Origin of the sequence: Aeromonas sp. R2-1, assembly GCF_040908425.1 — a bacterium.
Classification (GTDB): Bacteria; Pseudomonadota; Gammaproteobacteria; order Enterobacterales; family Aeromonadaceae; genus Aeromonas; species Aeromonas caviae.
Genome location: NZ_JBFODR010000023.1, coordinates 278,686 through 388,545, shown reverse-complemented (window position 1 = coordinate 388,545; position 109,860 = coordinate 278,686). Strand labels below are relative to the sequence as shown.

Sequence of the window (109,860 nt, the reverse complement as noted above, 5' to 3'; positions counted from 1 at the left end):
TACTGCCGACCTACCCGACCCTGCTGGCCGCGGTCGAGATGGACGACACCGGCTCCACCCGCATCGGCAAAGCCGTGTTCAACCACCCCTTCTTCATCCCGGGTGTGGCCACCATCGCCATGGCAGTGGCGCTCGGCTTCTTCTTCGGTGGTCTCATCCTCTGACCGATGAACCACTCCATGCAAAACGGCCCGAACGGGCCGTTTTTTTATGCTTGGCCACCGCCGGGCGCCCATGAAAAAGCCGCTCCCGGGAGCGGCTTTCGTCATCCTGGCGGCATCCTCAGACCGTGGTCTGGCGGGTACCGAAATAGTCAGCCAGGAAGTCGTCGAACGACAGGCTGTCACTGCGTTCCCGCTCCCGCTGCTTGGCCAGGGAGTCCCGCGCCTCGCCGGCAAAGTAGGCCTCGTCCCAGTACTGCAGCTCGCCGGCCAGCATCTCTTCCCGGTAGCGGCTCGCCAGCGCATCGCCGAAGCAGCCGTTGTCCTGTCCGCTTGAAAGCAACTGCTTGAGCAGGCGGGCGGAGTAGGTCTGCTCGGGGTCGAGCAGCTTCTCACGGTGCATCGCCAGCGTCTCGCGATAGCGGTTGCGACCACAGCAGCGGTCCAGCAGCGCAGCGACCTCGGCCAGCTCGTCGAACAGCTTGAGGCCGTACTCCTTGAGGCCGATGGCATTGCCCTGCTCATCTTCAAGCGTCAGGCCGGGGCGACGCCCCTCCAGCACCACCTTGTTCTGGTTGCGGCGGTTGCGGGCAACCTCGTCATCCGAGAGCACGGGGGACGGGCGCAACAAGCACCAGACCAGGAAGAGATCGAAGAAGCGGATCTGATCCACCTCGATACCGAACGGGGTAAAGGGATTGACGTCCACCGTGCGCAGCTCGATGTATTCGATGCCGCGCTGCTCCAGCGCATCCGAGGGCTTCTCGCCGCTGCGGGGGGTGCGCTTGGGGCGGATCGGCGCGTAGAGCTCGTTCTCCAGCTGCAGCACGTTGTCGTTGAGCTGGCGGTACTCGCCGTTCACCTTGACCCCTATCCTGGCGAAGTCGGGATCATGGGTGTTGATGGCCCGGCGCAGGCTGCTCACATAGGCGGGCAGGCTGTCATGACTGATCTTGAGCCCCGCCTGGGCGCTGTTGGTGTAACCGAGATCGGACAGGCGCAGAGCCGTGGCATAGGGCAGGTAAAGGGTGCCCTTGCCGGTCTTCTGGAACGGCAGGCTGCTCTTGCGCCCCTTGAGGAAGGAGTCGCAGATGGCCGGAGACGCGCCGAACAGATAGGGCACCAGCCAGCCGAAGCGGTAGACGTTGCGAATAAGCCCCATGTACTTGTCGGAGATGAAGCGCTGGCTGCAGCAGCCCTCTCCCACCAGATCCTGCCACTCGCACCAGAAGCTGTCCGGCATGGAGAAGTTGAAGTGCACCCCGGCGATCACCTGCATCAGGCTGCCGTAGCGGTTCTTCAGCCCCTGGCGATAGAGGGTCTTCATCCGCCCGATGTTGGAACTGCCGTACTGGGCCAAGCGGATGCTCTCCTCGTCACCGACGAAGCAGGGCATGGAGAGGGGCCAGATCCGCTCCTCTCCCAGATGATGAATGGTGTGGCGGTGAATGTCGCCGAGCTGCTCGATCAGGCTCTCGATGGAGTCGGTGGCCGGCGTGATGAACTCCAGCAGGCTCTCGGAGTAATCGGTGGTGATGTTGGCATGGGTCAGGGCCGACCCCAGGCTTCTGGGGTGATCGGTCTGGGCCAGGGTCCCTTCGGGGGTGATGCGCAGACATTCGCGCTCGATCCCGCGCCGGATCCCCTTGAGGGCGGTCACCCGTTCCGGGGTGCCCAGCGCAGCCAGCAACTCGGTGAGCGACAAGCTAGTAGTAGTCATATTCACGGCTCATGTGTGGCCGCCCCACCCGGGGCGGCACTTATTGTTGCGACGCCCCTCAGGGCAGTTGCAGTGGATAGATGGGAAGATGAAGCTCGCTCAGGGGTTTTTCAAGCTTTTGCTTGTCTCCCACCACCACAATCACCATCTCGGCCGGATCCAGCCAGCGGGCTGCACTGGCCTTCAGCGTCTCGGGTGACACCGTTTTGATCAGGTTGTTCTGGGCCTGCACATAGTCCGGCTTCAGGTCGTACATGATCATCTGCAGCAGGAAGCCAGCCTTCTGCCCCAGGGTCTCGTAGGAGAGCGCATCCTGCTGGGAGACGGCGCTGCGCATGTAGGCCAGCTCCACCGGGGTCGGCCCGCTCTTGCGGTAGCCGTCCATCTCCTTGAGGAACTGGCGGATGGCATCCACGGTCGCATCGGTACGCACATTGGCGCCGGTCGCGAAGATACCCGCCTCGCGGTTGGCCTGGAAGCCCGAGCTGGCACCATAGGTGTAGCCCTTGTCTTCCCGCAGGTTGAGGTTGATGCGGCTGTTGAAGTTGCCACCCAGGTTGAAGTTCATCAGGTTGGCGATGAAATAGTCTCCCGTGGTGTCAAACGGCATGGCGCGACGGCCGATACGGATCACCGACTGGGGGGCCCCCGGCTTGTCCACCAGATAGATGCCTGGCTTGGCCTGCTCTCCCCCGGGCTTGAGATCCCCCAGGGTCGGGGCGGCTCCCTGCCACTGGGTCAGGAAGGCGAGACCGGATTCCACCTGCTGGGCGGTCACATCACCTGTCACCACCACCTTGGCATTGGTCGGATTGTAATAGGCCTCATAGAAGCGCTTCACATCCGCCAGGGTCAGCTTCTCCACGTCCGCCAGCACCCCGTCAGAGGGTTGGCCGAGTCGGTTCTGCTTGCCATAGACCAGTTCGCGGAACGCCTGACCCGCCAGCCACTCGGGTTGCTGCTCGCTCTGTTTCATGCCTTGCAGCATCTGGGTCTTGAGCCGCTCGAAGTCCGCTTCCCGCAGGCCGGGTTGCAGCAGCACTTCCCGCACCAGCGCCAGGGTTTCGGGCAGCTTGTCCGCCAGACTGCTGATGGTGATGAGGTTGTTGTACTGGGCGCTGGAGACGCTGATGCTGGCGCCGAGTTTTTGCAGCTCGTCGCTCAGCTCGGCCTCGGAGAGGCGCGTCGTCCCCTGCTCCAGCATGGCGGCGGTAAGACTCGCCAGCCCCAGCTCTCCCTTGCCTTCGGCCCGGATGCCACCCGGTAGGGCGATCATGATGGAGACGGCCGGGATCTCGTCGCTGTGGGTGCCGATGATCTCGATCCCCTTGTCGAGCTTGCCACGCCAGATGGCGGGCACCTTGACGCTCACCGCATCGGCCGCCTTGGGCTGCACGCTGCGATCGAAGTCATCTTTCACCGGCCGCTCGGCCAGCACCTTGTCATGCTTGCTGTAATCCGGCAGCTCCCGCTTGGCGGGAGTGAAGTTCGGGGTCGCGGCCTGCCAGTCGCTCTTGCCCTTGGGCACCACGCTCAGCACCACGGCAGGCTTGTTCTGGATGAACTTGTCGTAGGCAGCCTTGACGTCAGACCCCTTGACCCGGGCGATTGCATCCAGATTCTTGAACACATAGTCGGGATCCCGGGCCAGCACCTGCCCCATGGCAAGCTGGCTTACCTTGCCCTCAATACTGTCGAGTCCCCAGATGGCGGACGCGCGATAGCTGCTGATGGCCTTCTCCAGATCCGCGGGCTTGATGCCGCGCTGGGCGAACTCGCCGATCACCTTGTCCACCTCGCCCTTGAGGGTCTTGAGGCTGCCATCCGCCGCCGGATTGGGGTAGGCATAGACCGTCAGGGTGCAGGCAAGCTCTTCGCAGGAGTGGGAGGCACCCGCCTCGATGGCCTTGCCGGTTTTCACCAGGGACTGGTAGAGCATGGAGCTGGCAGAGCCCCCCAGCACATCGGCAAAGATGTCCAGCGCCGGCTCCTGCGGGTCCCCCAGGGAGACGGTCGGGTAGCTGATATACAGGAGCGGCAAATGCACCTTGTCTTCCAGCGTCACGTAGCGGGTTGCCGGCAGGGTGGCAGGTTGGGGCGTCGGTTCGGCCACATCCGGACCGCGCGGGATGGAACCGAAGTACTGTTCAATCCAGGCCAGCGCCTGCTTGGTATCAAAGTCGCCGCCCAGGGTCAGGGTCGCGTTGTTGGGACCATACCAGCGCAGGAAGAACTGCTTGAGGTCGTTGACGTCGACCCGGTCGAGATCCTCCACATAACCGATGGGTTGCCAGGAGTAGGGGTGGGTACGCGGATAGAGTGCCTCCCCCACCCGCTCGCCCACCAGGCCATAAGGCTGGTTGTCGATACGCTGGGCCCGTTCGTTCTTGACGGTGGCGCGCTGGATCTCGAACTTCTTCTGGCTCACCGCATCGAGCAGGAAACCCATGCGGTCCGCCTCCAGCCAGAGCACCTTCTCCAGCTGATTGGCCGGCACGGTTTCGTAGTAGTTGGTGCGGTCCTTGTTGGTGGTGCCGTTCATGTCACCGCCCGCCTCGTTGATGATCCGCATGTGTTCCTGATCACCAACGTGCTTGGAGCCCTGGAACATCATGTGCTCGAAGAAGTGGGCAAAGCCCGACTTGCCCACGGTTTCCCGGGAGGAGCCGACGTGATAGGTGACGTCCAGATGCACCAGGGGATCGGAGTGGTCGGGGGCCAGGATCACGGTCAAACCGTTGTCCAGCTTGTACATCTGGTAGGGGATGCCGAGCTTGCCCTCCTGCTTGACCTGCTCGGACACCAGGGTCGGGGCCGCCAGCACGGGAAGGGAGAAGCCCAGCAGCATGCTTAATGGAATGAGTTTGTTCACGGGTACCTCGTGAGTGACAAAAGGGCTAGAAGATCTGACTGGCCAGCAGAAACACCAGGGCATAACGAAGCAATTTGCCGAGCCCGATCCAGATGAGGGAGCGCCAGAAGGAGAGGCGCAGCCAACCAGCCAGCAGACAGAGACCATCGCCGACCACAGGCGTCCAGGCAAGCAGTAGACACCAGTGGCCATGACGTTTGAGCCAACCAAGGGCTTTTTGTTCCCCACGGCCTTGAAAATCTTCCGGTTTTTTCTTGTGGGTGGCGAGCCAGCCGAGCCACCAGGTGGTCATGGAACCCAGGGTATTGCCCAGCGTCGCCCAGAAAAGCAGGCTGGTCATGCTCCACTCCCCCTTGACCGCCATGGCCCCCAGCAGCACTTCCGAGCTGCCGGGCAACAGGGTGGCGGAGGTGAAGGCGCTCAGAAACAACCCTCCCAGCCCCATCCCGGTGAAGTCTATCATCCGGGCTGACCGTCTGCGGCGGACATGCGCAGCAACAGCTTGCCGCGCACATGGCCCTGCTCGATGGCCTGATGGGCCAGCGCCCCTTCTGCCAGCGTGTATTCACCGGAGACGGTGATCTTCACTTCCCCCTGGCGAAGCAGCGTCAGCATCTGGGTCAGCTGCGTTCGATCGGGATGGACCAGCATGCCGACAACCTCGACGCCGAGCTCGGCCCCCGCGTCCTTGATCTGCTGGGCCGTGATGGTGGGGACCGTCACCAGACGGCCGCCCGGCTTGACGCAGGCCAGCGCCGCCTTGCCGCTCTCGCCCCCCACCAGATCCAGCACCAGATCGAACGGACCATCGGTGATCGCCTCGGTGCACCACCCGGCCTGGTGGTAATCCACCATCCGGCTCGCCCCGAGACTATGAAGGAAGCTGTGATTGTCGCCGCTTGCCGTGGCAACCACGTGGGCACCATAGGCGGCGGCAAACTGCACCGCCAGGTGGCCGACGCCACCGGCACCGGCCAGGATCAGTACCCGCTGCCCCGACTGCAAGCCACCGTGCTCCAGCAGCCCCTGCCAGGCGGTGAGACCCGCCAGCGGCAAGGCCGCTCCCTGCCTGAGGCTCACCCCATCGAGCTTGACCAGCTCCTCCTCGCGGGCCACCACGGATTCGGCATATGCGCCGGCGGCGAGGGGGAAACCCACCATGCCGCACACCAGTTCCCCCTCGGCCAGCGAGGTCACGCCGGGCCCCACCTTTTCCACCACTCCGGAGACGTCATAACCCGGCGTCCAGGGCAGGTTGTCCTTGTTCTGGGCGGCCGCCCAGCCGAGACCGGCCCGGGTCTTGGCATCGATGGGGTTGACCCCCGCAAAGCAGATGCGCACCCGGACCTCTCCCTCCGCGGGCACCTTGTCCAGGGAAGGGTTGAGCCTGAGTACCGAGGGGTCGCCGAATGCGGTAATCTGTAGCTGCGTCATTGCACAATCCATCCTGTTGATTGATCAAGGGTCAACAGAATAACAGCGAGGACACCATGGCTCGAATGTTTCTTATTCCTCTGTTGCTGGCCCTGGGGTGGTGGGCGTTTCTGCTCTACTTCCGCATTCCGCTCAAACAGGGGGCAAAGGGCTTTTACTGGATCATCGGCATCGGCGGCGGGCTGGCCGCCTTCCTCAGCCTGATGATGGTGCTCACTCACTAGGGTTCAGGGACAAGGGGGAAGAAGAGAAGATGCTGCATGGACTGAACCATCTCACGCTGGCAACCGGCGATCTCGACAGAAGCGTTGCCTTTTATGTCGACTTGCTGGGATGTCGCCCCAGGGTGAGATGGGCACGGGGAGCCTATCTCACCCTCGGCGATCTCTGGCTCTGTCTCTCCTGCGATCCTCCCCAACCGGCCAGAGATTACAGCCATGTCGCGTTTGGCATCTCGCCTGAACAGTTTTCTGCCTTCTGCGCCCGTCTGCGCGCGGCGGGCGTCGTGGAGTGGAAGAAAAACAGCAGCGAAGGGGATTCACTCTATCTGCTGGATCCCGACGGGCACCGACTGGAAATCCATGCAGGCAACCTGGATAGCCGGCTCGCCTCCCTCAGACAGCAACCCTATGAGGGTCTTATCTGGTTCGACTGAGCCGGATTCACCCCTGCTCGGCACGAAGATGGTAGTGACGATTGCTGCCCTGCCCCAGCACGCCCTGCGCCAGCAGATGCTGGAACACCCGGTCCACCTCCTCCAGAGACAGTGACAATGCCTCTGCCACCTTGCGTTTGCTGCATTTGAGCTCGCCGCTCTCCAGCGCGTCGCGCACCTGGGCGACCACGGCTGGCTCGGGCATGGGTCTGCTGATGGCTGGCGGCTCCGGGGTCGGCGCTGCGACCCGGGCCTCGGCTTGCGCCTTCTCCCGTTGCCACATCCATTGACGGCGGAAGCGGTTCTCCTCACCGATCAGGCTGACGAAAAAGGCACCAAATGCATCGAGCAGGATAGACAGGAAGCAGACCAGCAGGAACTGCACCTGACCGATGCTCATGCCCACCCCGTCCGCCAGACTGCTCATCAGCCCCAGCATGGAGGACTGCTCCCCCAGCGGCTTGGCGTCCCGCTCCTGGCGCAGCTCGTCCTGACGCAGCCTGAGCTTGGTGTTGGCCTGCTGCAAACCGCTGACGCCGCTCGAGATACGCGCCATCTCGATGTATTTGCGGGCCGCCTCTTCGTTGAGCTGGATCTGCCGCTCTATGCTGGCTATCTGCTCGTCGAAACGGGCTATCTCCCGCTCGTGACGCGCCTGCTGGCTCAGGATGGTGTTGGTGGCGCTGTTGATGCCGCCGATACTGCCCCCGATGGAGATGGCGGCCAGCACGCTGTAGAACAGCAGCGACCAGAAGGCGCCGCCCAGATCCCGCCTCGCCTTGCACTCGCCGTACTCGTACCAGACGTAGAACTTGCCCAGCTCGAAGATGATGGCCAGCCCGCCGAACAGCCACTTCATCAGGGGGTTTTCGTCGATGGAGAGAAACAGCAGCAGGGAGAAGACGATGGAAGCCAGAATGGCCAGCCCGGTAAAACTGTAGACAGTCGTGAGGGCGAACCATCCCTTGGGGTAGCGCAATACGGCGCAAGCCTGAGTAGTCATGATGAAACGGGAAACATCTGCAGGAAAAGTTGGCTGCCGATTATAGTCGCCACTCCCCCGGAGAGAAGGGAAAATCCCCGAATTCCCGCCGATGGACGATCAGCTGCCCAGAGTGCGACCAAAACGTGCAAATCGGCAGCAGAAAAACACTACAATCGACCCCGTACCTGCAGGACATCTGCGGTTATGCTCGGGTTAAGCCCGCCGCATTACACTCATTTCCACCGAACACGACTCGAGGACATCATGAACAGAACGACGGCTTTGTTGCTCTCTCTTTTTCTGATCACCGGTAGCGCCCTGGCACAGGACGAAGGGAGCCAGACCTTCTCCGTGGATGCGCTGACCTTCAATCTGGACTGGAATGACACGCAGTTTGACTGGTCCCAGAGCAACTGCTTCGATCTCGGGAGCGGTGACACGGCCGCCGCCGACTGCAAGAGGATCAACCTCAATCTGGAGGATGAGACGCAGCGCAACCAGCCCCCCAGCACCAACCAGATCAGCACGCAACCGGATCAATGATCCCCCCTGACAGGAGCCTTGATGCGATGACCCACATGACCATGACTTCCCGCGGCGCACTGCTGCTCTCCCTGCTTCTGGTTCAGGGAATGGCCTTTGCTGCCCCCCCTTCCAAACACGATGACGACATCCGGATCTCCACCGACCAGGGCCGGGTAGGTCTGGATTGGGACGACAAAGAGTACGAGTGGTGGCAGCACAACTGCCTGGATGTCAGCACCCGGACCAGCCGCATCCAGCTCAACTGCGACAACATGGATGGAAAATACCGCGACCATTACAACCGCAGCATTCACAGTGGCAACAACCCGGGTCAGGGCCATGACAAGCCCAGGAACAAGCACGGCGGCAACGGCCACCAAAAACACTGACAGCATGCCCATGGACATGCTTGAGGGGCCTGTGGCCCCTGGAATCTTTTCCCCTACCAGTAGTTTTCCATGCTGATATTGCCGGGAGCGCGACGCAGGTTCTTGGCAAGCCCCAGCCCGAGCAGGGTCTGCTGAGTCTCTTTCACCATGGCGGGGTTGCCGCAGATCATCACCTGGCTCAACTCGGGGGAGAAGTTCAGCCCCACCCTCGCCTGCAAGCTGCCATCGACGATGGCTGCCGGGATGCGCCCTGCCATCGCCTCCGGCCAGGTCTCACGACTGACGAAGGGAACATAGCGAAAACGCTCGCCATGCTGCTCGGCAAAACTGGCGATAAGCGGCTGATAGCTGAGCTCTTCCCCTTTTCTCACCCCGTGTACCAGCACCAGATGCTCGAAGCGGTCGAAGACCTGTCCTTCTGCCAGCATGGCGAGGAAGGGGCCGATGGCGGTGCCGGTTGAGAGCAGCCAGAGGTCCCGTCCCGGGGGAATCTCATCCAGGGTCAGAAAACCGGTGGCCTGGGACTGCACCAGCAGGCTGTCGCCCACCTGCAGGGAACCGAGAGAGGGGCTCAGTTCACCGCCGGGGATCTCCACCAGATAGAATTCGTGATAGGGCGTGCCGGGAGGATTGACGAAGGAATAGGCACGCTGGACGCGACGCTCGCCCTGCTCCAGGGCCAGCTTGGTGAATTGACCCGCCTTGTAGGGGGCAAGTTCCGCCTCCACACGCAGGGAGAGCAGGGTGGGTGTCCACTCGATGCGCTCGATGACCCGACCTTCAACCCAGGCAGCCATAAAGGTTCTCCTCCAGAGGAACAGACCTTCACTTTACCCCTTGATCTGAAAATAAAAAACCCGCGCATGTGCGCGGGTTTTTCTGCAAGAGCGGAACGCTATTACAGAGCAACAACCTGGATTTGTACGGTTGCTTTGACGTCAGCGTGCAGCTGAACAACAACTTCGTACTCACCGGTGTTACGCAGAACGTTGCCCATGCGGACTTCGCTCTTGGCAACGGCTACGCCGGCAGCAGTGATGGCTTCAGCCACGTCACGGGTACCGATGGAACCGAACAGCTTGCCTTCGTCGCCAGACTTGGAGGCGATGACAACGGCAGCCAGCTCACCCAGCTTGGCAGCGCGCTCTTCGGCAGCAGCCTTGTTGGCAGCCAGTTTGGCTTCCAGCTCAGCGCGACGAGCACCGAAGGCTTCGATGTTGGCCTTGGTGGCCATAACAGCTTTGCCTTGCGGGATCAGGTAGTTACGGGCATAACCAGCTTTTACGGAAACTTGGTCACCCAGACCGCCCAGTTTGGCGATCTTATCGAGCAGGATAACTTGCATTACCTTTCCTCTATAAATTTCGTTGAGTTAGGCGTAAGCGCCGGGCCGATTCTTACTTGTTGTGCAGATCGGTGTACGGCAGCAGAGCCAGGTAACGAGCACGCTTGATGGCGCGTGCCAGCTGACGCTGATACTTGGCGCGGGTACCGGTGATACGGCTCGGTACGATCTTGCCAGATTCAGTGACGTAGTTTTTCAGAGTAACGATATCTTTGTAGTCGATCTCGGTAACGTTCTCGGCGGTGAAGCGGCAGAACTTACGACGACGGAAATAACGTGCCATGGCCTTTATCCTCTAATGCGGTGATCTAAGAATTACTCTTCGGAAGACGCTTCAACAGCATCTTCGCGACGCTCGTCGTCACGACGGGTGAAGCGCTCTTCCTTGGCCTTGGCCATCGGAGAAACTTCAGTCACGGCGTGCTTGGTGCGCATGATCATGTTGCGGATAACGGCATCGTTGAAGCGGAAGTTGGTTTCCAGCTCATCGATAACGGCCTGTTCAGCTTCTACGTTCATCAGAACGTAGTGAGCCTTGTGCAGCTTGTCGATCGGGTAAGCCAGTTGACGACGGCCCCAATCTTCCAGGCGATGAATGGTACCACCAGCGGTGGTGATAGCGCCGGTGTAACGCTCGATCATGCCAGGTACTTGCTCGCTCTGGTCCGGATGAACCATGAAGACGATTTCGTAATGACGCATTTTAGCTCCTTACGGATTAATTCAGCCTCCGCCCAGGTGCAGCCAGACCTCGGAGGCAAGGAACATAGTGATGTTTAGACGCTGCTTTCTAGGGCGGCGTATTGTACGAAATCACCTCTCCCACTGCAACTGGCGAAGCAAGATGTTTTTCTCGATGAGCCCGATACAAAACTTTAATTGATAACAATTATCATTTAGATCCATACTCTCCTCATATCCCCACGGAGGATGACAGTATGCAACCTGCGCTCACCACGGCCATCCCGGCCCGCAAATTCAAGCTGACCCTGCTCGGCCCCGCCTTCATCGCCGCCATCGGTTATATCGACCCGGGCAATTTTGCGACCAATATCCAGGCCGGCTCCACCTTCGGCTATCAACTGCTGTGGGTAGTGGTGTGGGCCAACCTGATGGCCATGCTGGTGCAGACCCTCTCGGCCAAGCTCGGTATCGTCACTGGCAAGAACCTGGCGGAACACATTCGTGATCGTCTGCCCAGGCCCGCAGTCTGGGCCTATTGGGTGCAGGCCGAGATCATCGCCATGGCCACCGATCTCGCCGAGTTCATCGGCGCTGCGGTCGGCTTCAAACTGCTGCTCGGCATCACCCTGCTGGAAGGGGCCTGCATCACCGCCGTGGTCACCTGGGGGATCCTGATGCTGCAATCCCGCGGCCAGAAGCCGCTGGAGTTCGTGGTGGGGGGCCTGCTGCTGTTCGTGGCCGCCGCCTACATCGTCGAGCTGATCTTCTCGCGCCCCCATCTGCCGAGTCTGCTGGAGGGGGCACTCTTCCCCGGCCTCCCCAATGGTGATGCTGTCTATCTTGCCGCCGGCGTACTTGGTGCCACCGTGATGCCCCATGTCATCTACCTCCACTCGGCCCTGACCCAGCACACCCAGGAGCAGGGCACGGTGACCCAGCGACTGCACAGCACCCGGGTCGACGTAGCCATCGCCATGACCATCGCCGGCTTCGTCAACCTGGCCATGATGGCCATGGCGGCGGCCGCCTTCCACAGCTCCGGCAACCAGCAGGTGGCCGAGCTGGAATCGGCCTACCAGACCCTCACGCCCCTGCTGGGACCGGCAGCCGCCACCCTGTTCGGCCTCTCCCTGGTCGCCTCCGGCATCTCCTCCACCGTGGTGGGGACGCTGGCGGGGCAAGTGGTGATGCAGGGCTTCGTGCACTTCACCATTCCGCTCTGGCTGCGCCGAGCCATCACCATGGCTCCCGCCTTCGTGGTGATCGCCATGGGCCTCAACATCACTGAAATCCTGGTGTTGAGCCAGGTAGTGCTGAGCTTCGGCATCGCCCTCGCTCTTATTCCGCTGCTGATCCTGACCGGTGATCGCGCCCTGATGGGGGCACATCGCAATCACCCCGTCACCCAGGCCGTGGGGCGCCTCATCGTCGCCCTGGTGATCGGCCTCAATGCCTATCTGCTGGTCACCACCCTCTAACGCCATCTTGAGGCTCATTGACCCGGGTTGATGAGCCTCTTCGCACTTTCGCGTATGCTGCCCCTTTCCCTTCTCATCATCTCGTTGCGGGAGCCCTGCCATGGAACATACCCGAGCCAGCTTCGTACTGGGCCACCATCAGGAACAGGCCAGCGTCGTCTGTTGCAAACAGGGGGATCCGACCCTGCTGGTCACCGACCTCACCCCCTTTCATCCCCAGAGCCACCTCTGGCCCGATCAACCCGGTGACGTGGGCACTGTGCGCTGGGAAGGGGGGGAAGCGGCCGTGGGCCCCTGCCGCATGGGCGCCATCAGTCCCGAGGGCGAGCTGTTCGTGGATACGGAGATTCCGGTCAAGCGGGGGGCGGATGGGTGGGCTTTCGTGGTGGTGCATCCCCTCGCCGGTTCCCATCACCTTGCCATTGGCTCGCCTGTGGAACTGACAGTGGATGCCGAGGCACGCCATGCCCTGAGCCTGGGCCACAGCGCCTGCCACCTGGTGGCACTGGCCCTCAATCGGGCGCTCACGCCCTATTGGCGAAAGGAGACGAGCGAGCTGGACGCTCTCGGGCAGCCGGATTTCGACCGCCTCGCCATCCAGCACTCCCGGGTCGAGCCCAGAGGATCAAAGGAGCAGTACCGGATCGGCAAGAGCCTTCGGAAAAAGGGAATCAACAGCGAGGCATTGCTGGCCGACCTCGACAGGATAGCGCTCCAGGTCAACGAGCAACTGATGCGCTGGCTCAAAGAGGGAGGCGAGATCCGCCGCAGCCGGGCCGGTGAGGCCATCGTCGATTCCCGCTACTGGCATGGCATGGTGGACGGTCGGGAGATCACCATTCCCTGTGGCGGCACCCATGTGAGCACTCTGACCGAGTTGGGCCAGGTTCAGGTGACGCTGGCCTCCAGTAAAGAGGGATTTACCCTCACCACCCGGGTCACCCCCTGAACCACCCCAGCCCTCCTGATGCCGCACCGCCCTGACCGGGGCGGTGTCCCGACAGAGAGACCGCAGGCAGATCAGCGCGGCGATATCTCACCCCGGTCTGACGACCACATGGCCACGGGGTAGCAAAAAACCATGAGATGCACCACGTATGAGGGGCCACTTGCCCCTTTCCTGGCGCCTGACGATGTCAGGCAGGCTCCCTTCGCATCCCCATGTGAGGGATGTCATCTTCCAGATACCCTTCCCCTTCGGCCACGAAACCATGCTGGCCGTAAAAACCTTGCAGGTGGGCCTGTGCACCGAGCCAGATGCTGTGTGCAGGCCAGCGTGCCTCGCACTCTCTGACCGCTTGCGCCAGCAGGCGGTGACCCAGTCCGCCCCCCCGCGACGTGGGAGAGGTGACCACGCGGCCGATGGCAGCGCCGCTGTCATCACCAATGCCGGGTGCCATGATGCGGGCATAGGCCGCCAGGTGATCCCCCTCACGACCGAGCAGATGCAGTACGCCGTCACGGCGATCCAGCCCGTCCAGATCCTGGAAGGGACAGGTCTGCTCCACCACGAACACCTCAGCGCGCAGGGCAAGCAGCTCATACAATTCATCCGTGGTCAGCTCGGACCAGGATTTCATACTCCAGTTCATGAATGACTCCTGTTTAATGGGGTCTGACAGCATAATCTTGCTCCCGACGAGGGGCATTAACCTTGGTTAAGTTGGCCCCCTTCTCATCCAATGCGGACATGGTCGACAAAGAGCCGATCTCTGCCCAGGTTCATCGGCGATCCCTTCTGGCTCAACCCTGAACGCGCGTTTTCAGCCGCCTGCGGATGCGGCTCAGGCTGATGGGGGTGATCCCCAGATAGGCGGCAATCTGGTGATCCGGTACCCTGGCATCCAGCGCGGGGAAGCTTCGCAGAAAATGCTGATAGCGCGCCTCTGGGCCCCCGGTCAGCAGCAACAGCTCTTTCTCCTCCTTGATGCGCAGTTGCACTTCAAGGAGATGGTGATACCAGGCGGGCCAGCAAGGGAGTCGGCGCAGATCCGCCAGCGGAAGAAGCTGCAATCGGCAAGGCTCCAGCGCCTCCACACTGTAGCGGGCGGGCTCACCACTGAGCAGGTGGTGGAAGTCGATAAACTCGTCCCCCTCCCAATAGAACTCCTTGATGTACTCGCGGCCATCCGCCAGCACCACCTTGGCCCGCAACAACCCCTCCTCCACCCTGACCAGCAGCGCCGGACTGTCACCGGCATGCCAGAGGCAGGTGCGAGGGGGCAAGGTCAGGGAGCGGACAAAAGAGAGGAGGCGCTCGGCCTCCTGCTCATCTGCAACCCGTTCCCAGACAAAGGGGGGTCTGTCGGTCATCGTCTTGTCAGACGCGGCGCTGGCGCACGGCTTCGAACAGGCAGACACCGCTCGCCACCGAGACGTTGAGGCTGGATACCGCCCCCGCCATGGGGATGCTCACCAGCTCGTCGCAATGTTCGCGGGTCAGGCGGCGCATCCCCTTGCCTTCGGCCCCCATCACCAGCGCCATGGGACCGGTGAGTTTGGCCTGATAAAGATCGTGATCCGCCTCGCCGGCGGTACCCACGATCCAGACGCCGCGCTCCTGCAGCTCGCGCAGGCTGCGGGCCAGGTTGGTGACCTGGATGAGCGGCACCACTTCGGCAGCGCCACAGGCGACCTTGCGCACCACGGACGTGAGGCCTGTGGCCTTGTCCCGCGGCACGATCACCGCATGCACCCCGGCCGCATCGGCACTGCGCAGACAGGCGCCGAGATTGTGCGGATCGGTCACCCCGTCCAGTACCAGCAGGAAGGGCGCTGTCTCTTGCGCCGCCAGACCGTCCAGCAGGCTGGCCAGGTCGTGCTCGGCCAGCTTGGGCGCTTCAATCACCTTGGCCATGATGCCCTGGTGATTGTTGCCTTCCGCCTTGTCATCCAGCGTCTTGCGGTTCACGCTCTGCACCCTGATGCCGAGGGACTCCAGCTCGGCCAGCAGGGGATGCAGCCGCTCGTCATCGCGGCCCTTGAGAGCCCACACCTCGATGAAGCGCTCGGGGGTGCGCTCCAGCAGCGCGGAGACGGCGTGAATGCCGTAGATCAGTTCAGTACTCATTTAGTGCTCTTGGCCTTGTCGCGAGCCTTTTTGCTCGGTCGTCTGTTGCTGGGCTTGGCACGGCCACCCTTGTCGGATTTACCGCTCTCCTTGCCCTCTTTGCGTTTCTCGTGGCGCTGGGCGCTCTTGGCCTTCTCTTTCTTGATCTCGGCCTGCTTGCGCGCCATCTCCTTGGCGTTCTTGCCGGTGGCCTTGAGGGGCTCTTCCACCATGACGAAGTCGATCTTGCGATCGTCCAGGTTCACGCCCATCACCTTGACCCGCACCTTGTCACCCAGACGATAGCGACGGCGGAAGTTCTCGCCGATCAGCTGCTGGTGCAGCGGGTCGAACTGGTAGTAGTCGTTGGTGAGGGTGCTGACGTGCACCAGACCGTCGATGTGGATCTCCGCCAGACGCACGAAGAAGCCAAAACCGGTGACGCTGGCGATGACGCCGTCAAACTCGTCACCCACGTGATCCAGCATGTACTCGCACTTGAGCCAGTCTGCCACGTCGCGGGTGGCGTCATCGGCACGGCGCTCCGTCATGGAGCAGTGCTCGCCCATGGGGTCCACTTCTTCCAGCTGGTAGTGGTAGCCACCGCTCGGGGTCCACTTGTGGCGCAGGTTGCCCTGCTGCTCCTTGGCGGTCTGGTACTTAATCGCCCGGTGCAGGATGAGATCGGGGTAACGACGGATTGGCGAGGTGAAGTGCGCATAGGACTTCAGGGCCAAGCCGAAGTGACCGATGTTGTCGGCCTGATAGATGGCCTGACGCATGGAGCGCAGCAGCATGGTGGAGAGCAGTTCCGCATCCGGGCGCCCTTCGAATTTGGCGGCCAGGTCGGCAAAGTCCTTCGGCTCGGGCTCTAGGCCCCCCTTGAGCTCCAGACCCAGTTCGGCCAGGAAGTCGCGGAAGCCGGTGAGGCGCTCCTCGCCCGGGCGGTCGTGCACCCGGAACAGGGCGGCGGCCTCGTTCTTCTCGATGTAGCGGGCGGCCGCCACGTTCGCCTGGATCATGCACTCTTCGATGATCTTGTGGGCGTCATTGCGCACCAGCGGTACGATACGGTCGATCTTGCGCTGGGCGTTGAAGATAAAGCGGGTCTCCTCGCTCTCGAACTCCACCGCACCGCGTTGATGGCGAGCATGCTTGAGCGCCTTGTAGAGGTTGCTCAGCTCCTCGATGTGGCCCACCAGCGGATCATACTGCTGACGCAGCTTGGGATCCCCGTCCAGGATCGCCGCTACCTTGGTGTAGGTCAGGCGAGCGTGGGAGTTCATTACCGCTTCGTAGAACTTGTAGCCGGACATGCGGCCGGCGGCGGAGATGGTCATCTCGCACACCATGCAGAGCCGGTCGACCTGCGGGTTCAGGGAACACAGACCATTGGAGAGCACCTCCGGCAGCATGGGCACCACGAACTCGGGGAAGTAGACCGAGTTGCCGCGCTGATAGGCTTCGGTATCGAGGGCCGTGCCCGGTTTCACATAAGCCGAAACGTCCGCGATGGCGACCCACAGGCGCCAGCCACCACCGCGCTTGGCTTCACAGAAGACGGCGTCATCAAAGTCGCGGGCGTCTTCCCCGTCGATGGTCACCAGCGGCAGGGCGCGCAGATCGATGCGACCCTCTTTGGCCTTCTCCGGCACCTGCTCGCCCAGACCGGCGACCTCCTTGGTCACCTCTTCCGGCCAGGTATGCGGAATGCCGTGGGTACGCAGGGCGATCTCGATCTCCATGCCGGGCGCCATGTTCTCACCCAGGACTTCCAAGACGGTGCCGACCGCATTGAAGCGGGCAGTGGCGCGCTGGTTGATGCGCACGACCACGACCTGGCTCTGGCGAGCCCCCTTGTTCTCCCCTTCCGGGATGATGATGTCCTGGCCGATGCGGCTGTCATCGGGTACCACGAAACCGACGCCGTTCTCGACGAAGTAACGACCGACGATGTCCGCCTCGCGGGATTTGAGCAGGCGCACCAGACGCGCTTCCTGACGACCCTTGCGATCGATCTCGGTCGGCTGCACCAGGGCATAATCGCCATGCATCAGGCGCTGCATCTCGCGATTGTTCAGGAAGAGATCCGCTCCACCACCCTCGGGGCGCAGAAAACCGAATCCATCTTTGTGGCCAAGCACATAGCCTTTGACCAGATTAAGGCGATCCGGCAGGGCGTAACATTGGTTGCGGGTGAACACGAGCTGCCCGTCGCGCTCCATGGCGCGCAGGCGACGTCGCAAGGCTTCCAACGGCTCTTCATCGGTCAGCTTGAGGACCTTGGCCAGCTCTTCCCGGGACATGGGTTTCTCATGGCCCTTGATGAGCTCCAGCAGCATCTCGCGACTGGCGATGGGGTTTTCGTATTTTTCGGCCTCGCGTTGGAGGAAAGGATCTTTTTGAGACATAAGCAGGCCTTAGGGTAGGTAATAACGCAGACATTATATCGGAGGGGGGAGCTAATGGCATCCATCGACTGCCTTTTGGCCATTCTCTCTGTCATACTGGACACAGTTTGCAGGTATGTGAGACTCGGAACTCATGAGCAAGGACTCGTTCGCCCAATCTGCCGCCTATTTGAAACAGGCGGTTCCCCTGATGATCAAGTATCAAATTCCCACCACGCCGAACAACTATCACCTTTGGTACAGCTATGTCTCCGGCGACATGCCCGAACTCAACCATGCCGTCGATCAGGCGATAAAGCAGCAGGGAACCTTCTCCCTGACCACCTGCGAGCGTCTCTACCACCAGCACCTTGCGGCCCAGGACGAGCAGCAGATCGAGGCGATGAAACTCAATCTGGCGGCCATGGCCAGCGAGCTGAGTCACTCGATGCAGGATGCCATCTCCGATACCGGGCTGTTTCAGGAGATGCTCGACAAGAGTTTCGACAAGCTGAGCAAGATAGACGACGAGGGGCTCAGCCTGGAAGACACCATGGGGATCCTGCGGGATCTCGTGCGCGAGTCGCGCGACGTACGCATGTCCACCCTCCACTTTCGCAACCAGCTCAGCAGCGCCGAGAAAGAGATCAAGGAGCTGAAACAGGCCCTGAACGAGACGAGGAAGCTGGCCACCGAGGACCCGCTCACGTCTCTGCTCAATCGACGCGCCTTCGATCTCGAGATGGACAGCCTCATCCGCAGCAAGCAGCCCTTCTCCCTGATCCTGACCGATATCGATCGCTTCAAGAACTTCAACGACGAATATGGACATCTGCTGGGGGACCAGGTGCTGCGCATCGTCGGCAAGCGGCTGCGAGAGGCCAGCAAGGAGGGCATAACCGCCTATCGCCTGGGGGGTGAGGAGTTTGCCCTCTTGGTGCCAAACCGCGCCCTGGCACTGACCCGCCAGATGGCCGAGAGCCTGCGTCGCGTCATCGAGCGGATGTCGATTCTGGATCGCAAATCCGGGCGACGCATCGATCACATCACCGCCTCGTTCGGTGTGGGGGAATACATCCCCCAGGAGACGGCAGACACCCTGATCGAGCGTACCGACAAGCTGCTCTACAAGGCCAAGGAGCTGGGACGCAATCGGGTGATGCCACTGCCCTCCTGATCCCACCAAATGCAAAAAGGCCGGTCATTGACCGGCCTTTTTCATGCTTCCCTTCTCGGGATCAGAGGCTTTTCAGCTTCTCTTCCGGCAGGGCCAGCTCGTCATTGTGGTTGACACCGATACCGCGCTCCAGCACATGGCGGGCGATGGCATGGGCCTCTTCCAGCGAATGCATGCTGTAAGTACCGCACTGGTATTCGTTCAGCTCGGGGATCTTGCCCTGATCCTGCACGGTCAGCACGTCGCTCATGGCGGCCTGCCAGGCAGCGCCAACACGGGCTTCATCCGGCGCACCGATCAGGCTCATGTAGAAGCCGGTGCGGCAACCCATGGGAGAGATGTCGATGATCTCCACTCCATTCCCATTGAGATGATCACGCATGAAGCCGGCAAACAGATGCTCCAGAGTATGGATGCCGCGCTCGGAGAGGATCTCCTCGTTCGGCACGCAGAAACGCAGGTCGAACACGGTGATGGTGTCCTTGTTCGGGGTCTGCATGGTCTTCGCCACCCGCACTGCCGGGGCGGCCATGCGGGTATGGTCGACGGTAAAACTGTCCAATAACGGCATTTCTGACTCCTGATTTGGTTACCAGAACCAGCCCCCGCTGGAGAGCTGATCCTTGCATTGTCGATACTGGGCACCGTAGCGCTGGGCACGGGCCTCCACCTTGCGGGAGACCTTCATCAGCCATCCCTTGCTGCGGTAGCTGCCACGTCGGTAGCCCCCCCAGCCTTCGTGATAATTGAGATACTGGCCATAGGCATCCCACTTGGATGTGCCGTTGAGCCGCTGTGCCTTGTGAGTGTACCAGCCCATGAAATCGATGGCGTCGGCAAAGTCGTCGCGATCGCTCCAGCCGTTGCCGGTTTCCCGCTGATAGTCGGCCCAGGTTTCGTCTTTCACCTGGGCATAGCCGTAGGCTGAACTGGCCCGCCCGGTGGGGATGAAGAGGAAATACTGCATCGGCGGCTGGGCATCATGCACGAAGGAGGACTCCTGGTACATCATGGCCATCACTACCTGGACAGGTGTCCCCCACTTCTCGTTCATCTTGAGCGCCGCCTCGTGCCACTCGGGTTTCTCCCGAAAGATCTGGCACAGGTTTTCCGGCTGGGCCGGCGGCCGGGTACTGCACGCGGTGAGCGCCATCAGGCACGCCGCCACGACCCCGATACGGTACAACGACATCAGAACGACAGACTCTTGCTGTTCATCACAGGGCACATCCACCACATCAGATCGCGTCTTCGTTCTCTTCACCAGTACGAATACGAATGACGCGCTCCACCTCGCAGACGAAGATCTTGCCATCACCGATCTTGCCGGTACGCGCTGTGTTCTGGATGGCTTCCAGGCAGGCATCGAGATCCTCGTCCTGCACCACCAGCTCCACCTTGACCTTGGGCAGGAAGTCGACCATGTACTCGGCACCGCGATAGAGCTCGGTATGGCCCTTCTGGCGGCCGAACCCCTTGACCTCGGACACTGTCATGCCGTTGATGCCGATCTCGGCCAGGGCCTCGCGTACATCGTCCAGCTTGAACGGTTTGATGATGGCTTCAATCTTCTTCATGGTGACTCCTTACCAGTTCTGTTTGCCGAACCCGGACGTGATGGGATAACGGCGGTCCTTACCAAAGTTGCGAGCCGTGATGCGAGGGCCGACGGCGGCCTGACGGCGCTTGTATTCGTTGAGATCCACCAGGCGGATCACCTTGCGTACCACCGCCTCTTCGAAACCTTCCGCCACCATGTCGGCGACAGACGCATCCTCTTCCACGTAGCGCTTGAGGATGGCATCCAGAATGTCATAGGGGGGTAGGCTGTCCTGGTCCACCTGATCCGGTGCCAGTTCGGCCGACGGGGGACGATCGATGACCCGCTGCGGGATCACGTACTCCACGCTGTTGCGAAATTCGCACAACTTGAAGACCAGGGTCTTGGGGACATCCTTGAGCACATCAAAGCCACCCGCCATATCGCCATACAGCGTGGCATATCCCACGGCCATCTCGCTCTTGTTGCCAGTGGTCAGCACGATACGGCGGCGCTTGTTGGACAGCGCCATCAAGAGCACGCCGCGGCAGCGGGCCTGCAGGTTCTCTTCGGTGGTGTCGCGGGCAGTCCCTTCAAACAGAGGCGCCAGCTGGGTCATGAAGCCTTCGAACATGGGTTCGATGGAGATGATGTTGAACTCCACCCCCATCCGCTCGGCCTGCTCCTTGGCATCCTCCACGCTCATCTGGGCGGTGTAGCGGAACGGCATCATCACCGCCTGCACCTTGTCCGCCCCGATGGCATCGGCCGCAATGGCCAGGGTCAGCGCCGAGTCGATACCACCGGAGAGGCCCAGCACGGCGCCCTGAAAACCGTTCTTGGTGACATAGTCGCGCACCGCCAGCACCAGGGCCTGATAAGTCTCGGCCAACGGCTCCAGCGGCGCGGCGGGTTCCCGCTCCTTCACCGGCTGACCATCGGCAAAGCGCACCAGCGCCAGCTCTTCGGCAAACGGAGCAAGCTTGTGGGTCAGCTCGCCCTGGCTGTTGAACACTTTGGAGCAGCCGTCGAAGATCAGCTCGTCCTGGCCGCATACCTGGTTGAGGTAGATGAGCGGCAGACCGGTCTGATCGCAGCGTTCCGCCATCAGTTCGCGGCGGATCCAGGGTTTTTCCTGATCATAAGGAGAGGCATTGATGGTGAGCAGCAGCTCGGCCCCCGCCGCCTTGGCGGCCAGCGCCGGACCCGGCTGCCAGAGATCTTCGCAGATGAGCAAACCCAGCTGATGGCCACGGAACGGCACCACACAGGTATCGGTCGCCGCAGTGAAGTAGCGCTTCTCGTCGAACACCCCGTAGTTGGGCAAGTCCTGTTTGAAATAACGTGCCCGCAGTTGCCCGCGCTCATAGAGAGACGCCGTATTGTAAAGCGCCCCCTCTTCGCGCCAAGGGTGGCCCACCAGAATGGCACATTGGCCCTGCCATGCCGCGATGCGGGACAGCGCGGCCTCGACCCGGACCATCAGGTCGGCGCGCAGCAGCAGATCCTCAGGCGGGTATCCTGTCAGGGCCAGCTCGGAGCAAACCAGCAGATCGGCCCCTTGCTGATCGGCCTGGGCTGCTGCCGCCAGTACCTTGTCACAGTTATCTTCGATGGCGCCTACCGTCAGATTTAACTGGGCAAGCATCAGAGAGAGGGCTTTTGCCATGGCGATGCATCTTGAATTCGAAAATGATGGGGAATGATAAAGAAAAGGCGCTGGCTGTGCCAGCTCAACACTTGGGCTTTGCGCTGGTGTTCTGGCTGTCTGGAGATAAGATGTAACTAATCGAGGGAGATATTGACATGATCAAGGACGAGAAAGGATTCACCCTGCTGGAACTGATGATCGCCGTCAGTCTGGGGGTCATCTTGCTTGGTATTGGTGCACCGGCCATGTCGAGCCTGCTCAATGAGAATGCCTTGAAATTTGAATCTCGCACACTCTTGAAATATCTGCGTTTTGCTCGTAGCCAAGCCATCGACAACCAGCAATCTGTCACTGTGTGCCTTGCCAATGCCAGTGACAATTGTGTCACCGCCAATCCGACCCAATTCCTCGTGTTCGTCGACGGTAATGGCAATGACATTTTCAATAACGGTGAGCAGATTCTGGCAAGAAGCCCTCAGCTATCTGACTCGCTGACTGCTGCAAACAATCGAACTTCCACTACCTTCAGCCCTGATGGCACCAGCCTGGGTACCAATGCCACCATCACGCTGTGTCGTTCAGGAAATGCCCAGATAAATCTGGTCATCTCTCCCTCCGGCCGCACCACCCAATCTACCCAGGCAAATATCTGCCTCTGAATGAAGTTCTTCGCTATCGCAGTTGACGGGCATCCTGTTGCTGACCCTCTTTTGACTGGAAATTTTCCTCCGCAGTGCGGCATTCTAGGATTTTCTTCACAGGCTGTACCGCACCATCCACCTCGTATCCTCTTTGTTTGAATTTATCCTGCACCGCCTTTGGCGTGTTGTCTGCCACAGTACCGTGCAGGACAACCTTCTGGCCGTTAATCAGCTCGACATAACATTTTATGTCATCTGCCAAGACGGACCCGGATAACAAGAGGCACAAACCCAACACCCCGCTGCGTGTTTTCATTGTGCCTCTCCTTCGTAGAGGTAAATTTTCTTGGGCGACATATCCATCTCAGCCTCCTCTGCCCCCTGGTTGCACTCTCCCGCTCCGGTACAACGCTCAGGCTCACCATCCCCTTCATCTTTCAGGATGACCTCTTCCCCGACACCGCCTCCAATAATGCGGATCTTGGCATCGTCTCCTGCATGCACCACCAAATCGTCGGCAACCTTGTTCTGTACTTCGACATAACGCTCAGGTGTCTGGTTGCCTTCAAGATCAACCACATAACGGAAGGAACTGCCATAATGCATGTCTACCATGTATTGGCGTGCAGCCCCGATGGATTGAATAGTGCATTGCTGGAACGACTGCACTTGCGGCAGGAACGAGGTGAAGTAAAGCTTGCCCTGAAGTACGACCCCGGCCCCCATGGATTTCTCACCCGGTTCGTTCAACCAATTGACCCACCCTTTGGCAGTGGTAATTCCCGCCTTGGTCACCAATATTCCATCCGTGTTTGTCTGGGCAGACAAAGGATCAGAGGTCACATCATAAAGGTCAGTAATCAAGATGGGGCTTCTTGCCTGCGCATTGGCGGCACGCGGCACGACATCATAATCACGCAACATGAAATAGCCATTGCGGACGGTCGCTTCCGATGAGGGGCGATTGCGGTCTCCACTCCCAATCAGCACTGCATCAAAGGGACGATCCTGATAGGAGTAGACCACATTCCCCCCCACAACGGTGCGGGTGACCTGCTTGTTGATGGTACGCACCACGATAGGCTGGGTGAAGAAACGGCGATCATCTGCTTGAGTGACATCCGACCCCAGGCTGGCAAATTTGAAGACGCTCCAGTCAGATTTGTTGGTGCCTGGGAGATCCATGCGCCAGATATTGCCCCCCGTATCACCCACATAGATGCGATCGACTTTGCCATCACCATCGCTGTCAAGCGTAGCTACCGACCCGGGCATACTGTCGGTCATCCCCGTGACTCTGAGGTTGCTGGTTGAAGTCGCAGCAGGGGTCGCACTGAATATCAGCGCCCCAGTATCGGCATTGACGATGTAGATACCTCTCCCCATGCTGTCACTGGTTCCCAATCCCAGCACGCTCTTGTTCACGTCATAACCGCCAGCAAAGATAAGCACGGGATCACTGACTCCCGGCACAAACGCGACTTCCGGCACCGACCAGGTCAGCCCCAGCTCACCAAAACCAGTCGTCAGACTGTTCAGACGCCATTTCAGTGTCGGCGTATCCGGGCTGGAAACGTTGAATGCATAATAGGCTTTGCCGCCGCTCCTCAAGCCGGTGAATACCCAGACAAAATCGCTCTCCGAGGATTTCAGCACCCCGTTGCGATTGGCATCTTTGATAAGGGCCACCGGAGAAGAGTCAACACCGTAGATATGTTCGGCTGATTCCGCATTGAGACGCAGCGCCTTCTGATTGGCCATGAACTCATAAGGTATCGCCGCCCAGCTTTCGTCTATGGTGCTCCCCATGTCCTTGAACATATGCAGGAAACCGGCATTGGTCCCAAACAGAATACGCAAGTCCGGTGCATCTGTCGGGTTACCGGATTGCGGGCCATAGTTCAGCACCAGGGGACGTGAGTGCAGGGGGTCACCCATGATATGGGCGCGGATCAGGGTTGATGTATCAAAGTCCTCATCGTCGACATCCAACCCCTTGGTCCAGTTGATCAGGGAATCGAGTTCAGTCGTCGTAACTGCCTGCATGAAGGTCATGAGCGCGGCTTCACTGCCAGCCTGCGTTACCAGATTTGCCTTGGTCAGCTGATCGAGACGGTTCTGGGCATTGTTGATGACATAGAGGCTGCGGTTGCTTTTCCCCGCCAACATCTCTTGCGCCCCACCTTCGGCCACAACGTTCCCGTCACGGCCGGATGACCAGAAAGTCTGGGCACTGTCGATGATGGTGCCATCAAACTTGATAGCAGGCAGCCCCCGGCTGTCAGCCACATAACCGTCAGGAGAAAAGATCAGTTTTTTCAGATTGCCCCGCCATCTGGGACCATCATCTGGCTCAAACATGGCGTAATAGATGTTGTTGAGACTGCGTGTCCGGTCAAAGTTGTTGCTGGCAATGGCGGGGGACACCAGCGAGGTATTGATCCGCAGGATCGCCAGCAGCGATGCCTTCAACGCATCACTCAAGGCAGAGGCGTTGGTTGCCGGATAATAAACGCCGCCACCACGACGGGCAGTTTCAGCAAGCAAATTACCGGCCCCGCTTATCGCCTCGTCACCAAACCCGACGGTAAAGGTCGTGACTGTCTGGGTACCAGGGGAAACGGCATTCACATCCTTGTGTTTCATATAACCCGCCAATGCGGCCAGATAGCTGCTGGACCTGTTCCCTGACCCATAAGTAACGGTAGTGCCATAAGCCGCTTTTTCATCGCTGGACAATGTATTTATCAATCCCTGGACAAAGGTATTGGCATCCCCATCCTGAGTCGGCTCTCCATCGGTGATGTATATGACGTAACCGTTGTTTGAGCAGTTGTCATAGGGGGCTTGATAGGTACCTGTTGGGCTTTCGGCGGTCGTATCTCTCGTGCCTCCTTGCAAGCCATAAACAACGCTTCGTCCCCCGAAGAAGCGATACGCCTCACTCAACGTCTCGCATAATGGTGTGTTGGTACTGGCAGTCAGTCCTTCGACCCTGTCGAGCAGGTCTTGTTCTCCGGTCTTGCCATTCGACAACGTGATCTCGCTACCCAGAATATCCCGGACAACTCTGCCGCCATTGGTACTGCTACTGTCATTCCTGTTGAAAATAGCCAGACCAAAATCAACCCCGGGGGCAGATGATATCAATCCTTTGACTGCATCTTTGGCAATACGCAGCCGGGATTCTATAGAGTAACCCGTAGGCCCGTAATACCACCTGATATAGTTGGCAGAATAAAGCACCACGGCCGTATTGCTGGCATTAACAGAGTCTTTTGTTGCCGCTGTATAAAACCATGAGCCTTGATTATTGCTGGTTTTATTGACCGGATACCCGGTGCCAACACTCCAAGTACCTGTGTATGGGTTGGCAGGGTTATTTGCGGTCACATCCTGCTTGCAATCGACCAAGTCGATGTTGTTTTCCTGATAACCACTAATTGAATACCAGCTTCCCCTCCCTCTCCCGGGAGGGTTGCCACTTGTCACTTCATAAGTCCAGACTTGCGACTGAAAATAACCGATACTTGCAAGAGGTCCCTTGGAGGTGGCACAAGCGTTCAGTTTGTCGGAGAAACGCTTGTTGCTATTAATAGTGGGAATGCTCCCATCTGTTGAAAAATAGATATATCGTTTAGTATTGCTTGTGTCGGGATCATTGCTCAAGGCTGGATAGACAGTCGCTGGATTATAAGCTTCCTTTATCTGTTCCATGGTGTCAGCCATACTGCCGGAGTTATCAAATATCAACAGCACTTTAGGTCTGAAATCACCAGCCTTATTAAAGTCGTATATAAAAAGCTCGGTGTCATCGGCTCGTGTTGACGTCATGCCAAAAACAAGACTGCACCAGCATAAAATTGAACCGAATCGTTGTAACCACATATCCTTCGCTCCTATTTTGTGAGCAGTGGCTGTTCCACACCCGCAGTCCAGGTCAGCGGGCGAGAATATTTTCCATAATTGACACCGGCCTGTAGCTCGACATATTTGCATACAGGAATCACATTGCTGCTGCTGGCATCCACCTTGCGTTTGCAGACAGTTTCCGTGCGATTGGTGAGGGCCACACTGGCTGAATTATTGCTGCTATTGACACTGATGGCAGCACTCGCCCCCAGCGCAGACCCCATGCCTGCAATCACCGTCGATATGTTATTGCTCTGTACCGCCGCTTCGATGATGCCTTCCAGTCTGTGTTCTGCCTGCCTGAAATTGGCCGCAGAGCCTGCCATCTTGAGATCCTGCCCGGAGGACTGCATCACCACCACGGCGATCAGCGTCAGAGGTACCAGGATGATCAGAGCGACGATCAGGGCAACGCCATGCTGAGACCTCATGAACCACCTCCAGTCATGACCATCGGGTTGCGCAGCGACACGCTGCTCTCCAGCAGCAAACGACGAAATCCATCCCCATTGCCTGATACGCTGGTACTGCCTACCTGATAGATGTTGTTGTTCACATAGCTGCTGGATGCTTGCGACGACCGCACCAGAATAAAGACACGGGCAGCAACGACACGCCCTTCGCTCCATTCCTGCTCGGTCACGTTTGTAGACGCGACATAGCGATCAATGACCCCATCGGCAACAGGAGTGTCGTCAACACCAAACAGCACCGTCATGCGCTCAATCCCTTCCGCCATGGGGCCTCCGATCAGAACCGAGCCCCCATTGGCAGTCAGGTAACGCTTTCTCAGCTCCGGGTTGCCTGCGGCATTGGGAGCGAGATAATAGATAAAGTGCTGGTATTCCCAGAGCTGACGAGCCGGCATATCTGTCATCGTGGGCACTGTTTCTCCCCCTTTGAACATCAGTGCCGCTTGCGTCGTAGTAGCAAGATAGAAGCGATTGCCAGTAGCTGCGGCATCGGCCAGGGGCTGCCCAATCAATCGCTTGATGCTGATGACATCCGTATTGGCAACACGTGACGTCACGGGAATACAGGCAAAAGCCCCCCCGTTAATCGCCCTGTTGTTGTCCACCCGCGCGACCCAGACCCCCCGATTTGTTCCCACGCTGGGCGGCAAGCTGCCACGCCCCAAATTGTCCAGACAATCGTTCGCCGAAAGCACCGCAGACCCGCTGCTGAGAGTCACGCCTTGCCCCGTTGCCATGGGGGAACCGGTGTAGTCCCCCCAGAAGCCCGCCCACTTCAGGTCCTGTGTCACCAGACGCATCGCAATACGCCCGTTCTCCTGCAACTCGCTCTGATCGAAAGCATCTTCCGTTGTGGCGCGGGAAGCCACGAAGATGCTCAAGCCGCCACCGACCAGAAATACGCCGATCAACATGGCAATCAACCATTCAATCAGGGTGAAGCCGCGGGCATTCATAGTGTGGTCGTCAGTACGAACTGACGCCTCTGTCTGTCTGCCGCATTGCCCAACCCACAACTGTTGCGCACCGCGGCCACTGCAACGGCACCATCGGACAAAGACTCCCGCCCCTGCCAGAAGATCCCTATGGTCAAACTGTTGTTGGCGCCACGAATCACGCAGCCGACCGGAGATTGCAGAGGTGACGCGGCACCGGATACTGCGGTTCCCAGCAGGGACTGCTGCCAGTAGAAGAGGTCCAGTGCCTGCCGCTCTGTCCTGCTGCAATCCGACATGGTGCCATTGTTGTTGGCACAGCTCGGCATATCCAGGATCGCGTTGCCGGATACCACTGTCGTTCCCTGACCAGCCCAGCTGTCTTTGTTGATCCTGGCGCGTTCGACCAGATCATTGGCCAGCCAGTTGGCGATGGTGCGCTGACGCGCTTCGTAGCTGGAAAACTTGGCGGTGACCTGCATGGCAACCAATCCCAGCAAGCCGAAGGAGAGCACCACGGCCGCAATCATCACCTCCAGCAGGCTGAATCCCCTCGTGTGTCGATGGTGCAGTGGTTTCATCGCCTAGTCCCAGCAAGCATTGTTGACGGTATCCCCGAGCCGGGTGGCACTCCGGGTGCCATCCTGGTCGATGGAGAAAATGATGCAGTCGCTGTCTGACCCCTGCGCACCAGAGGCTGTGGCAAACAGGATGTATGTATTGACCCCGGCTGAGATGACCAGGTGATAGAAGCCGGATTCGGAGTTCTCCGAGATATTCAAGTCGGCTGCGGATGAGGTATACCGATTGAAGTCCATAAAATAGGTTTCTTGTCTGTTGGCGGCATCCAACAGCATTTTTTTGGCATCAATTCGGTGGCTGGACAGCAGGTAACGCTGATAGGAGGGATAGGCAATAGTGCCAAGAATCGCCACGATTGCGACGACAATCATCAATTCAATGAGAGAAAAGCCTCGATAGAACCCAATCATAACCCATCCTTGGTGACTGGCGGTTCATATAGTCTAATGCCGGATAGGTCGCAACGACAAATCCGGCATCAGGAACATAACTCTTTATTCTCAGGCCATCATGGCCACATTCAAATAATTCTAAGCTCGGGCGGCACTTCAAACACCACATTCTCTTCCCGGCCAGGATGCTCGGTCACTATCTTGCCTCCCAGCTCGCGCAGCCGGGCGATGACATTCTGAACAAGCACATCGGGGGCTGACGCACCCGCCGTGACCCCGATACGGGCAACCCCGTCCAGCCATTGCGGCTCAATCATGGAGGCATCGTCGATGAGGTAGGCCTTGGCGCCCACCTTCTCGGCCAGCTCCCTCAGACGGTTGGAGTTGGAAGAGTTGCGCGATCCCACCACCAGCATGGCATCCACCAGCCCGGCCATCTCCCGCACCGCATCCTGGCGGTTTTGGGTGGCGTAGCAGATGTCATCCTTGCGCGGCCCCTGGATCTTGGGGAAGTGCGCACGCAAGGCATCGATGACATCCGAGGTCTCGTCCACGCTGAGTGTCGTCTGGGTCACGAAGCAGAGGTCATCCGGGTTCTTCACCTTGAGTTTGGCCACATCTTCCGGCGTCTCCACCAGATACATGCCACCCTCACTGTTCTCGTACTGTCCCATGGTGCCGATCACCTCGGGGTGGCCGGCATGGCCGATGAGCACGGCTTCGGAGCCCTTGCGACTGGCGCGATGGACCTCCATGTGCACCTTGGTCACCAGCGGACAGGTGGCATCGAACACCTTGAGGGCGCGGGATTTGGCCATCTCGCGCACGACCTTGGCGACACCGTGAGCGGAGAAGATGACGATGCTGTCATCCGGCACCTCGTCCAGCTCTTCGACGAAAACGGCACCCGCCTCCTTGAGCTTGTTCACCACGTAGCGGTTGTGCACCACTTCGTGACGGACATAGATCGGGGCACCGAACTTCTCCAGCGCGCTCTCGACGATGCTGATGGCCCGGTCGACACCGGCACAGAAGCCACGGGGGTTAGCCAGCAGAATATCCATCAGTGCACCTTCTCCTCGTCATCAACCCCCAGGATCTCCACCTCGAAGGTGACGGTGTGACCGGCCAGGGGGTGGTTGAAATCGACCGTGACCGACATCCCTTCCACCGCCCGGATGATCCCGGGCAGTTCGCTGCCGTTGGGCTGGTCGAACAGAATGATGGTACCCACCTTGGGCTCAACTTCGTTACCGAACTTGGCGCGATCGAGATGGTAGATGTTGTCGGGATTGGAAAGGCCGAACGCCTCTTCCGGCGCCAGGGTAAAGCTCTTGCTCTCCCCTTCGCGCAGCCCCAGCAGGCATTGCTCGAAGCTCGGCGTCAGACTGCCGTCTCCCATCCGCAGACGGGCAGGCTTGCCGTGCAGCGCCGTGCTGTCCGCCACCGAGCCATCTTCCAGTTTGATAGAGAAATGGAACAGCACGCTGCTGTCCGCAGCAATCAGCTGGCTCATAAGGTCGCGTCCTGTTTTTTCTCACCACGGAAGCCATCCAGCACGATCATGGCGGCACCGATGAAGATGAAGCTGTCAGCCAGATTAAACGCCGGCCAGTGGGCGCGCTGCCAGTAAAAGTCGAGGAAGTCGACCACATGGCCCAGCACCAGCCGGTCAAACACGTTGCCGAGCGCCCCGCCAATGATCAGGCTGTAGGCGATACCGCTCCAGCGCTGGGTGACCGACTGCTTGCGCAGCCAGTGGATCAGCAGGCCACAGATGGCGAACGCCAGCACAGCGAAGAACCAGCGCTGCCAGCCTCCCTGATCTGCCAGGAAGCTGAAAGCAGCCCCCTTGTTGTAGACGTGGACCAGGTTGAAGAAGGGGGTGATCTCCACCCCCGGGTAGCCAAACGGCAGCAGCTTGACCACGGCGAGCTTGCTCGCCTGGTCCAGTACGAAGGCCAGCACCGCCAGCCACAGCCAACGCAGGCCGCTTTTATGTTGAGTCATGTTCATCAGGCAAATTGACGAGTTTCGCCGTCACCCTCGACGTTGGTGACGCAGCGGCCACAGATCTCTTCATGGCCCGCAATGGTGCCCACGTCTTCCACATGGTGCCAGCAGCGGTCGCACTTGGCGGCGGCAGACTGGGCCACGCAGAGCCACAGGTCATCACGCTCGGTTGCCACGGCCTCTGCCGGTGCGGCATCGACGCTGACCACCCTGGCCTTGGAGGTGAGCAGCACGAAGCGCAGCTCATCGGCCAGGGCGTTCAGACGCGCGGCCAGCTCAGGCTTGGCGAACAGGGTCAGCTCGGCCTGCAGAGAACCGCCGATGCGCTTCTCGCCACGGGCCACTTCCAGCGCCTTGTTCACTTCACCGCGCACGGTGAGGATCTCGGCCCAGAACTCGTCGTTCAGCACTTCGCCCGCTTCCAGCCCGAACAGGCCGTCGTACCACTCCTCGGTGAACACGAACTCGCCGCGCTCACCCGGCAGCAGGGCCCAGATCTCGTCGGCAGTGAAGCTCATGATCGGCGCCATCCAGCGCACCATGGCCTCGGCGATGTGATAGAGGGCGGTCTGGCAGGAGCGACGGGCCAGGCTGTCGGCCTTGGCGGTGTACTGGCGGTCCTTGATGACATCCAGATAGAAGGAGCCCATCTCGATGGAGCAGAACTGCATCAGCTTCTGGGTCACGCCGTGGAAGTTGTACTCGTCGAACGCAGCCACGATCTCGGCTTGTACCGCTTTGGCACGGCCCACTGCCCAGCGATCCACCACCACCATGTCGGCAGGCGACACCATGTCGGTTGCCGGATTGAAACCGTTCAGGTTGGCCAGCAGGAAACGGGCAGTGTTGCGGATACGACGATAGGCGTCGGCGGAGCGCTTGAGGATCTCGTCGGAGACGGTCATCTCACCGGTGTAGTCAGTGCTCGCTACCCACAGACGCAGGATGTCGGCACCCAGCTTGTTCATCACGTCCTGAGGGCTTACCACGTTGCCGATGGACTTGGACATCTTGCGGCCCTGACCGTCCACGGTGAAGCCGTGAGTCAGCACCTGGTTGTAGGGTGCCTTGTCCTTCATGGCGACGCCGATCATCAGGGAGGACATGAACCAGCCACGGTGCTGGTCAGAGCCTTCCAGATACATGTCGGCCGGCTTGCCGTTGAACTCGGGACGGGCGTCGACCACGGAGGCGTGGGTAGAACCGGAGTCAAACCAGACGTCCAGGGTATCAGGCACCTTCTCGTAGTTGTCGGCGTCCGCGCCCAGCAGCTCGGCCTTGTCCAGATCCCACCAGGCCTGGATGCCGGACTGCTCGACCCGCTTGGCCACCTCTTCCATCAGGCGCACGGACTCCGGGTGCAGCGCCTGGGTATCCTTGTGAACGAACAGGGAGATGGGCACGCCCCAGGTACGCTGACGGGAGATGCACCAGTCAGGACGGTTCTCGACCATCGCCTGGATGCGATTCTTGCCCCAGGCCGGAACCCAGCCGCTCTGGCCGTGTTCGGCGATGCCCTCTTTCTCGATACGCTCGATCTCTTCCAGAGCACGCTTGCGCAGACCCTTCTGCTCCATGCTGATGAACCACTGGGGGGTGGCACGGAAGATGATCGGGGTCTTGTGACGCCAGCAATGCGGGTAGGAGTGGTTGAATACCTTGTGATGCAGCAGGGCGCCGCGCTCGGTCAGCACCTCGACCACGGCCGCATTGGCCTTGAACACGTGCTGGCCGGCAAACAGTTCGGTATCCGGCAGATAGACGCCGTTGCTGCCAACCGGGTTGGCCACTTCCAGACCGTACTTCTGACCGACCACGAAGTCTTCCTGACCGTGACCAGGGGCGGTGTGTACCGCGCCAGTACCGGCGTCCAGAGTGACGTGGTCACCCAGCACCACAGGTACGTCGAAGCTGTAGAAGGGGTGGTTGAAGCGCAGCAGCTCGAGTGCGGCACCCTTGGCGTAGCCCAGGTTGTGGAAGTGCTCGATGCCGGCGCGATCCATCACGTCCTTGACCAGCTCGGCGGCCAGGATCAGACGCTCGGGATTGTCGCCCTCAACCTGCACCAGTGCGTAGTCGAGATCGGCATGCATGGCGATGGCGCGGTTGGCCGGCAGGGTCCACGGGGTGGTCGTCCAGATCACGGCAGAGAGCGCGCCCTTGCCGGTGTGGCCTTCGGCGCAATCAAACTTGGCGGCAACGGCAGCCTCGTCGACGGCCTTGAAGCGCACGTCGATGGAGGGGGAGTTCTTGTCGTAGTACTCCACTTCCGCTTCAGCCAGCGCGGAGCCGCAATCGGTACACCAGTGCACCGGCTTGGAGCCTTTGTGCAGGTGGCCGTTTTCAACGATCTTGGCCATGGAGCGGATGATGTTGGCTTCGGTCCCAAAATCCATGGTCAGGTAGGGGTGTTCCCAGTCACCCAGCACGCCCAGACGGATGAAGTCGGTCTTCTGCGCTTCGATCTGGGTTTTGGCGTATTTGCGGCACTCGGCGCGGAACTCGGCGGCGGAAACCTTCTCGCCCGGCTTGCCGACCATGCCTTCCACTTTCAGCTCGATGGGCAGACCGTGGCAATCCCAGCCCGGCACATAGGGGGAATCGAAGCCAGAGAGGCCCTTGGACTTGATGATGATGTCTTTGAGGATCTTGTTGACCGAGTGACCGATGTGAATGCTGCCGTTCGCATAGGGGGGGCCATCGTGCAGAATGAAAGAAGGCTTACCCGCTTTGGCGCGGCGAATGGCGCCGTAAAGATCCTGATCGTACCAACGTTTCAGCATGTTGGGTTCGCGTTTGGCCAGATCGCCACGCATCGGAAACTCGGTTTCCGGCAGATTCAGGGTGTGTTTATAGTCGCTCATCAGTCCTGGGTTCCCTTCTTTTCTAAAAGAGTGCTGGGTAAATGAAATTGTGGCAGCCCGAACCAGGCTCGGGCCGCCAGGGCATCTCGTTCGATCTGCTCTTTCAAGGCGGTGAAAGAGGCAAATTTCTGCTCTTCGCGCAGCTTGTGGCGAAGCAGCACCTTGACCTGCTGACCATATAGATCACCAGAAAAATCAAATAGATGTACTTCCAATCTGGCTTGTGTACCGCTCAAGGTCGGACGTACACCCACATTGGCGACACCGGGGAAAGTCTTGCCGGAACATATCACTTCCACCGCAAACACGCCACCGACCGGGACAACCTGGCGTTTGAGGGCCAGATTCGCGGTGGGAAAACCTATGGTGCGCCCCAGCTTGTCGCCGTGGGCCACCCGGCCGCTGATGGCATAGGGGCGACCGAGCATCAGCTCCACCTCCGCCATGCGGCCCGCTTTCAGGGCCTCGCGCACCAGGGTGCTGCTGACCCGCTGGCGGGAAAGCTGGAAACTCTGGGTACTGATCACCTCGAACCCGAAGCGCCGACCTGCCTCCTCCAGCAGGTGGAAGTCCCCTTCCCGCCCCTTGCCGAAGCGAAAATCGTCGCCGACCACCAGATAGTGCACGCCGAGTTTCTCCACCAGCAGTTGCTCGATGAAGGTGCTGGCCGCCTGCTCGGCAAAACGATGGGTGAAACGCACGCAGAGCATGCGATCGATCTGCATTCCCTTGAGGGCTTCATACTTCTCCCGCCAGCGGCTGAGGCGGGCGGGCGCGGCACTGCCCGCAAACAGCTCCAGCGGCTGGGGTTCGAACAACATGACGCAGGCTGGCAGGCCAAGTTGGGCGGCCTTATCCTGCAAACGGGCCAACACCGCGTGGTGCCCCTGATGAACCCCATCGAAGTTGCCTATGGTCAATACACAGCCCCGGTGACGGGGCTTGATATTGTGAATGCCGCGAATAAGCTCCATCAGTGCCTTGTGCGTTGCTGCCATGGAAATCGGCGGATTATATATCAGGCAGCAGGCAGGGTCAGCCCTGCCGTTGACCCGATTTAGCCATCCCGCCCGCTTCTCGGACTCGGCCAGGAGCATCGCACCTCGTTGGCGGGTCAACCCGACAGCCCCTGAGACCGCTCCCCCATCGACCCTGTACTGTCCCCTCCCTTGCAGCTGGCTCCTTATTGCTGACCGGCTCTCAGGTGCCGTGGCCGGATCCCCAATGCCAAGAGGACAATGCCATACAGCGCTCCGCCCAGGCAGAGCAGCAGGGTCAACTCCAGGCTGGCCTTGCCCATGCTCCAGGCCCCCCATTGGGCGAGATCCGGTGACAGATAGGCCAGAAGCCCCCCCATCAAGACCGTTGCCGCCAAGAGCTTGAGGCAGAACAGCCCGGTGTTGCGGGAAGGGCGATAAACATCCTGCTGATAGAGCCCCTTGAACAGCAGTACGGCATTCAGGGTGCCGGAGCAGGCGGTCGCCAGCGCCAGCCCGACGTAGCCGAGCGGATAGATGAAAATAAGGTTGCACACCATGTTGGCTACCATGGCCATGATGCCGATACGCACCGGCGTCCTAGTGTCCTGGCGGGCGTAATAACCGGGGGCCAGTACCTTGATGAGCATCAAGGAGAGCAGCCCCGTAGTGGAGGCCAGCAGGCTGGCACTCGACATGCTCACCTCGTGCAGACCGAACTCACCGCGCATGAAAAGCACCCGCAGTATGGGCTCGCGCAGCACGGCGATACCGACCATGGCTGGCAAGCCGAGCAGCATCACCATGCGCACCCCCCAATCCATGGTGCGAGAGAAATCCGCCGGATCCGCATCCACGTGTTTCCTGGCCAGGGCAGGCAGGATCACCGTGCTGATGGCCACCGCAAAGAGGCCGAGGGGGAACTCCAGCAACCTGTCAGAGTAGTAGAGATAGCTGATGGCGCCGGTGGCCAGAAACGAGGCCAGCATGGTGTTGATCAGCAGGTTGATCTGGCTGACCGACACGCCGAACAGGGCCGGGATCATCAGGGTACGGATCTTCACGACCCCGGGATGGTGCCAACCCCACTTGGGCCAGACCAGCATGTTGAGCTGGCGCAGAAAAGGGTACTGGAACAAAAACTGGACCAGACCGCCGAGGAAGACACCGATCGCCAGGGAGATCTCGGGGCGCTCCATCAAGGGCGCTATCCACCAGGCCGCCGCAATCATGGTGATGTTGAGGAACACCGGCGTGAAGGAGGACACGGCAAAACGGCCAAAGGTATTGAGAATGGCCCCCGCCATGGCGGTGAAGGTGATGAACCAGAGATAGGGGAAGGTGATCTTGAGCATCAGACTGGCCAACTCGAACTTCTCCGCCGCCGGTCCGCCGTGCAGCCAGTCCCAGAACCAGCCCCAGCCAAAGAGAGCCGTCAGGACACCGGAACCCAGCACCCCGAGCAAGGTGACCACGGTGACGATGCCACCCAGGGTGCCCGCCACCGCCGCCAGCAGCTCCCGAACCGCCTGCTCGTCACCGTTTTTCTTGTACTCCGTCATCACGGGCACGAAGGCCTGGTTGAATGCCCCTTCGGCAAAGAGACGGCGCAAAAAGTTGGGAATGCGATTGGCGAAGAAGAAGACGTCTGCGGCCACCCCGGCACCGAGCAAATTGGCGATGACCACATCGCGCACCAAGCCCATCACACGGGATGCCAGCGTCATTCCGGACACTATCATGCCGGATTTGATCAATTTCTTACTCAAGACGAGGCCTCTGGAACTGTCGGAAAGAAAAGAATGCTGTTAGAATCGGCCGACAGTTTAACCGTCTCCCATCTGACACACCACCGGGGGGCGGTGTTTATTTGCACAAATCATTTGACAATATGTGGTTGGGAAGGCATATTTCCGGGCCTTTTCAATACACTCGCTAAGACAGTTTTAGGAGTTTTACCTTGGCTAACATCAAATCTGCTAAGAAGCGTGCTCTTCAGTCAGAGAAACGTCGTCAGCACAACGCCAGCCGTCGTTCCATGACCCGTACCTACCTGAAGAAAGTGATCGCTGCCATCGCCTCTGGTGACAAGGCTGCTGCCACTGCCGCTTTCGCTGTTGCTCAGCCGATCATGGATCGTATGGCGACCAAAGGCCTGATCCACAAGAACAAAGCTGCTCGTCACAAGAGCCGCCTGTCTGCCCAGATCAAAGCCATGGCTTAATCAGCATCCGCTGATGAAAGCTGAAAAAACCGGCCTAGTGCCGGTTTTTTATTTGGGGTCGCTACAGTACAGTCTGTGCAACAGTCCGATCATCTCACGCACTTCATGGCTGCGCAGGGAATAATAGACCGTCTGGGCTTCCTTCCTCGTCGCCACCAGCTCATCCCGGCGTAACACCGCCAGATGCTGCGACATGGCTGACTGGCTCAATCCCAATACCTCGTTCAGCTCGCCGACCGACAGCTCCCTATCCAGCAACTGGCACAAGATAAACAGCCGCCGTTCATTGGCCAATGCCTTGAGCAGGGTGACGGCACGCCCGGCATTCGCTTCCATTTCTTCCAATTGCATCTCACCCTCCTCTTCCAAGACAGGCATCATAGCGCCGTCACCGTCGATTTAAAACGAGAGGCTTGCCGGCTGAATGGCCGTGAAATCCTCCTGCCCGGCAAAGAGGAAGGAGAAATCACTCTCGCATACTCGCTTGACCGCAGGATGTTGGATCATCCGCTCGGCAAAGATGACGTAATACTCCTCCATCAGATCCTGGGTTTCACCTAGCAGCATCACCTCCTCCCCCTCCAGGATCTCTTCCCGATAGATGGTCGGAGCCATGAAGATGCCCTGGTTGAAGAAGCCGAACGCCTTCATCAGCGCCGCATCGTCGAATTCTCCCAGAATGCTGGGGGAAATCCCCTGCTGCTCGAACCACTGGGTCAGTTGACGACCCATGGCGGTGCGACGGCCCGGGATGAGCAGCTTGCGCTCTTCCAGGCAAGCAGGGAAAGGCTGGGAGGGCAAAGGCGCCTTGCAGAAGAAACTGACGCCGCATCCCCCCAGGCGCTTGGACAGCAACCCAGCATGCTGGCTGGAGTCCACCGGGCAGTCAGAGAGGATCATGTCGAGCTTGTGCTCGCTCAACTGCTCCAGGAGCAGTTCATGAGTCGACTCGAAGCAGCGCAGGTGAATGGAACCATCATTGGGGATCACGGAGAGCAGTACCCGGCTGGCAAGACGCTTGGAGAGTGCATCGGCGATACCCACGTCGAACAGGATCTGGCTCTCCTTGCGGTAGTTGACGATATCCAGCATCTCGTAGGAGAGGCTGAACATCTTGTCCGCATAGCGAAATACCAGTTGGCCAAGCTCGGTGGCCTCAAGGGAGCGCCCCTTTCTGATCAGCAACTTGCCGCCAAGACGCTGCTCAAGCAGTTTGATCTGACCGGTCACGGTCTGTGGGGTCAAAAAGAGGGCTTCCGCCGCCTGCGTGACGGAGCCCTTCTTCTGAGTCATCCAAAAATAGTAGAGATGGTTGTAGTTAAGGTGTGACATCCGATGGGGTTCCCGCGCTAGGCGGGCTCCGGTAGCAGCTGAGTTCAACCGCCAGAATGTCATACATGTCGCTGATCGAGTCAACCTTGTTCGAGTCGAACTGTGCCTGCAGATGGGCCTTGAGACGATCGGCATCCGGCATTCGCTCGGTGCAGTAGCGCTTGTTGGACAGCTTGACTCGCTCGCCGGCACGACTGCCCAGTGCCCGTTCGGCGAAGGTCTCTCCGAACCGGGCTTTTACCTGAGAGTCCCCCAGCATGAGTGCGCTGTCGACCACCCCGTTGAGATAGGCAGAACAACTTGCCGAGGTGGCATCCCGCTGACAATCAACCAGGCTATCTGCCCAGAGTGCAGGGCTCGCCAGCATGACTAACCATCCTAGTTTTCTCATAACCCCTCCGTACTTTGATTCGCCTCCCGATTGGGCAGCGATAGCCGCAGGGCGATGTAACCGATCACGGCCGCGAGTGTGGAACCTGCCAAGATCCCGAGGCGCGAGTAGCTGCCGTAGTCCAGTCCGCCATGCTCGAATGCCAGCGATGCGATAAACATCGACATGGTGAAGCCGATGCCACACAGGATGCTGACGGCAAAGATCTGTCTGAAGTTCACTCCTTGCGGCAATTGGGCAATGCCTGATTTCACAGCCAGCCAGCTGATGGTGAAAATCCCGAGCGGCTTGCCGACGAAGAGCCCCAGGATGATCCCCATGGGGAGCGGATTGAGCAGAGCCGAGAAGTAGATCCCCTCCAGCGATACCCCGGCGTTGGCGAAAGCGAACAGTGGCAGGATCAGGAAGGCGCTCCAGGGGTGCAGCACATGCTCCAGATGCTTGAGTGGCGATGCGTAACGCTTGCCGTTGAGGGGGATCATGAAGCCCACGATGACACCCGCCAGGGTCGCATGGACACCGGACTTGAGCACGGCAACCCAGAGCACCAGACCGACCAGCATATAGAGTCCAATCCTGTCCTCACCACGGCGATTCATCCAGAGCAAGGCCAGGGTGGCCACCACACCTATCGCCAGCGCAGTCAGCGACAGTTGCTGGGTGTAGAAGAGGGCAATGATGATGATGACCCCCAGATCGTCCATGATAGCCAGCGCCAGCAAGAAGACCTTGAGGCTGGTCGGTACCCGCTTGCCCAGCAGCGCCATGACCCCGAGAGCGAAGGCGATGTCGGTGGCGGCCGGAATCGCCCAGCCAGCACGGGTAGCCTCGTCTCCGTAGTTGAAGAAGCTATAGATGAGGGCCGGTGCCAACATCCCCCCCACGGCAGCAATGGCCGGGAAGGTTGCCTGCACCCGGGAGGAAAGCGCCCCCTCCAGCATCTCTCGCTTCACCTCGAGACCCACCAGCAGGAAGAAGATCGCCATGAAGCCATCGTTGATCCAGAGCAGCAGCGGCTTGTTGATGTCGAGCGCCGCGATGCGAACCTGTACCTCGGTATTGAGGAAGCCCTGATAGTGTTGCGCCAGCGCCGAATTGGCCAGGCCGATGGCAAGCAGGGCGGCCAGGATCAGAATGATCCCGGAAGCGGACTCCAGTTTGAGAAAACGCTTGAATACATCGCTCATATCTAACTACCCATAAAATTGCATCTTTTCAGTCTAGGGCCAGAGTAGCTCAATGAAAAATCGTTTCTAACGGCTGATAACAACGAAAAAACCGAAAGCAAAACAGATAATGCCTGCTATAAGCAGGTTATTTCCCCTTTTCAGGAGCCATCTCTCCACCCGGAATGTTGCATATTAATTCACATAAAATGCAAAAAGGCACCCGAGGGTGCCTCTAACAGCTGAGTGTCGATTCATCGTCACCTGGGAGACGATACTCGCCCCAGGCTCATTATCTACTCAAATAGCGACAGGCGCCTTGATCCCAGGATGGGGATCATAGCCCTGGATCTCGAAATCCTCGAATCTGTAATCGAAGATGGAGTCAGGTTTGCGCTTGATCACCAGTTGCGGCAAGGGGCGCGGCTCGCGGGTGAGTTGCAGTGCCGTCTGCTCCATGTGGTTGGAATAGAGGTGCACATCGCCACCGGTCCAGACAAAGTCCCCCACTTCCAGATCGCACTGCTGCGCCATCATGTGGGTCAGCAGCGCATAGCTGGCAATGTTGAACGGCAGGCCAAGGAAAACATCACAACTACGCTGGTAGAGCTGGCAGGAGAGCTTGCCATCCGCCACATAGAACTGGAAGAAGGCGTGGCAGGGTGCCAACGCCATTTTGTCCAGCTCGCCTACGTTCCAGGCGGAGACGATGATGCGGCGGGAATCCGGGTTGTGCTGGATGTCGTCCACCGCCTTCTGGATCTGGTCGATGACAGACCCATCGGCCGCCGGCCAGGAGCGCCACTGGGCACCATAGACAGGCCCCAGATCACCGTGCTCGTCGGCCCACTCGTCCCAGATGCTGACACCGTGCTCTTTCAGATAGGCGGTGTTGGTATCGCCGTTGAGGAACCAGAGCAGCTCGTGAATGATGGAGCGCAGGTGGCACTTCTTGGTGGTCACCAGCGGGAATCCTTCCGCCAGATTGAAGCGCATCTGATGACCGAACAGGGAGACGGTCCCGGTCCCGGTACGATCGGATTTGACAGTCCCTTCATCCAGAATTTTCTGCATCAGGTCGAGATAGGCACGCATTACTTCGCCTCCTTCGGTGCATTGCCGAACAGACGGGGCTGCTTGTAGGCGGCCCAGACCATGAGCCCCCCCGCCACTATCATCGGGGTAGAGAGGATCTGGCCCATGCTGATCTCGTTGAAGTAGAGACCCAGCTGGCTGTCAGGCTGACGAACAAACTCCACCAGGAAGCGGAACAGACCGTAGAACAGCAGGAACATGCCGGAGATGGCGCCACGGGGCGGGTGCTTGCGCCAGAACAGGTTCAGGATGATGAAGAGCACCACCCCTTCCAGCGCGAACTGATAGAGCTGGGACGGATGACGCGGCTCGGGGCCCGCCTCGGGGAAGATGATGGCCCAGGGGACATCGGTCACCCGACCCCACAGCTCGCCGTTCATGAAGTTGCCGATGCGGCCAACACCGAGGCCAAACGGAATCAGCGGCGCCACGAAATCCGCCACGGTGAAGAAGTGGCGCTGGGTTTTGTGGGCAAACCAGATCATGGCGGTGATCACCCCGATGAGGCCACCGTGGAACGACATGCCACCGGTCCATATCTTGAACAGATAGGTCGGGTCGGCGAGGAAGAGATCGAAGTTATAGAACAGCACATAGCCGATACGGCCACCCAGGATCACCCCGAGAAAGCCATAAAACAGCAGATCCGAGACCTCGTTGCGGGTCCAGCCGCTGTTGGGTGCATCGGCACGGCGACCAGCCAGCCACATGGCGAAGGCAAAACCGAACAGGTACATGAGACCATACCAGCGTACCGATAATGGTCCCAAACTGAATGCTACGGGATCAATCTGCGAGAAAACCCAATATCCGTCGTGCTGCATAGGCGGCCCCAATCATAAGAAAAGCCGCATTCTCCGATCATTCTTACGCAGTAACAAGACGGAATATCAATCGGGCAGCCTGACCTTGTGCCCAGCCCGCAGCAAGCCTCCCAGACCGTGCTCTTCCAGATAGCGGGCAAACAGGCCGCGCAGCACGTGAGGATTATCATGCTTGAGACCATCGGCCATCAGCGCCTTCAACTCGCCAAGGTCGGATTGCCGCAGCACGTATTTGATGCGGGAGATGTTGTGGGTATTCATGCTGAAACGGCGATAGCCCATGGCCAGCAGCAGCAGCACCCCGACCGGATCGCCAGCCAGCTCGCCACAAACAGAGACCGGCTTGTGATAGCGCTGAGAGGCATCGACCAACAGTTGCAAAGCGCGGATCACCGCGGGATGGAAGGCATCGTAGATGCTGGCGACACGGGCATTGTTGCGATCCACCGCCAGCAGGTACTGAGTCAGGTCGTTGCTGCCCACCGACCAGAAGTCGATGAGCGGCGCCATCTCCGGCAGGATGTACAGCGCGGAGGGGACTTCTATCATCACTCCGAGACTGGGGTAGCGGATCACCGCATCGCGGCTGGCCGCTTCTTCCGACACCTCGCGCCACGCCTGATCCAGCAGACGACGGGAGGCCTTGATTTCACTGACGCTGCTGATCATCGGCAGCATGATGGCCAGATTGTCCAGCCCTTCGCTGGCCCGCAACATGGCCTTGAGCTGAACCAGGAAGAGCTCGGGGTGATCCAGGGTGAGCCGGATCCCCCGCCAACCAAGGAAGGGATTTTCCTCCACGATGGGGAAATAGGGCAGTTGTTTGTCCCCCCCCACGTCCAGAGTCCGCATGCAAACCGGGCGATCCCGATAGGTTTCCAGGATCCCGCGATAGCGGGCAGTCTGCTCCCACTCCGAAGGGAAGCTGTCCTGCAGCATGAAGGGGATCTCGGTGCGATAGAGCCCGACCCCGTCCGCCAGATGATTGAGGGAGATCTCGGTATCCGCACTCAGCCCTGCGTTGAGCAGCAGAGAGACCTTGGTGCCGTCGGCGGTCTCGGAGGGCTGGTTGTCGACGCTACGCACCAGGGTGTCGAGTGCCCGCTCCTCACTCAGCAGTTGCCGGTACTCGGTCAGGATCACCTGGTTGGGTTCGATGAAGAGATCGCCGCTGTAGCCATCGATGACCAGAGTGCGCCCGCCGATGTCACCGAGGGGCAGATCCACCCCCATGATGGCCGCCACCCCCATGGCACGGGCCAGGATGGCGGCATGGGAGTTGGTCCCGCCCTTGAGCGACACCACACCGCTCAGAAATTCCCTCGGGATCTCCGCAAGGATGGTGGCCGTCACTTCATCGGCGACCAGCACCACGGGTTCGCCGATGGTGAGCTGCTCGGGTTCGTCCTGCACCAGCCGGCTGATGAGCCGCTGGGCGATGTCTTTCACATCGGTGGAGCGTTCCCGCAGATAGGGATCCTTCATCCCCTTGAACTGCTCTATCAGCCGATCGCTGATGAGTTTGACCGCCGAGATCGCCGTCCAGTGTTCCTTGCTGACCTTGTTGCGGATGGGCTTGATGTAGCCGGGATCGTTAAGCAGGTGCAGATAGATGTCGAAGATGGCGACCGAGTCCTGGCTGTAGCTCTCGCGAAAGCGCAGTGCCAGGCTCTCCAGATCATGGCGCACTTCCTCCACCGCCAGCTCGAGACGGGCAAGCTGCTTGGCATGATCCTCGTCCTTGCGCGGCGTGATGGTATTGAGCGCCTTGCGCGGACGCCACACCCAGGCCTTGGCGATGGCGATGCCACTCGCCCCGGCAATACCGCGCAGCGGCTTGCTCCAGTCGGTCTTCTGCAGCCACCCCTTGGCCTGGGCCTGGGCGATGCGGGCAGCCAGCTGAGCCGCCAGGGTGACCATGAAGGACTCCTCCCCCTCATCGAAGAGGCGGCTCTCCTTCTGCTGCACGACCAGAATCCCCACCACCTGACGCTGATGCATGATGGGAGCGCCGAGGAAGGAGCGAAACGCCTCTTCCGCCACATCGGGCAGGAACTTGAAACTGGGGTGAGAGGGGGCATCGGCCAGGTTGATCAGCTCTTCACGCTGACCCACCAAGCCGACGATACCCTGCTCGAACGGCAGGGTGGCCTTGCCCACGGCCGATTCGGCCAGACCATCGGTCGCGGCCAGTCGATAGCGGCGCATGTCCGGCTCGGCCACATAGACGGAGCAGCAGTCCACCGTCATGGCGAGCCGGGTCTGGCTCACCAATGCTTGCAAGGCCTGTTCGAGGGTGTTGGCCTCGGCCATGCTTTCCACGATGCGTCTGAGTTCCGTCAGCAACTAGTTGTGCTCCTTAACGCGAGCGGTTGCGCCGCCCATCTTTTCGGTTAGCCTGCACCACGGGGACTGGCATGGCCAGCGGGGCAAACTCCTTCATCACCCGGCGGTAAACCTCCCGCTTGAAGGAGACGACCTGACGAACCGGGTACCAGAAGCTGACCCAACGCCAATCATCAAATTCCGGGTGACCATGACAGCCAAACTGGATCCTGGCCTCTTTGCCAGGATCGAGCTGCAACAAAAACCATTTCTGCTTCTGGCCAATACAGACCGGTGAACTGTCCCAGCGGACGAGTCGTTTGGGTAAGCGATACTTCAGCCAGTTGCGACTGGTCGCCAGTATGGTCACATCGTCCTGCTTGAGGCCTATCTCCTCATACAGCTCACGATACATGGCCTGTTCCGGCGATTCACCATCATCAACCCCCCCCTGCGGAAACTGCCAGGAGTGCTGCCCATAGCGCTTAGCCCACAATACTTGTCCGTCACGGTTACAGATCACGATGCCGACATTGGGACGAAATCCGTCACCATCTATCACGTGATCACCTTATAAAGGCTGAATCTATAACGAGATTGTTCCACATTCACCCCGTGGCGGCAAACAGGGACTGTCATCTTCCATTCATGAATAACTTGGCATTTCAAGCAAAGTTATAAACAAATTGAAGGTTCATGCTAGGCAAGTTGCCCACCCAGACTGTGCATAAACCTGTGATCAAGCAGGTATATACAGTAGTTTTATACTGTGGCATTGCACGGAAGCATATCATACCCGATTCACTTAAAAACAAAATATACATTTAAATACATAAGGTTATAGTTTAATTGCTGGATCAAGATCCATGTCTTTTGCCTAAGAGGATCCAGCCTGTCAATTGTGAACAAGTTCGACTGCTCAAAGATCCACCAAGACGGATTTATCCACAGATATGGCGCATTATCTGCACCGAAATGGCGCTGAAAATCGGCGTACTCTCACATTTATTTCTGGTGCCACGCTTCCTTTCACCACTTTACGCCAGTTATCCAAGATTTCTGTGGATAACTGTGTGCAACAGCTCGCACAAACCCTTGGACAACTCGTTTATGTGGGGATCCGGCGGGCCAACATACTGGATAAATAAAGTAAAACCCTTTAAAATCATTTAGATATGTTGAATTCTGTCACCCATGTCTCCCTGTGTATAGTCGGGCGAGGATCGGTTATAAAATCAGCGATACCATGCAAGGATCCGTATTGCGATGTCTATTATCTCCAGAGGAGCCCTCATGCCTGCCAATCCCCAGTCAGAACAAGAGCTGCTCAGTCGAGCCTACGCCATGGCTGGCTTCACTCTGGCCCAGCTTGCCGCAACGGCGGGCATCCCCGTACCGCGGGATCTCAGACGTGACAAGGGCTGGACAGGGCAGTTGATCGAGTGGCAGCTGGGGGCCAGTGCAGGTAGTCGTCCCGAGCAGGATTTTCCGGATCTCGGTATCGAGCTCAAGACGATCCCCGTCGATCCTCAAGGGCGCCCGCTGGAAACCACCTTTGTCTGCGTGGCCCCCCTCATCGGGGTCAGCGGCCAGCGCTGGGAGGAGTCGAACGTGCGCAACAAGCTGTCGCGGGTGCTCTGGATCCCGGTGGAAGGCAGCCGCGACATCCCTGTCGGCGACCGTCGCGTCGGCATGCCGCTGCTATGGAGCCCGAATGAAGAGGAAGAAGGACTGCTGCGACAGGACTGGGAAGAGCTGATGGACATGATAGTGCTGGGGGAAGTGGAGCAGATCAGCGCCCGCCACGGCCAAGTATTGCAGCTGCGCCCCAAGGCGGCCAACAGCAAGGCGCTGACCCGCGCTATCGGCCGCAATGGCCAACCCATCATGACGCTACCACGGGGCTTCTACCTCAAGATCGAGTTCACCCATCAACTCCTGCAGCGCCATTTTGCCCTCCCCCTTTGATCCTGTTTATCAACATCCTTGTCATAAAGTGATATAAAAATAACCAACGCTACTTTCTTCGCAGCCAGTGACAAGGAGTCCATATGCCGATCAACAAGCAATTCCTCAAATCGCGTCCCGAGGTAAAGGTGACCTTTGCCGTCGAAAAGGAGGCCGCCGGTGATGCCGAGCAGGTCTTGCTGCTGGGTGAATTCAGCCAGTGGCAGCCCATTGAACTGAAGAGGATGAAAAACGGGGAGTTCAAGGCGACACTCAACCTGCCGACCGATGGCCCCAGCCATTTCGAGTATTGCTATCAGCTAGTGCAACCCGATGGTGAAACCCTTTATGACAACGACTGGGAGGCGGACGACTATGTGCCTGGCCCCTTCGGGCGTGACAACTCTGTGGTGCGGGTCAGCCAGCCCGGTTGAGCCAATACCCCGCACACGGATACAAAAAAGGCTCGCCATTGGCGAGCCTTTTCACTACCTGTCGAGCTTTTCGCCGACATACCGACACCAATTCGAATCGAATTAGTTGAGCTTCTCTTTGATACGAGCAGCTTTGCCGGACAGGTTGCGCAGGTAGTACAGTTTGGCGCGGCGAACATCACCACGACGCTTCAGTTCTACACTGTGGATCAGCGGAGAGTGAGTCTGGAATACACGCTCAACACCTTCGCCGTTGGAGATCTTGCGAACGGTGAAAGCAGAGTGCAGACCGCGGTTACGCTTGGCAATCACGATGCCTTCGAAAGCCTGCAGACGCTCTTTACCACCTTCTTTAACACGAACTTGAACACGTACGGTGTCGCCCTGGGCAAAAGCCGGGATGTCGGTACGCAGTTGCTCTTGTTCAAGCTGCTGAATAATCTTGCTCATTGTCTTTCCTTACCTAGGATAAACTGAAAACTCTACTTAACGCTGTCACGCACTTCGCGGACATACTCGGCAAGAAGTGATTCTTGCTCGTCAGTCAGAGCTAGGTTGTTAATAAGTTCCGGCCTTCTCTGCCAGGTTCGTCCGAGCGATTGCTTGAGTCGCCAGCGCCGAATCACTTCGTGATTGCCGCTTGTCAGCGCCTCGGGCACCGTCAGCCCATCCAACACCTCCGGCCGAGTATAGTGGGGATGATCCAGCAGCCCATCCGTGAAGGAGTCCTGCTCGGCACTGGCCTGATCACCCAAGACCCCCGGGACCAGACGCGAAACCGCATCGATCAGGGTCATGGCAGGCAGCTCGCCACCACTTAACACGTAATCTCCGATAGACCACTCTTCGTCGACTTCGGTTTGTATCACGCGCTCATCGATACCTTCGTATCGACCGGCGACCAGAATCAGTTTCTGATTCGTCGCCAACTCGGTTACGCCCGCTTGAGTCAGCTTGCGTCCCTGAGGAGAGAGATAGATGACTTTCGCCCCGTCTCCCGCCGCTTGCTTGGCTGCATGAATGGCATCACGCAGCGGCTGAACCATCATCAACATGCCGGGCCCACCACCATAAGGACGATCATCGACCGTACGGTGTTTGTCGTGGGTGAAGTCCCGAGGGTTCCAGCACTCAATCTGCAGCAGGCCACTCTTGACGGCCCGACCCGTTACCCCGTGCTCGGTAATGGCTCGGAACATTTCCGGGAAGAGGCTAATGACCCCAATCCACATAAGAAACCTCCGGCACCCGTGTTAGCGCGGGAAACTAGAAACCAGGATCCCAATCAACTTCGATTGTTCGAGCAGTCAGATCAATATTCTTGATCACCTGCTCTTCCAGGAACGGTATCAGCCGCTCCTTTGCACCAAAGGCATCTTTTACATTGGCCTCAACCACCAACACATCGTTGGAGCCGGTTTCCATCAATTCGGTCACCTTGCCCAGGTCGTATCCCTTGGTGGTTACCACGGTGCAACCAATGAGGTCACGCCAGTAGAACTCCCCTTCGGGCAACGCAGGCAACAGATCGGCGGGGACGCCAATCTCGACGTTGGTCAATGCCAGGGCATCCTCACGCACATCGATACCATCGAGTTTGCAGATCAGACCCTTGTTGTGACGCTTCCAGGATGACACCCGGATTTCACGCCACGCCCCGTTCTGATTGATCAGCCAGGGGTTGTAATCGAAAATCGCTTCGGCAACATCGGTGAAGGAGTTCACTTTAAGCCAGCCCTTGATCCCGTAAACGGTCCCCAGGGTGCCCAGAACTACAGGTTTTTCCACCTTAACTCCCTACCGTTTGGCTGATTAAGCAGCTTTGGCAGCGTCTTTGATCAGCTTGGCAACGCGGTCAGAAACAGCGGCACCAGTAGCAACCCAATGCTCGATACGAGCCAGGTCCAGGTTCAGCTTTTCAGCGTTACCAGCAGCAACCGGGTTGAAGAAACCGACGCGCTCGATGAAACGACCGTCACGGGCGTTACGGCTGTCAGCAACTACTACCTGGTAGAACGGACGCTTTTTCGCGCCACCACGTTGTAAACGAATGGTTACCATATCGTCCTCATAAACATCTAATGAACAAGGCCTGCAAATACGCAGACCCTAGCTTAAAATAAGCCGCGTAATTCTACTTGGATTCGTAATAATTGCAACCAAGCCAGCTATTTTTTGCGCAGGGATTGGCATGAAAAAGGCTCACCAGGGTGAGCCTTTCTGCCTGACCAGCAGGAAAATCAGAACGGACCGCGACCGCCACCACCGAATCCGGGGGGCAGCATGTTCTTCATCTGGCCCATCATCTTGCGCATGCCGCCCTTGCCGGACATCTTCTTCATCATGCGCTGCATCTCGGTGAACTGCTTGAGCAGCTTGTTCACATCCTGGACCTGCATGCCGGAGCCCGCAGCGATGCGGCGCTTGCGGGAGCCCTTGATGAGATCGGGATGGGCACGCTCTTTCGGCGTCATGGAGCTGATAATGGCCTCCATCCGCACGGTGAGCTTGTCATCCATCTGATCCTTGATGTTGTCCGGCAGGCCGGACATGCCAGGCAGCTTGTCGAGCATCCCCATCATGCCACCCATGTTGCGCATCTGGGCCAGCTGCTCACGGAAGTCTTCCAGATCGAAGCCCTTGCCACTCTTGACCTTGCTGGCCAGCTTGGCCGCCTTCTCTTTATCGACGTTGCGCTCCACCTCTTCGATGAGAGAGAGCACATCCCCCATGCCGAGGATGCGGGAGGCGAGACGATCCGGATGGAACGGCTCCAGCGCGTCGGTCTTCTCGCCCATACCGATGAACTTGACCGGTTTGCCGGTGATGTGGCGCACCGACAGTGCGGCACCACCGCGGGCATCACCGTCTGCCTTGGTAAGGATCACACCGGTGAGCGGCAGCGCCTCGTTGAAGGCCTTGGCGGTATTGGCAGCATCCTGGCCTGTCATGGCATCCACCACGAACAGGGTTTCGACCGGCTTGATGGTGGCGTGCAGATCCTGGATCTCCGCCATCATTTCGCCATCGACGTGCAGACGACCGGCTGTATCGACGATCACCACGTCATAGAACTTCTTGCGCGCCTGATCGATGGCGGCAGTGGCAATGGCGATCGGTTTCTGGCTGGCATCACTCGGGAAGAAGTCGACACCGATGTCGCCCGCAAGGGTCTCAAGCTGCTTGATCGCCGCCGGACGGTAGACGTCCGCACTGACCACCAGCACCTTTTTCTTGCTGCGCTCCTTGAGCAGTTTGGCCAGTTTGCCGACCGTAGTGGTCTTACCGGCCCCCTGAAGACCTGCCATCAGGATGATGGCCGGCGGCTGGGCAGCCAGGTTGAGCTGTTCGTTGGCCTCCCCCATCACGGTGACCAGTTCGCCATGGACTATCTTGATGAAGGCCTGGCCCGGGCTAAGGGATTTGGCCACTTCCTGGCCCACGGCTCGTTCCTTGACGCGCGCCACAAAATCGCGCACCACCGGCAAGGCGACGTCCGCCTCGAGCAACGCCATGCGGACTTCGCGCAGGGTATCCTTGATATTCTCTTCGGTCAGACGGCCGCGGCCGCTGACGTTGCGCAGGGTGCGCGAGAGTCGTTCAGTCAAATTCTCAAACATGACGCTTTCCGGTTCTTGGCGTGACACTGGGGGCATTATACCCCGGTCAGCACTCTAGGGACGATTACTCGCCGCTTGCCGCGGCGGCCTGCCATCGAACGGGCAGGTCAACAAATGGAGGGCAGTATACCCCAGTCAACGCCGGAGGACGATTATTCGCCGCACGGTGACCATCAACGCCTACTTATATGTGGGCAGTTAGCCTCTGGCACAACTGGCGAGCATATCTTGTGCAAGGTATACTGCCCCTCTTATCCATAAAGCTTGTTTGACAACGACCTGGTTATGATCGTGATCTCTGTTCTGGCCCTGGCGTTTTACCTGCTGGCCATCATCGCCTCACTGCACCTGCTGCTCAGCGCCAAGCCCGTCGGGCAAGTATCGCTGTTCGCCTGTGTCGGCCTGGCCCTGACCGCCCATGGCATGGCGGTGGGCAGCGAAGTGCTGGCCACCCATTCCGGCCAGAATCTCAGCATGTTGAACGTGGCGTCCCTGGTCAGCCTTATCATCAGTTGCTTCATGACCTGCGTCACCCGACGCTTCAACGGCTGGATCCTGCTGCCCGTCGTCTACAGTTTTTCAGCCCTGCTGCTGGCAGCCAGCGCGCTCATTCCCGGCCGCTACATCACCCATCTGGAAGCGCACCCCCAGTTACTGCTGCACATAGGCCTCGCGCTGATGGCCTATTCGGTACTGATGATCGCCTGCTTGTTTGCCCTCCAGCTTGCCTGCCTGGACAGGCAACTGAAATCCAGAAAGATCAGCCACCTGCCAGCCATGCCACCGCTGATGACAGTGGAGAAGCGCCTGTTTCAGCTCATTTCCGCAGGTCTGCTGCTGCTGACCCTCTCCATCGCATCCGGCCTGTTCTTCCTGGAAGACATGTTTGCCCAGGGCAAGTCCCACAAGGCCATCCTCTCTATCCTGGCCTGGTGCGTCTACGCTCTGCTGCTCTGGGGCCACCATACCCGTGGCTGGCGCGGCCGCAAGGTCATCATGCTGAGCCTCATCGGCAGCTTCATCCTGACACTGGCCTATTTTGGCAGCCGCTTCGTCAAGGAAGTGCTGCTTAGCTGACATACGAACATTCCCCAACCATCCTTACAGGAGCCCTTCTTGGACAGTATCTCAACGAGTACATTGCTGATTGTTCTCGTTATCTTGATCCTTTTGTCAGCCTTCTTCTCCAGTTCCGAAACCGGTCTGATGTCGCTCAACCGCTACAAGCTGCGGCATCTGGCCCAGACCAAGCACAAAGCTGCCCGCCGGGTCGAGAAGCTGCTGGCCAGGCCGGACCGCCTGCTTGGCCTCATTCTCATCGGCAACAATCTGGTCAACATCCTGGCCTCCGCCATCGCGACCATCGTCTGCATCCGGCTGTTCGGGGATCTCGGCGTCGCCATTGCCACCTTCGGGCTGACCCTGGTGGTGCTGGTATTCGGGGAAGTCACCCCCAAGACACTGGCGGCCATGTTCCCCGAGCGGATAGCCTACCCTGCCTCCTGGATCCTCAAGGGGCTGATGGTGCCGTTCGCTCCCCTTGTCTGGCTCATCAACAGCATCACGAACCTGCTGCTGAAACTCTTGCGTCTAGAGCACAACAAGGATGACTCCCTCAATTCCGAAGAGCTGCGCACCATCGTCAACGAGGCGGGCAATCTCATTCCCAAGCACCACCAGGAGATGCTGATAAGCATCCTGGATCTCGACAAGATGACGGTGGAGAACATCATGGTCCCGCGCAGCGAGATCTCCGCCATCGACATCAATGACGACTGGAAGATCATACTGCGCCAGCTGGCCCACTGCGCCCACACCAAGATCCTGCTCTATCGCGACAACATCGATGACGTCGTCGGCTTCCTGCACTCACGGGATGCCCTGAGACTGGTCGCCCGGGATCAGTTCAGCAAGTCCAGCCTGCTGCGGGAAGTCGACCCCATCTATTTCATCCCCCAGGGGACCCCCCTCAACGTGCAGTTGGCCAAGTTCCAGCGCAACAAGGAGCGAATTGGCCTTATCGTCGACGAATATGGCGATATTCAGGGGCTGATCACCCTGGACGACATCCTGGAAGAGATTGTCGGTGACTTCACCACCTCCATGACACCGACCCCGAGTGACGAGATCCATCCCCAGCCGGACGGCTCCTTCCTGGTTGAAGGCTCCGCCAGCATCCGCGAGCTGAACAAGGAGATGGACTGGCACCTGCCCATGGACGGCCCACGGACCCTCAATGGCGCCATCCTGGAGTACCTTGAGGAGATCCCCCAACCCAACATTAGTGTCAGGCTGGCGGGCTACCCTATCGAAATTCTCGAAGTGGAGAACAACATGGTGAAGATGGCGAGGATCATGCCGCACCTGTACCGGGACGATTCAGGGTACGAGGATTGAAAAAAGGCTGCCAATGGCAGCCTTTTTGTTTCACTCGCTCTCGTCATCCGGCTCCAGCACCAGAGTGGGGATGAGCTCACCGAACACCTGCTGCAACTCGTCACGGTTTGCCAGCAAATCCTGCAGCGTATAGCCATCCATCACCGCGAGGAAGGCGTTCATCGCCTCCTTCAAGGCACTCTTGAGCAGACAGACGGAGACGATATGGCAGACCGGGGAGCTGCAGTCGATCCCGTCCAGATTGCCCTCCAACGCCCGGATCACTTGCCCGATATTGATCTCGTCGGGGGAGCGCGCCATGCGGATACCACCATTCTTGCCGCGTTGTGACTGCAGATAGCCCAGTTTTACCAACTGGTTCACCACCTTCACCATGTGGTTACGGGATACGTCGTACAAGGCGGATACCTTGGCCACGCTCGACAGTTCCCCCTCCGGCAGGGTGGCCAGATAGAGCAGGGCCCTCAATCCAAAATCGGTATAGCTCGTTAGTCTCATAGTGCCTGTAGCGCCTAGCGCGAAGAATTGATGATTGATCCAGATCAATTAAACATTTAGGATGCAACTTAATAAGTGACATTCCAGATGTTCAATTAGAAAGGACCTCCTATGTTAGACCAAGCCACCATCGCCGTCATCAAGAGCACCATTCCTTTGCTCGAATCGGCGGGCCCTGACCTCACACGGCACTTTTATCAGCGCATGTTCAGCCACAATCCCGAGTTGAAGGATCTCTTCAACCTGGCTCACCAGCGTAGCGGGGGACAGCCCTTGGCACTGTTCAGTGCGGTGGCGGCCTATGCCAGAAACATCGACAATCTGGGGGCCCTGGCCGGAGCCGTTGAACGCATCGCCCACAAACACACGGGTTTCCTGATCCAGCCGGAACAATATCACATTGTGGGTAGTCATCTCTTGGCCACGCTCAAAGAAATGGGTGGCAACGCTGTCACGGAGGAGGTACTTACCGCCTGGGGCAAGGCGTACGGTGTGCTGGCCGACATCTTTATCGGCCGGGAGAGCGAGCTCTATCGGGAGAAGGCAAGCCAGGACGGTGGTTGGCAGGGAACCCGTCCTTTCATCATCAAGGAGAAGCGTCAAGAGAGTGAACTCATCACCTCTTTCGTCCTGGCCCCCCTCGATGGCAACCCCGTGTTGCGTTTCAAACCGGGGCAATATCTCAGTATCAAGCTGGTTCATCCCGCCCTCGAGCATCAGGAGATCCGCCAGTATTCCCTCTCGGACGCCCCCAATGGCCGCGACTACCGCATCAGCGTCAAGCGCGAACCCAGGGGTCAGGCCTCCAACCTGTTGCATGATCATCTTCACATCGGTGACACGGTCGACATCATGCCGCCGGCCGGCGACTTCTTCCTGCAAGAGGAGACAGACACGCCCGTGGTGCTGATCTCCGCCGGGGTCGGCCTCACCCCCATGCTGAGCATGCTCAACCACTTGCTGGCCGAGGGCCCGGATATGGATATTCGCTGGCTTCACGCCTGCGAACACGGCGCCCACCACGCGTTCAGGGACGAGATCCGGGCAAAGAGCAGGCAACACGGGAAACTGGAGAGCCGGATCTGGTATCGGGAGCCGGGGGAGCAGGATGTCAAAGGAGAGGATTACGACTTCAGCGGCACTCTGGCACTGGAGCAGGTCACCGACCTCATTCCGGCCGACGCCCACTACTATTTCTGCGGCCCTGTCCCGTTCATGAAGGCAGTCAAAGCTCAGTTGGAGAATGTGGGCGTGCCTGCCGAGCGGATGCACTACGAGGTCTTCGGCCCCCATCAGGGCCTCTGATCCCTCCCCTGACCGGGAAAATGCACAAGGCCCACAAGCACAGCTTCGTGGGCCTTGTAATATCAAAGCGGACTATCAGGACTCAGTGCATCGCCTTGGCACGGGCGATGGCATTGGCGGGCATCCGGTTGCCGAGCCGGCTGAGCAGGCTCGCCGCCTTCTGGTGAATGGCCTTGTCACCGATGACGGCGCCGTGCAGCCAGTGATACGCCTCCTCGTAATCCAGCGGACTCCCCATGCCCTGCAGCAACATCTCCACCCACTCCATCTGTGCCCGCAAGAAGCCGAGGCTCGCGGCTTCCCGCATCAGGGTCTCGGCCCGCACCAGATCCTTCTGAACCAGGATCCCCTTCCAGTAATAGCGGCCAAGCTGTTCCAGCGCCGGCGCCAGCCCCTGGTTGGCGGCCTCCCACATGTACTGCACTCCGATCTGGGCATCCGGCTTGGTGCAAACCCCCCACGCCAGCATGTCCCCCCAGAGGAACTGATAGGCAGGGATCTTCATCACCGAGGCCCGCGCCTCGATATCCTGGGTGAGCTGGCACCTGTCCTGCTTCACCCGGGCCAGATGGCGCCCCTGCTCTATCCAGTTGAGCAGTTCGTCCTGGCGATAGAGCGGCACGGCCTGCAACTCTCCCGCAGCAGCGGATGCCTGCGTCGTCGCCCTGGGCAGCGGCGCAGCTGTCGGTGCGGACGGTACAGGTGCGGATGCGGATGGCGCCTGGGCTGGCGCTGCTGACACAGGGAGGGATAACGTGGCGACAGAAGAGGCTGGCGTCAGGGCTGGCTGGGCCGATGATGAGGCCGGTGACAAGGGTGCAGCCGCCACCGCCTGGGTGGACGCGGCGGCCGAGGTGGACTCCGCCCCCTGCAAGGGGAGGCTGCACACACCGATAATGGCGATGAGGGTTCTTGGTTTTATCATAGGGATCTCCTGCTGCCTTCTGTTATCGGCAGCCAGGGCCATCTCCTTAGCCCGCCACACCCAACCCCAAAATGACAAAGGGGAGCCTGGGCTCCCCTTGCGGTCGACGTAGAGACTTACTTGACGAAGTCGACGCCCAGCTGGATGTCAGCCTTCAGGGTGGCCAGCATGCTGTCCATCGCTTCCTGCTCGAAGGCGCTCAGCTTGCCGTAGTCCAGCACGGTTTCGACGCCGTTCTTGCCGAGCAGCACCGGCTGCGCGAAGAAGGCGGCGTGCTCACCGTTGCCTTCCACATAGGCACACTCGATGACGTTGGCTTCCCCTTGCAGACCCTTGATGAGCGACAGACCGAAACGGCAGGCTGCCTGACCCATGGAGAGAGTGGCAGAACCGCCACCGGCCTTGGCTTCCACCACTTCGGTACCGGCATTCTGAATGCGCTTGGTCATGGCAGCCACTTCCTCAGCGGTGAAGCTGGCGCCTTCAACCTGGGAGAGCAGCGGCAGAATGGTCACGCCACTGTGACCGCCGATGACGTTGACACGTACCTTGTCAACGTTCAGGCCCTTGGCTTCGGCCACGAAGGTCTCGCCACGGATCACATCCAGGGTGGTCACGCCGAACAGACGACGCTTGTCATAGACACCGGCTTTCTTCAGCACTTCGGCGGCGATGGCGACCGTGGTATTAACCGGGTTGGTGATGATGCCGATCAGTGCCTTCGGGCAGGAAGCGGCACACTTTTCCACCAGGTTCTTGACGATCCCGGCGTTGATGTTGAACAGGTCGGAACGGTCCATGCCGGGCTTGCGCGCCACGCCGGCAGAGATCAGCACGACATCGGCGCCAACCAGAGCCGGGCTCGGATCTTCACCGCAGAAACCTTTTACTTTCACGTCAGTCGGGATGTGGCTCAGGTCCGCCGCCACGCCCGGAGTGACCGGGGCAATGTCATACAGGCTCAGTTCGGAACCGGCAGGCAGGCGGTTTTTCAACAGCAGAGCGAGGGCTTGGCCGATGCCACCGGCGGCACCCAGAACGGCAACTTTCATGATCAACTCCATGTCTAAGCGTAGGTTTAAGGTTGTTTCTAGTTGGGTTAACGCTGATTCTTATTGTGCGCCTCACCTTAAAGGATCCCCTCCTAAAAAACAATCCGATAACAGTTGTAATCACGGGTTCTGTGAGCCAGGGAACAAGCGGCGATGAAAGCGGAGAGGAATATGCGATAAATGGGAGGAAAGACACAGATTTCCTGTGCTCCCCTCACCATTAAGAGGTAAATGTGACTATTTCAGGACTGGAAAGCCAGTGCCCGACGCTCACACCAGCGGAAACCAATTGTTAACAATCCATTCATAGTCAGATAGAGCGCTCCGGCCACGGTGAACACCGCCAGAGTGTCATAGGTCTGGGCGTTGAGACGCTGGGCCAGCCCCATGATGTCCATGATGGTAATGGTGCTCGCGAGCGAACTCCCCTTGAGCACCAGGATCACCTCGTTGGAATAGGCGGGGACCAGCCGACGGGCGGCATGGCGGGTCTTCATCCACAGGGTCTGTCCGGCCGAGAAACCGAGCGCACGGCAGGCCTCCACCTCACCGGCGGGGATGGCGTCGAGCGCCCCCTTGAACAACCGGGTGGAGTAGGCTGCGGTATTGAAACCGAGCGCCAGCACGGCGCAGAACCAGGGTTGCTTGAGCAGCGGCCAGAGCGGCCCCGCCTTGAGCCATTCAAACTGGCCAGGCCCGTAGTAAATGAGAAAGATCTGGATGAGCAGCGGCGTACCGGTAAAGACCAGTACCCAGAGCTGCACCAGCTGGGTCGCCACCGGAATGCGACGCTCCAGCACCCAGGTCATGCCGGCCGCCATCAGCACGCCCAGCAACAAGCTGAACGCGGTGAGCTGCAGGGTGATCGCCAGCCCTCCCAGCAGGGTCATCAGGTAATCCTGCATGGTCAGCCTCCGTAACGGCGGGTATAGCGGGACGCCTGCTTCAAGCCGAATTCACTCACCAGACTGATGGCCAGATAGATGAGGGCGGCAGCGGCGTACCAGGTGAAGGGTTGATAGGTGCTGGCCGAAGCCATCTGTGCCTGACGCATCATCTCGTTCACCCCGATGAGGGAGACCAGAGCTGTGTCTTTCAACAGCACCAGCCACTGGTTGCCGAGCCCGGGCAGGGCGTGACGCCAGGCCTGGGGCAGCACGATGCGAAAGAAGGTGTGCCCCTTGCCCAGGCCGAGCGCCTGCGCCGCCAGCCGCTGCCCAGGGGGCACCGCATTGAGGGCGGCACGCAGGGTCTGGGTGGCGTAGCTCGCAAACAGCAGGGAGAGCGCCAGCACACCGCAGGCGAACGGGCTGAACTCCACATACTCCCCGGTGATGAGGAACAGCACCTGGGTCGAGCCGAAGTAGATGAAGAGCACCACCAGCAACTCGGGCAGACCTCGGATCAAGGTGGTCAGGGTGGCCACGGGCCACACCAACGCACGCTGCTTGCTCAACTCAGCCGCACTGAATGCCAGTGCCAGCACCATGCCACCGACCAGGGATGCCAGGGCCAGCCCGAGGGTCATCCAGGCTGCATCCAACAACAGGCTCAACATGGCTTACTGCGCGAAGTACTTGTCATAGATCTTCTGATAGGTGCCGTTGGCCTTGATCTCGGCCAGCCCCTTGTTCAGCTGGGTCAGCAGCTCCTGGTTGCCCTTGGCCACCGCGATGCCAAAACCGGTACCGAAGTACTTGGCGTCGGTCACCGGGGTACCAACCACGGCGTATTCCTTGTGCTGCTTGAGCCAGTCCGCGGCCACCGCCGTATCGGCAAACACGCCGTCAGTACGGCCATTCATCATGTCGAGGAAGGCGCTCTGGTAGCTGGCGTAGGGCACGGTCAGCAGACCCTTGCTCACCCAGTTGTCCACCAGATAGGACTGGTGGGAGGTGCCGTTCTGCACGCCGACTGTCTTGTCCACCAGATCGTCCGGCCCCTTGAAGGTCTCTTTCTTGGCGACGAACACCGCGGAGTTCTCGTAATAGATGTCGGAGAAGTCGACCTGGGCGGCCCGCTCCGGCGTCACGTCCATGGCGGCGATGACGGCATCATAGCGACGGAACTTGAGGCTGGGGATCAGGCTGTCGAAGGCCTGGTTGTGGAAGCTGCACTCCAGCTTGGCCTGCTCGCAGACCGCGCGGGCCAGATCGATGTCAAAGCCCTGGAACTCGTTCTTGTCATCCAGGTATTCGAACGGCGCATAGGTTGCCTCGGTGGCGAACTTGATCTCTTTGGCCAGCACAGAAGTGCTCAGCAGACCCATGGCGGCGATCAGCAACAGACTCTTTTTCATGACAGCTTCCTTATCGACTCAATATCAATGCATCAAGAATTCGGCAAACCGGCTGGTTTGCGGGGACTGGAAGATGGCGGCGGTGCCGGATTCGATGATCCGCCCCTTCTCCAGATAGATCACCTGACTGGCCACCTTGCGGGCGAACTCCACCTCGTGGGTCACCACCACCTGGGTGATGCCGGTCTGGCTCAGGGTGCGGATGATCTCCGCCACCTCTTTGGTAATTTCGGGATCCAGGGCAGCCGTCGGTTCGTCAAACAGCAGCACCTGGGGATCCATCATCAGGGTCCGGGCAATGGCGACCCGCTGCTGCTGGCCACCGGAAAGCCGTGCGGGCCAGGCGTCCCGTTTGTCGGCCAGTTGCAGCTGGGCCAGCAGATAGGCCCCTTTCTCGATGGCCGCCTCGCGGCTCATGCCGAGCACCTTGACGGGCGCTTCAATCAGATTCTCCATCACGGTGAGGTGCGGCCACAGATTGTACTGCTGGAACACCATGCCCACCTTGCGGCGCAGCGCCTGTGCCTGACGGTTGAATTCGGCAGTAGAGAGGCTGGACGGGAAAGAAAATTCACTGTCTGCGATGCGCAACACACCGGCATCCGGCGTGTCCAGCAAGTTCATCATGCGCAGCAGAGAGCTCTTGCCTGCCCCGCTCGGGCCCAGCAATACCAAGGTCTCGCCGGGAGCAGTCCGAAAGCTCACCTGCTGCAGTACCGGCACCTTGTGCCAGGATTTTTCGATGCCGATTAATTCGATACCCATACAGCCCAATTGAATAAGTTTTCAAAATTTCGTCCTGATTCTAGCGCCAGCATAAGTTGATGCAAGCTATATTTGAATCAATATGCAGAACAAGCGCCGCTTCCTTGCCAAAACAGGCATATGAATGCAAAATAGCAGCGCTGTTCGTATCTGCCGCCTGAGCGTGACAGGCGGTCACTCCCCTCATTCGTGAGTCCAAGATGAAACATAACGACAAGCAAGAAAAACTGGCCAAGGCCTTTAAAGCCTTGCTGAAAGAGGAGCGTTTTGGCTCCCAGGCAGAGATAGTGACTGCCCTGCAAGAGATGGGCTTCGAGAACATCAACCAATCCAAGGTCTCGCGCATGCTGAGCCGCTTCGGCGCCGTTCGCACCCGCAATGCCAAGATGGAGATGGTCTACTGTCTGCCGGTGGAACTGGGCGTGCCCACCACCTCCAGCCCCCTCAAGAACCTGGTGCTGGATGTCGACCACAACGGCGCTCTGGTGGTAATCCACACCAGCCCCGGCGCAGCCCAGCTGATCGCCCGCCTGCTTGACTCCCTCGGCAAGGCCGAAGGGATCCTCGGCACCATCGCCGGTGATGACACCATCTTCATCACCCCGACCAGCGATACCGACATCGAGGAGCTCTACCTCTCCGCCCTCGAGCTGTTCGAGCAGACGCCCTGATCCGGTCGCCTTGGGCGATCCGCACAAAAATCCCGGCCTTGGCCGGGATTTTTTGTTTTGAGCAGTCGGCAGGCCGGGTTTATTTGCCCTCGGCCACCAGAAAATCGACGGAAGGGGCGAAGAAGGCCGCGCCGGTCACCGCCCGGGTGAAGCGCAGCAGGTGGTCGAAGTGGCTGCCTTCCCCTTTGTACATACTGGCCAGCATGGCGTTGAAGTGCAGCGGCGTGCGGCAGCAGGAGATGAAGTAGAGCCCCTGCTCGCTCATGGTGCCCCAGGGCATGCTCTGGCGCAGGATCTCCATGGACTCCCCCTTCGGGGTCTTGAGGTTGACCCGCTTGATGTGGGAAGTGAGCGGCTTGTCGGCGGACTCGTATTCGATGTTGTCGACCTTGGTGCGGCCTATGATGTCTTCCTGCTCCTTCAGGGCCAGCTTCTCCCAGTCGCTCATGGCGTGGACCCAGCGCTGCACGTGGATGTAGGAGCCACCGGCGAACTCGCCGCCGTCCAGCAACGCCACCTCGGCGCGGTGCTCATCCTGCGGGTTCTCGGTGCCGTCGACGAAACCGGTCAGATCCCGGCAATCCTGGTTGCGAAAACCGCGGACTTCCTCGGCCAATTCAACAAGCCCGGCCAGCAGGGCCATGACGCGATGACCGGCATGATGCAGCACGTCCACCCGATCGGCACGCAATTGTACGAAGAGATCGAACGGGGTATTGGGGGCCTCCTGACCGTTGGCGGATTGCGCCATGAAACCGCGGAACTGGGGCGGCCGGGCGGCAGGATAGAGATCATCCCAGGCGTCGGCCCCGACGGCGACCAGACCGCTGAAGGCCGCATCGGGGAAGTCGGCGCTCACCGCCTCCCAGAGTGCTGGCAGGCTGGCCAGGCGGGAGGTCAGGGCAGCGGCGTCACCGGTGCGATTGAACATCAGATAGAGGGCGTGCAGATTCGGCTCTGCGCAGATCCCGGCTTGGGCTTTCATGTCTCTCTCCAAGTGCGTTGGCTATGGGCGTGGCGCGATTATAAACCAGCGCGCTTCCAGTTCATTGATTTCACGACAATACCACGCACTCAGGGCAAGGGGTCAAACAACACCAGGGCATGAGGCGCCACGGTCACCCGCGCGCGCTCCCCTTCCAGGGGCTCACCGATGCTGGCTTCCAGTTGCTGGCCGCCACACTCGACCAGTACCCGGCAGTGATGGCCCAGGAACTGTTGCTCACGCACCCGGAGCTCGCCGTCATCCGCCGCCGTCAGCGCCAGTTGCTGAGGTCTGAGCATGAGCTGCAACCGCTCCCCCACCGCGCGGCCATGGGGCTCCTGACCGCAGATGGTTCCAAGGAGGGTCTGCACGCAGTGGTTGTCCACCACCTCGGCCGCCAGATAATTGACCCCGCCGAGAAACTCCGCCACGAAGCGGTTCCCGGGTCGGCGATAGAGCTGCTCCGGCTCCCCCACTTGCTCGATGCGACCGGCGCGAAACAGGGCCAGCCGATCGGCGAAGGCGAAGGCCTCTTCCTTGCTGTGGCTGACGAAGATGGCGCCAATGCCCTGCTGTTTGAGCAGGGCGCGGATCTCGAGGATCAGCTTCATCCGCACCTGGGTGTCGATGTTGGAGAAGGGCTCGTCCAGCAGCATCAGGCGCGGCTTGCACACCAGGGCGCGGGCGATGGCCACCCGCTGCTGCTGGCCGCCGGAGAGCTGGTGGGGATAGCGCTCCCCCAGCCCCTGCAGGTTGACCAGCGCCAGCGCCTCTTCCACCTGCTGCTGGCGGCTGCCGCGATCCTGCCCGGTCAGGCCGAAGCCGACGTTCTCGGCCACCGTCAGGTGAGGAAAGAGAGCGTAATCCTGGAAGATCATGCCGATATGGCGGGCCTCCGGCGGCACACTCACTCCGGGGGCATCGAGCAGGGTCTCTCCCAGCCGGATCTCCCCCTGGGCCAGGGGCAGCAGACCGGCCACCGCCTTGAGCAGCGTGGTCTTGCCACAGCCGCTGGCCCCCAGCAGACAGACAATCTCGTTGTCGGCCACCTGCAGGGAGAGCTGCTCCAGCACGGGGCGGCCATTGTAGTGACAGCTGACCTTCTCGATATTCAGGCAGGACAAGGTTCTTTTCCTCTCGCGTAGTGATGCCGGACGGGGCCGCTCAATGGCCTGGACCATCCAGGGTACGGTTGATCCACAGCAGGGGAATCAGCCCCACCAGCACGATGACGATGGCACCGAGCGCCCCCCGCTCCAGCATCTCGTCCGAGACGAACTGATAGACGTGGGTCGCCAGGGTTTCGAAGTTGAACGGCCGCAGCAGCAGGGCGGCGGGCAGCTCCTTCATGGATTCGATGAACACCAGCATGGCGCCGGCAAAGAGGCCGCGCCGTACCAGCGGCAGGTGAATGCGACGCAGCATGCCGCCCGCCCCCTGCCCCAGAGAGCGGGCCGCCATGTCGAGGCTGGGGGAGATCTTGCTCATGCTGCTCTCCACCGACCCGATGGCGATGGCCACGAAGCGCACCAGATAGCCGAACACGATGGCGGTGAGGGTGCCGGTCAGGAGCAGACCGGGGCCCGGCATCCCGAGCCACTCGGCCAGATCGTTGATGCCAAAATCCAGGGCCGTGAGCGGCACCAGCACGCCGATGGCCAGCACAGTCCCCGGCATGGCATAGCCCATGGCGGCGAGGCGCAGGGGCAGCAGGCTGCGAGGCCCCCCATCGAGGCGACGGAAGAAGCCGAGCAGCAGGGCAATGGCCATGGCCAGCAGGGCGGTCAGGGCCGAGATGGCGAGGCTGTTGCCCGCAAAGCGCACGAATTCGGGCGTCCACGACAGCGCGAAGTAACGCACCCCGTAATCGAGCAGGATGACGAACGGCAGGGCGAACCCCGCCAGCACCAGGCCCCAGCACCAGAGCCCGGCCAGCACGCCCCTCAGGCCCCCGAGGGGGTAACGCAGGGGCTGCTCGAAGCCCATGGACTTCTGGAACACCTGCTGGCGCTGGCGGGAGCGGCGCTCCAGCGCGATGAGCAGCACCACCGCCAGCAGCATCAGACAGGAGAGCTTGGCGGCGGTCGCCAGGCTGCCGTAGCCGAGCCAGGTGTCGTAGATGGCGGTGGTCAGGGTGTTGATGGCAAAGAAGTGGACGGTGGCAAAGTCCGCCAGCGTTTCCATCGCGACCAGAGATGCCCCCACCATGATGGCCGGGCGGGCCAGGGGGAGGCTCAGGCGGCGAAAGCTCTGCCAGGGGGTGCAGCCGAGCAGGCGGCTGGAGTGAATGAGGCTGACCGACTGCTCCAGGAAGGAGGCCCGTGCCAGCAGATAGACATAGGGGAAGAGCACCAGCGCCAGCACCCAGGCGGCGCCACCGAGGGAGCGAATGGCCGGGAACCAGTAGTCGGCCGGTCCCTGCCAGCCAAACAGGGCACGCAGCCCCGCCTGCAGCGGGCCCGAGTAGTCGAGCAGGTCGGTATAGACGTAGGCCACGATATAGGAGGGCATCGCCATGGGCAGCATCAGCGCCCATTGCAGGGCGCGGCGCCCCGGTACCTCGCACATGGCCACCAGCCAGGCGGTGGGCACTCCGAACAGCAGGCTGAGGCAGACCACCCCCAGCACCAGACCGGACGTGTTTCGCAGATAGTCGGGCAGTACGGTATCGGCGAGGTGGGCAAACAGTTCCCCATCAGCCGAGAAGGCGGAGAAGACCAGGGCGAGTACCGGCAAACCCAGCAGCAGGGCGGTGACCCAGCTGCCGGCAATCCATCCAAAATGTTTCATGAGTCCACAGAAGTTGATGGGGCCGTTGGCCCCATCTGATTACAAGTCGAATTTCACTTCATCCAGCAGTTGCAAGGCGTCCTTGCGGTGCTTGGCATAATCGCTGACCGGCATGGGGTCAGACTTGAACGTGCCCCAGGACTTGACCATGGCAGAAGGCTCGACCCCCGCCTTGACCGGGTACTCGGCATTCACGTCCGCATACATGTGCTGGGCGGTATCCCCGGAGAGGAACTCCATCAGCTTCTGTGCTGCGTCCTTGTTCTTGGCATACTTGGTCATGGCCACGCCGCTCACGTTGACGTGAGCACCGCGATCACCCTGGTTCGGGAAGTTGATTTCCACCGCGTCGGCCCAGGACTTCTGCGCCGGGTCCTTCAACATGGCACCCAGGTAGTAGCTGTTGCCCAGGGAGACATCACAGATGCCGTCCTTGATCGCCTTGACCTGATCACGGTCGTTGCCCTGGGGCTTGCGCGCCAGGTTGGCCTTGACCCCTTCCAGCCAGGTCTTGGTATCCGCCATGCCGTGATGGGCAATCATGGACGAAACCAGCGCCACATTGTACTCGTGCTTGCCGCTACGGGTACAAATTTTTCCTTTGAATTCAGGCTTGACCAGATCTTCGTAGCGGATGGTGTCGAGCTTGCCAAGACGCTCCTTGCTGGAGTAGATGGCACGCACCCGGGTGGTCAGGGCGAACCAGCGGTTGTCCGGATCGCGATAGATGGAGGGGATGTTCTCCTGCAGCGTCTTGCTGTCCACCGGCTGCACCAGGTCCTTGTCCACCAGCTCGGTCAGACGGCTGATGTCCACGGTCAGCATCAGATCGGCCGGAGAGAGCTTGCCTTCCCGTTCCAGACGCTCGTTCAGCCCCTCTTTGGCAAACACCACATTGACCTTGATCCCGGTCTCCTTCTCGAACTGCTGGATGATGGGCTTGATCAGCTCATCCTGACGGTTCGAATAGACGTTTACCTCCTGGGCGGCGAACGCCGACTGGGCAACAAGCGTGGAGAAAGCCAGTGCCAACATCTTCATTTTCATCATCCGTTCCTTGTCTGCGTAAAGAGTGATAACCATTTTCGTTTGCATTCTGCATGAATCGGGAGGAGAGGATCAAGGCGGTTTGCTGGGTTGGAACGATCTATTTAATCAGCGGCCAAACAAAAAGACCGGATGGAATCCCATCCGGTCTTTCGACGACCACCCATTCACACTGTCGGCAGAACCTGCCCGGACCTTTGCCCGACCCGGCCGGGCAAAGGAGCGTACTCAGAGCGCCTCGTCGTCGCTCTCACCAGTACGAATACGCACCGCTTGCAGCAGGTCATAGACGAAAATCTTGCCGTCACCGATCTTGCCGGTATAGGCCGCCTTGCAGATGGCCTCGATCACCCCTTCGACGTTCTCGTCTGCGGTAGCGATCTCCAGCTTCACCTTCGGCAGAAAGTCGACCTGGTACTCGGCCCCCCGGTATAATTCGGTGTGCCCCTTCTGGCGACCAAAACCCTTCACTTCGGAGACGGTCAGGCCTTCCACCCCCAGGTTGGCGATGGCCTCGCGCACGTCGTCCAACTTGAAAGGTTTGATAATCGCAGTAATCAGCTTCATCTGGTTGCTCCCAATCCATGGTATGTCACGAATGGGTCATCAATTCTTGTGCCAAGTATTTTTATCGTTTATTTTCATATAGATAGACATGACACTCTGAGCCAGAAAGGCTCAGGATCACCAAGGAAGCGCATCTCGCCCCATAATGAGGCACCAAGCTGCACCAGACTCCCTTGATGCACCAAATGAGAGCATCACCCCATGTTAGTCATCTCCAACAGCGTGATCATCCCCTGGCATGAACTGCAATTCCAGACCATGCGGGCCCAGGGCAATGGCGGCCAGCACGTCAACAAGACCGACTCCGCCGTCTGGCTGCGCTTCGATTATCGCGACTCCCCCAGCCTGCCGCCGCTCTACAAGGAGGGACTGGAGCGGCTCAGCGACAGCCGGGTTCGCGACGGTTTCATCCAGATCCGGGTCGAGACCCATCGCAGCCAGGACATGAATCGCAAGGAGGCCATGAGCCGCCTGACCGAGCTGCTGAAAAAAGCCGCGTGGCGCCCCAAGGCCCGCCACGCCACCAAGCCGACCCGCAGCTCCCAACGCAAGCGGGTCGATGCCAAGAAACGCAAGGGAGAGATCAAATCCACCCGCGGCAAGCCCGTGCTGGAGTGACCTGCCACAAGCCCGAGGACAAGAGAATGCAGTACAGCTTTTGTGAATGCGCCAAGGGGCCCTTGCTCATCGCCATCGATGGGGCCGGGCTGCGCCACGTGGAATTCATGCAAGGGGAGCGCCCCGTCCTGCCGCAACCGGAGTGGCAGCGGGATGATGCCGCCCTGGCCCCCTTCGTCGAGCAGTTTGCCGCCTACTTTGCCGGCCGACTGCGGCGCTTCGATCTCCCCCTGGCCGCCACGGGCACACCATTCCAGCAGGCCGTGTGGCAGGCGTTGTGCGACATTCCCTACGGCGAGACCGTCAGCTACCTCCAGATTGCAGAGGCCATCGGCAACCCCAGGGCCGTGCGGGCGGTGGGCGCCGCCAACGGCCGCAATCCCCTCAGCATCATAGTACCCTGCCACAGGGTCATAGGGCGCAGCGGTGAACTGACCGGCTACGGGGGAGGCATCCCCATCAAGCGCTGGTTGCTGGCACTGGAGCAGGAGACCGCAGACCACTTCGCGCTGACCCCATGAAGGGGCGCGCCTCCTGTCAAATGCAGGTTGCGGGTGCAGGCACCACAGACCACAGGCCACTCGCGCGGATCCTCTGACGAGCGGCATCTCCATCACATACGAGTTGCTGGTCCCAACAGCAGACAGCAGACAGCAGACAGCAGACAGCAGACAGCAGACAGAAGGCGGTATTGCACTATCCATGACGGGCAACACCACAATTACATGCTGGTTGTTTGCCATCTGGCAGCATGGTTACGTGATGCGTTGAGCCGTCACCGGGATAATCTGTCGCCGGATCCGCCCCATGGCAAGAGCGTGCCCACCGCCCCGATTCATCTTTCCTTTGAGCAGCACAACAAAATAAATCGCTGATTATTTATTTTATTTCAGCATCAAACATTTAAAAATCACATTACAGCAGCATTTTGAAAATGAACACAGTATGAAGAATCGCCTCAGAAGCGCTTCAGAGAGTATCAGGCATCATGGCTTCACACTTGGATGGGACGGCTCATCCCTCATTCAGGTGGCACCCATGTGACGCTTCCAATCTGTCTTTTCCCCGCGCCTCCCCAGAGGCGCTTTTTTTGCCTGCAAGCGGGTGCAAAAAAGCCCGCCGAAGCGGGCAATGACCGGAAGGTGCTGACTTCCAGGGTCTATCAGAGGGCGAGGAACAAGCCTGCCAGGGAGGCGCTCATCAGGTTTGCCAGCACCCCCGCCAGGATGGCGCGCATGCCGTAGCGGGCGATGAAGGACTTGCGCTCCGGCACCATGGCCCCCAGGCCGCCGATGAGGATCGCCATGGAAGAGATGTTGGCGAAACCGCACAGGGCGAAGGTGACGATGGCCTTGCTCGACTCGTTCAAGGTCTGATCCTGCACCAGGGCAATGAAGGCGACGAACTCGTTGATGACGATCTTGGTGCCGATCAGGGCACCAGCCGCCTGGGCCTGATCCCAGGGGACGCCGATGAGCCAGGAGACGGGGGCAAACAGCCAGCCCAGGATGATCTGGAAGCTCAGCTCCAGCCCCACCAGGTCGCCGGCCCAGCCCAGCAGGCCGTTGAGCAGGGCGATCACGCCGACGAAGGCCAGCAGGGTCGCCCCCACGGCGACGGCGATGTTGAGACCCGCCATGGCGCCATCGGCGGCCGCTTCAATGACGTTGGTGACGCGGGGGATCTCCACGTCTTCGTGGTGATCTTCCTCTTGCGCGGCGGGCGGCACCAGGATCTTGGCCATGGCAAGCCCGGCAGGGGCGGACATGAAGGCCGCCGCAATCAGGTATTTCAGCTCGACCCCGATGCTGGCGTAGCCCACCAGGGTGCCGCCGGCTACCGAGGCCAGCCCGCAGCTCATCACCGCAAAGAACTGGGAATCGGACATCCTGGAGAGATAGGGTTTGACCACCAGCGGCGCTTCCACCATGCCGACGAAGATGTTGGCGGTGGCAGAGAGGCTCTCGGCGCGTCCGGTGCCCAGCAATTTCTGCAGGCCGCCGCCGAGCAGGGCGATCACTTTGGGCATCAGGCCGATGTGATAGAGGATGGCGATCAGCGCGGAGAAGAAGATGATCACCGGCAGCACGTTGAAGGCGAAGATGAAACCGAGTTTGAACTTGGCCAGATCCCCGAACAGGAAGGCAATCCCCTCCTGGCCGTAGCCGATGACGCTGCTGACGCTCTCGCTGACACCGTTCAAGACCTGTTGACCGGCGGGCAGCCAGAGCACCAGGGCGGCGAAGAGCACTTGCAGGCAGAGAGCAAAGCCCACTGTTCGCAACGGGATACGACGACGATTATCAGAGCAGAGTGCGGCCAGGGCCAGGATGCTCAGGATACCAAGCAGGGCAATCATGGGGGATTCCATCCAGTGAGGCTGAAGATGGGCGCGGATTCTGCTCCCCTCCCCTCACCGCCGCAACCCCGCCGGGTTACAACCCTGTTAGCAAAAACGTTTGCACGATATCGGTTGCGCCAACTGACTGATTTGACACAACTTTGAAACCGCACTCACGCCAGTGTTCTTGTATGGAAACGATTATTCCTCGGTGCCGGACAATTTTCCCCCGAGCCAGGGTGCGAGTCGCTGCGCCCAGTAGGGCCCGGGTCCGAAGCTCTCCTTGAGGAAGTCGATGAAGAGGCGGATCTTGGGATCCAGATGCTCTCGCCTGGCATAGACGGCGTGCACCGCCATCTTCTGGTTCGGTTGCCACTGGGGCAGCAGAGGGATGAGCTGACCAGATTGCAGCTCCTTGTCCAGCAGGTAGTTGGCCACATAGGCGATGCCGAGCCCGGCCAGGGCGGCGTCCCGCACCGCTTCCGCCAGATCCACCCGATAGTTGCCCGCCACCTGCACCGTCTGGCGCTCCTTGCCCTGGCGAAATGACCACTCGTGGTAGCGCCGCTCCCGGCTCTGGTAGGTGATGCAATTGTGATGGGCCAGATCCCTGGGGTGCAGTGGCGTGCCGTGACTCAGCAGATAATCCGGCGAGGCCACCAGCACGAAACCGATATCTGCCAGTCGCTGCCCTACCAGGGACTCGGGTTTGTCCTCGTAGGTGGTGATCCAGAGATCCAGCCCCTCATCCACCAGATTGGTGCGGTGATCGAACAGGGACACCTCCAGCTCCAGATCCGGATAACGTGCCTGAAACGCCTTGAGGCGCGGGATCACGTGCAACCGCCCGAAGGATTGACCAACCCCTAGATGGAGCACGCCGCTCACCTTGCCACGGCGCTCCGCCACCATGGATTCCGCCTCCAGCGCCACCGCCACCAGAGCGCGGCAGTGGCGGGCATACTCCTGACCCAGTTCGGTGAGCCCGAAACGGCGGGTAGTGCGCTGTACCAGCTGGGCGCCGAGCGCGGTTTCCAGCAGGGCGAGCTGCTTGCTGATGTGGGATTTGGAGACCCCGAGGCGGCGCGCAGCCGCCGAGATGCCCTGTTCACGAACCAGGGCATCGAAGATCACCATTTGGGGAAGACGTTGCAGCACGGTGTCACCGGAGTGGATGGCGGGCCCGCATTATTCCAGAGCGGCCCGCCATGGGGTAGGGTCAGTGCCCCAAGGCATCGATGATCTGCTGTTTGAGAGGATCATTCGACGGATTCTGGTTGGCGCCATAGCTCGCAATCAGCTTGCCGTCCCGCCCGACCAGGTACTTGTGGAAGTTCCAGTTGGGCACATCACCGTCGGCAGCAGCGGCCAGCCCCTTGAACAGCGGCACCGCATCCGAACCCCGCACCGCCACCCGGTTGAACATGGGGAAGGTCACCCCGTAGTCCCGGCGGCACACCTCGGCGGTTTTGTTCTCGTTGCCCGCCTCCTGCCAGAAATCGTTGGAGGGGAAGCCCAACACCATCAGTCCCTTCTCCTTGTAGCCCTGATAGAGGGCTTCCAGATCCCGGAACTGACCGCTGTAACCACAGTAGGAGGCGGTGTTGACCACCAGCACCACCTTGCCCTCGGTCAACTGGCAGAGGTTGTGGCGCTGGGTGCTGTTGAGCTCCCGCATCTCCACGTTGAAGTAATCGGGGCAGGCGGCAGAGACCGTGCCCGAGCCGAGCATCAGCAGCAGGGTGAACCATTTCATCGACGTGACTCCCATTGTTTTGTCCATCATACGCAAGACCCCGGAATCTGGTTCAGGGATCAGTGCAGGGGGATCCCGGTCAGCCAGCCGTGTCCCCAGAAGATAAGCAGAGCCGTGAGGGCCAGCCCCGCCCCCAGACTGATCCCCGTCCCCTGCCAGGTGGCGGCGGCACGGGGGTGACGACCCCACTCCCGCATCGAAATCCAGACGATGCTGATGAGTGCCCAGAGACCGATCCCGCCAAACAGCACCAGAGAACGCGCCTCGCTGTTTACCGCCAGATGGGCCCCCGACCAGAGCAGCACCCCGAGCAGCTGGGGATGCACCAGCCAACGGCGGAAATGGTTGGCCCCCTGCCCCGCGCACAGCAGGACGAGGGCGATCGGCATGACCCCCATCACCAGGGTGGGTCCCCAGACAGGCAGAAAATAGAGGGGCATGGGGCTGGCACTGCGCCAGCCTGCGAGGATGCAGCCGATGGCGACGAACACCAGCAGCGAGAAGAGCCCCTTGTAGCGGTTCTCCCCCAGCCGAGCCCGCAGACGGGCGCGGTGCTGTGCCGCGAAACAGGGGTAGAGATGGATCAGGGTGAACAACACCACCCCCAGGGTCAGCAGGATCATGGCTCGCACCTCGCATATTGCCCCCCGGAATGGGAAGCCCTCCCTCAGGCGGGCCTTGTTTCTCGTGGCTCCCTCACTGTCGGGAGATCACTATGCCGCAAAGCCCCTTGTCAGAATACAAAAACCATATGAAAGACAGCAGGATAATAAAAAAAGCCGACCCAAGGATCGGCAAGTGCGTCAGAGGTGCCACGCCGGGCCGCTCACTCTGCTGCACGGGGCAGGGTCAGGCCGATGCACCGCATCGGCCAGGAGAGAGGGTCATTTGCGCAGCAGGTAGAGAGCCGCCACGTTGCGAGCCGTGAGCTGCAGGTTGGTGGTGGCGGTGGCCAGCGCCTCCGGCAGGGACATGGCCCGATTGACCACGGCGAACACCGCATCCAGTCCGTGCTCGTGCACCACGCCGCAGTCATCGGTGAGGCATCCGGCGATGCCGATCACCGGCTTGCCGAACTGCTTGGCACAGCGAGCTACCCCGATGGGCGTCTTGCCATGGATGGTCTGGCTGTCGATGCGGCCCTCGCCGGTGATGACCAGATCCGCATCGGTCACCGCCTCGGCCAGGTTCAGCGCCTCGATGACAATCCGGATGCCGGGTTTGAGCTCGGCGCCGAGCAGCCCCACCAGGGCTGCCCCCATGCCGCCTGCGGCCCCCGTTCCCGGGATCTCCTTCACCTGCTTGCCAAGCGCCTGCTCGATGCAGTCCGCGTAACGGGCCAGATTGGCATCCAGCTCGGCCACCATCTCGGGAGTTGCCCCCTTCTGCGGACCGAACACGGCGGACGCCCCTTTGGGGCCGCACAGCGGATTGTCCACGTCGCAGGCCACCTCGATGGTGAGTCCGGTCAGACGGGGATCCAGCCCGCTCAGGTCGATGGTGGCCAGCTCGGCCAGACCGGCACCGCCCGGCGCGATGGGGGTACCATCTGCTTTCAGGAGCTTGCCGCCGAGTGCCTGGATCATGCCGGCACCGCCGTCATTGGTGGCGCTGCCGCCGATGCCGAGGATGAGGTGGTTCACCCCCATCTCCAGCGCGGCCAGGATCAGCTCCCCGGTGCCGACACTGGAGGTGAGCCGCGGATTGCGCAGCTCGGGCGCCACCAGATGAAGGCCGGAGGCCGCCGCCATCTCGATGACGGCGCGCTTGCCATCCCCCAGCAGGCCCACGAAGCCCTGTACCCTGTTGCCGAGGGGAGCGGTCACCTCGACCGGCAGGATGCGACCACCGGTGGCATCCACCAGAGACTGCACCGTCCCCTCGCCGCCATCGGCCATGGGCAGCTTGACGTAGGTGGCATCCGGCAGCACCTGCTTGAAACCGGCCTCGATGGCATCGGCCACCGCCATGGCGCTCAGGCTCTCCTTGAATGAATCGGGGGCGATCACAATTTTCATATCAGTTCCTTAGGCGAGGCCAAACACGCCAAACATCAGGGTGGAGACAACGGCGACGGTCAGACCGACCGCGGTTTCGTAGGGGATGAGCTTGAGTCGCTCGCCGACGCCCATGTGGACGCTGCCGCCGGTGGCATGGAAGAAGGAGCCGTGGGGCATGTGGTCAAACACGGTGGCGCCTGCGTGGATCATGGCGGCCCCTGCCAGGCTGCTGATCCCCAGTTCAATCAGAGTGGCGCTGAACACGTTGGAGGCCACCACGGTCCCGGCCGTGGTCGAGGCGGTCGCCAGCGACATCAGGGCACCGGAGATGGGGGCCAGCAGATAGGAGGGCAGACCGGAAGCGGTCAGGCCGCTGATGAGCACATCTTTCAGGCCGGAGTTGGCGATGATGCCCGCCAGGGTCCCCGTCCCCAGCAGCATGATGGCCACCGGCGCCATGCGGGCCAGGCCCGAGACGGCAAACTGGTTCACCTTGGTGAACTTGCCCATCATCAGGGCCCCCACCAGGCCGCCGAGAGGCAGCGCAATGAGCGGGTCCACCACGATGCCGGCGATGGGACGCAGGGCCAGCAGCAGGATGGCGACCAGGGGCGCACTGATGGCGGCGGCAAAGCCGGGCAACTTGGCACCGTCAACGCTCACCACCTCGTCGGCGGCCACCTTGCTGCCCCGGTTGTTGAGGCGCTTGGCGAGCCAGTAGGCCATCACCAGACCGAACAGGCCGGGAATGATGCCCGCCGCCATCACCGAGGTGAGAGGCAGGTGGAAGGCATCGGCTGCCGCAATGGCGTTGGGGTTGGGAGACATGACGTTGCCCGCCTTGCCACCGCCTATCATCGCCAGCAGGATGGCCGCCTTGGAGAGATCGGCACGGCGGGCGATGGCCAGCGCAATGGGGGCGACCGTGATGACGGCCACGTCCACGAAGACGCCGACCGCTGTCAGGATCAGGGTGGCCAGCGCCAGGGCCAGCAGGGCGCGGGTTTCGCCGAGTTTCTTGACGATGGTCTCGGCGATGGTGGTGGCGGCGCCCGATTCGATGAGCACCCCGGCCAGCACACCCGCCGCCAGGATCCGCATCACCGCCGTGGTGATCCCCTGGGCGCCGCCGATCATCAGGGCGACGGTCTGGGTCAGGTCGGCGCCACCGATCAGGCCACCGGCCAGGGCACCGACAATCATGCCGTAAGCGGGCGGCACCTTCTTCAGGATGAGGAAGATGGCGATGGAAAGCGCGGCGAGCGCGCCGAGCGCGGAGACTGGGATCATGACGGGCACCTTGTTGTTGTAATGAGTGGCGCCATTATGGGGATCCCCGCCTGGAATGCTTTGGCCATAAAACCAAAAAAAACATTTACCGGCCTTGTATTTTTGTTGGAAAAGACAAATCAGCTATCGAGACTGAGCCCGAGATAGAGCAGAAACTTGTCATCTAACTTGTTGAAATTCAAGCCGGTTATCTGCTCTATCCGGGTCAGTCGATAACGCAGGGTGTTGGGGTGAATGAACAGGGCTTCGGCACAGGGATGCAGATCACAATCCTGCAAGAAATATTGGCGCAGCGTCTTTTGCAGCGTTCCCTTTGTGTCCTCCTGCGCCAGCTTTTGCAGCGGAGCCCGCAGCTGATCCGCCTGCCAGGAGTCCGCCAGGGTGCCGAGCAGCACTGAAAGCCGGTAATCCTCGAAGAAATAGACCTGCTTGCGGGGCGACTGGCGCATGCCACGGCGCAAGGTGTCTCGCGCCGTCTGGTAGGAGAGCGCCAGCCCGGGGATGCCGGCGAAGTAATCACCCACCCCGATGCGAACCTTGAAATGGGGAATACGGGAGAGCAGCTGCCGGATCCGGCTGCGCTCCTGCGCCGACTGCCAGACGCCGTCGCTGAGCTGGGCGGGTTTGAGCACCACTATCTCGTCCAGGCCGTTGATGGCCACCAGGTTGTCCCGCTCCGGGTTTTCCAGCAGGTGAACCAGCTCCCTCACCTGGGCGGGCTCGGCCTCCTCCAGCGCCAGCACGGCCACCACCCGGGGCTGGGCGAGATCCAGCTCGAGGAAGCGGGCCACCTGTTGCAGTTGATCGGCCCGCCCTTCGCCGCGAATGAGCTGCAACACCAGCTCCTCCTTGTGGCGCTTGTCCCACTGCAACTGCTCGGTGAGTGCCGCCTGTTCCAGGATGAGCTCGGCGGTCATGCGCACCAGCTCGGCGTAAGCACGCACGATGTCCGGATCCCCAGAGATGCCGATGACGCCGAGCAGCTCCCCCTGATAGGCGATGGGCAGGTTGATGCCGGGCCTCACCCCCTTGAGCTCCCGGGCGGTGGCCTCGCTTATCTCTACCACCCGGTTCTCGGTCAGGGCCAGCACGGCCCCCTCGTGGCGCTGGTGCAGCCGCTCCGGATTGCCGGACGCAATGATGAGTCCCCGCTCATCCATGACATTGACCGAGAACGAGAGGATCTTCATCGCCCGGCTGACTATCTGATGCGCGAGCGCGTCGTTGAGCTGCATTGCCTCTCCATACCATTCGTTGACAGGGTCCCCGGCGTGCGCCATCACCGGGATCACCCGTTAAAGATCCCACATCATCAAGACAAGCGCGGGGGGGATCGCTAGAATAGGCCACTTTACGCTATCAGTGCCCCACCATGGATCAAGGATCCGGCATCATGCCGCTTTGCGCCGTGGTGGTTTCACCCTCCGATATGGACTCCGCTATGGATTATGAATTTCGCCGCGACCCGTTCGGTGGCTATCGCGCCCGGTTCTCCATGGGCCATGAAGCCATCGGCCAGTGGTTGATCGACGAGGTGGGCAAGGACGAGGAGAAGCTCGACGAGCTGTTCGCCATCATCGACCAGCTCTCCAGCCGGGCCCGCACCGAATACCGGCTGCTGGGGGGCGACTACTCCCTGCTGCTGACCCACGAGGAAGCCGAGGTGAAGGCCAATGTACTCAATATCGAGCAGGACGAGGATCTCGACGATCTCGCCTACTACGATGATGAACAGCTGGCCATGTGCGGGCTGGAAGATTTTGCCCAGGTACTCGGCTCCTGGCGCGCCTTTATCCGCAACGAGGATATGGGCTGATTACCCCCATCCGGGCGAGCATGCCCCTTGCAACCCAACAGGATTGACTATGTCCATTTACGATTTTGATGACGAACTGCCGGAAGACGAGCTGGATCAACCGAAGAAACCCGCCCAGCCCAAGAAGAAGGGCAAGCAGGTGCTGAACACCCAAGTCAACCTGAGCCCGCGCGATGCCAGCCGCCTGAACGGCATGCACGTCGAGGCCATCACCACCCTGGATGACGTCAGTCTGCCGAAGAACGTCATCTTCAAGGCCGGTCTCATCGCCCTGGGCGAGCTGGAAGCCAGCAAACGCGCCGACATCATCGCCCGGGTCATCGCCGAGTCAGGTCGCTGATACGGGAAGGCCATCGCCTCTCTCGGTGACATCTTGCCGCCGCCCAAGCCGGAGCCCAGCTCCGGCTTTTCATTGCGCGTCTTCTGCCGGCCAGTCCCTTTTCCTTAAACCAGACCATGGGGATCGTTAAGGTGCGCCCTTCATTCATACAAGGAGACTCGATGTTACCACTCCCCGATATCCTCATCTGGCTCGTCCTGGGTCTCGCCGTACTCTGCTGCCTCGCCCGCCGAACCAGGCCCGGCATGCTTCTGTTGGGACTAGCCCTGCTCACCGCCCTCTGGCTTGAGCGACTCGCGCCCCTCGCCGCTCTTGTCAGCCTCGCCGGTCTGCTGCTGGCCTGGCGTACCCCCACCCTGCCCCCACCCTGGCGTGGCGTCGCACTGACGCTGATCCTGCTGTGGTCCCTCGCCCTGACGCTGCATCTGGTGCCCGGCTTTGACAATCTCAGGGTGCTCGACAAGGTACAGGCGGGCCCGGCCAGCGTGCCCTTCACCCTCAACCTCAATCTGGACAAGCCGCTCATTTTCTTCGCCCTGCTGCTGGCAATCCCCGGCCTGCTCGGCCCGGGTGGAACGATGCGCTGGCGGCCGCTGGCCCTGCTCATCCTGCCGCTCGCGGCCCTGCTCATCACCGCCTGGCAACTGGGCGCCCTCAAACCCGAAGCGGGACTGCCCCACTGGTGGTGGCTGTTCGCATTCAACAACCTGCTGTTCACCTGTGTGGCGGAAGAAGCGCTGTTCCGGGGATGCATCCAGCAAGGGGTGGCAAGCCGAAGCACGCCCTGGGCAGGTCTCCTGGTCGCCAGCCTGCTGTTCGGCGCAGCCCATCTTGCCGGTGGCCCGTTGCTGGTGTTGTTCGCCGCGCTGGCGGGGGCCTGCTATGGCCTGGCGTTCCAGCTGAGCGGGCGCCTCAGTGTCGCCATCCTGCTCCACTTCCTGTTCAACTTCGCCCACCTGGCCCTGTTTACCTATCCCCTGGCCAGCCACTGACGTCGAGCACCGATTCACCGGGCAAAAAAAATGCCCCGCCCCCGTGGGGGCAGGGCATCTGCATTCACCCTGCAATCTAGTCGACGTAGAAGGTCTGCTGGAAAGTCAGCGTCTGCTGCTGCCCCTCCCCCATGATCTTCAGGGTGAACTGGTAGGTGTCCTCATTGCGATAGGGCAGCACTGCCAGGTAATAGATGGCATTCCCCTCTTTCACCTCCTGAAAATTCAGGGTGCGAAGGGTGCCGGTCAGATTGCGGGCTTCGCCGCTGATCCCCACCGCCTGTGCCACCCCCTGCTTGTTCTGCACCGCGATATTGACGATGCCGTTATAGCGGCTGCGCTCCAGGCCATAGGTCCTGGCTACCTCGGGGGTGAGGAAGCTGGAGTTGAACGCGGTGTAGTGCACTTTCCAGGGGCCCAGCTCCTGCATCTGCTCAGCCCGCAGCGGCAGCGTCATCAGGAGTGCCAGCAGGCAACTCATCCAGGCTGTTTTCATGATGTCATCCCTCTCGTATCAACCCTGATTATCGAGCAGAGCGGCAATCTCGGCGGGGATCTGCTTTGGCGCGTCGATGGCGACCGTCTTGTGCCGACCCAGCTCCCCCCGCAGGATGCGAACCTGCCCCTTGGCCACCTTGCACTGCTTGGCCAGGTACTTGATCAGGTGACTGTTGGCCTGACCATCCACCGGCGGTGCCGTGACGGCCACTTTCAACTCGTCACCGTGCAATCCGATGATCTGATCCCGGCTCGCCTTGGGCTGGATCATCAGATGCAACACCAGCTCGTCCCCTTCCAGCAGGACGGCGGGCATCAGATCATCCACCACAACTGGCCGAACAGATCCCCCATCAGGTAGTTGATGGCCTGCAGCGCGATGAAAGCGACCAGCACGGAGAGATCCAGCCCGCCCAGTGCAGGCAGGATACGGCGAATGGGGGCCAGGAAGGGTTCAGTGAGCTGGTGCATCACGTATTCAATGGGGTTGCGACCCTGACTGACCCAGCTCAGGATGGCGCGGATAAGCAGGATCCAGAAGATCATGGAACCCGCTTTCTTCAGCACGGTGAGCGTCGCAAACAGACAGAGAGTGAGCCAGTCCGCCTGCAGCACATTCATGCTCTTGAGCAGGACCAATTTGCCAAAGGCGATCAGCAGCGCCAGCAGCACAGAGGCCATGTCCAGCCCGCCAAAACCCGGGATGACGCGGCGCAGGGGCACCACCAGCGGGTTGGTCAGCTTGACCACCATCTGGCTCATGGGGTTGTAGAAGTCGGCCCGCGCCCACTGCAGCCAGACCCGCAGCAGCACCACCATGAGGTAGAGATCAAAGACAGTGTTAATCAAAAAGTAAGCCGTGTTCATCCGGGCTCCTTGCTAAAAGGGATTCAGAAAAGGGTTTCCATTTCGCCGGCCCGGGTAACGGCCGCCTGCATGGCTCTTGCGGTCAGCGGCATCAGCCCCTGCTCCTGGAATGTCTTGACGGCCTCGGCCGTGGTCCCGCCCTTGCTGGTCACCTGCTCGCGCAGGGTCTGCAGCGACAACTCGGGATTCTGCTCCACCATGGCGGCCGCCCCCAGGGCGGTTTGCTGCACCAGCAGGCGAGCCTGCTCCGGCGTAAAGCCCATGGCCTCGGCCTCCTCGGCAATCGCCTGCATGAACAGGAAGAAGTAGGCCGGGGCACTGCCCGCCGCCGCAATGACGCCGTTGATGCCGGCCTCCTGCTCCACCCAGAGGGTCTTGCCCACGGATTGCATCATCTGTTCGGCCACCGCCCGATCGGCCTGCCCGATGGCGGGCGGTGCATAGAGCCCGGTCATCCCCAGCCCCAGCAAGGAGGGGGTGTTGGGCATGGTGCGAATGATGCGATCGTGACCGCCCGCCATCTCCTGCAAACGTGCGACGCGAATTCCGGCGGCGATGGAGATGAGCAACTTGCCATCCAGCGAGCCAAGCTCGGCCACCAGCGCCGTCAGCATGCCCGCCATCAGCTGGGGCTTGACCGCCAGCACGATCACCTCGGCCTCCCGGGCCGCCTCGGCGTTGTCCTGGGTGATACGGATGCCGAACTGGCTGGCCAGTTCGTCCAGCTTGGGGCGGCTGGGATTGGCGGCGATGATACGCTCTACCGGGTAACCCGCCTGGATGAGGCCGGCAATGATACTGCGGCTCATGTTGCCTGCCCCGATGAAGGCGAGGGTTCTCTGCTGCATCAAACACTCCTGTTACTGACATCGCAGCGGATGCCGACCCAGCCTGTGCGGGCTGACAGCATCACACGCGCCTGTTTACCTGAAAAAAGCACGACCGGGGTGTTTCTCGCCCCGGTTCTTGCTCATGAATAGTCACGGGCCCCGAAGATGGCGGTCCCGACCCGCACCATGGTGCTGCCATGGGCAATGGCAGGCTCAAGATCCTCGGTCATTCCCATCGAAAGGGTGTCGACGCTCGGGTATTGTTGCGCAAGCTCGGTGAACAGAGCCTGCATGCGCGCCATCTGGGCCGCCAGCACTCCCTCGTCGCGGGTATGCTCGGGGATGGTCATCAGGCCGCGCAACCGCAGCCGCTCGCTTTGGGCCACCAGGGAGGCCAGGCGGAAAATCTCTTGCTCCGACGTACCGGATTTGCTGCTCTCTCCGCTAATATTGATTTGCAGACAGATATTTAGCGGCGCGAGCCCACTCGGTCTCTGGTTGTTGAGGCGTTCGATGAGCTTGTCGCGATCGACACTTTGAACCCAGTCGAACCGCTCCGCCACCAGCTTGGACTTGTTCGATTGCAGCGGGCCGATAAAGTGCCACTCTATGTCTGTACAGGCGTTCTGCTCGCGCAAGGCATCAATCTTGAGCGCGGCCTCCTGGGCGTAGGATTCGCCAAAGCGCCGCTGACCGGCGGCGTAGGCAGCCTGAATGTCCCCCAGCGGCTTGGTTTTGCTGACAGCAAGCAACTGGATGTGATCTGGGCTGCGGCCAACACGCCGGGCAGCCTCTACAATACGTTCCTTTACCTGAAGCAGGTGCTGGGCAATCTGGCTCATATTTCGTTCGTAATCTTGTGATGGGAGAATAACAAATCTATGGATATCACAGAGTTATTGGCATTCAGTGTAAAGCATAAGGCCTCGGATCTACACCTCTCGGCCGGGGTCCCCCCGATGATCAGGGTTGATGGGGAGGTTCGCAAGATCAATTTGCCCGCCCTGGATCACCGGGAAGTCCATGCTCTCATTTACGACATCATGAATGACCACCAGCGCAAGGAGCTGGAGGAGAACTTCGAGGTGGACTTCTCCTTCGAAGTACCCGGCATGGCACGCTTTCGGGTCAACGCCTTCCAGCAGGCGCGCGGCTCGGGCGCCGTGTTTCGTACCATCCCGAGCACCGTTCTGACCCTGGACGATCTGGGGGCGCCGGAGATATTTCGCAAGATAGCGGAGTACCCTCGCGGCCTGGTGCTGGTGACTGGACCCACCGGCTCGGGCAAATCCACCACCCTGGCCGCCATGGTCGATTACATCAATGACAACTTCCACCACCACATCCTCACCATCGAGGATCCCATCGAATTCGTGCACGAGAACAAGCGCTGCCTGGTGAACCAGCGGGAAGTACACCGCGACACCAAGAGCTTCAGCAACGCCCTGCGCTCGGCCCTGCGGGAAGACCCGGATATCATCCTGGTAGGTGAAATGCGGGACCTCGAAACCATCCGCCTCGCCATGACCGCCGCCGAAACCGGTCACCTGGTGTTTGGCACCCTGCACACCTCCTCGGCTGCCAAGACCATCGACCGTATCATCGACGTCTTCCCCGGCTCGGAGAAGGACATGGTGCGCTCCATGCTCTCCGAATCCCTGCGGGCGGTCATCTCCCAGACCCTGCTCAAGCGTATCGGTGGCGGCCGGGTGGCGGCCCACGAGATCATGCTGGGGATCCCGGCGGTGCGAAACCTCATCCGGGAAGACAAGGTGGCCCAACTCTATTCCGTCATCCAGACCGGGATGACCCACGGCATGCAGACCATGGACCAGAGCCTCAAGCAGCTGGTCAACCGAGGGGTCGTCGCCTCCCTCGATGCCAAAGCCAAGGCGGTCGATCCCAATACCATTTAAGCTCGCACACCCAAGGAGTCGCCATGAACATGGATGTTCTGCTCGCCGCACTGGTTGAACAAAAGGGCTCGGATCTCTTCATCACGGTCGATGCCCCCCCGACCCTCAAGGTCAACGGGCGTCTGGTGTCGCTCAGGCCGGCTCCCCTCGACAAGACGACGGCGCTGGCGTTGATCAGGGAGAGCCTGGACGAGACCCACTTCGAGCGCTTCCTGCACACCCGCGAGGCCAACTACGCCATCCAGCGAGGCTCGCTGGGGCGCTTTCGGGTCAGCGCCTTCTGGCAACAGGATATGCCGGGCATGGTGCTGCGCCGCATCGAGACCCGCATCCCCACCTTTGACGAGCTGGTGCTGCCCCCCATCCTGCAGGAGGTCGCCATGGCCAAACGCGGGCTGGTGCTCTTCGTCGGCGCCACTGGCGCCGGCAAGTCCACCACCCAGGCGGCCATGATAGGCTTTCGCAACCAGCACGGTGACGGCCACATCCTGACGGTGGAGGATCCGGTGGAGTTCGTCCATCAGCACGATCGCTGTCTGGTGACCCAGCGGGAGGTGGGGATCGACACCGCATCCTTCGATGTCGCCCTCAAAAACTCCCTGCGCCAGGCCCCGGATGTCATCCTCATTGGTGAAATCCGCTCCCAGGAGACCATGGAGTTCGCCATCCAGTTCGCCGAGACGGGACACCTCTGCCTCGCCACCTTGCACGCCAACAATGCCAACCAGGCGCTGGATCGCATCCTGCATCTGGTCCCCCAGGAGAAGCACCGCCAGTTCCTGTTCGATCTCTCCTTCAACCTGCGCGCCATCGTCGCCCAGCAGCTGCTCCCCTCCGCTCACGGGCAGCGCCGGGTCGCCGCCTTCGAGATCCTGCTCAACACCCCGCTCGTCACCGACATCATCCGCAAGGGAGAGATGCACAGACTCAAGGAGGTGATGACCAAATCCGGCGAGCTCGGCATGCAGACCTTCGATCAGGCGCTGTTCACCCTGTTCTGCGCCGGCCAAATTGGCTACAGTGAGGCCCTTGCCCATGCCGACTCCGCCAACGACCTGCGACTGCTCATCAAGCTGTCGGGTCGCGAGCAGCTGGGCGCAGGCACTCTCGACAACGTGACCCTGGATGAATGAGGGGCGTGCGTCACCGCTAGTAAAGGACAGTTATGCTGATTGTGGTTTCCCCGGCCAAGACGCTGGATTACGAGTCACCCCTGGTGACCCCCCGTTTCACCCAACCCGAACTGCTGGACCACTCCGCAGCACTGATCACCCGGGCTCGTCAACTGAGCCCGGACCAGATCGCCAGCCTGATGAAGATCAGCGACAAGCTCGCCGGCCTCAACGCCGCCCGCTTTGCCGAGTGGCAGCCTGACTTCACGCCGGCCAACGCCCGCCAGGCGCTGCTGGCCTTCAAGGGGGACGTCTACACCGGTCTGGCCGTAGAAGATTTCAGCGAGGCCGACCTCGACTTCGCCCAGGCCCACCTGCGCATGCTCTCCGGCCTTTATGGCGTACTGCGGCCGCTTGACCTCATGATGCCCTACCGCCTGGAGATGGGGATTAGGCTTGAGAACCCGCGCGGCAAGGACCTCTACCAGTTCTGGGGCGACATCATCACAGCGCACCTGAACAAGGCGCTGGCGGCCCAGGGGGACGACGTGCTGATCAACCTCGCCTCCGACGAGTATTTCAAGTCGGTGCGCCCGAAAGCCCTGCAGGGGCGCATCATCACCCCGGTCTTCAAGGACGAGAAGAACGGCCAGTTCAAGATCATCAGCTTCTACGCCAAGAAGGCCCGCGGCATGATGGCACGCCACATCATCAAGCATCGGCTCACCCGGGTGGAACAGCTGACCGGTTTCAATGCCGACGGCTACTACTTCGTACCGGAAGAGTCCGACGCCAATACCCTGATGTTCAAGCGCGCTGAAAATTAATTACACATTCAAGGGAACCAAGTCGGAGATCCTCGGGTCTGACTCTGTGAATCCTCTGTTGTAAGCACTTTTTGTTGGCCGACGTCCTTGCGTCGGCTTTTTTCTGCGCCTCTCTCAGGTCACTCCCCAGGCAGCAGACAGCAAAACGGCCATCCTGGGATGGCCGTTTCAACTGTGCTCGGGGGCATTACTTCTTTTTCTTCTTTGCCGACTTCTTGGCATCCTTCGGCTTTTTCTTCTTCACCGGCACCCGCGCTTCCTTGTGTCTGGGGCGCAGCTCATCGATCACCCGGCGCTTGAGGCGCTCCTCGGTGTAGCGTTCGATCTTGGCGACCATGGCCATGTCGTGGGCTTCCACCAGGCTGATGGCGCAGCCACGGTTGCCGGCACGGCCGGTACGACCGATGCGGTGCACATAAACATCCGCGCCGTAGGGCATGTCGTAGTTGATGACATGGCTGACGTTCGGCAGATCGATGCCGCGGGCGGCCACGTCGGTGGCGATGAGGAAGGGCACCTCCCCTTCATGGAACTTGCGGATAGACTCGATGCGCTTGGCCTGCTCCATCTCGCCACGGATCCAGGCGCAGGGCACGCCTGCCGCCTGCAACTGGCCGGAAAGCTCCGCCAGTCGCTCACGGGTCTTGACGAAGATGATGGCCTTCTGGGTCTCCGGGTTTTTCAGGATGTGCACCAGCAGAGCCAACTTGTGGGCGGCATCATCGGCCAGGTGGATCCACTGGGTGATGGGGCGGCGCTCGCTGCGGGGCGGCTCGGCGTGCAGCTCAACCGGGTCTTTGAGGATCTCGCTCGCAAACTTCTCGAGGCCGGCCCCTTCCAAGGTGGCGGAGAAGAGCATGGTGTGTTTGCGGTAGCGCGCCTCTTCCACGATGCGGTTCACGTCCTTGATGAAGCCCATGTCCAGCATCCGGTCCGCTTCATCCAGCACCAGCACCTCGATGTCGTGGCTCTCGAACTCCTCTTTCTCGATGTACTCGAGCAGACGGCCCGGGGTGGCCACCACGATGTCGGTGGTCTTGGTCAGGGCAGGTAGCTGCTCTTCATGGCTGACGCCACCGATGATGGTCTCGATGCTGAGATGGGTGTGTACCGCCAGGGCCTTGGCGTGAGCACTCACCTGCAGCGCGAGCTCGCGGGTCGGAGTCAGGATCAACATGCGGCACGGACCCGGCTTGCGGCGCGGGAAGTCCAGCAGGTGCTGCATCGCGGGCAGCAGGAAGGCGGCGGTCTTGCCGGTTCCGGTCGGCGCAGAGGCCAGAATATCGCGGCCGTCCAGGGCTGGCTCCAGCACCATCTGCTGGATGGTGGTGGGGCGGGTGAATCCCATCTCGGCCAAGGCCCGACTGAGGGCTGGATTCAGGTCGAAATCATCAAAGGACTGGCTCATGGCAATACTCGGTCATTAAGGAAGCGGCAGATTATAGGCGATTATGCCGCCGGCTCCTATGGTGACTGTGGCTTAGCCGCTATAATCGCCGGCCATTTTCCGCGGGCAGGTACAGGAGGAGGGCCGAATGGGGCGCAACAACGGTTTCACGTTCAAGCAATTTCACATCGATCACGACCGCTGCGCCATGAAGGTCGGTACGGACGGCATTCTGCTGGGAGCCTGGGCGCCGGTCGACAGCGCCCGCCGGGTGCTGGACATCGGCACCGGCAGCGGCCTCATCGCCCTGATGCTGGCCCAGCGCAGCACGAACGACTGCCACATAGACGGGGTGGAGCTGGATAAGGATGCAGCCATGCAGGCCCAGGAGAATGTGGCGGCCTCCCCCTGGCGTGAGCGGGTCACCATCATAGAGAGCGCCATTCAGGATCACCTCGCCCCCCCTTACGATCTCATCGTCTCCAACCCGCCCTATTTCCCGGCAGGCCAGACACTCCGCGATCCGGCCAGGGCTCTGGCCCGTCATACCGGGGGGCTCGACCCCAGGGGATTGCTGGCCGCCAGCGATCGCCTGCTGAGCCGTACCGGGCAACTGGCCCTGGTGCTGCCCACGGCGATGGCGGATGAAATTTTATGCATTTCGTCGAGTTATGATCTGTATGAGCGTTGTTATCTGGCTGTTACTACCAGAGAGGGGAAAGAGGCAAATCGTGTTTTATTGCTGCTTGGCAGAGGATTAAACAAGTGTGAGAGGGGTGAAATTGTGATCCATTCTGCCACGGGAGGCTATTCCGACAGATATATCCAACTAACCAGCCCCTTCTATTTGAAGATGTAAATTTTGCCTTGAACTATTTTTTCACATCATTATGCTGACTGCTAAATGAGCGCCCGCTCAAGACCAGTTCAAACCACTGGTCGCGATGAAAAAACCAGCGGGGCTCTTTTTTTTACCCCCGGAAAGTGCCGGTCACTGACAAATAAAAAACTATAACAAGCAATAGTTTACAAGACAGACGAGGTTGAACTTGACGAAATCACTCACATTGTCCGATGTACTCGGATTGGGCTTCATGACCTTTGCGTTCTATCTGGGCGCAGGCAACATCATCTTCCCGCCCCTGGCCGGCTTCATGGCGGGTGAGCACCTCTCTCTGGCCATGCTGGGCTTCCTGGTCACCGCCGTGGGCCTGCCCCTCATCACCATCATCGCCGTCGCCAAGGCTGGCAACGGCTGGGCCGGCATGACCAAGCTGCTGCCGACCGGCGTGGCCACCGCACTGGCCGTCGCCATCTACATCATCATCGGCCCGGCCTTCGCCGCCCCCCGTACCGGCCTGGTGGCCTACGAGATGGGCCTCAAGCCCTTCCTTGGCGACATGGGACCATCCGGTCTGGCTGCCTACACAGTACTGTTCTTCGGCGTGGCCATCCTGGTCTCCCTGAACCAGGGCAAGCTGATGGATGCCATCGGCAAGTACCTGACCCCGCTGCTGATGCTGCTGCTGCTGACCCTGGCCATCGGTGTCTTCGTCGCACCGCAAGGAAGCATGCCTGCCGCATCCGGTGACTACCAGAGCACCCCCTTCGTGAAGGGCATTCTGGAAGGCTACAACACCATGGACACCCTGGCGTCCCTGATGTTCGGCGCCCTGATCGTCGACCTGCTGCGCCAGAAAGGCATCCATGACTACCAGAGCCAGTTCAAGTACCTGGCCATCGCGGGCATCATCTCTGCCATCGGTCTCTCCGTGGTCTATGTCTCCCTGTTCCAGCTGGGCAACACCGCTGCCGGCGTCGCCACCGACGTGAGCAACGGCGGTGCCATCGTCAACGCCTACGTGCTGAGCCTGTTCGGCCAACCGGGTCAGTTCATCCTGGCTGCCATCATCACCCTGGCCTGCTTCACCACGGCCGTCGGCCTCATCTCCGCCTGCTCCGACTTCTTCCACAACCTGACCGGCATGAGCTACAAGAAGCTGGTCGTGCTGCTGGGTGTCATCTGCGGCGTCGTGGCCAACGTGGGCCTGAGCCAGCTCATCAGCCTCTCCATTCCGGTGCTGGTCGCCATCTACCCGGTTGCCGTGGCGCTGGTGCTGGTCACCTTCCTGAAGGGTTACTTCGGTCGCCCCCGCCTGGTGTTCCGCTCCGTGCTGCTGGTCGCCTTCCTGTTCGGCTGCCTGGACGGCCTGGGCGCCGCCGGCATGAAGATGGATGCGTTCGCCTTCCTGCCGCTGTTTGACAAGGGCCTGGCCTGGTTGCTGCCGACCCTGCTGGCCTGTGGCCTCGGTGTCATGGTGCGTGGCAATGGCAAGCTGGCAGCAGAAGCAGCCTGATAACAGATCTTGACCAAATAAAGAGGCCAGCATTCGCTGGCCTCTTTTTTGTTGGTGCAATCTGGTTCATCCGTTGTGGAGAGCGCTCCTCAGAGTACGGTTGCGGGCTTGGGTTTGCCTGCAAGACCGTACCAGTGATGCTCAAACCGGCCCGCATGCCAGCGCAGGGTGCCCCAGGGCTGGTCAGCCTGCCAGCGCGGGAAGTTGATCTCCACGCGGTTGTCTTCGTACTTGTAGAGAGAGGTGCTGATCTCGATATCCGACAGGATAAGCAGCACCACCCCACCGATGACACTCCATTTCAGCATCTTCCACATGGCGATTACTCGAAGCAGATCTCGATGGTGGCACGGCCATACTCCGATTCGAACGGCATCATGATCTTGGCGCCGTCGGCCCGGTGAGTAATGGTGTGATTGGGACCGGAGACGATGACCGGGGTCGCCATGTCGAACTCATAGCCCTTCTCCCCCAGCATGCGTTTGGCGCCGCCCGTCACCATGTTGGTGATCTCGCCCACCATGTCGGTCACTTCCTCGTTGATGGTGGCCGGCGCCTCCCCCAGCATGCGGCGCATGATCTCCAGTGCCAGCCCCTTCTCGAAGCTGATGGAAAGGGAACCCCGGGTCTGCGGACCCACCATGCCAATCAGGCCGGAGACATCTCCCCGAGCCAGCTCGTCCGTCTTGCGCTTGGGCGCGCCCGGTTTGAGTTCCAGCTGTGCCATGGTGGAGAGCACGTTGAGCAGGGAGAGCAGGAACGGGTTTACAAAATCAGCCTTCATCTTGACTTCCTACGGTAGCGGAACAGCGGGCACATTGACCATGGGCTTCTATGGTCTTGTTGGTAATAGTAAAACCATGCTGATGAGCCTGCTCGGAAAAGGCGCCGTCGATGGCGGGATCGTGCAGCTCCACTACCTCACCGCAACGATCGCAGATCAGCAGTTGCATCGGGTGGGCATGGTCGAAGTGGCAGCAGAAGATGAAGGCGTTGAGCGACTCCACCTTGTGGGCAAAGCCCTGTTCGAGCAGGAAGTCGAGCGCCCGATAGACGGTAGGCGGTTTGGCATGAGCCTCGGTCTGCTGCAACTGGGCCAGCAAATCATAGGCACTGATGGCATTGCCGTGGGCGGCAAGCAGCCGGAGCACCTGGCGCCGTGTCGGGGTGAAACGGATCCCGCGCTGCTCGCAGAGGCGTTCCGCTCGTTGTAGAAGTTGGTCTTGATTCATGTTCACGCAGATACCCTGTCAATTAGCCGGATACTATCACAGGGCCCCCAGTGCGCGGCGACAAAATTCATTTTCTGGGGCTGTCTCACGTTGTGATAGAATCCCGCCCCTTGTTTGGCCAACCCGGATGATTTTTATGCAGGCGCAGCGCTTTTCCATCGCCCCCATGCTGGACTGGACCGATCGGCATTGCCGTTATTTCCACCGTCTGATGACCCGCCAGACCCTGCTCTATACCGAGATGGTGACCACGGGCGCCATCATCCACGGCAAGGGCGACTATCTGGGTTACAGCGAGCAGGAACACCCTCTCGCCCTGCAACTGGGTGGCAGCAACCCGGCAGACCTGGCCCGCTGCGCCAGGCTCGCCGAGGAGCGCGGGTATGACGAGGTCAACCTCAACGTCGGCTGCCCTTCCGATCGGGTGCAAAACGGCCGCTTCGGCGCCTGCCTCATGGGCGAACCCGCGCTGGTGGCTGATTGCGTCAAGGCGATGCGCGACGTAGTCGACATTCCGGTCACCGTGAAGACCCGTATCGGCATCGACGATCAAGACTCCTACGAGTTCTTGCAGGCCTTCATCGAGCAGGTAAGGGACGCCGGTTGCGATACCTTCATCGTCCATGCCCGCAAGGCCTGGCTGAGCGGCCTGAGCCCGAAAGAGAACCGCGAGATCCCGCCCCTCGATTATCCTCGCGTCTACCGGGTCAAGCAGGATTACCCGGAGCTGACCATTGCCATCAACGGCGGGGTGACCAGTCTGGAGCAGACTCTTGAACATCTGCAGCACCTCGACGGGGTCATGATGGGCCGCGAAGCCTACCAGAACCCCTACATTCTGGCCCAGGTGGACAATCTGGTGTTCGGCGAGAACCGTGCCGTGCCGAGCCGCCACGAGGTGGTGCGGATGATGCTGCCTTACATCGAACAAGAGCTGGCCAAGGGAAACTACCTCTCCCACATGACCCGCCACATGCTGGGGTTGTTCCAGAACATGCAGGGCGCGCGCGCCTGGCGTCGCCATCTGAGCGAGAATGCCTGCAAGCCGGGGGCCGACATTCAAGTGGTGCTGGACGCCATGGCCAAGGTGCCGGAGTTCGCGCCGGCCGACGCGGTGGAGTGATCATGTACCGCTTCACCGGATCCTGGCTGCACAAGGCCCTGGTGCGTCTGTGCGCCGGCCTGCTCACCATTCTCGGCATCAAGCTCAGCGCCTTCTATTTCATCGGGCTGCTGATCGTGCTGGGGCTGCACCGGGACCAACTCCTGGGCTGAACGCCACCTCTCCCGAACAAGAAAAAGCCGGCGCCCCTGCGCCGGCTTTTTTGTCACCACGGAGGCGACCCGACAGTCTGGCTTACTCCTCCTGAACCATGAACTGGAGTTCAGGGGGAGAAGAGGTCAGCACATCGGCGCAGTAATCCCAGGTCGAGATGCGGTAGTGCTGCAAATCTTCATCCAGGTGCAGTCCATCGGATTCCTGATGGAACCAGCTGGCGAAACGGGACGGGGTAATGAGCTGGATCTGCTCCTCGATGACGTGGCTATCACGCCCCTCCGCCAGATCGCAATCCTCCATCACCCGCACCGCGAAGATGTGGCGAAAACTCACCCGGCACAGGGGCAACGGAGGCAGATCGATGCTGCGAGCACGCCCCAGCATGACGGTCAGGGTGTCGCTCCAGATATCCTGATGCAGTTCGGCCACGACCAGGCCGGGAGGGAGTTGACGAGAGGGAGCCCAGGGGACGGCTACCTGCCGAATGGCATTTTTCTGTTCCATATCCACCTCGCTACAGCGCATGCCATATCCTGAGTGTATCTGAAACAAATTTTGACGAAGATGGCAAGAAAAAACCCGGCACAAGCCGGGTTTCATTTGATTACAAGACGACCTTATTTGACGGCGTCTTTCAGCGCCTTGCCAGCCACGAAGGACGGCACATTGGCAGCTGCAATCTGGATCTCTTTACCGGTTTGCGGGTTGCGACCGGTACGGCCCGCGCGATGGTTGACCTTGAAGGTACCAAAACCCACCAACTGAACGGCATCGCCCTCTTTCAGGCTCTGGGTAATACCATTGATGATCTCTTCCAGAGCGACTTTGGCCTGAGCTTTGCTCAGGTCTGCTTTGGCGGCAATTGCATCGACAAGTTGAGCTTTGTTCATAACATTTCCTTTATGATCGGGCATTTAGCACCGGGCCACTCTATTCAAAAAAAAACACTCAGGCAAAGGCTTTATCAGCCGGATTGGCTTGAATGCTGGGGTTTTCATCAAGATCTGCGGAAATAGTCACATATATCGCCCCCTTGTCCCCTGGATGGGCGACAGGATGCGAAGTACCGGTGGGGAGAGGCATGCAAATCCCCGCCTGATGTAACAATATCCCTACACTCCTATTGACGGTCAACTGGATTTTCCCTAGTTATAGGAGTGTCGTCAGTCGATGAGAATGACCGAAGGCATGCGACCCGAGAGCCGCATGTCATGCCCATGGAGGGACTATGTTAACTGAACTGGAAAAAACCAAGCGCGCACTGGCAGGCAAGCACAGAGCAATAGATGACTGGCTGGATGCCAGACAGGCGTTGCTGGTCGAGTACATGCGACTGGCAGGCCTCATGCCCGCCAAGTGCAAGCAACGCACCCTCCCAGGCCATGTAGAACTGCAACGTTTTTGCGAACAACTGGTCGACTACGTCAGCGCAGGCCATTTCGAGATCTACAACCACGTCGTCACCGCCTTTGAGCAAGCCAGCGGCGACAAACTGGAGCTGGCCAAGCGCATCTACCCCCATATCCGTGCCTGTACCGAATTCGCGCTGGAGTTCAACGACAAGTACAGCAACGCCGACGAAGCCCAGTTGCTGCAACTGGACGAGGATCTGAACCAACTCGGCCCCGTGCTGGAGGACAGGTTCAAACAGGAGGATCGGCTGGTCAAGGCGCTGCAGGTGGTGGAATCCCTCAGCCATCAGCAGGTCTGATATTCAATATCGGAGCCAGTTCAATATCCTGGCGTGCCAGCTGGATTACACTCTGCAACATGAAGAATGAGCATCTTGCTCGCACGCAGACCGGAGACGACCATGGCCGAGCGCCGCCACTTTACTCGGATTTTCTATTTGACCGCCGCCAAGCTCACCCAGGGTGAACACCAGTGGCGCACCCAGCTGGTCGATGTCTCCCTGCAGGGAGCCCTGCTGCTCAGACCCGAGGCTTGGGTCGCCAGCGAGGACAAGGAGTACGAAATCTGCTTCGTGCTCGGGGGCAGCGACATCGAGATCAAGATGCAAGTCGAGCTGACCCACGAAGCCAGCAAGAAGCTGGGGTTTTACTGCCACCACATCGACATCGACAGCGCCACTCACCTCAAGCGGATGATCGAGCTGAACATCGGAGAGGAGCAACTGCTCCATCGCGAGCTGGAGCAGTTGCTGCAAGAGCACCGAGACCACGTCCCCCCCGAATCCTGAGCGGGCGGTCAGAAAAACAAAGGAGCGTTCATACGCTCCTTTTTCATGGTTGGTTACAGGGCCTCGAGGGCATCGGAGAGTTTCTTCACCGGCACCACCTCCATCCCCTCGATGGGATGTTTGGGCGCATTGGCATGCGGGACGATGGCTCGGCGGAAACCGTGCTTGGCCGCCTCCTGCAGTCGCTCCTGACCCGAGGGCACGGGCCGTATCTCGCCGGAGAGCCCCACCTCACCAAAGACTACCAGATCCTTGGGCAGGGCCTGATCCCGGAAGCTCGACACCATGGCCAGCAGCAGCGCCAGATCCGCGCTGGTCTCCTCGACTTTGACGCCACCCACCACGTTGATGAACACATCCTGATCCGCCATCTGCAACCCGCCGTGACGATGCAGCACCGCCAGCAGCATGGCGAGACGGTTGTGATCCATCCCCACCGCCACCCGGCGCGGATTGGAGAGCTGGGAGTAATCCACCAGCGCCTGCAACTCCACCAGCAGGGGGCGCGTGCCTTCCCAGATCACCATGACGATGGAGCCCGGAGCCTGCTCCTCCCCGCGGCTGAGGAAAATCGCGGAAGGGTTGCTCACTTCCTTCATTCCCTGCCCGGTCATGGCGAAGACCCCCAGTTCGTTGACCGCACCGAAGCGGTTCTTGTGGGATCGCAGGGTGCGAAAACGCGAGTCGTGCCCGCCATCCAGCAGCACGGAGCAGTCGATGCAGTGCTCCAGCACCTTGGGGCCCGCCAGGGTGCCGTCCTTGGTGACGTGGCCCACCATGAAGATGGCCACATGATTCTGCTTGGCATAGCGTGTCAACAGCGCCGCCGACTCCCGCACCTGGGAGACGGAACCCGGCGCGGACTGCACATCCGCCACGTGCATCACCTGGATGGAGTCGATGACCATGATCTGAGGTTGCTCCTGCTGGGCGATGAGACAAATCTGCTCGACGCTGGTCTCGGACAACATGCGCAGCTTGTCCGTGGGCAGACCCAGCCGACCGGCCCGCATCGCCACCTGTTGCAGTGACTCCTCACCGGTCACATAGAGGGTCTTCATGCGCTGTGCCAGGCCGCACATGGTCTGCAGCAACAGGGTCGACTTGCCGGCCCCGGGGTTGCCGCCGATAAGAATGGCCGAACCGGGGACCACACCGCCACCGAGTACGCGGTCCAGCTCCTTGAAGCCCGAGCTGAAACGGGGGATCTCCGTGGTAGCGATCTCCGCGAGGGTCTGCACCTGGCTGCCGACGGCGCCCGCATAACCGGTATAGCGAGCGCTCTTGCCGGATGTCGTCACCCCCAGTCGCACCTCGGTGATGGTGTTCCACTCCTTGCACTCGCTGCACTGACCTTGCCAGCGGGTGAAGTCGGCTCCACATTCGGAACAAACATAGGCGGTTTTGTTTTTGGCCATGGATAACTCGGGGACAGGATGAATTCCTGCTTGATATACTTGTTTGCGACCGGCAGATCAAACCCAGAATCGGAAAAGTGACTTTCCGCGGCAGGAATACATGGATTCAGAACAACCACTACATCTGATAGAACAACTTGTCCCCCTGCTCCGGGAAAAGGACTTCGACGAAATCTTCAACCGTCTGACCCAGAACGAAAATACCAACAGTCGGTTCCTGCTGAAGATGGAACTCAAACGTAAGTGCACCCCCTGTCGGCGCGTCATCGACATGCGCAACGAGCTGGGCGCCCTCTGTCAGGTGCATGAGTTCGACGGGGTGACCCACTTCATGCCCGCCGAGGCCATCGAGCTGTTTCAATCCCAGTGCTACCTCTACCGGGACAGCTACACCCTGGGGGTCTACGAGGCGCTGCAAGCCTGGTACAAGCTCAACCAGGGGCGCAGCGACAATCTGGCGCTGCCCATCAGCCCGTTTCGTCCGTTCGATGTCAGCGCCATCCCCTTCGCCAGCCATTACGGGCGACAGGAAGAGCGCATGCACTTCAGCTCTCCCATGGTGCTCCAACTCGCCAACGGCGAGAAAATCCTCGCCAAGAGCTCCGACATCTCCCTCGGCGGCATCCGGGTATCCGTGCCCTATCTGCCCGACTACCAGACAGGCGACCTGATAGCCGTCTTTTTCACCGGACTGGAACGCGATCATCCCCATCCCCTGCTGCGTGACCCGGTCAGCTACCAGATCCTGGGGGAGGAGAGAAAAGAGGACAAATTCTGGCTCAGGCTGCTCAAGAACGGCGAGCATCCGGTGTTCGACGAGTTCCTGCGCGACTTCATCGAGCGCAACCGCAGCCGCTATCGCGTCAGCGTCGACTACCTGCTCTCCGCCGCCGTCATCAAGGGGTATGAGCAGTTCTATCTGCCGCGCATGACCGGCATGCCCCTCTATTTCGGCAAGGGCAGCATCCCCGCCCTCGAGATCGCCCTGCGCACCGAGAACAACCAGCACATTCTCGAATACTGGCGCGACGCCAAGAACCGCGACATGCTCGCCAGCCTCTTCACTGCGGCCCGCATGCCCTCGTTGCTTCCAGGCAAAGAGGGGCTGCGCGAGACGCTGATCTACAGCTTTACCCATGCGGTACGCAGCCACCTCTACTTCTTCTCCGCGACCCGGGAGGAGCTGGAACAGAGCGGACTGACCGCGCTCTTCTTCCAGATCGGCGCCCGCCGCCCCAGCTGGCGGGTATACAAGTTCAGCATGGAAGCCTGCACCCTGCGGGAGGCCGACCTCGACAACCCCCAGGGCGGGGCGAGCCAGTTGCAGGACAGGCTGCTGCGCGAGCGCCTGGCCCAGCTCGGATACGTAGGCATGCTGCAGGAGATAAACCTGGACAACCAGCGCGACGAGTTCCAGCGAGAGACGGGTCAGGATCCGCTCAACGCCAACGCCTTGCAGCGCTTTGGCCATGACATCCATGCCGCCCCCTTCGAGATAGAGACGCTGCACTATGTGCAACTGCGCAAGGAGGCGCGCTACATGCACAAGACGGCCATCGTCTTGCATCACAAGGAGCGAACCTGGGTCGGCTGGACCCGAGACATCTCGGCCCACGGCATGCAAATCGAGCTGGAGGAGCCGTTCGACGGGGAGAAGGGAGACATCATCACGGTGGCTCTGCCCCGTTTGCAGGAGCTCGCCAGGAACATGGACCTGCAACGCCTGCCCTATCGGCTGGTCAGCCTCAACCTGAGCAGAACCGTGCTGCATCTGTGCATCGAGGGGACGGCTGAGCGCCATACCGGCCACCAGTTCTTCAGCCTGCTTATCGAAAGCAACCAGAACAAGCTCAAGACCACCCGGGAGTTCAATCGCTATCGCGGCATGGCCAGGGCGCTGCGCAACCTCTACACCCACCACCTGTTCAACACCCCCGTCTATGTGAACAAGCTCAAGGCCGCCCCGAAACTGGCCGCGGCCGGCCTCTCGCCACAGCCACGCAGCCTTTCCCGTCTGCTGCGCATCTGTGCCGAGCAGGATCAGCAGTTGAACCTGTATCCCCTGTTCCAGGGGGCGCTGCTCAAGGCCCTGCTGCTCAATCCCCTGCGCGCCATCGAGCGGGAAGACAAGCCGGAAGAGGAGGAGGTCTACATCGCCGCCCTCCACTCCCAGGGGGGAACCCCCCTGTTTCGCAGCCACCTGGCCAGCAGCTTCAGCTCACCGGATCAAAAGCGCCGCTTCATCGAGCTGGCTCGGCAACAGGGAGAATTCTATTCGGTACTGGTGGGTATTTCGCGCACCGGCCGCCCGGACACCAGCTTCATCGCGGGTGAACTGGACTACATCGCCAAGTTCGCCATTCACAAGGCCAAGAAGCTGGAAGAGGAGCTCTGGAGTGTCGTGGGCGTGGGTGAACTGACCGATACCACCGAGGCGACCCTGTTCCGCCTTGGCATACCATCCGGGCCCCGCTAACCAGCAGGGCCGGGAGACAACAAAAAACGGGCACGCAAGCGCCCGTTTTTTGTCTATCAGGCAGCCTGGGGGTTGCGCAGCCAGGCGAGGATGTCGGGGAAGTGATCCTCCTGTGCCTGGGGGGCCGTCAACATGTTGATGTGGTCGTAATCGAGGCGGTTGCCGTTGTCCCGCCCAAGGCGGGTGTGGCGGGCGGCCGAGCCCATCTCGTCGCTGAAGCGGCGCACGTCGACGGGGTGGCCAAGAACCTTGTCCGCCTTGGCGGAGATCATCCAGAGCGGGGGCCAGTTGACCCGGCTCGCCGCCTCGTCATAGGCGAAACCGTCAAAGGGATCCTGCCAGGGCCCGCACTTGACCCAGGGGATGGTCTCCTGCAGGTAGCGCAGGGGCTCATCATCGGCCCCTATCTTCAACCGGCGGGCGGCCAGAAACCCCTGGCGGCGCGCCAGCCAGGGGGCGAGCCGGTTCCAGATCAGATCCACCTTCAACCAGCGCTCCGGGTTCTGCACCGAGACCCCCCGCTTGGTGCCGAAGAACACCAGGCTGGCAACCTGCTCCGCCAGCTCGGGGAAGCGCACCAGGGTCGAGGCCATGATGACGCCGCCCCAGGAGTGGGCCATCCAGTGCACCCGGGCACCGGCATGGCGGGCCGATACCCAGCGCTGCAGAGCGGGCAGATCCTCGGTGATCAGCTCATGCTGACCGTGGCCGGCCCGCTCGGCGATGGTCGGAGTGCTCAGACCCCGACCACGCAGATCCGCCACATAGACCTGATACCCGTGGCGAGCCAGAAAGCAGGCCAGCCCCTTGCCCGATTCGGTGTAGAAGATGCGGCCGTTCTCGATGGCCCCGTGCACCATCAGGATGGGGTCGGCATGCACCGCGACACCGGGCTGGATATGGCGCACATGGAGTCGATGCTCACCGCAGGGGACAAACAGGGATTGCTGTAACAGTTCCATCTCGTGATCGGCTCCTCCTTGAGCGGGATCAGCACCAGCGCCGGTCGCGACAAGCCAAGGCGCCGAGCAGGCAGAGCACCCCTTCCAGATCGTGGTGATTGAGGGTCGCCGCCGCCTGGGCACGTACCAGGGGTTTGGCATGAATGGCAATACCAAGCCCCGCCACCCCCATCATCTTGAGATCGTTGGCACCATCGCCGACCGCGACCGTCTGGGATGCAACCACCCCGTACTCCGAGGCCAGCTGTTGCAGCGCCTCGGCCTTGGCGGCGGCATCGACGATGGGGCCGCTCACCTTGCCGGTCAGCAGGCCCCCTTCCACCGCCAGCTCGTTGGCGAAAATGGCATCCAGACCCAGAGCACGCTGCAACTCGCCGGCAAAGCGGGTGAAGCCACCGGAGGCGATCGCCACCTTCCAGCCAGCCTGCTTGAGGGTATCGACCATGAGTGGCAGGCCCGGCATCCAGGGCATGTCGGCCGCCACCTCGTCGAGGATGGTGACCGGCGCCCCTTCTAGCAGCGCCACCCGGGCACGCAGACTGTCGGCAAACTCCAGCTTGCCCTGCATGGCTGCCGCGGTAACGGCCGCCACCTGCTCACCGACCCCGGCCAGCCGCGCGATTTCGTCGATGCACTCTATCCTGATCGCGGTGGAATCCATGTCCATCACCAGCAGACCCGGCTCACTCAGGGTAGGCAGGGCGGCCAGATGACACAGGTCGATGTCCCACTCCTGGGCTTTGAGCGCCTGCACCAGCTCGGGGGAGAAGCGGTTGGTGCCAAGCAGCAGCAGTGGAATACCTGCCTGCTCCCCTGCGGGATAGAGGCTGGCCTCGAGCCCCAGGGCATCCAGCTGCTGGGCCAGGCGGGCCAGATGACCGGCCTCCAGCCCCTTGCCAAACAGGACAATCCAGGCGCTGTCGTGGGCGTTGGCCGCGGGCAGCAGGGCTTCGTTGGTGAGCTGCCAGCAGGGGGCACAGCTCAGGGCCCCGGACCAGTCGTGCAGGGAGCGGGGAAGTTGGGACAACAACATAAGAGAGACGCCTTCCTTGGAAATCATGGGGTTCATCATGCGGGCCCAGAGTAGCGTATTGCTTTTTGTACAGGCAAGCGCCAAGATCCCGCCTGCGGTGCGGGCAGACATGGAAACAGACCACCCTGTTTCCCGCTTCGCGGCACCGGGGCACCAGACAGCCCCGCTCATCCATTACCAGAGGCCCGGTTCTGTGCGTCATCTTCCCATCAAACGTGTTGTCAGCCTGGCGGCGGGAGTCCTGCTCGGTCTCTGGGTGCTGGTGCTGCTCATCCACATGCAGGGAGAGAGCCAGGCCGCCCTGCACGCGGCGGCACGGGACAGGGCACAGGCGCTGGTCGCCTATGCCGCCCGGGACATGCGCCGCTGGATCAAGGAGGACAAGGAGAGCGAGCTGGAGAGACTGGCGCAGGATCTGGCCGCCGAGCCTGACATTCTGGATGTCACCCTCTATGACGCCCGCGGCATTCCCCTCGCCCAGTCGGACAACGCCCTGCCGCTGGACAGTCTGCTGCCCATCGGCAGCGACAACAAATCCCTGCCGGAGCAGGGCAAGGGGCGCATCCAGTTCGTCCAGGAGATCCAAGACGGAAACCTGACCCTGGGCTATCTGAGGATCACCCTGGAAGAGCAGAAACTGCTGGCCGCACAAGATACCCATCTCAAGGTCAACCAGGAGAAACAGCGCCTGATGTTGCTGGTGATGCTGCTGGCCGGCCTGCTCATCTCCTACGGGGTGCGTCGCAACTACATGCGGGTGCGCAAGCACAAGAAACAGAGCAAACCCGCCGCTCCGCAATAAGCGGGAGTGGATCACATCCTCCGGCTTGTATATAACACTGGCAAGATCACTGGCAGGAGAGCCACATGATTGCCCCCCCCTTGCCGCTGGATGAACACAGTCGACTGGAACGACTGCGCATCCTCGGCCTGCTCGACCACGAGCCCATCGATCAGCTTGATCGCCTCACCCGGCTCATCACCCGGCATTTCGCACTCCCCATCGCCATGGTCTCCCTGACCGACGTGAACAGACAGTGGTTTCTCGCCCGCACCGGGGTCGATATGTGCGAGATCAACCGGGAGCACTCCTTCTGCGGTCATGCCATTTTGCGCCCCGACATCATGCAGGTACCGGATGCCAGACGGGATCTCCGCTTTGCCGACAATCCGCTGGTGACCGATGATCCCGGTGTGGTCTTCTACGCCGGCCGCCCCCTGCGGGCGCTGGATGGCGTGGTGCTCGGCACCCTCTGCCTGGTGGACCATGTGCCGCGCCATCTCGACGAAGATGCCTGCCGGGATCTCGACGACTTCGGCCGCCTGGTGGAGAACACCCTGCACGATCTGGAGCGGCGCCACCAGGTGCGCACCCTCAACCAGGTGCTGGAAGACAAGGAGCATCTCTTCACCCTCACCTTCAACCAGTCGTCGGTGGGCATGGCCCTCTCCTCCCTCGAGGGGAAATGGTTGAGAGCCAATCCGGGGCTGGAGCGGCTGCTCGGTTACAGCGAGCATGAGATGCTGAGCCGGACCTGGCTCGCCATGACCCATCCCGAAGATCTGCAACGGGAGCAGCCCCTGTTCGATGCCCTTATCGCGGGGCAACGGCAGGATTACCGGCTGGAGAAGCGGATGATCCGGGCCGATGGTACCCAGTGCTGGGTCCAGCTCAGCGTGACCCTCTGTCAGAGCCGCACCATGGCCCCCCACATGATCGCCGTGTTTGCCGACCTCACCGAGCGCAAACAGGCCGAAGCCGAACTCGTGCGGCTGCAGCAAGGGCTCGAGCAGCAGGTGCAGTCACGGACCCGGGAGCTCTCCCGCACGGTGGAGCAGTTGCATCAGGAGATGCACGAGCGCGGCGCCATGCAGCAGCAGCTGTGGCAGGAGCAGCGCCGCTTGCAGCACATGCTGGAGCACACCAGCAATGCCTTCCTCGAGCTCGATGCCGATTTCATCATCACAGGCTGGAACCCGGCCTCCACCACCCTGCTCGGCTGGCACGCCGACGAGATGCTGGGCCGTCCCCTCTTCGGGCTGCTCGGCGCCGAGCATCCCCTGCTGAGCCTGTCAGGCAACCCGCAGAGTCCGCCACGGCGGCTGGAGTGCGACATCATCACCCGCACAGGCCGGCACATCCCGGTCGAGGTGATTGCCGAGCGTTACCAGTTCGACGGCAAGGTGCGCATCGCCCTGTTTTTGCACGACATAACGGCCCGCCGCCAAGTGCTCGCGGAGATCGAGCGTGGCCGTGCCCGACTGCGGGCCATCACCGATGGCCTGCCGGTCACCATCAGCATGGTGTCACCCGAGGGGCGTTACCTGTTCGCCAACCAGGCCTATTGCCGCTACTTCGGGCTCGATACCGAACAGATGCGGGAAATGAGCGTGCGGGACGTCATCGGCGAGGAGGCCCACGGCAGGGCCATGGCCTATGTGGCAAAGGCCCTCGCCGGTGAGCAGGTGAGTTTCGAGCACCGTTTCGATCTGCCCATAGGTCAGCGTGACCTCAGGATCACCATGATCCCGAGCCGGGGCGACGAGCCCGGGGTCTACATCCTCGGCAGCGACATCACCGAGTTCAAGGCGCTGCAAAGCCAGCTGGAACACGAGGCGGCTCACGACCCCCTCACCGGCCTGCCCAACCGGCGAGCCTTCACCCTGCGCCTCTCCCGGGAGCTGGAGCGGGTACGTCAGAATGCCGAGACCCTGGGGCTGCTGTTCCTCGATCTCGACGGCTTCAAGGGAATCAACGACAGACTGGGCCACCATATCGGCGACGCCCTGTTGCAGCGCTTTGCCCAGGTGCTGAGTGCCGAGGTGCGCCCGGGGGACATGGTGGCGCGCCTGGCCGGCGACGAGTTCACCATCATACTGCCTGCCCTGCGCCAACCCGCGCAGGAGCTGCCTGCCCTATGCGAGCGACTGCTGGCGGCCATGGCGGTTCCCGGGGACGTGGCCGGTCACCGGCTGCCCCTTGCCGGCAGCATAGGGGGTGCCCTCTGTCATTCGGGCCAGTATTGTCACATCGATGATCTGCTGCACCGGGCCGATGCCGCCATGTACCAGGCCAAGCAGTCGGGCAAGGGGCGCTTCGCCCTCGATCTCAGCACGGCATAAGGGACTGTCAGCCCCCCAAAGCAACGGGGAAGCCTCATGCCTCCCCGTTTCTTGACCCACTCCCAGTTCCCCGCAGCTTGGCAGATCGGGAGTCAACGCCCCTCTCACCTGCTGGCTTTCAATCCGAAACGATCTCCCAAGAGCCGTCAGGCTTCTGGCAAGCAGTACCGAAGGCATCCTCCTTCTTGCCACCCACCGTGATGGTCTGCTGGAATTCGCGGCAGTAGCGGCCACTGCTGCTGGTCCCTTCCCGCACCGCAGTCACCGAGCCGGAGGCGTCACCATTACTCCAGGTGACGGGATCGTTCAGGGGTGCCGTGGTCGCCTTGACCTGGGCAGCCTCGTGCTCCCGCTGCTGCTCCTCATTGATGTTGTCGAGGATCTTCAGGGTAATGGCGGTGAAGGCCAGCCACTTCCAGGCATCGTTGTCGTCGTAATAACTGCCATAGCCCCCATACCAGTGGCCATAGGGACGAACCACCACCACGTCGTGATAGACACGGCGCCGATTCGGTGGCACGACGATATTGTTGTGGTGATTGTCGATGACCAGGTTGTTGCCCCTGATGTCACGACTATTGTCGATGTGGCGGTTGTCCAGCTGATGGTTGCCCTCGACATGGCGATCCTGTATCTGACGCTGGTTGACATGAACCGGCCGGGTCGCCTTGTCCCGCGCCCTCACATTGCCCCACCCCTCGTTGAATTTTACCGACTCCCGATTGGCCTGACGGGGCACGGCCCTGTGCTGCACCGCGTGGGGCTGGGATACCCGCTGCGGCGCCGACCTGTGCTGGGGCATGTGCTGGCCCCTGCCCTCCAGCGCCAGCGCCTCCTGCCAGAGCGTCGGGACTATCAACATCATGGCAAGCAGCATCGGAGGCAGGATATATATTCGTTTCATGGTGTTAGCCTCATGAGGAGTTGCCCGAAAGTATAGACAGCGCAACTCGCCAGCTGAGTTTTCCATCCCGATGAGGCATAAAAAAACGGCGACCCCTGGGTCGCCGTTTTTGCGTGGAGCCGAAGCCTGGGATCAGTCACCCAGCAGGACGGAGTCCAGCGCGATTTCGATCATGTCGTTGAAGGTCAGCTGACGCTCTTCGGAGGTGGTCTGCTCACCAGTACGGATATGGTCGGAGACGGTGCAGATGGTCAGCGCCTTGGCACCGTACTCGGCGGCCACGCCATAGATACCGGCGGCTTCCATCTCGACACCCAGGATGCCGTATTTTTCCATGACGTCGAACATGGAGGGGTCCGGGGTGTAGAACAGATCGGCGGAGAAGATGTTGCCCACGCGCACGGCCACGCCCTTGTTCTTGGCGGCCTGAACGGCATTGGCCACCAGGTCGAAGTCGGCGATGGCGGCGAAGTCGTGATCCTTGAAGCGCAGACGGTTCACTTTGGAGTCAGTGCAGGCACCCATGCCGATCACCACGTCACGCAGTTTCACGTCTTCACGCACGGCACCGCAGGAGCCCACGCGGATCAGGGTCTTCACGCCGTAGTCGGTGATCAGCTCTTTTGCGTAGATGGAGCAGGACGGGATGCCCATGCCGTGGCCCATGACGGAGATGCGACGACCCTTGTAGGTGCCGGTGAAACCGAACATGTTGCGCACGTCGCACACCTGCTCGACGTTCTGCAGGAAGGTTTCGGCGATGTATTTGGCACGCAGGGGGTCGCCCGGCATCAGCACGGTATCAGCAAAGGCGCCATCTTTCGCATTGATATGAGGAGTTGCCATTCTCTTTATTCCTTCACACTAGGTTGAGTTTTATTGTCTTTATGGATTGTCCGCTGCCTGCGCGGCGGCGGTACATTACAGGAAACCGGGGCCCTGTGGCACCCCGGGCAGGCGAACCGGCCCGGGGTCACCATCACAGGAAGCTGGTACCGTATTGCAGCTTGGGCAGGCCGTGGTAGGCCGCGATGCTCTGGCCGATGTCGGCGAAGGTCTCGCGACGACCGACGGAGCCCGCCTTGACCGGCTTGCCGTAGAACAGTACCGGAATGTATTCGCGGGTGTGGTCGGTACCACTCCAGGTCGGGTCACAGCCGTGGTCGGCGGTCAGCACCACCACGTCGCCATCCTGCAGCAGGTCGAACAGCTCCGGCAGGCGGGAGTCGAAGTACTCCAGCGCATCGGCGTAGCCCTTGACATCACGGCGGTGACCGTAGGAGGAGTCAAAGTCCACGAAGTTGGTGAAGACGATGGTCTGGTCACCGGCCGCTTTCACCTCTTCCAGAGTCCTGTCCCACAGCTCGGTCAGACCGGTCCCCTTCACCTGCTTGGTGATGCCCTGCTGGGCATAGATGTCGGCGATCTTGCCGATGGAGACCACCTGGCCACCCGCTTCCTTCATGTAGTCCAGCACGGTCGGCGCCGGCGGCAGCACGGAGTAGTCGTGGCGGTTGCCGGTGCGCTTGAAGTTGCCCTTGCCGCTGCCCACGAACGGACGCGCGATGACGCGGCCGATGTTGTAGGGCTCCAGCAGCTCGCGCACGATGTGGCACAGCTCATAGAGCTTCTCGAGGCCATAGGTCTCTTCGTGGCAGGCGATCTGGAACACGGAGTCGGCAGAGGTGTAGAGGATCGGCTTGCCGGTGCGCATGTGCTCTTCGCCCAGATCGTCCAGCACCTGGGTGCCGGAGGCGTGGCAGTTGCCCAGATACCCGGGCAGACCGGCCTTCTCGACGATGGCATCCAGCAGCTCCTGCGGGAAGCTGTTGTGATGGTCGTGGAAATAACCCCACTCGAACAAGACGGGCACGCCGGCAATCTCCCAGTGACCGGACGGGGTGTCCTTGCCGGAGGAGAGCTCCTGGGCAAAGCCGTAGGCGCCGACCACTTCGATGTCCTTGTTCAGTCCGGCCGGGAAGGTGCCGCTGGCGAGTTCGCCCGCGTGGCCCAGACCCAGCTTGCTGAGGTTTGGCAGGTTGAGAGCGCCACGGCCCTCGATCTCACCGGCGGCGCACGCCTTGGCGATATGGCCAAGGGTATTGGCACCCACGTCGCCGAACTTGTCGGCATCGGCGGCAGCACCAATACCGAAAGAGTCCATCATCAGAATAAAGGTACGTTTCATGGGACTTCCCCTTGTTACAAATCAGCCAGACCGATGCGACGGTAAACCTCGGGCAGCGCCTCTGGTCGGGTGTCGCCGATCTTCACGGCAGCCTGCACCATGCGGGCAGCCTCGGCAAATTGAGCTTCTGTCTGAGCGTGGATCAGGGCGAGCGGCTTGTCAGCATCGACGCTCTGACCCAGGCGGATAAAGTCGGTCAGACCGACGGCATAATCGAGTTTGTCGGCGGCGGCGCGGCGACCGCCCCCCATGGCGACCACGGCCAGACCCAGTTCACGGGTATCCATCGCGGTGACGAATCCGCTGTGGGCCGCGTAGACGGGGCGCACGATGGCGGCTTTGGGCAGGTAGGCGTCATAACGCTCCATGAAGTCGGCGGGACCGCCGAGGCCGGTCACCATGCGCCCGAAGATCTCGGCGGCCTTGCCGTTGTCGAGCACCGCCTGCAACCTGGTGCGGGCATCGCCGTCATCGCTGGCCAGGCCGGCGGAGATCAGCATCTCGGCGCACAGGGCCATGGTCACTTCGTGGATGCGCGGGTTGCGATACTCACCGGTCAGGTAGCGCACCGCTTCGCGCACTTCCACGGCGTTGCCGGCGCTGGAGGCCAGCACCTGGTTCATGTCGGTCAGGAGTGCTGAAGTACGGCAGCCGGCACCGTTGGCCACGGCGACGATGCTCTTGGCAAGCTCTTCAGAGGCTTCAAAGGTCGGCATGAAGGCGCCGGAGCCCACTTTCACGTCCATCACCAGGGCTTCGAGCCCGGAGGCGAGCTTCTTGGAGAGGATGGAGCCGGTGATCATGGCAATGGACTCGACGGTGGCGGTGATATCCCGTACCGCGTAGATACGCTTGTCGGCCGGGGCGAGATCGCCGGTCTGGCCGATGATGGCGACCCCCGCCTCTTTCACTACTTTCAGGAAGCGGTCGTTGTCGACCGAGGTCTGGTAGCCGGGGATGGCATCCAGCTTGTCCAGGGTACCGCCGGTGTGACCGAGACCCCGGCCGGAGATCATGGGCACGAAACCACCGCACGCAGCGACCATGGGGCCCAGCATCAGGGAGACGACGTCACCCACGCCGCCGGTGGAGTGCTTGTCGACGATGGGGCCGCCCAGATTGAGGTGGTCCCAGGTCAATACCATGCCGGAGTCGCGCATGGCGCAGGTCAGGGCGACCCGCTCATCCATGGTCATGTCCTTGAAGTAGACCGCCATGGCCAGGGCCGCGATCTGCCCCTCGCCGATGGTGTTGTTGGTAATGCCCTGAACGAAGAATTGAATCTCTTGGGTACTGAGCGCTTCACCGTTGCGCTTCTTGCGAATAATTTCTTGAGGCAAAAACATCTTTCATTCCCTCCGTGCATCACGCACGAACACAGACCGAACCAGATCCGGAAGGGGGCGGCGCACCGCCCCCTTCCACCGCTTAGTAACCGCTGGTATTGGCAGGCTTGTCGCCATGCCCCAGGGTCGCCAGCAGGCTGGCCAGCAGACTGGAGGCACCGAAACGGAAGGTGCGGGCGGATACCCAGTCCTTGCCCAGGATCTCTTCGGCCATGGCCAGGTACTGACCCGCCACGGCGGCGTCTTTCACGCCACCGGCCGGCTTGAAGCCCACTTTCGGGTTCTTGGCCTTGATCACTTCCATCATGATGCGGGCCGCTTCCGGGGTCGCATTGACCGGCACCTTGCCGGTGGAGGTCTTGATGAAATCGGCACCGGCGTCGATGGAGATCTCGGAGGCGCGACGGATCAGCGCCTCTTCCTTCAACTCGCCGGTCTCGATGATCACTTTCAGCAGTACCTTGGCGCCGCAGGCTTCCTTACATGCTTTGACCAGATCGAAGCCGACCTGTTCATTGCCGGCCATGAAGGCGCGGTACGGGAAGACCACGTCCACCTCGTCGGCACCGTAGGCCACGGCGGCGCGGGTCTCGGCCACGGCGATCTCGATGTCGTCGTTGCCGTGGGGGAAGTTGGTCACGGTCGCGATGCGCACGTCGGCGGCGCCGATGTCACGCAGGGTCTTGCGCGCGATGGGGATGAAACGGGGGTAGATGCAGACGGCGGCGGTCAGGCCGGCCGAAGACTTGGCCTTGTGGCACAGGTCGATCACCTTCTGATCGGTGTCGTCATCGTTCAGGGTGGTCAGGTCCATCAGGTTCAGGGCGCGTTGGGCGGCCACTTTCAGATCAGTCATGCTATGTCTCCAAAGTCTTGTTAAGCCCCATCACCCGCGATCGGCTTCACCGAACACCAAGGGTCGGCAGAGACGTTCCCGGAGCAACGGGATATGGAATTGCAGCGCAAATGCACAGGCAATACGGCTGCAAATAAGGCAAGAGCCCTGTCACTTTCTTACAAAAGTGCGGACTTGGTTCCATGAAGACTTGAGAAAGGCCGACTACGCAGACCCGACTTCCCAATCAATTCCATTTGACCGCCAACACCCGGATTCACCGGGCATTAGTCAATGCCAGCACCCTGCTGGCATCGCCTATTTCAGCCGAGATACCCCGTGTTTGCAAGCCGGATTTGCCAATTTCAGAGGTACCTCACACCCGGCAAATCCAGCGCTGGAAGGCGCTTAAGAGAAGAAGCGGGTCAGGATCCAGGAGTAGGCAATGCCCCCCAGATAAACCCCCACGATCCCCATGACGCCGGAGAGGACGGGCGGCGCCGGTATCGGCAACTTGAGGAAAGAAAACAACACCCCAACGATAAAGCCGGCCGCCATAGCCAGTAGCACTTCATTCATAGAACCTCCGATTTGACTCACTTTATTATTAGTCTTGACAGGAAAACGGTTGTCACCACCCCAAACGAGAACGCCACAGCAAATCGCTGTGGCGTTCGTCTTTATCCTGTCGTCAGGCAATGTTACATGCCGGACAGCGCCAGGAAGAAGCCTGCGATGGTCGCAGACATCAGGTTGGACAGGGAACCTGCCAGCACGGCCTTCAGACCGAACTTGGCGATGGTGCCGCGACGGTTCGGTGCCATGGAGCCCAGACCACCCAGCAGGATGGCGACGGAGGACAGGTTGGCGAAGCCGCACAGGGCGAAGGAGATGATCGCCTTGGTGTGCTCGGACATGGCCACACCGTTGATCAGTACTTCATCCTTCAGGTAGGGGGCGAAGTTCAGGTAAGCCACGAACTCGTTGACCACCAGCTTCTGACCGATGAAGGAACCGGCCACGACCGCTTCGCTCCAGGGCACGCCGATCAGGAAGGCCAGCGGGGAGAACAGCCAGCCCAGCAGCAGCTCCAGGGAGAGTTGCGGGTAACCGAACCAGCCGCCCACACCGGAGAAGATGCCGTTGATCATGGCGATGAGGCCGATGAAGGCCAGCAGCATGGCACCCACGTTCAGGGCCAGTTGCAGACCGGCGGAGGCACCGGCGGCAGCGGCGTCGATCACGTTGGCAGGTTTGTCGTCCAGCTCACCTTCTGCGGTGTTCTCGTCGTAGCTCGGGGTCTCGGTTTCCGGTACCAGCAGCTTGGCGAACAGCAGACCACCCGGGGCAGCCATGAAGGAGGCTGCGATCAGGTATTCCATCTTGACGCCCATGGAGGCGTAACCGGCCAGTACGGAGCCGGCAACGGAAGCCAGACCACCACACATGACGGCAAACAGCTCGGAGTCGGTCATCTTGGAGATGAAGGGACGTACCACCAGCGGGGCTTCGGTCTGACCGACGAAGATGTTGGCAGTGGCGGAGAGGGATTCGGTACGGGAGGTGCCCAGCACCTTCTGCAGACCGCCGCCCAGCAGCTTGATCACCCACTGCATGATGCCGAGGTAGTAGAGTACCGCGATCAGGGAAGAGAAGAAGATGATGACGGGCAGGACGCGGAAGGCGAAGACGAAGCCACCGCCACCGAACACTTCGAACATCTTGTTGCCAACCAGACCACCGAACAGGAATTCGATGCCGTTCTGGCCATAACCGATGACGCTGGAGACGGCGTCGGACACGCCCACCAGGATGTCACGACCGACCGGCACGTAGAGCACGAAGGCCCCCAGACCGGCCTGGATGGCAAAGGCGCCACCTACGGTACGAATTTTGATTGCCTTGCGGTTGCTGGAGAACAGCACCGCAATCAGGACGAGCGTCGCCATCCCTACCAGACCCATTATCAGATTCATTATTAACACTTCCTCTTTAGTAGCACCTGCCAGCTTGTTAACGATTTGTGTATTGAAGCCGCTAATCAAGGGTGCGCATTATACTAATTACGGTGCGACAAAATAGAATACTGGTCACATTTTATAAGCCACAAATGGCCTGAACATCGTTTAATTAGACCGCAAACGATTTTTATGGGCCCTATTTTTTATCACTCGGTCATCATTTGATAATCAAATGTTAATTTCATGATTTCCTAGGGGGAACAGCCGCCGGGTGGAGTCATGTAACACCGAAATAACATCCTCCAGCGGTTGCTGCCGCAATTGTGCCAACAAGCGGGCTATGGTCGGCAGGCTGGCCGGCGTGTTCACCTCCCCCTGCTGGCCTTGCAGCGGCATGTCGGGAGCGTCGGTTTCCAGCAGCAAGGCCTCCAGCGGCATCTGGCGTATCGCCTCCCGGGTCTTGTTGGCCCGCTCATAGCTGATGACCCCCCCGATCCCCAGCCTGAAACCCAGTTGCCAGAACACCTCCGCCTGATGCAGGGAGCCGCTGAAGGCGTGAATGACCCCCCCTTGTGGCGGAGTGAAGCGCCGCAGGATCTTGGCCACCGTGTCGTTGGCACGCACCGAGTGGACGATGAGGGGCAGCTCATGCGCCATGGCCAGTCGCACCTGCGCCTCGAACATCTCGACCTGCCCCTCCTGCGGCACATGGGAGCGCAGATCCAGCCCGCACTCCCCCACGGCCACCAGCCCACGGGGCCGACTCGCCAGCAGGGTCTCCAGCCGGGTCAGTGCATCCCGGGGCTGCTTGCCCACATACCAGGGATGGATCCCCAGGCCATAGCGGATGTCGTCGTGGCGCTCGGCCAGCGCCATCACCCGCCTCCAGTTTTCCTCTCCCACGGCGGGGATGATATACTCGCCCACCCCCAGCTGGCGCCACCGGGTCAGCAGCGCCTCCCGATCGGCGTCAAAGACCGGAAAATCGAGGTGGCAGTGGGTGTCTATCAATTCCATGTCGCGCTTACCTGTCTGTCGTACTCAATGGGTTCATTCCATGCCAACACACGTTTCCCGAGGCTTTACCCTGATAGAACTGGTACTGGTCATCATCGTGCTGGGGATCCTGGCCGTGACCGCCCTGCCCCGCTTCATCAACATCCAGGACGACGGGCTCAAGAGCAGCGTCTCGGCCACGGCGGGCAGCTTTGCCAGTGCCGCCCGGCTCGCCCACGCCGGCTGGGCGGTCAAGGTGAAGGGGGAGCCCCTGGCACTCTACAACTTTAGCGGCATGGGCAGGCAGGATCTCGACATCAACAGCCATGGCTGGCCGGTGGGCACCAAGGAGGACCAGGGAGGTCAGGGGCCCGATACCGTTTTCCCCGGTGGCGACAGCGATCAGATTTCCGTCAGCAGCCGGGACGACTGCGAGAGCCTGTTTGGCGCCCTGCTCGATACCGATCTGACGGTGGCCGATGAGTTGCACCAGGATTCAGACAGTGACTACATCTCCCGGCTCATCCCGGCAGACGCTCAGGCTGACGGCGCCCTTCGTCACGACAACTGCCGCTATACCCTGCGCAGCTCCGTGGGCCGCTTCCCGGCATACCCCGACGGGCTCTCGTTCGACTACAACAGCGTCACTGGCGCCGTGACCCGCCAGTTCCAGTGAGGTCGTCGCCCTTCTCCGGGCACTTCTCGTCTTCATCATGGCGTACCGGCGCGCAGCAGCGCCGGTTCTCCGGTGTGAGTCCCCACTCCTGGCACCAGGCATCGTAGCGAGCCAGCCAACGCAGCAATATCCCCTTCATGGGCGCCTCCTTGTCTTGATGGTTTCCCCACAAGCCTGCCCCAATCCAACTCCCCAGACCAGCATCTCGGGGCCAGCGGCGTCATGGCCTGTCCAGCGGCAGCAGCAGCCCCATGGAAATCTCGTCCACATAGCCCTCGTCCAGCCGATAGGCCTGCCGTCTCACCCCTTCCTCCACGAACCCGCACTTGCGATACAAGGCGCGGGCCACCTCGTTGTGGGCCATCACTCCCAGCACCAGCCGGTGGATACCGAGATCCCTCGCGGCCGCGATCAGGGTACGCAGCAACCGTTCACCCCATCCCTGCCCGCGCGCCCCCGAACGCAGCCCCATCACCACCAGGGCGCAGTGGCGGTTGCGTGCCAGGCCGCCACCAAGGAGCGCGGCAAACCCTTGCACCTCCCCCGCCAACTCCAGCAGCCACATGGCCTGATTGGGGGACGCGGCCATGGCCTCGAGCCGCCTGCGCTGCCCCGCTATGTCCGAGGGGTGCTCTCCCGCTTCATACAGCATGAAGCGGGTCTCCCTGTCCAGTTGCCCGAAGAAGCTGTCCAGCGCCGCCGCATCCTCCACCCCTGCCATACGAATCATCACGCCGACCTCCCTGCCTGGTGGTTCTACCGACCACGACCATAAAAAAAC

Annotated in this window: 119 protein-coding genes (1 of these 119 only partly in view); 34 read left to right on the top strand and 85 right to left on the bottom strand. The window is 60.6% G+C overall.

Going from position 1 to position 109,860, the window contains the following annotated elements; all coding sequences use genetic code 11:
• Window positions 1–164, top strand: partial view of an anaerobic C4-dicarboxylate transporter gene (locus AB5Y80_RS08145; RefSeq protein WP_010673132.1) — the end only. 1,156 nt of this gene lie to the left of the window's left edge; 164 of the gene's 1,320 nt are visible here — the last part of the coding sequence; the start codon falls outside the window, past its left edge; the stop codon is at window positions 162–164.
• A gap of 118 nt (window positions 165–282) precedes the next feature.
• On the opposite strand, the gene gshA is transcribed toward AB5Y80_RS08145, so the two are convergent.
• Genes gshA through AB5Y80_RS08125 form a run of 4 tightly spaced genes read right to left on the bottom strand, consistent with a single transcriptional unit; the run spans window position 283 to window position 6,187 of the window.
• Window positions 283–1,881, bottom strand: a complete 1,599-nt coding sequence (gene gshA, locus AB5Y80_RS08140; protein WP_029313807.1) for a glutamate--cysteine ligase — start codon at window positions 1,879–1,881, stop codon at window positions 283–285.
• Between the two features lie 58 nt (window positions 1,882–1,939).
• Entirely contained in the window at window positions 1,940–4,753 is a 2,814-nt protein-coding gene (locus AB5Y80_RS08135; RefSeq protein WP_253584341.1) for a pitrilysin family protein, read from the bottom strand.
• A 25-nt stretch (window positions 4,754–4,778) separates the two neighbouring features.
• Window positions 4,779–5,216, bottom strand: a complete 438-nt coding sequence (locus AB5Y80_RS08130) for a YqaA family protein (RefSeq protein WP_368172771.1) — start codon at window positions 5,214–5,216, stop codon at window positions 4,779–4,781.
• On the bottom strand, window positions 5,213–6,187 hold the full coding sequence (locus AB5Y80_RS08125; protein ID WP_167825820.1) for an NADP-dependent oxidoreductase: 975 nt from the start codon (window positions 6,185–6,187) through the stop codon (window positions 5,213–5,215). The genes AB5Y80_RS08130 and AB5Y80_RS08125 overlap by 4 nt, the downstream gene beginning before the upstream one ends.
• Window positions 6,188–6,243: 56 nt before the next feature.
• On the opposite strand from AB5Y80_RS08125, the gene AB5Y80_RS08120 reads away from it, so the two are divergent.
• Entirely contained in the window at window positions 6,244–6,411 is a 168-nt protein-coding gene (locus AB5Y80_RS08120; RefSeq protein WP_005308905.1) for a hypothetical protein, read from the top strand.
• A 29-nt stretch (window positions 6,412–6,440) separates the two neighbouring features.
• Window positions 6,441–6,842 (top strand): fosfomycin resistance glutathione transferase, encoded by a 402-nt coding sequence (gene fos, locus AB5Y80_RS08115; RefSeq protein WP_368172770.1) that lies wholly within the window; start codon window positions 6,441–6,443, stop codon window positions 6,840–6,842.
• 7 nt (window positions 6,843–6,849) lie between these two features.
• On the opposite strand, the gene AB5Y80_RS08110 is transcribed toward fos, so the two are convergent.
• The gene (locus AB5Y80_RS08110; protein ID WP_214003870.1) at window positions 6,850–7,845 is read right to left on the bottom strand and encodes a Preprotein translocase subunit SecY; all 996 of its coding nucleotides are present in this window, start codon (window positions 7,843–7,845) and stop codon (window positions 6,850–6,852) included.
• A 246-nt stretch (window positions 7,846–8,091) separates the two neighbouring features.
• Between AB5Y80_RS08110 and AB5Y80_RS08105 the strand changes: the two genes are divergently transcribed.
• Both AB5Y80_RS08105 and AB5Y80_RS08100 read left to right on the top strand, forming a co-directional pair.
• Window positions 8,092–8,370, top strand: coding sequence for a hypothetical protein (locus tag AB5Y80_RS08105; RefSeq protein ID WP_050485177.1), 279 nt, complete (start codon window positions 8,092–8,094; stop codon window positions 8,368–8,370).
• 26 nt (window positions 8,371–8,396) lie between these two features.
• Window positions 8,397–8,741, top strand: a complete 345-nt coding sequence (locus tag AB5Y80_RS08100) for a hypothetical protein (protein WP_234929156.1) — start codon at window positions 8,397–8,399, stop codon at window positions 8,739–8,741.
• 53 nt (window positions 8,742–8,794) lie between these two features.
• Here the strand turns inward: AB5Y80_RS08100 and AB5Y80_RS08095 are convergent, their stop codons facing one another.
• The 4 genes from AB5Y80_RS08095 to rpsF form a co-directional block, all read right to left on the bottom strand.
• Window positions 8,795–9,538 carry a ferredoxin--NADP reductase gene (locus AB5Y80_RS08095; RefSeq protein ID WP_102949180.1) on the bottom strand — a complete coding sequence of 248 codons (744 nt, stop codon included), beginning with the start codon at window positions 9,536–9,538 and terminating at the stop codon, window positions 8,795–8,797.
• 101 nt (window positions 9,539–9,639) lie between these two features.
• The gene (gene rplI / locus AB5Y80_RS08090; protein WP_010673120.1) at window positions 9,640–10,086 is read right to left on the bottom strand and encodes a 50S ribosomal protein L9; all 447 of its coding nucleotides are present in this window, start codon (window positions 10,084–10,086) and stop codon (window positions 9,640–9,642) included.
• A 52-nt stretch (window positions 10,087–10,138) separates the two neighbouring features.
• Window positions 10,139–10,369 (bottom strand): 30S ribosomal protein S18, encoded by a 231-nt coding sequence (gene rpsR, locus AB5Y80_RS08085; protein ID WP_005313392.1) that lies wholly within the window; start codon window positions 10,367–10,369, stop codon window positions 10,139–10,141.
• A 32-nt stretch (window positions 10,370–10,401) separates the two neighbouring features.
• Window positions 10,402–10,788 carry a 30S ribosomal protein S6 gene (gene rpsF, locus AB5Y80_RS08080; protein WP_005331771.1) on the bottom strand — a complete coding sequence of 129 codons (387 nt, stop codon included), beginning with the start codon at window positions 10,786–10,788 and terminating at the stop codon, window positions 10,402–10,404.
• A gap of 236 nt (window positions 10,789–11,024) precedes the next feature.
• Here rpsF and AB5Y80_RS08075 point away from each other — a divergent pair, with 236 nt between their 5' ends.
• The gene (locus tag AB5Y80_RS08075; RefSeq protein ID WP_368172769.1) at window positions 11,025–12,248 is read left to right on the top strand and encodes an Nramp family divalent metal transporter; all 1,224 of its coding nucleotides are present in this window, start codon (window positions 11,025–11,027) and stop codon (window positions 12,246–12,248) included.
• Between the two features lie 100 nt (window positions 12,249–12,348).
• Window positions 12,349–13,197 (top strand): hypothetical protein, encoded by an 849-nt coding sequence (locus AB5Y80_RS08070; RefSeq protein WP_368172768.1) that lies wholly within the window; start codon window positions 12,349–12,351, stop codon window positions 13,195–13,197.
• Window positions 13,198–13,384: 187 nt separating this feature from the next.
• On the opposite strand, the gene AB5Y80_RS08065 is transcribed toward AB5Y80_RS08070, so the two are convergent.
• From AB5Y80_RS08065 to rnr, 4 genes are all read right to left on the bottom strand, one after another.
• Entirely contained in the window at window positions 13,385–13,840 is a 456-nt protein-coding gene (locus AB5Y80_RS08065) for a GNAT family N-acetyltransferase (protein WP_049636452.1), read from the bottom strand.
• 151 nt (window positions 13,841–13,991) lie between these two features.
• Window positions 13,992–14,561: a Crp/Fnr family transcriptional regulator gene (locus AB5Y80_RS08060; RefSeq protein ID WP_049636453.1), complete on the bottom strand. Its 570-nt coding sequence runs from the start codon at window positions 14,559–14,561 to the stop codon at window positions 13,992–13,994.
• 7 nt (window positions 14,562–14,568) lie between these two features.
• Entirely contained in the window at window positions 14,569–15,318 is a 750-nt protein-coding gene (rlmB, locus tag AB5Y80_RS08055) for a 23S rRNA (guanosine(2251)-2'-O)-methyltransferase RlmB (RefSeq protein WP_041214488.1), read from the bottom strand.
• On the bottom strand, window positions 15,315–17,708 hold the full coding sequence (rnr, locus tag AB5Y80_RS08050; RefSeq protein ID WP_010673114.1) for a ribonuclease R: 2,394 nt from the start codon (window positions 17,706–17,708) through the stop codon (window positions 15,315–15,317). Before rnr ends, rlmB begins: the two co-directional genes overlap by 4 nt.
• 133 nt (window positions 17,709–17,841) lie before the next feature.
• Here rnr and AB5Y80_RS08045 point away from each other — a divergent pair, with 133 nt between their 5' ends.
• Window positions 17,842–18,864 carry a GGDEF domain-containing protein gene (locus tag AB5Y80_RS08045; RefSeq protein ID WP_010673113.1) on the top strand — a complete coding sequence of 341 codons (1,023 nt, stop codon included), beginning with the start codon at window positions 17,842–17,844 and terminating at the stop codon, window positions 18,862–18,864.
• 61 nt (window positions 18,865–18,925) lie between these two features.
• Here the strand turns inward: AB5Y80_RS08045 and luxS are convergent, their stop codons facing one another.
• From luxS to AB5Y80_RS08025, 4 genes are read right to left on the bottom strand one after another with little or no spacing between them, the layout of a single operon-like run.
• On the bottom strand, window positions 18,926–19,435 hold the full coding sequence (gene luxS, locus AB5Y80_RS08040) for an S-ribosylhomocysteine lyase (RefSeq protein ID WP_010673112.1): 510 nt from the start codon (window positions 19,433–19,435) through the stop codon (window positions 18,926–18,928).
• Between the two features lie 18 nt (window positions 19,436–19,453).
• Complete coding sequence (locus AB5Y80_RS08035; RefSeq protein ID WP_041214486.1) at window positions 19,454–20,056, bottom strand: transglycosylase SLT domain-containing protein; 603 nt, start codon at window positions 20,054–20,056, stop codon at window positions 19,454–19,456.
• Window positions 20,057–20,102: 46 nt separating this feature from the next.
• On the bottom strand, window positions 20,103–20,441 hold the full coding sequence (gene glnB, locus AB5Y80_RS08030; protein WP_005308848.1) for a nitrogen regulatory protein P-II: 339 nt from the start codon (window positions 20,439–20,441) through the stop codon (window positions 20,103–20,105).
• A 9-nt stretch (window positions 20,442–20,450) separates the two neighbouring features.
• Window positions 20,451–22,073, bottom strand: a complete 1,623-nt coding sequence (locus AB5Y80_RS08025; RefSeq protein WP_368172767.1) for an NAD+ synthase — start codon at window positions 22,071–22,073, stop codon at window positions 20,451–20,453.
• Window positions 22,074–22,210: 137 nt separating this feature from the next.
• Between AB5Y80_RS08025 and AB5Y80_RS08020 the strand changes: the two genes are divergently transcribed.
• A complete protein-coding gene (locus tag AB5Y80_RS08020) occupies window positions 22,211–22,714 on the top strand; it encodes a GspH/FimT family pseudopilin (RefSeq protein ID WP_010673109.1) in 504 nt (167 codons plus the stop codon).
• A gap of 13 nt (window positions 22,715–22,727) precedes the next feature.
• Here AB5Y80_RS08020 and AB5Y80_RS08015 read toward each other — a convergent pair whose 3' ends face one another.
• From AB5Y80_RS08015 to murJ, 12 genes are all read right to left on the bottom strand, one after another.
• Window positions 22,728–23,012 carry a TapY2 family type IVa secretion system protein gene (locus tag AB5Y80_RS08015; protein ID WP_264787298.1) on the bottom strand — a complete coding sequence of 95 codons (285 nt, stop codon included), beginning with the start codon at window positions 23,010–23,012 and terminating at the stop codon, window positions 22,728–22,730.
• Window positions 23,009–26,530: a pilus assembly protein gene (locus AB5Y80_RS08010; RefSeq protein WP_368172781.1), complete on the bottom strand. Its 3,522-nt coding sequence runs from the start codon at window positions 26,528–26,530 to the stop codon at window positions 23,009–23,011. The genes AB5Y80_RS08015 and AB5Y80_RS08010 overlap by 4 nt, the downstream gene beginning before the upstream one ends.
• Before the next feature lie 65 nt (window positions 26,531–26,595).
• Window positions 26,596–27,039, bottom strand: a complete 444-nt coding sequence (tppD, locus tag AB5Y80_RS08005) for a type IVa pilus pseudopilin TppD (protein ID WP_049636457.1) — start codon at window positions 27,037–27,039, stop codon at window positions 26,596–26,598.
• Window positions 27,036–28,037, bottom strand: a complete 1,002-nt coding sequence (locus AB5Y80_RS08000) for a PilW family protein (protein WP_368172766.1) — start codon at window positions 28,035–28,037, stop codon at window positions 27,036–27,038. The genes tppD and AB5Y80_RS08000 overlap by 4 nt, the downstream gene beginning before the upstream one ends.
• Window positions 28,034–28,597, bottom strand: coding sequence for a type IV pilus modification protein PilV (gene pilV, locus AB5Y80_RS07995; RefSeq protein WP_039039992.1), 564 nt, complete (start codon window positions 28,595–28,597; stop codon window positions 28,034–28,036). The genes AB5Y80_RS08000 and pilV overlap by 4 nt, the downstream gene beginning before the upstream one ends.
• Window positions 28,598–28,600: 3 nt before the next feature.
• A complete protein-coding gene (gene tppA, locus AB5Y80_RS07990) occupies window positions 28,601–29,008 on the bottom strand; it encodes a type IVa pilus pseudopilin TppA (protein WP_039039991.1) in 408 nt (135 codons plus the stop codon).
• 110 nt (window positions 29,009–29,118) lie between these two features.
• Window positions 29,119–30,054, bottom strand: a complete 936-nt coding sequence (gene ispH / locus AB5Y80_RS07985; RefSeq protein WP_039039990.1) for a 4-hydroxy-3-methylbut-2-enyl diphosphate reductase — start codon at window positions 30,052–30,054, stop codon at window positions 29,119–29,121.
• The gene (gene fkpB, locus AB5Y80_RS07980) at window positions 30,054–30,506 is read right to left on the bottom strand and encodes an FKBP-type peptidyl-prolyl cis-trans isomerase (protein ID WP_041210958.1); all 453 of its coding nucleotides are present in this window, start codon (window positions 30,504–30,506) and stop codon (window positions 30,054–30,056) included. The genes ispH and fkpB overlap by 1 nt, the downstream gene beginning before the upstream one ends.
• Window positions 30,503–31,006 carry a signal peptidase II gene (gene lspA, locus AB5Y80_RS07975; protein WP_039039988.1) on the bottom strand — a complete coding sequence of 168 codons (504 nt, stop codon included), beginning with the start codon at window positions 31,004–31,006 and terminating at the stop codon, window positions 30,503–30,505. The genes fkpB and lspA overlap by 4 nt, the downstream gene beginning before the upstream one ends.
• Window positions 31,006–33,867 (bottom strand): isoleucine--tRNA ligase, encoded by a 2,862-nt coding sequence (ileS, locus tag AB5Y80_RS07970; RefSeq protein ID WP_201926766.1) that lies wholly within the window; start codon window positions 33,865–33,867, stop codon window positions 31,006–31,008. Before ileS ends, lspA begins: the two co-directional genes overlap by 1 nt.
• Window positions 33,867–34,841, bottom strand: coding sequence for a bifunctional riboflavin kinase/FAD synthetase (gene ribF / locus AB5Y80_RS07965; protein WP_368172780.1), 975 nt, complete (start codon window positions 34,839–34,841; stop codon window positions 33,867–33,869). The genes ileS and ribF overlap by 1 nt, the downstream gene beginning before the upstream one ends.
• Window positions 34,842–35,050: 209 nt before the next feature.
• Window positions 35,051–36,613, bottom strand: a complete 1,563-nt coding sequence (gene murJ, locus AB5Y80_RS07960) for a murein biosynthesis integral membrane protein MurJ (RefSeq protein ID WP_029313784.1) — start codon at window positions 36,611–36,613, stop codon at window positions 35,051–35,053.
• A gap of 191 nt (window positions 36,614–36,804) precedes the next feature.
• On the opposite strand from murJ, the gene rpsT reads away from it, so the two are divergent.
• Window positions 36,805–37,068: a 30S ribosomal protein S20 gene (rpsT, locus tag AB5Y80_RS07955; RefSeq protein ID WP_005308808.1), complete on the top strand. Its 264-nt coding sequence runs from the start codon at window positions 36,805–36,807 to the stop codon at window positions 37,066–37,068.
• Between the two features lie 48 nt (window positions 37,069–37,116).
• On the opposite strand, the gene AB5Y80_RS07950 is transcribed toward rpsT, so the two are convergent.
• The 8 genes from AB5Y80_RS07950 to rppH all read right to left on the bottom strand — a co-directional run bounded on the left by AB5Y80_RS07950 (window position 37,117) and on the right by rppH (window position 44,763).
• Complete coding sequence (locus AB5Y80_RS07950; RefSeq protein ID WP_029313781.1) at window positions 37,117–37,419, bottom strand: metalloregulator ArsR/SmtB family transcription factor; 303 nt, start codon at window positions 37,417–37,419, stop codon at window positions 37,117–37,119.
• 48 nt (window positions 37,420–37,467) lie between these two features.
• Window positions 37,468–38,400, bottom strand: coding sequence for a transcriptional activator NhaR (gene nhaR, locus AB5Y80_RS07945; RefSeq protein ID WP_010673095.1), 933 nt, complete (start codon window positions 38,398–38,400; stop codon window positions 37,468–37,470).
• A complete protein-coding gene (locus tag AB5Y80_RS07940; protein ID WP_368172779.1) occupies window positions 38,387–38,767 on the bottom strand; it encodes a hypothetical protein in 381 nt (126 codons plus the stop codon). The genes nhaR and AB5Y80_RS07940 overlap by 14 nt, the downstream gene beginning before the upstream one ends.
• Before the next feature lie 20 nt (window positions 38,768–38,787).
• Window positions 38,788–39,978 (bottom strand): Na+/H+ antiporter NhaA, encoded by a 1,191-nt coding sequence (gene nhaA / locus AB5Y80_RS07935; RefSeq protein ID WP_368172765.1) that lies wholly within the window; start codon window positions 39,976–39,978, stop codon window positions 38,788–38,790.
• Between the two features lie 279 nt (window positions 39,979–40,257).
• Window positions 40,258–41,052, bottom strand: a complete 795-nt coding sequence (gene thyA / locus AB5Y80_RS07930; protein ID WP_042014892.1) for a thymidylate synthase — start codon at window positions 41,050–41,052, stop codon at window positions 40,258–40,260.
• Window positions 41,052–41,876, bottom strand: a complete 825-nt coding sequence (lgt, locus tag AB5Y80_RS07925) for a prolipoprotein diacylglyceryl transferase (protein WP_043153049.1) — start codon at window positions 41,874–41,876, stop codon at window positions 41,052–41,054. The genes thyA and lgt overlap by 1 nt, the downstream gene beginning before the upstream one ends.
• A 66-nt stretch (window positions 41,877–41,942) precedes the next feature.
• Complete coding sequence (gene ptsP, locus AB5Y80_RS07920; RefSeq protein ID WP_010673090.1) at window positions 41,943–44,222, bottom strand: phosphoenolpyruvate--protein phosphotransferase; 2,280 nt, start codon at window positions 44,220–44,222, stop codon at window positions 41,943–41,945.
• A gap of 13 nt (window positions 44,223–44,235) precedes the next feature.
• Entirely contained in the window at window positions 44,236–44,763 is a 528-nt protein-coding gene (gene rppH, locus AB5Y80_RS07915; RefSeq protein ID WP_041210952.1) for an RNA pyrophosphohydrolase, read from the bottom strand.
• Window positions 44,764–45,494: 731 nt separating this feature from the next.
• Between rppH and mutH the strand changes: the two genes are divergently transcribed.
• Together mutH and AB5Y80_RS07905 are read left to right on the top strand one after the other, a co-directional pair.
• Window positions 45,495–46,169 carry a DNA mismatch repair endonuclease MutH gene (gene mutH, locus AB5Y80_RS07910; RefSeq protein ID WP_042014896.1) on the top strand — a complete coding sequence of 225 codons (675 nt, stop codon included), beginning with the start codon at window positions 45,495–45,497 and terminating at the stop codon, window positions 46,167–46,169.
• An 83-nt stretch (window positions 46,170–46,252) separates the two neighbouring features.
• The gene (locus AB5Y80_RS07905; protein WP_010673087.1) at window positions 46,253–46,582 is read left to right on the top strand and encodes an isoamylase early set domain-containing protein; all 330 of its coding nucleotides are present in this window, start codon (window positions 46,253–46,255) and stop codon (window positions 46,580–46,582) included.
• Window positions 46,583–46,684: 102 nt separating this feature from the next.
• Here the strand turns inward: AB5Y80_RS07905 and rplS are convergent, their stop codons facing one another.
• The 5 genes from rplS to ffh all read right to left on the bottom strand — a co-directional run bounded on the left by rplS (window position 46,685) and on the right by ffh (window position 50,202).
• Window positions 46,685–47,032: a 50S ribosomal protein L19 gene (gene rplS, locus AB5Y80_RS07900; RefSeq protein WP_005313505.1), complete on the bottom strand. Its 348-nt coding sequence runs from the start codon at window positions 47,030–47,032 to the stop codon at window positions 46,685–46,687.
• Between the two features lie 32 nt (window positions 47,033–47,064).
• Complete coding sequence (gene trmD, locus AB5Y80_RS07895; RefSeq protein WP_010673086.1) at window positions 47,065–47,814, bottom strand: tRNA (guanosine(37)-N1)-methyltransferase TrmD; 750 nt, start codon at window positions 47,812–47,814, stop codon at window positions 47,065–47,067.
• A 34-nt stretch (window positions 47,815–47,848) separates the two neighbouring features.
• Window positions 47,849–48,370 (bottom strand): ribosome maturation factor RimM, encoded by a 522-nt coding sequence (rimM, locus tag AB5Y80_RS07890; RefSeq protein ID WP_039039979.1) that lies wholly within the window; start codon window positions 48,368–48,370, stop codon window positions 47,849–47,851.
• 24 nt (window positions 48,371–48,394) lie between these two features.
• Entirely contained in the window at window positions 48,395–48,643 is a 249-nt protein-coding gene (gene rpsP, locus AB5Y80_RS07885; RefSeq protein WP_010673084.1) for a 30S ribosomal protein S16, read from the bottom strand.
• Window positions 48,644–48,822: 179 nt separating this feature from the next.
• Entirely contained in the window at window positions 48,823–50,202 is a 1,380-nt protein-coding gene (gene ffh, locus AB5Y80_RS07880; protein ID WP_010673083.1) for a signal recognition particle protein, read from the bottom strand.
• A gap of 285 nt (window positions 50,203–50,487) precedes the next feature.
• Between ffh and ccsA the strand changes: the two genes are divergently transcribed.
• Both ccsA and AB5Y80_RS07870 read left to right on the top strand, forming a co-directional pair.
• On the top strand, window positions 50,488–51,279 hold the full coding sequence (ccsA, locus tag AB5Y80_RS07875) for an inner membrane protein YpjD (RefSeq protein ID WP_039040017.1): 792 nt from the start codon (window positions 50,488–50,490) through the stop codon (window positions 51,277–51,279).
• Between the two features lie 39 nt (window positions 51,280–51,318).
• Entirely contained in the window at window positions 51,319–52,599 is a 1,281-nt protein-coding gene (locus AB5Y80_RS07870; RefSeq protein ID WP_010673081.1) for an HlyC/CorC family transporter, read from the top strand.
• A gap of 30 nt (window positions 52,600–52,629) precedes the next feature.
• Here the strand turns inward: AB5Y80_RS07870 and AB5Y80_RS07865 are convergent, their stop codons facing one another.
• The gene (locus tag AB5Y80_RS07865) at window positions 52,630–53,097 is read right to left on the bottom strand and encodes an Rrf2 family transcriptional regulator (RefSeq protein ID WP_039039978.1); all 468 of its coding nucleotides are present in this window, start codon (window positions 53,095–53,097) and stop codon (window positions 52,630–52,632) included.
• Window positions 53,098–53,208: 111 nt separating this feature from the next.
• Between AB5Y80_RS07865 and hmpA the strand changes: the two genes are divergently transcribed.
• Window positions 53,209–54,402, top strand: a complete 1,194-nt coding sequence (gene hmpA / locus AB5Y80_RS07860; protein ID WP_368172764.1) for an NO-inducible flavohemoprotein — start codon at window positions 53,209–53,211, stop codon at window positions 54,400–54,402.
• 82 nt (window positions 54,403–54,484) lie between these two features.
• Here the strand turns inward: hmpA and AB5Y80_RS07855 are convergent, their stop codons facing one another.
• From AB5Y80_RS07855 to AB5Y80_RS07830, 6 genes are all read right to left on the bottom strand, one after another.
• Window positions 54,485–55,075: a flagellar protein MotX gene (locus AB5Y80_RS07855; RefSeq protein WP_341769671.1), complete on the bottom strand. Its 591-nt coding sequence runs from the start codon at window positions 55,073–55,075 to the stop codon at window positions 54,485–54,487.
• Window positions 55,076–55,443: 368 nt separating this feature from the next.
• A complete protein-coding gene (mdh, locus tag AB5Y80_RS07850) occupies window positions 55,444–56,379 on the bottom strand; it encodes a malate dehydrogenase (protein WP_257726161.1) in 936 nt (311 codons plus the stop codon).
• Between the two features lie 242 nt (window positions 56,380–56,621).
• Complete coding sequence (gene artM, locus AB5Y80_RS07845; protein WP_010673075.1) at window positions 56,622–57,284, bottom strand: arginine ABC transporter permease ArtM; 663 nt, start codon at window positions 57,282–57,284, stop codon at window positions 56,622–56,624.
• A 2-nt stretch (window positions 57,285–57,286) separates the two neighbouring features.
• Window positions 57,287–57,937: an arginine ABC transporter permease ArtQ gene (artQ, locus tag AB5Y80_RS07840; RefSeq protein ID WP_042014905.1), complete on the bottom strand. Its 651-nt coding sequence runs from the start codon at window positions 57,935–57,937 to the stop codon at window positions 57,287–57,289.
• A gap of 3 nt (window positions 57,938–57,940) precedes the next feature.
• Entirely contained in the window at window positions 57,941–58,678 is a 738-nt protein-coding gene (locus tag AB5Y80_RS07835) for an arginine ABC transporter substrate-binding protein (RefSeq protein WP_010673073.1), read from the bottom strand.
• A gap of 24 nt (window positions 58,679–58,702) precedes the next feature.
• Window positions 58,703–59,443, bottom strand: a complete 741-nt coding sequence (locus AB5Y80_RS07830) for an ATP-binding cassette domain-containing protein (RefSeq protein ID WP_041214472.1) — start codon at window positions 59,441–59,443, stop codon at window positions 58,703–58,705.
• A 200-nt stretch (window positions 59,444–59,643) separates the two neighbouring features.
• Between AB5Y80_RS07830 and argR the strand changes: the two genes are divergently transcribed.
• Window positions 59,644–60,114, top strand: a complete 471-nt coding sequence (argR, locus tag AB5Y80_RS07825; protein WP_005308670.1) for a transcriptional regulator ArgR — start codon at window positions 59,644–59,646, stop codon at window positions 60,112–60,114.
• 79 nt (window positions 60,115–60,193) lie between these two features.
• Here the strand turns inward: argR and AB5Y80_RS07820 are convergent, their stop codons facing one another.
• The 5 genes from AB5Y80_RS07820 to glnK all read right to left on the bottom strand — a co-directional run bounded on the left by AB5Y80_RS07820 (window position 60,194) and on the right by glnK (window position 65,503).
• Window positions 60,194–61,099, bottom strand: a complete 906-nt coding sequence (locus tag AB5Y80_RS07820) for a Dyp-type peroxidase (protein ID WP_042864452.1) — start codon at window positions 61,097–61,099, stop codon at window positions 60,194–60,196.
• A gap of 89 nt (window positions 61,100–61,188) precedes the next feature.
• Entirely contained in the window at window positions 61,189–62,223 is a 1,035-nt protein-coding gene (locus AB5Y80_RS07815) for an ABC transporter ATP-binding protein (RefSeq protein WP_167825805.1), read from the bottom strand.
• A 40-nt stretch (window positions 62,224–62,263) separates the two neighbouring features.
• Window positions 62,264–63,889, bottom strand: a complete 1,626-nt coding sequence (locus tag AB5Y80_RS07810; protein ID WP_368172763.1) for an ABC transporter permease — start codon at window positions 63,887–63,889, stop codon at window positions 62,264–62,266.
• Window positions 63,890–63,928: 39 nt separating this feature from the next.
• On the bottom strand, window positions 63,929–64,936 hold the full coding sequence (locus AB5Y80_RS07805; RefSeq protein ID WP_039039971.1) for a Fe(3+) ABC transporter substrate-binding protein: 1,008 nt from the start codon (window positions 64,934–64,936) through the stop codon (window positions 63,929–63,931).
• A 228-nt stretch (window positions 64,937–65,164) separates the two neighbouring features.
• The gene (glnK, locus tag AB5Y80_RS07800; RefSeq protein ID WP_005332325.1) at window positions 65,165–65,503 is read right to left on the bottom strand and encodes a P-II family nitrogen regulator; all 339 of its coding nucleotides are present in this window, start codon (window positions 65,501–65,503) and stop codon (window positions 65,165–65,167) included.
• Between the two features lie 201 nt (window positions 65,504–65,704).
• Between glnK and arfB the strand changes: the two genes are divergently transcribed.
• Window positions 65,705–66,121, top strand: coding sequence for an alternative ribosome rescue aminoacyl-tRNA hydrolase ArfB (gene arfB / locus AB5Y80_RS07795; protein ID WP_368172762.1), 417 nt, complete (start codon window positions 65,705–65,707; stop codon window positions 66,119–66,121).
• A 26-nt stretch (window positions 66,122–66,147) separates the two neighbouring features.
• The gene (locus AB5Y80_RS07790; RefSeq protein WP_041215824.1) at window positions 66,148–66,642 is read left to right on the top strand and encodes a methylated-DNA--[protein]-cysteine S-methyltransferase; all 495 of its coding nucleotides are present in this window, start codon (window positions 66,148–66,150) and stop codon (window positions 66,640–66,642) included.
• A gap of 641 nt (window positions 66,643–67,283) precedes the next feature.
• Here the strand turns inward: AB5Y80_RS07790 and AB5Y80_RS07785 are convergent.
• The 7 genes from AB5Y80_RS07785 to AB5Y80_RS07755 all read right to left on the bottom strand — a co-directional run bounded on the left by AB5Y80_RS07785 (window position 67,284) and on the right by AB5Y80_RS07755 (window position 74,743).
• A complete protein-coding gene (locus AB5Y80_RS07785) occupies window positions 67,284–68,480 on the bottom strand; it encodes a NupC/NupG family nucleoside CNT transporter (RefSeq protein ID WP_368172761.1) in 1,197 nt (398 codons plus the stop codon).
• A 183-nt stretch (window positions 68,481–68,663) separates the two neighbouring features.
• Window positions 68,664–69,599 carry a LysR family transcriptional regulator gene (locus tag AB5Y80_RS07780; RefSeq protein WP_010673064.1) on the bottom strand — a complete coding sequence of 312 codons (936 nt, stop codon included), beginning with the start codon at window positions 69,597–69,599 and terminating at the stop codon, window positions 68,664–68,666.
• An 82-nt stretch (window positions 69,600–69,681) separates the two neighbouring features.
• On the bottom strand, window positions 69,682–70,218 hold the full coding sequence (locus tag AB5Y80_RS07775) for a glutathione peroxidase (RefSeq protein ID WP_368172760.1): 537 nt from the start codon (window positions 70,216–70,218) through the stop codon (window positions 69,682–69,684).
• A gap of 59 nt (window positions 70,219–70,277) precedes the next feature.
• The gene (locus AB5Y80_RS07770; protein WP_368172759.1) at window positions 70,278–70,841 is read right to left on the bottom strand and encodes an NnrU family protein; all 564 of its coding nucleotides are present in this window, start codon (window positions 70,839–70,841) and stop codon (window positions 70,278–70,280) included.
• A gap of 261 nt (window positions 70,842–71,102) precedes the next feature.
• Entirely contained in the window at window positions 71,103–72,236 is a 1,134-nt protein-coding gene (locus AB5Y80_RS07765) for a glycerate kinase (RefSeq protein ID WP_368172758.1), read from the bottom strand.
• Window positions 72,237–72,245: 9 nt separating this feature from the next.
• Window positions 72,246–73,508, bottom strand: coding sequence for a GntP family permease (locus AB5Y80_RS07760; protein ID WP_125117086.1), 1,263 nt, complete (start codon window positions 73,506–73,508; stop codon window positions 72,246–72,248).
• 119 nt (window positions 73,509–73,627) lie between these two features.
• Window positions 73,628–74,743 carry a sugar diacid recognition domain-containing protein gene (locus tag AB5Y80_RS07755; protein WP_039039965.1) on the bottom strand — a complete coding sequence of 372 codons (1,116 nt, stop codon included), beginning with the start codon at window positions 74,741–74,743 and terminating at the stop codon, window positions 73,628–73,630.
• 206 nt (window positions 74,744–74,949) lie between these two features.
• Here AB5Y80_RS07755 and AB5Y80_RS07750 point away from each other — a divergent pair, with 206 nt between their 5' ends.
• The 3 genes from AB5Y80_RS07750 to AB5Y80_RS07740 all read left to right on the top strand — a co-directional run bounded on the left by AB5Y80_RS07750 (window position 74,950) and on the right by AB5Y80_RS07740 (window position 76,656).
• Window positions 74,950–75,324, top strand: a complete 375-nt coding sequence (locus AB5Y80_RS07750) for a YacL family protein (RefSeq protein WP_039039964.1) — start codon at window positions 74,950–74,952, stop codon at window positions 75,322–75,324.
• A gap of 49 nt (window positions 75,325–75,373) precedes the next feature.
• Complete coding sequence (locus tag AB5Y80_RS07745; protein WP_039039963.1) at window positions 75,374–75,664, top strand: hypothetical protein; 291 nt, start codon at window positions 75,374–75,376, stop codon at window positions 75,662–75,664.
• A 161-nt stretch (window positions 75,665–75,825) separates the two neighbouring features.
• The gene (locus tag AB5Y80_RS07740) at window positions 75,826–76,656 is read left to right on the top strand and encodes a lysostaphin resistance A-like protein (RefSeq protein WP_368172757.1); all 831 of its coding nucleotides are present in this window, start codon (window positions 75,826–75,828) and stop codon (window positions 76,654–76,656) included.
• Window positions 76,657–76,732: 76 nt separating this feature from the next.
• Here AB5Y80_RS07740 and AB5Y80_RS07735 read toward each other — a convergent pair whose 3' ends face one another.
• The 5 genes from AB5Y80_RS07735 to AB5Y80_RS07715 form a co-directional block, all read right to left on the bottom strand.
• Entirely contained in the window at window positions 76,733–77,152 is a 420-nt protein-coding gene (locus tag AB5Y80_RS07735) for a DUF4426 domain-containing protein (RefSeq protein ID WP_368172756.1), read from the bottom strand.
• A gap of 18 nt (window positions 77,153–77,170) precedes the next feature.
• Complete coding sequence (gene yggU, locus AB5Y80_RS07730; protein WP_368172755.1) at window positions 77,171–77,470, bottom strand: DUF167 family protein YggU; 300 nt, start codon at window positions 77,468–77,470, stop codon at window positions 77,171–77,173.
• Complete coding sequence (locus AB5Y80_RS07725) at window positions 77,470–78,021, bottom strand: YggT family protein (protein WP_010673053.1); 552 nt, start codon at window positions 78,019–78,021, stop codon at window positions 77,470–77,472. Before AB5Y80_RS07725 ends, yggU begins: the two co-directional genes overlap by 1 nt.
• 23 nt (window positions 78,022–78,044) lie before the next feature.
• The gene (gene proC / locus AB5Y80_RS07720) at window positions 78,045–78,869 is read right to left on the bottom strand and encodes a pyrroline-5-carboxylate reductase (RefSeq protein WP_368172754.1); all 825 of its coding nucleotides are present in this window, start codon (window positions 78,867–78,869) and stop codon (window positions 78,045–78,047) included.
• 122 nt (window positions 78,870–78,991) lie between these two features.
• On the bottom strand, window positions 78,992–79,693 hold the full coding sequence (locus AB5Y80_RS07715; RefSeq protein ID WP_368172753.1) for a YggS family pyridoxal phosphate-dependent enzyme: 702 nt from the start codon (window positions 79,691–79,693) through the stop codon (window positions 78,992–78,994).
• Between the two features lie 39 nt (window positions 79,694–79,732).
• Here AB5Y80_RS07715 and tapT point away from each other — a divergent pair, with 39 nt between their 5' ends.
• Genes tapT through yaaA form a run of 3 tightly spaced genes read left to right on the top strand, consistent with a single transcriptional unit; the run spans window position 79,733 to window position 82,706 of the window.
• Window positions 79,733–80,767 carry a type IVa pilus ATPase TapT gene (tapT, locus tag AB5Y80_RS07710; protein WP_010673050.1) on the top strand — a complete coding sequence of 345 codons (1,035 nt, stop codon included), beginning with the start codon at window positions 79,733–79,735 and terminating at the stop codon, window positions 80,765–80,767.
• A gap of 23 nt (window positions 80,768–80,790) precedes the next feature.
• Window positions 80,791–81,900, top strand: a complete 1,110-nt coding sequence (locus AB5Y80_RS07705; protein WP_010673049.1) for a PilT/PilU family type 4a pilus ATPase — start codon at window positions 80,791–80,793, stop codon at window positions 81,898–81,900.
• A gap of 32 nt (window positions 81,901–81,932) precedes the next feature.
• Window positions 81,933–82,706 (top strand): peroxide stress protein YaaA, encoded by a 774-nt coding sequence (gene yaaA, locus AB5Y80_RS07700; protein WP_323882160.1) that lies wholly within the window; start codon window positions 81,933–81,935, stop codon window positions 82,704–82,706.
• A 187-nt stretch (window positions 82,707–82,893) separates the two neighbouring features.
• Here the strand turns inward: yaaA and srmB are convergent, their stop codons facing one another.
• On the bottom strand, window positions 82,894–84,114 hold the full coding sequence (gene srmB / locus AB5Y80_RS07695; RefSeq protein WP_041210934.1) for an ATP-dependent RNA helicase SrmB: 1,221 nt from the start codon (window positions 84,112–84,114) through the stop codon (window positions 82,894–82,896).
• 127 nt (window positions 84,115–84,241) lie between these two features.
• Between srmB and AB5Y80_RS07690 the strand changes: the two genes are divergently transcribed.
• Both AB5Y80_RS07690 and brnQ read left to right on the top strand, forming a co-directional pair.
• Complete coding sequence (locus tag AB5Y80_RS07690) at window positions 84,242–84,952, top strand: tRNA1(Val) (adenine(37)-N6)-methyltransferase (RefSeq protein ID WP_227263068.1); 711 nt, start codon at window positions 84,242–84,244, stop codon at window positions 84,950–84,952.
• 190 nt (window positions 84,953–85,142) lie between these two features.
• Window positions 85,143–86,450 (top strand): branched-chain amino acid transport system II carrier protein, encoded by a 1,308-nt coding sequence (brnQ, locus tag AB5Y80_RS07685; protein ID WP_039040015.1) that lies wholly within the window; start codon window positions 85,143–85,145, stop codon window positions 86,448–86,450.
• Window positions 86,451–86,539: 89 nt separating this feature from the next.
• Here brnQ and AB5Y80_RS07680 read toward each other — a convergent pair whose 3' ends face one another.
• From AB5Y80_RS07680 to zur, 3 genes are read right to left on the bottom strand one after another with little or no spacing between them, the layout of a single operon-like run.
• Window positions 86,540–86,767, bottom strand: coding sequence for a hypothetical protein (locus tag AB5Y80_RS07680; RefSeq protein WP_039039956.1), 228 nt, complete (start codon window positions 86,765–86,767; stop codon window positions 86,540–86,542).
• 5 nt (window positions 86,768–86,772) lie between these two features.
• Window positions 86,773–87,234: a chemotaxis protein CheX gene (locus tag AB5Y80_RS07675; protein WP_010673043.1), complete on the bottom strand. Its 462-nt coding sequence runs from the start codon at window positions 87,232–87,234 to the stop codon at window positions 86,773–86,775.
• Window positions 87,224–87,682 carry a zinc uptake transcriptional repressor Zur gene (gene zur, locus AB5Y80_RS07670; protein WP_010673042.1) on the bottom strand — a complete coding sequence of 153 codons (459 nt, stop codon included), beginning with the start codon at window positions 87,680–87,682 and terminating at the stop codon, window positions 87,224–87,226. The genes AB5Y80_RS07675 and zur overlap by 11 nt, the downstream gene beginning before the upstream one ends.
• 136 nt (window positions 87,683–87,818) lie before the next feature.
• Between zur and dusA the strand changes: the two genes are divergently transcribed.
• The gene (gene dusA, locus AB5Y80_RS07665; protein WP_368172752.1) at window positions 87,819–88,805 is read left to right on the top strand and encodes a tRNA dihydrouridine(20/20a) synthase DusA; all 987 of its coding nucleotides are present in this window, start codon (window positions 87,819–87,821) and stop codon (window positions 88,803–88,805) included.
• Window positions 88,806–88,807: 2 nt separating this feature from the next.
• Window positions 88,808–88,957 (top strand): hypothetical protein, encoded by a 150-nt coding sequence (locus AB5Y80_RS07660; RefSeq protein WP_010673040.1) that lies wholly within the window; start codon window positions 88,808–88,810, stop codon window positions 88,955–88,957.
• A gap of 82 nt (window positions 88,958–89,039) precedes the next feature.
• On the opposite strand, the gene AB5Y80_RS07655 is transcribed toward AB5Y80_RS07660, so the two are convergent.
• On the bottom strand, window positions 89,040–89,465 hold the full coding sequence (locus AB5Y80_RS07655) for a hypothetical protein (RefSeq protein WP_029313758.1): 426 nt from the start codon (window positions 89,463–89,465) through the stop codon (window positions 89,040–89,042).
• Between the two features lie 113 nt (window positions 89,466–89,578).
• Complete coding sequence (gene hupA, locus AB5Y80_RS07650) at window positions 89,579–89,851, bottom strand: nucleoid-associated protein HU-alpha (protein ID WP_005305063.1); 273 nt, start codon at window positions 89,849–89,851, stop codon at window positions 89,579–89,581.
• A gap of 338 nt (window positions 89,852–90,189) precedes the next feature.
• Between hupA and AB5Y80_RS07645 the strand changes: the two genes are divergently transcribed.
• Both AB5Y80_RS07645 and AB5Y80_RS07640 read left to right on the top strand, forming a co-directional pair.
• Window positions 90,190–90,672 carry an Rsd/AlgQ family anti-sigma factor gene (locus AB5Y80_RS07645; protein ID WP_029313757.1) on the top strand — a complete coding sequence of 161 codons (483 nt, stop codon included), beginning with the start codon at window positions 90,190–90,192 and terminating at the stop codon, window positions 90,670–90,672.
• Between the two features lie 102 nt (window positions 90,673–90,774).
• Window positions 90,775–91,161 (top strand): PilZ domain-containing protein, encoded by a 387-nt coding sequence (locus tag AB5Y80_RS07640; protein WP_039040014.1) that lies wholly within the window; start codon window positions 90,775–90,777, stop codon window positions 91,159–91,161.
• Window positions 91,162–91,214: 53 nt separating this feature from the next.
• Here AB5Y80_RS07640 and radA read toward each other — a convergent pair whose 3' ends face one another.
• The gene (gene radA, locus AB5Y80_RS07635; RefSeq protein WP_368172751.1) at window positions 91,215–92,579 is read right to left on the bottom strand and encodes a DNA repair protein RadA; all 1,365 of its coding nucleotides are present in this window, start codon (window positions 92,577–92,579) and stop codon (window positions 91,215–91,217) included.
• Window positions 92,580–92,679: 100 nt separating this feature from the next.
• On the opposite strand from radA, the gene AB5Y80_RS07630 reads away from it, so the two are divergent.
• Window positions 92,680–95,055: a PilZ domain-containing protein gene (locus AB5Y80_RS07630; protein WP_368172750.1), complete on the top strand. Its 2,376-nt coding sequence runs from the start codon at window positions 92,680–92,682 to the stop codon at window positions 95,053–95,055.
• A gap of 56 nt (window positions 95,056–95,111) precedes the next feature.
• Here the strand turns inward: AB5Y80_RS07630 and AB5Y80_RS07625 are convergent, their stop codons facing one another.
• Window positions 95,112–96,017, bottom strand: a complete 906-nt coding sequence (locus tag AB5Y80_RS07625; protein WP_202040290.1) for an alpha/beta fold hydrolase — start codon at window positions 96,015–96,017, stop codon at window positions 95,112–95,114.
• Window positions 96,018–96,045: 28 nt separating this feature from the next.
• A complete protein-coding gene (serB, locus tag AB5Y80_RS07620) occupies window positions 96,046–97,050 on the bottom strand; it encodes a phosphoserine phosphatase SerB (RefSeq protein ID WP_160839083.1) in 1,005 nt (334 codons plus the stop codon).
• A gap of 193 nt (window positions 97,051–97,243) precedes the next feature.
• Here serB and AB5Y80_RS07615 point away from each other — a divergent pair, with 193 nt between their 5' ends.
• Both AB5Y80_RS07615 and AB5Y80_RS07610 read left to right on the top strand, forming a co-directional pair.
• A complete protein-coding gene (locus tag AB5Y80_RS07615) occupies window positions 97,244–97,852 on the top strand; it encodes an AhpA/YtjB family protein (protein ID WP_010673032.1) in 609 nt (202 codons plus the stop codon).
• Between the two features lie 65 nt (window positions 97,853–97,917).
• The gene (locus tag AB5Y80_RS07610; protein ID WP_368172749.1) at window positions 97,918–100,173 is read left to right on the top strand and encodes a PAS domain S-box protein; all 2,256 of its coding nucleotides are present in this window, start codon (window positions 97,918–97,920) and stop codon (window positions 100,171–100,173) included.
• 118 nt (window positions 100,174–100,291) lie between these two features.
• Here the strand turns inward: AB5Y80_RS07610 and AB5Y80_RS07605 are convergent, their stop codons facing one another.
• The 8 genes from AB5Y80_RS07605 to AB5Y80_RS07570 all read right to left on the bottom strand — a co-directional run bounded on the left by AB5Y80_RS07605 (window position 100,292) and on the right by AB5Y80_RS07570 (window position 108,424).
• Window positions 100,292–101,077: an RT0821/Lpp0805 family surface protein gene (locus AB5Y80_RS07605; RefSeq protein ID WP_223956164.1), complete on the bottom strand. Its 786-nt coding sequence runs from the start codon at window positions 101,075–101,077 to the stop codon at window positions 100,292–100,294.
• A 132-nt stretch (window positions 101,078–101,209) separates the two neighbouring features.
• Window positions 101,210–101,923, bottom strand: a complete 714-nt coding sequence (gene deoD / locus AB5Y80_RS07600) for a purine-nucleoside phosphorylase (protein WP_368172748.1) — start codon at window positions 101,921–101,923, stop codon at window positions 101,210–101,212.
• A 133-nt stretch (window positions 101,924–102,056) separates the two neighbouring features.
• Entirely contained in the window at window positions 102,057–103,265 is a 1,209-nt protein-coding gene (locus tag AB5Y80_RS07595) for a phosphopentomutase (RefSeq protein WP_010673030.1), read from the bottom strand.
• A gap of 14 nt (window positions 103,266–103,279) precedes the next feature.
• The gene (gene deoA / locus AB5Y80_RS07590; protein WP_069652232.1) at window positions 103,280–104,611 is read right to left on the bottom strand and encodes a thymidine phosphorylase; all 1,332 of its coding nucleotides are present in this window, start codon (window positions 104,609–104,611) and stop codon (window positions 103,280–103,282) included.
• A gap of 82 nt (window positions 104,612–104,693) precedes the next feature.
• Window positions 104,694–105,467 carry a deoxyribose-phosphate aldolase gene (gene deoC, locus AB5Y80_RS07585; RefSeq protein WP_368172747.1) on the bottom strand — a complete coding sequence of 258 codons (774 nt, stop codon included), beginning with the start codon at window positions 105,465–105,467 and terminating at the stop codon, window positions 104,694–104,696.
• Window positions 105,468–105,854: 387 nt separating this feature from the next.
• The gene (locus AB5Y80_RS07580; protein WP_010673027.1) at window positions 105,855–106,025 is read right to left on the bottom strand and encodes a XapX domain-containing protein; all 171 of its coding nucleotides are present in this window, start codon (window positions 106,023–106,025) and stop codon (window positions 105,855–105,857) included.
• A 122-nt stretch (window positions 106,026–106,147) separates the two neighbouring features.
• Window positions 106,148–107,422, bottom strand: coding sequence for a NupC/NupG family nucleoside CNT transporter (locus AB5Y80_RS07575; RefSeq protein WP_039039944.1), 1,275 nt, complete (start codon window positions 107,420–107,422; stop codon window positions 106,148–106,150).
• Between the two features lie 213 nt (window positions 107,423–107,635).
• Complete coding sequence (locus AB5Y80_RS07570; RefSeq protein ID WP_368172746.1) at window positions 107,636–108,424, bottom strand: TatD family hydrolase; 789 nt, start codon at window positions 108,422–108,424, stop codon at window positions 107,636–107,638.
• A 40-nt stretch (window positions 108,425–108,464) separates the two neighbouring features.
• Between AB5Y80_RS07570 and tppF the strand changes: the two genes are divergently transcribed.
• A complete protein-coding gene (gene tppF, locus AB5Y80_RS07565; protein WP_029313748.1) occupies window positions 108,465–109,079 on the top strand; it encodes a type IVa pilus pseudopilin TppF in 615 nt (204 codons plus the stop codon).
• On the opposite strand, the gene AB5Y80_RS07560 is transcribed toward tppF, so the two are convergent.
• The gene (locus AB5Y80_RS07560) at window positions 109,048–109,218 is read right to left on the bottom strand and encodes a hypothetical protein (protein WP_368172745.1); all 171 of its coding nucleotides are present in this window, start codon (window positions 109,216–109,218) and stop codon (window positions 109,048–109,050) included. The genes tppF and AB5Y80_RS07560 overlap by 32 nt on opposite strands.
• Before the next feature lie 81 nt (window positions 109,219–109,299).
• Window positions 109,300–109,809, bottom strand: a complete 510-nt coding sequence (locus AB5Y80_RS07555) for an N-acetyltransferase family protein (protein ID WP_368172778.1) — start codon at window positions 109,807–109,809, stop codon at window positions 109,300–109,302.
• Window positions 109,810–109,860 lie beyond the last annotated feature (51 nt).

Excerpts from the sequence above, each read along its gene's own strand:
- gshA (WP_029313807.1), bottom strand. The coding sequence starts at position 1,881 with ATGACTACTACTAGCTTGTCGCTCACCGAGTTGCTGGCTGCGCTGGGC.
- AB5Y80_RS08130 (WP_368172771.1), bottom strand. The coding sequence starts at position 5,216 with ATGATAGACTTCACCGGGATGGGGCTGGGAGGGTTGTTTCTGAGCGCC.
- AB5Y80_RS08125 (WP_167825820.1), bottom strand. The coding sequence starts at position 6,187 with ATGACGCAGCTACAGATTACCGCATTCGGCGACCCCTCGGTACTCAGG.
- AB5Y80_RS08120 (WP_005308905.1), top strand. The coding sequence starts at position 6,244 with ATGGCTCGAATGTTTCTTATTCCTCTGTTGCTGGCCCTGGGGTGGTGG.
- fos (WP_368172770.1), top strand. The coding sequence starts at position 6,441 with ATGCTGCATGGACTGAACCATCTCACGCTGGCAACCGGCGATCTCGAC.
- AB5Y80_RS08110 (WP_214003870.1), bottom strand. The coding sequence starts at position 7,845 with ATGACTACTCAGGCTTGCGCCGTATTGCGCTACCCCAAGGGATGGTTC.
- AB5Y80_RS08105 (WP_050485177.1), top strand. The coding sequence starts at position 8,092 with ATGAACAGAACGACGGCTTTGTTGCTCTCTCTTTTTCTGATCACCGGT.
- AB5Y80_RS08100 (WP_234929156.1), top strand. The coding sequence starts at position 8,397 with ATGACCCACATGACCATGACTTCCCGCGGCGCACTGCTGCTCTCCCTG.
- AB5Y80_RS08095 (WP_102949180.1), bottom strand. The coding sequence starts at position 9,538 with ATGGCTGCCTGGGTTGAAGGTCGGGTCATCGAGCGCATCGAGTGGACA.
- rplI (WP_010673120.1), bottom strand. The coding sequence starts at position 10,086 with ATGCAAGTTATCCTGCTCGATAAGATCGCCAAACTGGGCGGTCTGGGT.
- rpsR (WP_005313392.1), bottom strand. The coding sequence starts at position 10,369 with ATGGCACGTTATTTCCGTCGTCGTAAGTTCTGCCGCTTCACCGCCGAG.
- rpsF (WP_005331771.1), bottom strand. The coding sequence starts at position 10,788 with ATGCGTCATTACGAAATCGTCTTCATGGTTCATCCGGACCAGAGCGAG.
- AB5Y80_RS08075 (WP_368172769.1), top strand. The coding sequence starts at position 11,025 with ATGCAACCTGCGCTCACCACGGCCATCCCGGCCCGCAAATTCAAGCTG.
- AB5Y80_RS08070 (WP_368172768.1), top strand. The coding sequence starts at position 12,349 with ATGGAACATACCCGAGCCAGCTTCGTACTGGGCCACCATCAGGAACAG.
- AB5Y80_RS08065 (WP_049636452.1), bottom strand. The coding sequence starts at position 13,840 with ATGAACTGGAGTATGAAATCCTGGTCCGAGCTGACCACGGATGAATTG.
- AB5Y80_RS08060 (WP_049636453.1), bottom strand. The coding sequence starts at position 14,561 with ATGACCGACAGACCCCCCTTTGTCTGGGAACGGGTTGCAGATGAGCAG.
- rlmB (WP_041214488.1), bottom strand. The coding sequence starts at position 15,318 with ATGAGTACTGAACTGATCTACGGCATTCACGCCGTCTCCGCGCTGCTG.
- rnr (WP_010673114.1), bottom strand. The coding sequence starts at position 17,708 with ATGTCTCAAAAAGATCCTTTCCTCCAACGCGAGGCCGAAAAATACGAA.
- AB5Y80_RS08045 (WP_010673113.1), top strand. The coding sequence starts at position 17,842 with ATGAGCAAGGACTCGTTCGCCCAATCTGCCGCCTATTTGAAACAGGCG.
- luxS (WP_010673112.1), bottom strand. The coding sequence starts at position 19,435 with ATGCCGTTATTGGACAGTTTTACCGTCGACCATACCCGCATGGCCGCC.
- AB5Y80_RS08035 (WP_041214486.1), bottom strand. The coding sequence starts at position 20,056 with ATGTCGTTGTACCGTATCGGGGTCGTGGCGGCGTGCCTGATGGCGCTC.
- glnB (WP_005308848.1), bottom strand. The coding sequence starts at position 20,441 with ATGAAGAAGATTGAAGCCATCATCAAACCGTTCAAGCTGGACGATGTA.
- AB5Y80_RS08025 (WP_368172767.1), bottom strand. The coding sequence starts at position 22,073 with ATGGCAAAAGCCCTCTCTCTGATGCTTGCCCAGTTAAATCTGACGGTA.
- AB5Y80_RS08020 (WP_010673109.1), top strand. The coding sequence starts at position 22,211 with ATGATCAAGGACGAGAAAGGATTCACCCTGCTGGAACTGATGATCGCC.
- AB5Y80_RS08015 (WP_264787298.1), bottom strand. The coding sequence starts at position 23,012 with ATGAAAACACGCAGCGGGGTGTTGGGTTTGTGCCTCTTGTTATCCGGG.
- AB5Y80_RS08010 (WP_368172781.1), bottom strand. The coding sequence starts at position 26,530 with ATGACGTCAACACGAGCCGATGACACCGAGCTTTTTATATACGACTTT.
- tppD (WP_049636457.1), bottom strand. The coding sequence starts at position 27,039 with ATGAGGTCTCAGCATGGCGTTGCCCTGATCGTCGCTCTGATCATCCTG.
- AB5Y80_RS08000 (WP_368172766.1), bottom strand. The coding sequence starts at position 28,037 with ATGAATGCCCGCGGCTTCACCCTGATTGAATGGTTGATTGCCATGTTG.
- pilV (WP_039039992.1), bottom strand. The coding sequence starts at position 28,597 with ATGAAACCACTGCACCATCGACACACGAGGGGATTCAGCCTGCTGGAG.
- tppA (WP_039039991.1), bottom strand. The coding sequence starts at position 29,008 with ATGATTGGGTTCTATCGAGGCTTTTCTCTCATTGAATTGATGATTGTC.
- ispH (WP_039039990.1), bottom strand. The coding sequence starts at position 30,054 with ATGGATATTCTGCTGGCTAACCCCCGTGGCTTCTGTGCCGGTGTCGAC.
- fkpB (WP_041210958.1), bottom strand. The coding sequence starts at position 30,506 with ATGAGCCAGCTGATTGCTGCGGACAGCAGCGTGCTGTTCCATTTCTCT.
- lspA (WP_039039988.1), bottom strand. The coding sequence starts at position 31,006 with ATGAACATGACTCAACATAAAAGCGGCCTGCGTTGGCTGTGGCTGGCG.
- ileS (WP_201926766.1), bottom strand. The coding sequence starts at position 33,867 with ATGAGCGACTATAAACACACCCTGAATCTGCCGGAAACCGAGTTTCCG.
- ribF (WP_368172780.1), bottom strand. The coding sequence starts at position 34,841 with ATGGAGCTTATTCGCGGCATTCACAATATCAAGCCCCGTCACCGGGGC.
- AB5Y80_RS07950 (WP_029313781.1), bottom strand. The coding sequence starts at position 37,419 with ATGCAATTGGAAGAAATGGAAGCGAATGCCGGGCGTGCCGTCACCCTG.
- nhaR (WP_010673095.1), bottom strand. The coding sequence starts at position 38,400 with ATGTCACACCTTAACTACAACCATCTCTACTATTTTTGGATGACTCAG.
- AB5Y80_RS07940 (WP_368172779.1), bottom strand. The coding sequence starts at position 38,767 with ATGCTGGCGAGCCCTGCACTCTGGGCAGATAGCCTGGTTGATTGTCAG.
- nhaA (WP_368172765.1), bottom strand. The coding sequence starts at position 39,978 with ATGAGCGATGTATTCAAGCGTTTTCTCAAACTGGAGTCCGCTTCCGGG.
- thyA (WP_042014892.1), bottom strand. The coding sequence starts at position 41,052 with ATGCGTGCCTATCTCGACCTGATGCAGAAAATTCTGGATGAAGGGACT.
- lgt (WP_043153049.1), bottom strand. The coding sequence starts at position 41,876 with ATGCAGCACGACGGATATTGGGTTTTCTCGCAGATTGATCCCGTAGCA.
- mutH (WP_042014896.1), top strand. The coding sequence starts at position 45,495 with ATGCCTGCCAATCCCCAGTCAGAACAAGAGCTGCTCAGTCGAGCCTAC.
- AB5Y80_RS07905 (WP_010673087.1), top strand. The coding sequence starts at position 46,253 with ATGCCGATCAACAAGCAATTCCTCAAATCGCGTCCCGAGGTAAAGGTG.
- rplS (WP_005313505.1), bottom strand. The coding sequence starts at position 47,032 with ATGAGCAAGATTATTCAGCAGCTTGAACAAGAGCAACTGCGTACCGAC.
- trmD (WP_010673086.1), bottom strand. The coding sequence starts at position 47,814 with ATGTGGATTGGGGTCATTAGCCTCTTCCCGGAAATGTTCCGAGCCATT.
- rpsP (WP_010673084.1), bottom strand. The coding sequence starts at position 48,643 with ATGGTAACCATTCGTTTACAACGTGGTGGCGCGAAAAAGCGTCCGTTC.
- ffh (WP_010673083.1), bottom strand. The coding sequence starts at position 50,202 with ATGTTTGAGAATTTGACTGAACGACTCTCGCGCACCCTGCGCAACGTC.
- ccsA (WP_039040017.1), top strand. The coding sequence starts at position 50,488 with ATGATCGTGATCTCTGTTCTGGCCCTGGCGTTTTACCTGCTGGCCATC.
- AB5Y80_RS07865 (WP_039039978.1), bottom strand. The coding sequence starts at position 53,097 with ATGAGACTAACGAGCTATACCGATTTTGGATTGAGGGCCCTGCTCTAT.
- hmpA (WP_368172764.1), top strand. The coding sequence starts at position 53,209 with ATGTTAGACCAAGCCACCATCGCCGTCATCAAGAGCACCATTCCTTTG.
- mdh (WP_257726161.1), bottom strand. The coding sequence starts at position 56,379 with ATGAAAGTTGCCGTTCTGGGTGCCGCCGGTGGCATCGGCCAAGCCCTC.
- artM (WP_010673075.1), bottom strand. The coding sequence starts at position 57,284 with ATGCAGGATTACCTGATGACCCTGCTGGGAGGGCTGGCGATCACCCTG.
- artQ (WP_042014905.1), bottom strand. The coding sequence starts at position 57,937 with ATGTTGAGCCTGTTGTTGGATGCAGCCTGGATGACCCTCGGGCTGGCC.
- AB5Y80_RS07835 (WP_010673073.1), bottom strand. The coding sequence starts at position 58,678 with ATGAAAAAGAGTCTGTTGCTGATCGCCGCCATGGGTCTGCTGAGCACT.
- AB5Y80_RS07830 (WP_041214472.1), bottom strand. The coding sequence starts at position 59,443 with ATGGGTATCGAATTAATCGGCATCGAAAAATCCTGGCACAAGGTGCCG.
- argR (WP_005308670.1), top strand. The coding sequence starts at position 59,644 with ATGAAACATAACGACAAGCAAGAAAAACTGGCCAAGGCCTTTAAAGCC.
- AB5Y80_RS07820 (WP_042864452.1), bottom strand. The coding sequence starts at position 61,099 with ATGAAAGCCCAAGCCGGGATCTGCGCAGAGCCGAATCTGCACGCCCTC.
- AB5Y80_RS07810 (WP_368172763.1), bottom strand. The coding sequence starts at position 63,889 with ATGAAACATTTTGGATGGATTGCCGGCAGCTGGGTCACCGCCCTGCTG.
- AB5Y80_RS07805 (WP_039039971.1), bottom strand. The coding sequence starts at position 64,936 with ATGAAAATGAAGATGTTGGCACTGGCTTTCTCCACGCTTGTTGCCCAG.
- glnK (WP_005332325.1), bottom strand. The coding sequence starts at position 65,503 with ATGAAGCTGATTACTGCGATTATCAAACCTTTCAAGTTGGACGACGTG.
- arfB (WP_368172762.1), top strand. The coding sequence starts at position 65,705 with ATGTTAGTCATCTCCAACAGCGTGATCATCCCCTGGCATGAACTGCAA.
- AB5Y80_RS07790 (WP_041215824.1), top strand. The coding sequence starts at position 66,148 with ATGCAGTACAGCTTTTGTGAATGCGCCAAGGGGCCCTTGCTCATCGCC.
- AB5Y80_RS07785 (WP_368172761.1), bottom strand. The coding sequence starts at position 68,480 with ATGATTGCCCTGCTTGGTATCCTGAGCATCCTGGCCCTGGCCGCACTC.
- AB5Y80_RS07780 (WP_010673064.1), bottom strand. The coding sequence starts at position 69,599 with ATGGTGATCTTCGATGCCCTGGTTCGTGAACAGGGCATCTCGGCGGCT.
- AB5Y80_RS07775 (WP_368172760.1), bottom strand. The coding sequence starts at position 70,218 with ATGAAATGGTTCACCCTGCTGCTGATGCTCGGCTCGGGCACGGTCTCT.
- AB5Y80_RS07770 (WP_368172759.1), bottom strand. The coding sequence starts at position 70,841 with ATGATCCTGCTGACCCTGGGGGTGGTGTTGTTCACCCTGATCCATCTC.
- AB5Y80_RS07765 (WP_368172758.1), bottom strand. The coding sequence starts at position 72,236 with ATGAAAATTGTGATCGCCCCCGATTCATTCAAGGAGAGCCTGAGCGCC.
- AB5Y80_RS07760 (WP_125117086.1), bottom strand. The coding sequence starts at position 73,508 with ATGATCCCAGTCTCCGCGCTCGGCGCGCTCGCCGCGCTTTCCATCGCC.
- AB5Y80_RS07755 (WP_039039965.1), bottom strand. The coding sequence starts at position 74,743 with ATGCAGCTCAACGACGCGCTCGCGCATCAGATAGTCAGCCGGGCGATG.
- AB5Y80_RS07750 (WP_039039964.1), top strand. The coding sequence starts at position 74,950 with ATGGATTATGAATTTCGCCGCGACCCGTTCGGTGGCTATCGCGCCCGG.
- AB5Y80_RS07745 (WP_039039963.1), top strand. The coding sequence starts at position 75,374 with ATGTCCATTTACGATTTTGATGACGAACTGCCGGAAGACGAGCTGGAT.
- AB5Y80_RS07740 (WP_368172757.1), top strand. The coding sequence starts at position 75,826 with ATGTTACCACTCCCCGATATCCTCATCTGGCTCGTCCTGGGTCTCGCC.
- AB5Y80_RS07735 (WP_368172756.1), bottom strand. The coding sequence starts at position 77,152 with ATGAAAACAGCCTGGATGAGTTGCCTGCTGGCACTCCTGATGACGCTG.
- yggU (WP_368172755.1), bottom strand. The coding sequence starts at position 77,470 with ATGCCCGCCGTCCTGCTGGAAGGGGACGAGCTGGTGTTGCATCTGATG.
- AB5Y80_RS07725 (WP_010673053.1), bottom strand. The coding sequence starts at position 78,021 with ATGAACACGGCTTACTTTTTGATTAACACTGTCTTTGATCTCTACCTC.
- proC (WP_368172754.1), bottom strand. The coding sequence starts at position 78,869 with ATGCAGCAGAGAACCCTCGCCTTCATCGGGGCAGGCAACATGAGCCGC.
- AB5Y80_RS07715 (WP_368172753.1), bottom strand. The coding sequence starts at position 79,693 with ATGAGCCAGATTGCCCAGCACCTGCTTCAGGTAAAGGAACGTATTGTA.
- tapT (WP_010673050.1), top strand. The coding sequence starts at position 79,733 with ATGGATATCACAGAGTTATTGGCATTCAGTGTAAAGCATAAGGCCTCG.
- AB5Y80_RS07705 (WP_010673049.1), top strand. The coding sequence starts at position 80,791 with ATGAACATGGATGTTCTGCTCGCCGCACTGGTTGAACAAAAGGGCTCG.
- yaaA (WP_323882160.1), top strand. The coding sequence starts at position 81,933 with ATGCTGATTGTGGTTTCCCCGGCCAAGACGCTGGATTACGAGTCACCC.
- srmB (WP_041210934.1), bottom strand. The coding sequence starts at position 84,114 with ATGAGCCAGTCCTTTGATGATTTCGACCTGAATCCAGCCCTCAGTCGG.
- AB5Y80_RS07690 (WP_227263068.1), top strand. The coding sequence starts at position 84,242 with ATGGGGCGCAACAACGGTTTCACGTTCAAGCAATTTCACATCGATCAC.
- AB5Y80_RS07680 (WP_039039956.1), bottom strand. The coding sequence starts at position 86,767 with ATGTGGAAGATGCTGAAATGGAGTGTCATCGGTGGGGTGGTGCTGCTT.
- AB5Y80_RS07675 (WP_010673043.1), bottom strand. The coding sequence starts at position 87,234 with ATGAAGGCTGATTTTGTAAACCCGTTCCTGCTCTCCCTGCTCAACGTG.
- zur (WP_010673042.1), bottom strand. The coding sequence starts at position 87,682 with ATGAATCAAGACCAACTTCTACAACGAGCGGAACGCCTCTGCGAGCAG.
- dusA (WP_368172752.1), top strand. The coding sequence starts at position 87,819 with ATGCAGGCGCAGCGCTTTTCCATCGCCCCCATGCTGGACTGGACCGAT.
- AB5Y80_RS07660 (WP_010673040.1), top strand. The coding sequence starts at position 88,808 with ATGTACCGCTTCACCGGATCCTGGCTGCACAAGGCCCTGGTGCGTCTG.
- AB5Y80_RS07655 (WP_029313758.1), bottom strand. The coding sequence starts at position 89,465 with ATGGAACAGAAAAATGCCATTCGGCAGGTAGCCGTCCCCTGGGCTCCC.
- hupA (WP_005305063.1), bottom strand. The coding sequence starts at position 89,851 with ATGAACAAAGCTCAACTTGTCGATGCAATTGCCGCCAAAGCAGACCTG.
- AB5Y80_RS07645 (WP_029313757.1), top strand. The coding sequence starts at position 90,190 with ATGTTAACTGAACTGGAAAAAACCAAGCGCGCACTGGCAGGCAAGCAC.
- AB5Y80_RS07640 (WP_039040014.1), top strand. The coding sequence starts at position 90,775 with ATGGCCGAGCGCCGCCACTTTACTCGGATTTTCTATTTGACCGCCGCC.
- radA (WP_368172751.1), bottom strand. The coding sequence starts at position 92,579 with ATGGCCAAAAACAAAACCGCCTATGTTTGTTCCGAATGTGGAGCCGAC.
- AB5Y80_RS07630 (WP_368172750.1), top strand. The coding sequence starts at position 92,680 with ATGGATTCAGAACAACCACTACATCTGATAGAACAACTTGTCCCCCTG.
- AB5Y80_RS07625 (WP_202040290.1), bottom strand. The coding sequence starts at position 96,017 with ATGGAACTGTTACAGCAATCCCTGTTTGTCCCCTGCGGTGAGCATCGA.
- serB (WP_160839083.1), bottom strand. The coding sequence starts at position 97,050 with ATGTTGTTGTCCCAACTTCCCCGCTCCCTGCACGACTGGTCCGGGGCC.
- AB5Y80_RS07610 (WP_368172749.1), top strand. The coding sequence starts at position 97,918 with ATGATTGCCCCCCCCTTGCCGCTGGATGAACACAGTCGACTGGAACGA.
- AB5Y80_RS07605 (WP_223956164.1), bottom strand. The coding sequence starts at position 101,077 with ATGAAACGAATATATATCCTGCCTCCGATGCTGCTTGCCATGATGTTG.
- deoD (WP_368172748.1), bottom strand. The coding sequence starts at position 101,923 with ATGGCAACTCCTCATATCAATGCGAAAGATGGCGCCTTTGCTGATACC.
- AB5Y80_RS07595 (WP_010673030.1), bottom strand. The coding sequence starts at position 103,265 with ATGAAACGTACCTTTATTCTGATGATGGACTCTTTCGGTATTGGTGCT.
- deoA (WP_069652232.1), bottom strand. The coding sequence starts at position 104,611 with ATGTTTTTGCCTCAAGAAATTATTCGCAAGAAGCGCAACGGTGAAGCG.
- deoC (WP_368172747.1), bottom strand. The coding sequence starts at position 105,467 with ATGACTGATCTGAAAGTGGCCGCCCAACGCGCCCTGAACCTGATGGAC.
- AB5Y80_RS07580 (WP_010673027.1), bottom strand. The coding sequence starts at position 106,025 with ATGAATGAAGTGCTACTGGCTATGGCGGCCGGCTTTATCGTTGGGGTG.
- AB5Y80_RS07575 (WP_039039944.1), bottom strand. The coding sequence starts at position 107,422 with ATGAATCTGATAATGGGTCTGGTAGGGATGGCGACGCTCGTCCTGATT.
- AB5Y80_RS07570 (WP_368172746.1), bottom strand. The coding sequence starts at position 108,424 with ATGGAATTGATAGACACCCACTGCCACCTCGATTTTCCGGTCTTTGAC.
- tppF (WP_029313748.1), top strand. The coding sequence starts at position 108,465 with ATGCCAACACACGTTTCCCGAGGCTTTACCCTGATAGAACTGGTACTG.
- AB5Y80_RS07560 (WP_368172745.1), bottom strand. The coding sequence starts at position 109,218 with ATGAAGGGGATATTGCTGCGTTGGCTGGCTCGCTACGATGCCTGGTGC.
- AB5Y80_RS07555 (WP_368172778.1), bottom strand. The coding sequence starts at position 109,809 with ATGATTCGTATGGCAGGGGTGGAGGATGCGGCGGCGCTGGACAGCTTC.